The organism is Mycobacterium dioxanotrophicus, from assembly GCF_002157835.1.
In the GTDB taxonomy this organism is placed as follows: domain Bacteria; phylum Actinomycetota; class Actinomycetes; order Mycobacteriales; family Mycobacteriaceae; genus Mycobacterium; species Mycobacterium dioxanotrophicus.
Genome location: NZ_CP020809.1, coordinates 2621732 through 2734513, shown reverse-complemented (window position 1 = coordinate 2734513; position 112782 = coordinate 2621732). Strand labels below are relative to the sequence as shown.

108 protein-coding genes, 1 tRNA gene and 1 pseudogene (2 of these 110 only partly in view) are annotated in these 112782 nt (G+C 66.9%); 49 read left to right on the top strand and 61 right to left on the bottom strand.

The window, feature by feature from the left end; all coding sequences use genetic code 11:
* The first annotated feature begins 4 nt into the window (after window positions 1-4).
* The 7 genes from aceE to BTO20_RS13150 all read left to right on the top strand — a co-directional run bounded on the left by aceE (window position 5) and on the right by BTO20_RS13150 (window position 9681).
* A complete protein-coding gene (aceE, locus tag BTO20_RS13180) occupies window positions 5-2794 on the top strand; it encodes a pyruvate dehydrogenase (acetyl-transferring), homodimeric type (RefSeq protein WP_087076488.1) in 2790 nt (929 codons plus the stop codon).
* 132 nt (window positions 2795-2926) lie between these two features.
* Window positions 2927-4213 carry a PucR family transcriptional regulator gene (locus tag BTO20_RS13175; RefSeq protein ID WP_087076485.1) on the top strand — a complete coding sequence of 429 codons (1287 nt, stop codon included), beginning with the start codon at window positions 2927-2929 and terminating at the stop codon, window positions 4211-4213.
* Window positions 4214-4376: 163 nt separating this feature from the next.
* Window positions 4377-5294: an ACP S-malonyltransferase gene (locus tag BTO20_RS13170; protein WP_087076483.1), complete on the top strand. Its 918-nt coding sequence runs from the start codon at window positions 4377-4379 to the stop codon at window positions 5292-5294.
* A 75-nt stretch (window positions 5295-5369) separates the two neighbouring features.
* A complete protein-coding gene (acpM, locus tag BTO20_RS13165; RefSeq protein WP_018599434.1) occupies window positions 5370-5669 on the top strand; it encodes a meromycolate extension acyl carrier protein AcpM in 300 nt (99 codons plus the stop codon).
* Window positions 5666-6916, top strand: coding sequence for a 3-oxoacyl-ACP synthase KasA (gene kasA / locus BTO20_RS13160; RefSeq protein ID WP_087076481.1), 1251 nt, complete (start codon window positions 5666-5668; stop codon window positions 6914-6916). The genes acpM and kasA overlap by 4 nt, the downstream gene beginning before the upstream one ends.
* Window positions 6917-6943: 27 nt before the next feature.
* Window positions 6944-8197 (top strand): 3-oxoacyl-ACP synthase KasB, encoded by a 1254-nt coding sequence (gene kasB / locus BTO20_RS13155; protein WP_087076479.1) that lies wholly within the window; start codon window positions 6944-6946, stop codon window positions 8195-8197.
* Between the two features lie 56 nt (window positions 8198-8253).
* Window positions 8254-9681 (top strand): acyl-CoA carboxylase subunit beta, encoded by a 1428-nt coding sequence (locus BTO20_RS13150; protein WP_087076476.1) that lies wholly within the window; start codon window positions 8254-8256, stop codon window positions 9679-9681.
* An 85-nt stretch (window positions 9682-9766) separates the two neighbouring features.
* On the opposite strand, the gene BTO20_RS13145 is transcribed toward BTO20_RS13150, so the two are convergent.
* The gene (locus tag BTO20_RS13145) at window positions 9767-10516 is read right to left on the bottom strand and encodes an SDR family oxidoreductase (protein ID WP_087076474.1); all 750 of its coding nucleotides are present in this window, start codon (window positions 10514-10516) and stop codon (window positions 9767-9769) included.
* A gap of 87 nt (window positions 10517-10603) precedes the next feature.
* Between BTO20_RS13145 and BTO20_RS13140 the strand changes: the two genes are divergently transcribed.
* Window positions 10604-11509: a LysR family transcriptional regulator gene (locus BTO20_RS13140; RefSeq protein WP_087076472.1), complete on the top strand. Its 906-nt coding sequence runs from the start codon at window positions 10604-10606 to the stop codon at window positions 11507-11509.
* On the opposite strand, the gene BTO20_RS13135 is transcribed toward BTO20_RS13140, so the two are convergent.
* The 4 genes from BTO20_RS13135 to BTO20_RS13120 all read right to left on the bottom strand — a co-directional run bounded on the left by BTO20_RS13135 (window position 11483) and on the right by BTO20_RS13120 (window position 15958).
* A complete protein-coding gene (locus tag BTO20_RS13135; protein WP_087076470.1) occupies window positions 11483-13054 on the bottom strand; it encodes an FAD-dependent monooxygenase in 1572 nt (523 codons plus the stop codon). The two genes, BTO20_RS13140 and BTO20_RS13135, sit on opposite strands and share 27 nt — an antisense overlap.
* A 74-nt stretch (window positions 13055-13128) precedes the next feature.
* Complete coding sequence (locus BTO20_RS13130) at window positions 13129-13749, bottom strand: TetR/AcrR family transcriptional regulator (RefSeq protein ID WP_087076468.1); 621 nt, start codon at window positions 13747-13749, stop codon at window positions 13129-13131.
* 50 nt (window positions 13750-13799) lie between these two features.
* A complete protein-coding gene (locus tag BTO20_RS13125; RefSeq protein ID WP_087076465.1) occupies window positions 13800-15377 on the bottom strand; it encodes a glycerol-3-phosphate dehydrogenase/oxidase in 1578 nt (525 codons plus the stop codon).
* Window positions 15374-15958, bottom strand: coding sequence for a TetR/AcrR family transcriptional regulator (locus BTO20_RS13120; RefSeq protein ID WP_087076463.1), 585 nt, complete (start codon window positions 15956-15958; stop codon window positions 15374-15376). Before BTO20_RS13120 ends, BTO20_RS13125 begins: the two co-directional genes overlap by 4 nt.
* Before the next feature lie 50 nt (window positions 15959-16008).
* On the opposite strand from BTO20_RS13120, the gene BTO20_RS13115 reads away from it, so the two are divergent.
* Both BTO20_RS13115 and BTO20_RS13110 read left to right on the top strand, forming a co-directional pair.
* The gene (locus BTO20_RS13115; RefSeq protein WP_087082028.1) at window positions 16009-17577 is read left to right on the top strand and encodes an FAD-binding oxidoreductase; all 1569 of its coding nucleotides are present in this window, start codon (window positions 16009-16011) and stop codon (window positions 17575-17577) included.
* Window positions 17574-18470, top strand: a complete 897-nt coding sequence (locus tag BTO20_RS13110; protein ID WP_087076461.1) for a diacylglycerol kinase — start codon at window positions 17574-17576, stop codon at window positions 18468-18470. Before BTO20_RS13115 ends, BTO20_RS13110 begins: the two co-directional genes overlap by 4 nt.
* On the opposite strand, the gene BTO20_RS13105 is transcribed toward BTO20_RS13110, so the two are convergent.
* Window positions 18467-19114 carry a TetR/AcrR family transcriptional regulator gene (locus BTO20_RS13105; RefSeq protein WP_087076459.1) on the bottom strand — a complete coding sequence of 216 codons (648 nt, stop codon included), beginning with the start codon at window positions 19112-19114 and terminating at the stop codon, window positions 18467-18469. The genes BTO20_RS13110 and BTO20_RS13105 overlap by 4 nt on opposite strands.
* Before the next feature lie 133 nt (window positions 19115-19247).
* Here BTO20_RS13105 and BTO20_RS13100 point away from each other — a divergent pair, with 133 nt between their 5' ends.
* From BTO20_RS13100 to BTO20_RS13085, 4 genes are all read left to right on the top strand, one after another.
* Window positions 19248-20105: an SDR family oxidoreductase gene (locus tag BTO20_RS13100; protein WP_332460301.1), complete on the top strand. Its 858-nt coding sequence runs from the start codon at window positions 19248-19250 to the stop codon at window positions 20103-20105.
* Window positions 20102-21031 (top strand): patatin-like phospholipase family protein, encoded by a 930-nt coding sequence (locus BTO20_RS13095; protein WP_087076456.1) that lies wholly within the window; start codon window positions 20102-20104, stop codon window positions 21029-21031. Before BTO20_RS13100 ends, BTO20_RS13095 begins: the two co-directional genes overlap by 4 nt.
* The gene (locus tag BTO20_RS13090) at window positions 21028-22482 is read left to right on the top strand and encodes a flavin-containing monooxygenase (RefSeq protein WP_087076454.1); all 1455 of its coding nucleotides are present in this window, start codon (window positions 21028-21030) and stop codon (window positions 22480-22482) included. Before BTO20_RS13095 ends, BTO20_RS13090 begins: the two co-directional genes overlap by 4 nt.
* An 82-nt stretch (window positions 22483-22564) precedes the next feature.
* Window positions 22565-23092: a hypothetical protein gene (locus BTO20_RS13085; RefSeq protein ID WP_087076452.1), complete on the top strand. Its 528-nt coding sequence runs from the start codon at window positions 22565-22567 to the stop codon at window positions 23090-23092.
* 19 nt (window positions 23093-23111) lie between these two features.
* Here the strand turns inward: BTO20_RS13085 and BTO20_RS13080 are convergent, their stop codons facing one another.
* The 3 genes from BTO20_RS13080 to BTO20_RS13070 form a co-directional block, all read right to left on the bottom strand.
* Window positions 23112-23624, bottom strand: coding sequence for a DUF3145 domain-containing protein (locus tag BTO20_RS13080; protein ID WP_036424776.1), 513 nt, complete (start codon window positions 23622-23624; stop codon window positions 23112-23114).
* Window positions 23625-23739: 115 nt separating this feature from the next.
* Window positions 23740-24573, bottom strand: a complete 834-nt coding sequence (locus tag BTO20_RS13075) for a serine hydrolase domain-containing protein (protein WP_087082026.1) — start codon at window positions 24571-24573, stop codon at window positions 23740-23742.
* Window positions 24574-24617: 44 nt separating this feature from the next.
* Entirely contained in the window at window positions 24618-25523 is a 906-nt protein-coding gene (locus BTO20_RS13070; protein ID WP_087076450.1) for a chemotaxis protein CheY, read from the bottom strand.
* A 40-nt stretch (window positions 25524-25563) separates the two neighbouring features.
* Here BTO20_RS13070 and BTO20_RS13065 point away from each other — a divergent pair, with 40 nt between their 5' ends.
* The 3 genes from BTO20_RS13065 (at window position 25564) to BTO20_RS13055 (ending at window position 28716) form a co-directional block, all read left to right on the top strand.
* Window positions 25564-26649: an S-(hydroxymethyl)mycothiol dehydrogenase gene (locus BTO20_RS13065; RefSeq protein WP_087082024.1), complete on the top strand. Its 1086-nt coding sequence runs from the start codon at window positions 25564-25566 to the stop codon at window positions 26647-26649.
* Between the two features lie 5 nt (window positions 26650-26654).
* Entirely contained in the window at window positions 26655-27278 is a 624-nt protein-coding gene (locus BTO20_RS13060; protein ID WP_198344370.1) for an MBL fold metallo-hydrolase, read from the top strand.
* A gap of 64 nt (window positions 27279-27342) precedes the next feature.
* A complete protein-coding gene (locus tag BTO20_RS13055) occupies window positions 27343-28716 on the top strand; it encodes a styrene monooxygenase/indole monooxygenase family protein (protein WP_087076446.1) in 1374 nt (457 codons plus the stop codon).
* A 3-nt stretch (window positions 28717-28719) separates the two neighbouring features.
* Here BTO20_RS13055 and BTO20_RS13050 read toward each other — a convergent pair whose 3' ends face one another.
* A complete protein-coding gene (locus tag BTO20_RS13050) occupies window positions 28720-29472 on the bottom strand; it encodes an SHOCT domain-containing protein (protein ID WP_087076443.1) in 753 nt (250 codons plus the stop codon).
* Between the two features lie 47 nt (window positions 29473-29519).
* Between BTO20_RS13050 and BTO20_RS13045 the strand changes: the two genes are divergently transcribed.
* On the top strand, window positions 29520-30581 hold the full coding sequence (locus BTO20_RS13045; protein ID WP_087076441.1) for a class I SAM-dependent methyltransferase: 1062 nt from the start codon (window positions 29520-29522) through the stop codon (window positions 30579-30581).
* Here the strand turns inward: BTO20_RS13045 and BTO20_RS13040 are convergent.
* Complete coding sequence (locus BTO20_RS13040) at window positions 30578-32122, bottom strand: acetolactate synthase large subunit (RefSeq protein WP_087076439.1); 1545 nt, start codon at window positions 32120-32122, stop codon at window positions 30578-30580. The genes BTO20_RS13045 and BTO20_RS13040 overlap by 4 nt on opposite strands.
* A gap of 211 nt (window positions 32123-32333) precedes the next feature.
* On the opposite strand from BTO20_RS13040, the gene BTO20_RS13035 reads away from it, so the two are divergent.
* The gene (locus BTO20_RS13035) at window positions 32334-33185 is read left to right on the top strand and encodes an SDR family NAD(P)-dependent oxidoreductase (RefSeq protein WP_087076437.1); all 852 of its coding nucleotides are present in this window, start codon (window positions 32334-32336) and stop codon (window positions 33183-33185) included.
* A gap of 4 nt (window positions 33186-33189) precedes the next feature.
* The gene (locus BTO20_RS13030; protein ID WP_087076436.1) at window positions 33190-33831 is read left to right on the top strand and encodes a TetR/AcrR family transcriptional regulator; all 642 of its coding nucleotides are present in this window, start codon (window positions 33190-33192) and stop codon (window positions 33829-33831) included.
* 6 nt (window positions 33832-33837) lie between these two features.
* Here BTO20_RS13030 and BTO20_RS13025 read toward each other — a convergent pair whose 3' ends face one another.
* The 3 genes from BTO20_RS13025 to BTO20_RS13015 all read right to left on the bottom strand — a co-directional run bounded on the left by BTO20_RS13025 (window position 33838) and on the right by BTO20_RS13015 (window position 37350).
* A complete protein-coding gene (locus tag BTO20_RS13025; protein ID WP_087076434.1) occupies window positions 33838-35631 on the bottom strand; it encodes an Hsp70 family protein in 1794 nt (597 codons plus the stop codon).
* 62 nt (window positions 35632-35693) lie between these two features.
* Window positions 35694-36767, bottom strand: coding sequence for an NAD(P)H-dependent amine dehydrogenase family protein (locus tag BTO20_RS13020; RefSeq protein ID WP_269770349.1), 1074 nt, complete (start codon window positions 36765-36767; stop codon window positions 35694-35696).
* Between the two features lie 22 nt (window positions 36768-36789).
* Complete coding sequence (locus BTO20_RS13015; RefSeq protein WP_087076430.1) at window positions 36790-37350, bottom strand: TetR/AcrR family transcriptional regulator; 561 nt, start codon at window positions 37348-37350, stop codon at window positions 36790-36792.
* 122 nt (window positions 37351-37472) lie between these two features.
* Between BTO20_RS13015 and BTO20_RS13010 the strand changes: the two genes are divergently transcribed.
* On the top strand, window positions 37473-38219 hold the full coding sequence (locus BTO20_RS13010) for a 3-oxoacyl-ACP reductase family protein (protein WP_087082022.1): 747 nt from the start codon (window positions 37473-37475) through the stop codon (window positions 38217-38219).
* A 1-nt stretch (window position 38220) separates the two neighbouring features.
* On the opposite strand, the gene BTO20_RS13005 is transcribed toward BTO20_RS13010, so the two are convergent.
* Both BTO20_RS13005 and BTO20_RS13000 read right to left on the bottom strand, forming a co-directional pair.
* Entirely contained in the window at window positions 38221-39282 is a 1062-nt protein-coding gene (locus BTO20_RS13005) for a DUF4185 domain-containing protein (protein ID WP_087082020.1), read from the bottom strand.
* 56 nt (window positions 39283-39338) lie between these two features.
* Window positions 39339-39872 (bottom strand): hypothetical protein, encoded by a 534-nt coding sequence (locus BTO20_RS13000; RefSeq protein ID WP_087076428.1) that lies wholly within the window; start codon window positions 39870-39872, stop codon window positions 39339-39341.
* 147 nt (window positions 39873-40019) lie between these two features.
* Here BTO20_RS13000 and BTO20_RS12995 point away from each other — a divergent pair, with 147 nt between their 5' ends.
* The 6 genes from BTO20_RS12995 (at window position 40020) to BTO20_RS12970 (ending at window position 45991) form a co-directional block, all read left to right on the top strand.
* Window positions 40020-41540: an ABC transporter substrate-binding protein gene (locus tag BTO20_RS12995; protein ID WP_198344507.1), complete on the top strand. Its 1521-nt coding sequence runs from the start codon at window positions 40020-40022 to the stop codon at window positions 41538-41540.
* A 32-nt stretch (window positions 41541-41572) separates the two neighbouring features.
* Window positions 41573-42514 (top strand): ABC transporter permease, encoded by a 942-nt coding sequence (locus BTO20_RS12990; protein ID WP_087082019.1) that lies wholly within the window; start codon window positions 41573-41575, stop codon window positions 42512-42514.
* Window positions 42511-43389, top strand: a complete 879-nt coding sequence (locus BTO20_RS12985) for an ABC transporter permease (protein ID WP_087076424.1) — start codon at window positions 42511-42513, stop codon at window positions 43387-43389. Before BTO20_RS12990 ends, BTO20_RS12985 begins: the two co-directional genes overlap by 4 nt.
* Before the next feature lie 11 nt (window positions 43390-43400).
* On the top strand, window positions 43401-44948 hold the full coding sequence (locus BTO20_RS12980; protein ID WP_087076422.1) for a dipeptide ABC transporter ATP-binding protein: 1548 nt from the start codon (window positions 43401-43403) through the stop codon (window positions 44946-44948).
* Window positions 44949-44961: 13 nt separating this feature from the next.
* On the top strand, window positions 44962-45702 hold the full coding sequence (locus BTO20_RS12975) for an SDR family NAD(P)-dependent oxidoreductase (protein WP_087076420.1): 741 nt from the start codon (window positions 44962-44964) through the stop codon (window positions 45700-45702).
* 67 nt (window positions 45703-45769) lie between these two features.
* A complete protein-coding gene (locus tag BTO20_RS12970) occupies window positions 45770-45991 on the top strand; it encodes a DUF1918 domain-containing protein (protein WP_087076418.1) in 222 nt (73 codons plus the stop codon).
* A 77-nt stretch (window positions 45992-46068) separates the two neighbouring features.
* Here the strand turns inward: BTO20_RS12970 and BTO20_RS12965 are convergent, their stop codons facing one another.
* Window positions 46069-47379: a DUF4185 domain-containing protein gene (locus BTO20_RS12965; protein ID WP_087076416.1), complete on the bottom strand. Its 1311-nt coding sequence runs from the start codon at window positions 47377-47379 to the stop codon at window positions 46069-46071.
* 171 nt (window positions 47380-47550) lie between these two features.
* Between BTO20_RS12965 and BTO20_RS12960 the strand changes: the two genes are divergently transcribed.
* Window positions 47551-48378, top strand: a complete 828-nt coding sequence (locus BTO20_RS12960) for a patatin-like phospholipase family protein (RefSeq protein WP_087076415.1) — start codon at window positions 47551-47553, stop codon at window positions 48376-48378.
* A complete protein-coding gene (locus BTO20_RS12955) occupies window positions 48375-49322 on the top strand; it encodes a 1-acyl-sn-glycerol-3-phosphate acyltransferase (protein WP_087076413.1) in 948 nt (315 codons plus the stop codon). The genes BTO20_RS12960 and BTO20_RS12955 overlap by 4 nt, the downstream gene beginning before the upstream one ends.
* On the opposite strand, the gene BTO20_RS12950 is transcribed toward BTO20_RS12955, so the two are convergent.
* The 3 genes from BTO20_RS12950 to BTO20_RS12940 all read right to left on the bottom strand — a co-directional run bounded on the left by BTO20_RS12950 (window position 49312) and on the right by BTO20_RS12940 (window position 52318).
* The gene (locus BTO20_RS12950; protein ID WP_087076411.1) at window positions 49312-49485 is read right to left on the bottom strand and encodes a CsbD family protein; all 174 of its coding nucleotides are present in this window, start codon (window positions 49483-49485) and stop codon (window positions 49312-49314) included. The genes BTO20_RS12955 and BTO20_RS12950 overlap by 11 nt on opposite strands.
* 170 nt (window positions 49486-49655) lie before the next feature.
* Window positions 49656-50909, bottom strand: a complete 1254-nt coding sequence (locus tag BTO20_RS12945) for a sensor histidine kinase (RefSeq protein WP_087076409.1) — start codon at window positions 50907-50909, stop codon at window positions 49656-49658.
* 80 nt (window positions 50910-50989) lie between these two features.
* Window positions 50990-52318 (bottom strand): PE-PPE domain-containing protein, encoded by a 1329-nt coding sequence (locus BTO20_RS12940; protein WP_087076407.1) that lies wholly within the window; start codon window positions 52316-52318, stop codon window positions 50990-50992.
* A gap of 226 nt (window positions 52319-52544) precedes the next feature.
* On the opposite strand from BTO20_RS12940, the gene BTO20_RS12935 reads away from it, so the two are divergent.
* On the top strand, window positions 52545-54053 hold the full coding sequence (locus tag BTO20_RS12935; protein WP_087076405.1) for an adenylate/guanylate cyclase domain-containing protein: 1509 nt from the start codon (window positions 52545-52547) through the stop codon (window positions 54051-54053).
* Window positions 54054-54065: 12 nt separating this feature from the next.
* Here BTO20_RS12935 and BTO20_RS12930 read toward each other — a convergent pair whose 3' ends face one another.
* The 3 genes from BTO20_RS12930 to BTO20_RS39290 form a co-directional block, all read right to left on the bottom strand.
* Window positions 54066-55652 (bottom strand): serine/threonine-protein kinase, encoded by a 1587-nt coding sequence (locus tag BTO20_RS12930; RefSeq protein ID WP_087076403.1) that lies wholly within the window; start codon window positions 55650-55652, stop codon window positions 54066-54068.
* Between the two features lie 177 nt (window positions 55653-55829).
* Window positions 55830-57086, bottom strand: coding sequence for a formamidase (gene fmdA, locus BTO20_RS12925; RefSeq protein WP_087076401.1), 1257 nt, complete (start codon window positions 57084-57086; stop codon window positions 55830-55832).
* A gap of 10 nt (window positions 57087-57096) precedes the next feature.
* Entirely contained in the window at window positions 57097-57321 is a 225-nt protein-coding gene (locus tag BTO20_RS39290) for a zinc ribbon domain-containing protein (protein ID WP_157680211.1), read from the bottom strand.
* A 279-nt stretch (window positions 57322-57600) separates the two neighbouring features.
* On the opposite strand from BTO20_RS39290, the gene BTO20_RS12915 reads away from it, so the two are divergent.
* The gene (locus BTO20_RS12915) at window positions 57601-58620 is read left to right on the top strand and encodes an acetamidase/formamidase family protein (RefSeq protein WP_087076399.1); all 1020 of its coding nucleotides are present in this window, start codon (window positions 57601-57603) and stop codon (window positions 58618-58620) included.
* 76 nt (window positions 58621-58696) lie between these two features.
* Window positions 58697-61552 carry an MMPL/RND family transporter gene (locus BTO20_RS12910; protein WP_087076397.1) on the top strand — a complete coding sequence of 952 codons (2856 nt, stop codon included), beginning with the start codon at window positions 58697-58699 and terminating at the stop codon, window positions 61550-61552.
* On the opposite strand, the gene BTO20_RS12905 is transcribed toward BTO20_RS12910, so the two are convergent.
* On the bottom strand, window positions 61549-62112 hold the full coding sequence (locus tag BTO20_RS12905) for a TetR family transcriptional regulator (RefSeq protein WP_087076395.1): 564 nt from the start codon (window positions 62110-62112) through the stop codon (window positions 61549-61551). The genes BTO20_RS12910 and BTO20_RS12905 overlap by 4 nt on opposite strands.
* Before the next feature lie 77 nt (window positions 62113-62189).
* Here BTO20_RS12905 and BTO20_RS12900 point away from each other — a divergent pair, with 77 nt between their 5' ends.
* Window positions 62190-63365 (top strand): FAD-dependent monooxygenase, encoded by a 1176-nt coding sequence (locus BTO20_RS12900; RefSeq protein WP_087076393.1) that lies wholly within the window; start codon window positions 62190-62192, stop codon window positions 63363-63365.
* A 4-nt stretch (window positions 63366-63369) separates the two neighbouring features.
* On the opposite strand, the gene BTO20_RS12895 is transcribed toward BTO20_RS12900, so the two are convergent.
* The 3 genes from BTO20_RS12895 to BTO20_RS12890 all read right to left on the bottom strand — a co-directional run bounded on the left by BTO20_RS12895 (window position 63370) and on the right by BTO20_RS12890 (window position 65706).
* Window positions 63370-63792 carry a nitroreductase/quinone reductase family protein gene (locus BTO20_RS12895; RefSeq protein WP_087076391.1) on the bottom strand — a complete coding sequence of 141 codons (423 nt, stop codon included), beginning with the start codon at window positions 63790-63792 and terminating at the stop codon, window positions 63370-63372.
* 26 nt (window positions 63793-63818) lie between these two features.
* Window positions 63819-63959: a hypothetical protein gene (locus BTO20_RS39285; RefSeq protein WP_157680210.1), complete on the bottom strand. Its 141-nt coding sequence runs from the start codon at window positions 63957-63959 to the stop codon at window positions 63819-63821.
* 283 nt (window positions 63960-64242) lie between these two features.
* Complete coding sequence (locus tag BTO20_RS12890) at window positions 64243-65706, bottom strand: DUF4185 domain-containing protein (protein ID WP_087076389.1); 1464 nt, start codon at window positions 65704-65706, stop codon at window positions 64243-64245.
* Between the two features lie 352 nt (window positions 65707-66058).
* On the opposite strand from BTO20_RS12890, the gene BTO20_RS12885 reads away from it, so the two are divergent.
* A complete protein-coding gene (locus BTO20_RS12885) occupies window positions 66059-66940 on the top strand; it encodes a cutinase family protein (protein WP_198344368.1) in 882 nt (293 codons plus the stop codon).
* A 13-nt stretch (window positions 66941-66953) separates the two neighbouring features.
* Here BTO20_RS12885 and BTO20_RS12880 read toward each other — a convergent pair whose 3' ends face one another.
* The 3 genes from BTO20_RS12880 to BTO20_RS12870 are packed head-to-tail and all read right to left on the bottom strand — an operon-like array spanning window position 66954 to window position 69261.
* Window positions 66954-67751 (bottom strand): class I SAM-dependent methyltransferase, encoded by a 798-nt coding sequence (locus BTO20_RS12880; protein ID WP_087076387.1) that lies wholly within the window; start codon window positions 67749-67751, stop codon window positions 66954-66956.
* Window positions 67748-68647: a lysophospholipid acyltransferase family protein gene (locus BTO20_RS12875; RefSeq protein WP_087076385.1), complete on the bottom strand. Its 900-nt coding sequence runs from the start codon at window positions 68645-68647 to the stop codon at window positions 67748-67750. The genes BTO20_RS12880 and BTO20_RS12875 overlap by 4 nt, the downstream gene beginning before the upstream one ends.
* Complete coding sequence (locus BTO20_RS12870) at window positions 68644-69261, bottom strand: TetR/AcrR family transcriptional regulator (protein WP_087076383.1); 618 nt, start codon at window positions 69259-69261, stop codon at window positions 68644-68646. Before BTO20_RS12870 ends, BTO20_RS12875 begins: the two co-directional genes overlap by 4 nt.
* Window positions 69262-69454: 193 nt before the next feature.
* Between BTO20_RS12870 and BTO20_RS12865 the strand changes: the two genes are divergently transcribed.
* Together BTO20_RS12865 and BTO20_RS12860 are read left to right on the top strand one after the other, a co-directional pair.
* Window positions 69455-69925 (top strand): hypothetical protein, encoded by a 471-nt coding sequence (locus tag BTO20_RS12865; RefSeq protein ID WP_087076381.1) that lies wholly within the window; start codon window positions 69455-69457, stop codon window positions 69923-69925.
* Between the two features lie 147 nt (window positions 69926-70072).
* Complete coding sequence (locus tag BTO20_RS12860; protein WP_087076379.1) at window positions 70073-70228, top strand: hypothetical protein; 156 nt, start codon at window positions 70073-70075, stop codon at window positions 70226-70228.
* A 15-nt stretch (window positions 70229-70243) separates the two neighbouring features.
* Here BTO20_RS12860 and BTO20_RS12855 read toward each other — a convergent pair whose 3' ends face one another.
* On the bottom strand, window positions 70244-72217 hold the full coding sequence (locus BTO20_RS12855) for an aconitate hydratase (RefSeq protein ID WP_087076378.1): 1974 nt from the start codon (window positions 72215-72217) through the stop codon (window positions 70244-70246).
* Window positions 72218-72342: 125 nt separating this feature from the next.
* Here BTO20_RS12855 and BTO20_RS12850 point away from each other — a divergent pair, with 125 nt between their 5' ends.
* Window positions 72343-73629 carry an SAM-dependent methyltransferase gene (locus BTO20_RS12850; RefSeq protein ID WP_087076376.1) on the top strand — a complete coding sequence of 429 codons (1287 nt, stop codon included), beginning with the start codon at window positions 72343-72345 and terminating at the stop codon, window positions 73627-73629.
* A 2-nt stretch (window positions 73630-73631) separates the two neighbouring features.
* On the opposite strand, the gene BTO20_RS12845 is transcribed toward BTO20_RS12850, so the two are convergent.
* Complete coding sequence (locus tag BTO20_RS12845; protein ID WP_087076373.1) at window positions 73632-74342, bottom strand: sensor domain-containing protein; 711 nt, start codon at window positions 74340-74342, stop codon at window positions 73632-73634.
* Window positions 74343-74635: 293 nt separating this feature from the next.
* On the opposite strand from BTO20_RS12845, the gene BTO20_RS12840 reads away from it, so the two are divergent.
* Window positions 74636-75196 (top strand): thiaminase II/PqqC family protein, encoded by a 561-nt coding sequence (locus BTO20_RS12840; RefSeq protein WP_087082017.1) that lies wholly within the window; start codon window positions 74636-74638, stop codon window positions 75194-75196.
* Window positions 75197-75350: 154 nt separating this feature from the next.
* Here BTO20_RS12840 and BTO20_RS12835 read toward each other — a convergent pair.
* A tRNA-Ile gene (locus BTO20_RS12835) sits at window positions 75351-75424 on the bottom strand.
* Window positions 75425-75546: 122 nt separating this feature from the next.
* Between BTO20_RS12835 and BTO20_RS12830 the strand changes: the two genes are divergently transcribed.
* Window positions 75547-76752 (top strand): serine hydrolase domain-containing protein, encoded by a 1206-nt coding sequence (locus BTO20_RS12830; protein WP_087076372.1) that lies wholly within the window; start codon window positions 75547-75549, stop codon window positions 76750-76752.
* A gap of 80 nt (window positions 76753-76832) precedes the next feature.
* Here the strand turns inward: BTO20_RS12830 and BTO20_RS12825 are convergent, their stop codons facing one another.
* From BTO20_RS12825 to BTO20_RS12815, 3 genes are read right to left on the bottom strand one after another with little or no spacing between them, the layout of a single operon-like run.
* Window positions 76833-77648, bottom strand: coding sequence for a carboxymuconolactone decarboxylase family protein (locus tag BTO20_RS12825; RefSeq protein WP_087082015.1), 816 nt, complete (start codon window positions 77646-77648; stop codon window positions 76833-76835).
* A gap of 25 nt (window positions 77649-77673) precedes the next feature.
* Window positions 77674-79035: a metallopeptidase TldD-related protein gene (locus BTO20_RS12820; RefSeq protein WP_087076370.1), complete on the bottom strand. Its 1362-nt coding sequence runs from the start codon at window positions 79033-79035 to the stop codon at window positions 77674-77676.
* A complete protein-coding gene (locus BTO20_RS12815) occupies window positions 79032-80480 on the bottom strand; it encodes a TldD/PmbA family protein (RefSeq protein WP_408632194.1) in 1449 nt (482 codons plus the stop codon). The genes BTO20_RS12820 and BTO20_RS12815 overlap by 4 nt, the downstream gene beginning before the upstream one ends.
* A 125-nt stretch (window positions 80481-80605) precedes the next feature.
* On the opposite strand from BTO20_RS12815, the gene BTO20_RS12810 reads away from it, so the two are divergent.
* The 3 genes from BTO20_RS12810 to BTO20_RS12800 all read left to right on the top strand — a co-directional run bounded on the left by BTO20_RS12810 (window position 80606) and on the right by BTO20_RS12800 (window position 84377).
* A complete protein-coding gene (locus tag BTO20_RS12810; protein WP_087076366.1) occupies window positions 80606-82270 on the top strand; it encodes a sulfatase-like hydrolase/transferase in 1665 nt (554 codons plus the stop codon).
* Between the two features lie 76 nt (window positions 82271-82346).
* Window positions 82347-83333, top strand: a complete 987-nt coding sequence (locus tag BTO20_RS12805; RefSeq protein WP_087076364.1) for an NAD-dependent epimerase/dehydratase family protein — start codon at window positions 82347-82349, stop codon at window positions 83331-83333.
* Window positions 83334-83387: 54 nt separating this feature from the next.
* Entirely contained in the window at window positions 83388-84377 is a 990-nt protein-coding gene (locus tag BTO20_RS12800) for a glycoside hydrolase family 6 protein (RefSeq protein ID WP_232491220.1), read from the top strand.
* A 32-nt stretch (window positions 84378-84409) separates the two neighbouring features.
* On the opposite strand, the gene BTO20_RS12795 is transcribed toward BTO20_RS12800, so the two are convergent.
* Window positions 84410-85075, bottom strand: coding sequence for a nitroreductase (locus tag BTO20_RS12795; RefSeq protein ID WP_198344366.1), 666 nt, complete (start codon window positions 85073-85075; stop codon window positions 84410-84412).
* Window positions 85076-85201: 126 nt separating this feature from the next.
* On the opposite strand from BTO20_RS12795, the gene BTO20_RS12790 reads away from it, so the two are divergent.
* Window positions 85202-85714, top strand: coding sequence for a DinB family protein (locus tag BTO20_RS12790; protein ID WP_232491129.1), 513 nt, complete (start codon window positions 85202-85204; stop codon window positions 85712-85714).
* Between the two features lie 12 nt (window positions 85715-85726).
* Here BTO20_RS12790 and fahA read toward each other — a convergent pair whose 3' ends face one another.
* The 5 genes from fahA to BTO20_RS12765 all read right to left on the bottom strand — a co-directional run bounded on the left by fahA (window position 85727) and on the right by BTO20_RS12765 (window position 91440).
* The gene (fahA, locus tag BTO20_RS12785; RefSeq protein ID WP_232491128.1) at window positions 85727-87004 is read right to left on the bottom strand and encodes a fumarylacetoacetase; all 1278 of its coding nucleotides are present in this window, start codon (window positions 87002-87004) and stop codon (window positions 85727-85729) included.
* Window positions 87001-88323: a homogentisate 1,2-dioxygenase gene (hmgA, locus tag BTO20_RS12780; protein WP_087076360.1), complete on the bottom strand. Its 1323-nt coding sequence runs from the start codon at window positions 88321-88323 to the stop codon at window positions 87001-87003. The genes fahA and hmgA overlap by 4 nt, the downstream gene beginning before the upstream one ends.
* Window positions 88323-89540, bottom strand: a complete 1218-nt coding sequence (gene hppD / locus BTO20_RS12775) for a 4-hydroxyphenylpyruvate dioxygenase (protein WP_198344365.1) — start codon at window positions 89538-89540, stop codon at window positions 88323-88325. Before hppD ends, hmgA begins: the two co-directional genes overlap by 1 nt.
* Window positions 89541-89623: 83 nt before the next feature.
* Window positions 89624-90220, bottom strand: coding sequence for a GNAT family N-acetyltransferase (locus BTO20_RS12770; protein ID WP_087076356.1), 597 nt, complete (start codon window positions 90218-90220; stop codon window positions 89624-89626).
* Window positions 90217-91440: a DUF6986 family protein gene (locus BTO20_RS12765; protein WP_087076354.1), complete on the bottom strand. Its 1224-nt coding sequence runs from the start codon at window positions 91438-91440 to the stop codon at window positions 90217-90219. Before BTO20_RS12765 ends, BTO20_RS12770 begins: the two co-directional genes overlap by 4 nt.
* Before the next feature lie 154 nt (window positions 91441-91594).
* On the opposite strand from BTO20_RS12765, the gene BTO20_RS12760 reads away from it, so the two are divergent.
* The gene (locus tag BTO20_RS12760) at window positions 91595-91885 is read left to right on the top strand and encodes a Dabb family protein (RefSeq protein WP_087076352.1); all 291 of its coding nucleotides are present in this window, start codon (window positions 91595-91597) and stop codon (window positions 91883-91885) included.
* Here the strand turns inward: BTO20_RS12760 and mddA are convergent.
* The 8 genes and pseudogenes from mddA to BTO20_RS12720 all read right to left on the bottom strand — a co-directional run bounded on the left by mddA (window position 91824) and on the right by BTO20_RS12720 (window position 99606).
* Window positions 91824-92621, bottom strand: coding sequence for a methanethiol S-methyltransferase (gene mddA, locus BTO20_RS12755; RefSeq protein WP_157680209.1), 798 nt, complete (start codon window positions 92619-92621; stop codon window positions 91824-91826). The two genes, BTO20_RS12760 and mddA, sit on opposite strands and share 62 nt — an antisense overlap.
* A gap of 48 nt (window positions 92622-92669) precedes the next feature.
* Complete coding sequence (locus BTO20_RS12750; RefSeq protein ID WP_087076350.1) at window positions 92670-94331, bottom strand: HD domain-containing phosphohydrolase; 1662 nt, start codon at window positions 94329-94331, stop codon at window positions 92670-92672.
* A complete protein-coding gene (locus BTO20_RS12745; protein WP_087076348.1) occupies window positions 94267-95013 on the bottom strand; it encodes a hypothetical protein in 747 nt (248 codons plus the stop codon). Before BTO20_RS12745 ends, BTO20_RS12750 begins: the two co-directional genes overlap by 65 nt.
* Window positions 95014-95062: 49 nt before the next feature.
* Window positions 95063-95230 (bottom strand): annotated as a pseudogene (locus BTO20_RS40465) (TetR family transcriptional regulator); the annotation flags it as partial.
* A gap of 29 nt (window positions 95231-95259) precedes the next feature.
* On the bottom strand, window positions 95260-96681 hold the full coding sequence (locus BTO20_RS12735) for an APC family permease (RefSeq protein ID WP_157680208.1): 1422 nt from the start codon (window positions 96679-96681) through the stop codon (window positions 95260-95262).
* A 168-nt stretch (window positions 96682-96849) separates the two neighbouring features.
* Complete coding sequence (otnC, locus tag BTO20_RS12730; RefSeq protein WP_232491126.1) at window positions 96850-97473, bottom strand: 3-oxo-tetronate 4-phosphate decarboxylase; 624 nt, start codon at window positions 97471-97473, stop codon at window positions 96850-96852.
* A 29-nt stretch (window positions 97474-97502) separates the two neighbouring features.
* Window positions 97503-98774, bottom strand: coding sequence for a 3-oxo-tetronate kinase (otnK, locus tag BTO20_RS12725; RefSeq protein ID WP_198344364.1), 1272 nt, complete (start codon window positions 98772-98774; stop codon window positions 97503-97505).
* 67 nt (window positions 98775-98841) lie between these two features.
* Window positions 98842-99606 (bottom strand): SDR family NAD(P)-dependent oxidoreductase, encoded by a 765-nt coding sequence (locus BTO20_RS12720; RefSeq protein ID WP_157680207.1) that lies wholly within the window; start codon window positions 99604-99606, stop codon window positions 98842-98844.
* 205 nt (window positions 99607-99811) lie between these two features.
* Between BTO20_RS12720 and BTO20_RS12715 the strand changes: the two genes are divergently transcribed.
* Together BTO20_RS12715 and BTO20_RS12710 are read left to right on the top strand one after the other, a co-directional pair.
* Window positions 99812-100936, top strand: coding sequence for an LLM class flavin-dependent oxidoreductase (locus BTO20_RS12715; protein WP_087076335.1), 1125 nt, complete (start codon window positions 99812-99814; stop codon window positions 100934-100936).
* The gene (locus BTO20_RS12710; protein WP_087076333.1) at window positions 100933-101304 is read left to right on the top strand and encodes a cupin domain-containing protein; all 372 of its coding nucleotides are present in this window, start codon (window positions 100933-100935) and stop codon (window positions 101302-101304) included. Before BTO20_RS12715 ends, BTO20_RS12710 begins: the two co-directional genes overlap by 4 nt.
* Window positions 101305-101367: 63 nt before the next feature.
* On the opposite strand, the gene BTO20_RS12705 is transcribed toward BTO20_RS12710, so the two are convergent.
* The 10 genes from BTO20_RS12705 to BTO20_RS12660 form a co-directional block, all read right to left on the bottom strand.
* Complete coding sequence (locus tag BTO20_RS12705) at window positions 101368-101736, bottom strand: nuclear transport factor 2 family protein (RefSeq protein ID WP_087076331.1); 369 nt, start codon at window positions 101734-101736, stop codon at window positions 101368-101370.
* A gap of 42 nt (window positions 101737-101778) precedes the next feature.
* The gene (locus BTO20_RS12700) at window positions 101779-103098 is read right to left on the bottom strand and encodes a flavin monoamine oxidase family protein (protein ID WP_087076329.1); all 1320 of its coding nucleotides are present in this window, start codon (window positions 103096-103098) and stop codon (window positions 101779-101781) included.
* Window positions 103099-103168: 70 nt separating this feature from the next.
* Window positions 103169-104035, bottom strand: a complete 867-nt coding sequence (locus BTO20_RS12695) for an SMP-30/gluconolactonase/LRE family protein (RefSeq protein ID WP_198344363.1) — start codon at window positions 104033-104035, stop codon at window positions 103169-103171.
* Complete coding sequence (locus BTO20_RS12690) at window positions 104032-104625, bottom strand: NADPH-dependent FMN reductase (protein ID WP_087076325.1); 594 nt, start codon at window positions 104623-104625, stop codon at window positions 104032-104034. The genes BTO20_RS12695 and BTO20_RS12690 overlap by 4 nt, the downstream gene beginning before the upstream one ends.
* A gap of 58 nt (window positions 104626-104683) precedes the next feature.
* A complete protein-coding gene (locus BTO20_RS12685; RefSeq protein WP_087076323.1) occupies window positions 104684-105337 on the bottom strand; it encodes an aspartate/glutamate racemase family protein in 654 nt (217 codons plus the stop codon).
* A 33-nt stretch (window positions 105338-105370) separates the two neighbouring features.
* The gene (locus BTO20_RS12680; RefSeq protein ID WP_269770348.1) at window positions 105371-106123 is read right to left on the bottom strand and encodes an SDR family NAD(P)-dependent oxidoreductase; all 753 of its coding nucleotides are present in this window, start codon (window positions 106121-106123) and stop codon (window positions 105371-105373) included.
* A gap of 124 nt (window positions 106124-106247) precedes the next feature.
* Window positions 106248-107795, bottom strand: coding sequence for a PucR family transcriptional regulator (locus BTO20_RS12675; RefSeq protein WP_087076319.1), 1548 nt, complete (start codon window positions 107793-107795; stop codon window positions 106248-106250).
* Window positions 107796-107982: 187 nt separating this feature from the next.
* A complete protein-coding gene (locus BTO20_RS12670) occupies window positions 107983-108723 on the bottom strand; it encodes an SDR family NAD(P)-dependent oxidoreductase (protein ID WP_087076318.1) in 741 nt (246 codons plus the stop codon).
* Between the two features lie 66 nt (window positions 108724-108789).
* Window positions 108790-109152: a nuclear transport factor 2 family protein gene (locus BTO20_RS12665; RefSeq protein ID WP_232491125.1), complete on the bottom strand. Its 363-nt coding sequence runs from the start codon at window positions 109150-109152 to the stop codon at window positions 108790-108792.
* A 41-nt stretch (window positions 109153-109193) separates the two neighbouring features.
* Window positions 109194-109703, bottom strand: a complete 510-nt coding sequence (locus tag BTO20_RS12660; RefSeq protein WP_232491124.1) for a MarR family winged helix-turn-helix transcriptional regulator — start codon at window positions 109701-109703, stop codon at window positions 109194-109196.
* Window positions 109704-109783: 80 nt separating this feature from the next.
* On the opposite strand from BTO20_RS12660, the gene BTO20_RS12655 reads away from it, so the two are divergent.
* The 3 genes in view from BTO20_RS12655 to BTO20_RS12645 are tightly spaced (each overlapping or abutting the next) and all read left to right on the top strand, a layout consistent with a single transcriptional unit that may run on beyond the window.
* Window positions 109784-110656, top strand: a complete 873-nt coding sequence (locus BTO20_RS12655) for a carbohydrate ABC transporter permease (protein WP_087076314.1) — start codon at window positions 109784-109786, stop codon at window positions 110654-110656.
* Window positions 110643-111455 (top strand): carbohydrate ABC transporter permease, encoded by an 813-nt coding sequence (locus tag BTO20_RS12650; protein WP_087076312.1) that lies wholly within the window; start codon window positions 110643-110645, stop codon window positions 111453-111455. Before BTO20_RS12655 ends, BTO20_RS12650 begins: the two co-directional genes overlap by 14 nt.
* Window positions 111452-112782 carry the 5' portion of an ABC transporter substrate-binding protein gene (locus BTO20_RS12645; RefSeq protein ID WP_087076310.1) on the top strand. It continues 1 nt past the right edge of the window, so 1331 of the gene's 1332 nt are visible here — the first part of the coding sequence; it begins with the start codon at window positions 111452-111454; the stop codon is cut by the window's right edge — 2 of its three bases fall inside, at window positions 112781-112782. The genes BTO20_RS12650 and BTO20_RS12645 overlap by 4 nt, the downstream gene beginning before the upstream one ends.
* Window positions 112780-112782 carry the end of an ATP-binding protein gene (locus BTO20_RS12640; RefSeq protein ID WP_332460300.1) on the bottom strand. It continues 3123 nt past the right edge of the window, so only the last 3 of its 3126 coding nucleotides appear in the window; its start codon lies beyond the right edge, outside the window; it ends in the stop codon at window positions 112780-112782. The genes BTO20_RS12645 and BTO20_RS12640 overlap by 4 nt on opposite strands.

Genomic DNA, 112782 nt, shown 5'->3' with positions numbered 1-112782 from the left:
GAAGTTGACCACCGAGTTCGCGCGCCAGGATCTGGCTCAAAACTCCACCACCGCAGCCGAACACGACCGGGTTCGGGTCATCCGGAAGGGGGTTGCCTCCTACCTGCCGGACATCGACACCGATGAGACCACGGAGTGGCTGGAGTCGTTCGACGAGTTGCTGGAGCGCTCCGGTCCTGCCCGCGCCCGGTATCTGATGCTGCGCCTGCTGGAACGCTCGCGGGAGAAGCGCGTCGCGATCCCGGCCCTGACGTCGACCGACTACGTCAACACCATCCCGACCGACCTGGAGCCGTGGTTCCCCGGCGACGAGGACGTCGAGCGACGCTACCGCGCCTGGATCCGGTGGAACGCCGCCATCATGGTGCACCGTGCCCAGCGCCCGGGAGTCGGTGTGGGCGGCCACATTTCCACCTACGCATCGTCAGCGTCGCTGTATGAGGTCGGGTTCAACCACTTCTTCCGCGGCAAATCCCATCCGGGCGGTGGCGATCAGATCTTCATCCAGGGTCACGCCTCGCCGGGCATCTACGCCCGCGCCTTCCTCGAGGGCCGGCTGACAACCGACCAACTGGATGGTTTCCGTCAGGAACACAGCCATCCCGGCGGCGGGCTGCCCTCCTACCCGCACCCTCGGCTGATGCCCGACTTCTGGGAGTTCCCCACGGTGTCGATGGGCCTGGGCCCGATGAACGCGATCTATCAGGCCCGGTTCAACCACTACCTGCACGACCGCGGCATCAAGGACACCTCCGATCAGCATGTGTGGGCGTTCCTCGGCGACGGTGAGATGGACGAGCCCGAAAGCCGCGGCCTGATCCAGGTTGCCGCCAACGAGGCGCTGGACAACCTGACCTTCGTGATCAACTGCAACCTGCAGCGCCTCGACGGCCCGGTCCGCGGCAACGGCAAGATCATCCAGGAACTGGAGTCGTTCTTCCGCGGAGCCGGCTGGAACGTCATCAAGGTGGTGTGGGGCCGCGAGTGGGATGCGCTGCTGCATGCCGACAAGGACGGCGCGCTCGTCAACCTGATGAACGTCACCCCCGACGGTGACTACCAGACCTACAAGGCCAACGACGGCGCTTACGTACGCGACCACTTCTTCGGCCGCGACCCGCGCACCAAGGCCCTCGTCGAGCCGATGACCGACCAGGAGATCTGGAACCTCAAGCGCGGCGGCCACGATTACCGCAAGGTGTACGCCGCCTACCGTGCCGCCACCGAGCACAAGGGGCAGCCGACGGTCATCCTGGCCAAGACCATCAAGGGTTACACGTTGGGCAGCCACTTCGAGGGGCGCAACGCCACGCACCAGATGAAAAAGCTTGCGCTGCAAGACCTCAAGGATTTCCGCGACGTCACCCGGGTACCGATCTCCGATGCCCAACTCGAAGAGGATCCCTACCTGCCGCCGTACTACCATCCCGGACCGGAGACCCCGGAGATCCGCTATCTGCTGGATCGTCGCCGTGCCCTTGGCGGATTCCTCCCGGCACGACGCAACAAGACCACGCCGTTGGCGTTGCCTGCGTCCGAGTCGTACAAGCCCCTCAAGAAGGGGTCGGGCAACCAGGCCGTGGCCACCACCATGGCGACGGTGCGTACGTTCAAGGAACTGTTGCGCGACAAGAACATCGGGCCGCGCCTGGTGCCGATCATCCCCGACGAGGCCCGCACGTTCGGCATGGACTCGTGGTTCCCGTCGTTGAAGATCTACAACCGCAACGGGCAGCTCTACACGTCGGTGGACTCGGCATTGATGTTGGCCTACAAGGAATCTGAAGTAGGCCAGATCCTGCACGAGGGCATCAACGAGGCCGGGTCGACGTCTTCGTTCACCGCGGTGGGCACGTCCTACTCCACCCACGACGAGCCGATGATCCCGATCTACATCTTCTATTCGATGTTCGGGTTCCAGCGCACCGGCGACGGGCTGTGGGCGGCGGCCGACCAGATGGCCAAGGGCTTCGTGCTCGGCGCCACCGCGGGCCGCACCACGCTGACCGGCGAAGGCCTGCAGCACGCCGACGGACACTCGCTGCTGCTGGCGTCGACCAACCCGGCTGCGGTGACCTACGACCCGGCGTTCGCCTACGAGATCGCCCACATCATCGAGTCTGGGCTGCAGAGGATGTACGGCGAGCACGCCGAGAACGTCTTCTTCTACATCACCATCTACAACGAGCCCTACGTCCAGCCCGCCGAGCCGGAGAACCTCGACGCCGAGGCGCTGCTGCGCGGCATGTACCGCTACCGCGCGGCAGCCGAGCCACGCACGAATACCGCCCAGATCCTGGCTTCGGGCGTCGCGATGCCCGAAGCGCTGCGGGCGGCTGACCTGCTGGCCGAGGAATGGGATGTCGCGGCTGATGTGTGGTCGGTGACCAGCTGGGGCGAGCTCAATCGCGAAGGTGTGGAAATCGAAAAGCACCGGCTGCGCCACCCCGATCAGCCGTCGCTGACGCCGCATGTCACGTCCTCGCTGGCCGATGCGGCGGGGCCGGTCGTGGCGGTGTCGGACTGGATGCGTGCCGTGCCCGAGCAGATCCGGCCCTGGGTGCCCGGCACCTACATCACCCTGGGCGCCGACGGGTTCGGTTTCTCCGACACCCGTCCGGCCGCGCGCCGCTACTTCAACACCGACGCCGAGTCGGTCGTGGTGGCGGTGCTGGAGGGGCTTGCCCGTGACGGCAACATCGACGCCTCGGTAGCCGCCGAGGCCGCCCGTAAGTACCGCATCGACGACGTGTTCGCCGCCGCGGTGTCTTACGTCGACACCGGCAGCGCCTAGCGTTTTTCCGGCGGCTTTCTCCGGCGAGCAGACAGTCCGGTACCCGAAACGCGGCGTGTCGCGTACCGGAATGTCTGCTCGCCGAGAAGCGGTTTGGAGGAATCCGCTAGAAGATCGGCGTAGCTTTTAGGGATGCCCGACAATCGGTTCGTCCCGCCGAAGACCACGGTCGAGGTGCTGGAGGCGGTGCCGGACTCGACGCTGCGCCGGTTGAAGCAGTACTCCGGCCGGCTGGCCACCGAGGCCGTGCATGCGATGGAAGACCGGTTGTCGTTCTTCGCCGAGCTCGACGCGTCGCAGCGGGCCAGCGTGCAACTGGTGGTCCAGACCGCCGTCGTCAACTTCGTGGAATGGATGCGCAACCCGCAAAGCGACGTCGGCTACACCGCGCAAGCCTTCGAAGTGGTGCCGCAGGATCTGCGGCGGCGGATCGCCCTGCGGCAGTCGGTGGAGATGGTGCGCACCACCATGGAGTTCTTCGAAGAGGTCGTGCCGCTACTGGCCCGGTCCGAAGAACAACTGACGGCGCTGACGGCAGGCATCCTGCGGTACAGCCGTGACCTGGCGTTCGCGGCCGCCAGCGCCTACGCCGACCAGGCCGAGGCCCGTGGCGCCTGGGACCGGCGGATGGAGGCCAACGTCGTCGACGCCGTGGTACGTGGTGACGTGGGGCCCGAATTGCAGTCCCAGGCCGCGGCGCTGAACTGGGATGCCACGGCTCCCGCCACGGTGATCGTGGGGCTGCCACACCCGGATCGCATAGATATGGCCAGCGACGACGTGCGCGACGTGGTGCAGCGCCACGACCGGGCGGCCCTGTCGGACGTGCACGGCACCTGGTTGGTCACCATCGTGTCCGGTCCGCTGTCGCCGACCGATCGGTTCCTCACCGATCTGATGACCGTTTTCGCCGACGGCCCAGTGGTGATCGGCCCGTTGGCCCACACCCTGACGGCCGCGCACCGCAGCGCGACGGAGGCGATCTCCGGCATGAACGCCGTGGCCGGTTGGAGCGGCGCGCCGCGGCCGGTCCCGGCCCGCGAGCTCCTGCCGGAGCGCGCACTGCTCGGGGACATGGACGCGATCGCGGCCCTGGCGACAGAGGTCATGCGGCCGCTGTCCGATGCCGGACCCGCGCTGACCGAAACCCTTGACGCGTACCTCGATTCCGGCGGCGCCATCGAGGCCTGCGCCCGCAAATTGTTCGTTCATCCAAATACCGTCCGGTACCGGCTGAAACGGATCGCCGACTTCACCGGGCGCGACCCCGCAGTGCCCCGGGATGCCTACGTGCTGCGGGTCGCGGCAAGCGTCGGGCGGCTGAGCTCGCAGTCGTCTCAGTCGAGCACGTCAAACAGCCTCGCGAAGGCGGTTCCCGCCGTCGGACCGGCCGGCGGGGGCGGTCGTCGTGCCTGGTAGCGGCCGTCGCGCCAGAAACCTGTGTCGCGGCGGGGTATCGACAATGTCGCATCACGTGCAGTTTTGTAGACATCCCACAAAAACATAAGACAAGGTTCATAATCTCTTACACGGCGCAAAACCAACTTCACAGTGTTCTCTTAATGACGTGCCTCAAGGACCCGTGCTCGCATTGCTCGCCCCCGGACAGGGCTCGCAGACGCCCGGCATGCTCACCCCATGGTTGGAGCTGCCCGGTGCCGCCGACCGTCTGGCGGCCTGGTCGCAGATCAGCGGCCTGGATCTGGCCCGCCTGGGCACCACGGCAACCGCCGAGGAGATCACCGACACCGCGGTGACGCAGCCGCTGGTGGTGGCCGCCACCCTGCTCGCCCATGAGGAACTCGTCCGGCGCGGCGTGCTCGACAAGGTCGCTGCCGCCGAGACCATCGTGGCAGGGCATTCCGTCGGTGAGATCGCCGCCTACGCGATCGCCGGGGTGATCTCCGCCGACGACGCGGTCAAGCTCGCCGCCACCCGCGGTGCCGAGATGGCCAAGGCCTGCGCGGTCGAGCCCACCGGCATGTCCGCGGTGCTCGGCGGCGACGAGGCAGAGGTGCTGGCCCGCCTGGAGTCGCTGGACCTGATCCCGGCCAACCGCAACGCGGCAGGTCAGATCGTGGCCGCCGGCGCCGTGTCGGCGCTGGAAAAGCTGGCCGAGGATCCGCCGGCCAAGGCCCGCGTGCGCCAGCTGGCCACCGCAGGCGCCTTCCACACCCACTACATGGCTTCCGCGCTCGACGGCTACGCGGCCGCGGCCTCGTCTGTAACGACAACCGAGCCCACCGCGACACTGCTGTCGAACGCCGACGGACAGCCCGTCACCTCGGCCGCCGATGCGATGGAGAAGCTCGTCGCTCAGCTGACCAAGCCGGTGCGCTGGGACCTGTGCACCGCGAGCATGCGTCAGCGCGAGGTCACCGGGATCGTCGAATTCCCGCCGGCCGGTACGTTGGCCGGCATCGCGAAGCGGGAACTCAAGGGCACGCCGACGCGCGCCATCAAGTCCCCTGAGGACCTCGACACCCTCACCGAGCTCTAGACCATCTCCACCCCAGAACGTTCCAAAGAGTCCTCCGCACCCGGGGGACGCAAAACACCAATAGAAGGAGCCATTGTGGCCGCCAGTCAGGAAGAAATCATCGCCGGTCTCGCCGAGATCATCGAAGAGGTCACCGGCATCGAGCCGTCTGAGGTGACCCCGGAGAAGTCGTTCGTCGACGACCTGGACATCGACTCGCTGTCCATGGTGGAGATCGCCGTGCAGACCGAGGACAAGTACGGCGTGAAGATCCCCGACGAGGATCTGGCCGGCCTGCGGACCGTCGGTGACGTTGTCGCCTACATCCAGAAGCTCGAGGAAGAGAACCCCGAGGCCGCCGCCGCCCTGCGTGAGAAGTTCTCGGCCGACCAGTGACCAGGCCTTCCACTGCTAATGGCGGTTACCCCAGCGTTGTGGTAACCGCCGTTACGGCGACGACCTCGATCGCGCCGGACATCGAGAGCACGTGGAAGGGCCTGCTGGCAGGCGAGAGCGGTATCCGCGTCCTCGAAGACGATTTCGTCGCGAAGTGGGATCTTCCGGCCAAGATCGGTGGGCACCTCAAGGAGCCGCTCGATCCACTGATGACCCGCCTGGAGATGCGCCGCATGTCGTACGTGCAGCGCATGGCCAAGTACCTCGGGAACCAGCTGTGGGAGTCCGCCGGTAAGCCGGAGGTCGACCCGGACCGGTTCGCGGTGGTCATCGGCACCGGGCTCGGCGGTGGCGAGAAGATCGTCGAGACCTACGACGCGATGAACGAGGGTGGGCCCCGCAAGGTGTCCCCGCTCGCCGTTCAGATGATCATGCCCAACGGTGCGGCTGCGGTCGTCGGCCTCGAACTCGGGGCCCGCGCAGGCGTGATCACGCCGGTGTCGGCGTGTTCGTCGGGTTCGGAGGGCATCGCCCATGCCTGGCGGCAGATTGTCATGGGCGACGCCGACATCGCCGTCTGCGGCGGCGTCGAGGGTGCCATCGAAGCGCTGCCGATCGCGGCGTTCTCGATGATGCGTGCCATGTCGACCCGGAACGAAGACCCCGAGGGTGCGTCGCGTCCGTTCGACAAGGACCGTGACGGGTTCGTCTTCGGCGAGGCCGGTGCGCTCATGGTCATCGAGACCGAGGAGCACGCCCTGGCCCGTGGCGCCAAGCCGCTGGCCCGCCTGATGGGCGCCGGCATCACCTCCGATGCCTTCCACATGGTGGCCCCGGCCGCCGACGGCCTGCGGGCCGGTGCCGCAATGAAGCGTGCGCTGGAGACCGCCGGTCTGGACGCCAAGGACATCGACCACGTCAACGCTCACGCCACGGCCACGCCGATCGGTGACACCGCGGAGGCCAACGCCATCCGTGTCGCCGGTGTGCAGAACGCCGCGGTGTACGCACCGAAGTCGGCCCTGGGCCACTCCATCGGTGCTGTCGGTGCACTCGAATCCGTGCTGACAGTGCTGGCTCTTCGCGACGGCGTCATCCCGCCGACGTTGAACTACGAAACACCGGATCCTGAGATCGATCTCGATATCGTTGCAGGTGAGCCTCGGTATGGCGACTACCAGTACGCCATCAACAACTCGTTCGGGTTCGGTGGCCACAATGTGGCCCTGACCTTCGGGCGGTACTGAGGCACGAGAGGAAAGAACGCAGTAGAAATGGCGGGATTGTCCACGGGTAACGGTCTGCCCAACGTGGTTGTGACCGGCGTCGCCATGTCGACGGCGCTGGCAACCGATGCCGAAAGTACCTGGAAGAAGTTGCTGGACGGGCAGAGCGGCATTCGCACGCTCACCGACCCGTTCGTCGAAGAGTACGACCTGCCGGTTCGCATCGGCGGTCACCTCCTCGAAGACTTCGATCATGAGCTGACGCGCGTCGAACTCCGGCGCCTGTCGTACCTCCAGAAGATGTCGACCGTGATCGGCCGGCGCGTCTGGGAGAACGCAGGCACTCCCGAGGTCGATCCCAAGCGCCTGATGGTGTCGGTCGGCACCGGCCTGGGATCTGCCGAGGAGTTGGTGTTCGCCTACGACGGCATGCGGTCCAGAGGCCTTCGTGCCGTGTCACCACTCGTTGTGCAGATGTACATGCCCAATGGCGCTGCCGCCGCTGTCGGACTCGAGCGCAAGGCCAAGGCCGGGGTGAGCACCCTGATCTCGGCCTGCGCCTCGGGTTCCGAAGCCATCGCGAATGCGTGGCGCAATATCGTGCTCGGTGAAGCCGATATGGCCATCTGCGGTGGCGTGGAAACCAAGATCGAGGCGGTGCCGATCGCCGGCTTCGCCCAGATGCGCATCGTGCTGTCCAACAGCAACGACGATCCGCAGGGCGCCTGTCGCCCGTTCGACAAAGACCGCAACGGGTTCGTCTTCGGTGAGGCCGGCGCCATGCTGGTCATCGAAACCGAGGAGCACGCCAAGGCCCGCGGCGCCAACATCCTGGCCCGCATCATGGGCGCCAGTGTCACCTCCGACGGCTACCACATCGTGGCGCCCGATCCCAACGGCGAGCAGGCGGGTTACGCCATGACCCGCGCGATCCAGTTGGCCGGTCTGCAGCCCTCGGACATCGACCACGTCAACGCGCACGCCACCGGCACCAGCGTCGGCGACGTGGCCGAGGGCGTGGCCATCAACAACGCGATGCGGGGTCACCGTCCCGCGGTCTACGCACCGAAGTCCGCGCTCGGCCACTCGGTCGGCGCGGTCGGGGCCGTGGAGTCCATTCTCACCGTCCTGGCGCTGCGCGACGGCGTCATCCCACCGACACTTAACCTGCGTAACCTCGATCCGGAGATCGACCTCGATGTCGTCGCCGGCGAACCGAGGCAGGGCAACTACAAGTACGCAATCAACAACTCGTTCGGATTCGGTGGGCACAACGTCGCGCTCACCTTCGGGAAGTACTGACACCCACCGTATTCCCGCAAGGCTGGCCGGCATCCGACAGCTACAAGGAGGTTTGTATGACCATCATGGCCCCCGAGGCGGCTGCCGAATCACTCGATCCGCGCGATCCACTGCTCCGGCTCAAGACGTTCTTCGACGACGGCTGCGACGTCGAACTGCTGCACGAGCGTGACCGTTCCGGTGTGCTCGCCGCCGCGGGCACCGTCAACGGTGTACGGACCGTCGCGTTCTGCACCGACGGCACTGTGATGGGCGGCGCGATGGGTGTGGACGGCTGCGCCCACATCGTCAACGCCTACGACACCGCCATCGCGGACCAGAGCCCGATCGTCGGCATCTGGCACTCCGGCGGTGCCCGGCTGGCCGAGGGCGTCAGGGCCCTGCATGCCGTCGGCCTGGTGTTCGAGGCGATGATCCGCGCGTCCGGCTACATCCCGCAGATCTCGGTGGTCGTCGGCTTCGCGGCAGGCGGCGCGGCCTACGGCCCGGCGCTGACCGACGTGATCATCATGGCCCCGGACAGCAAGGTGTTCGTCACCGGCCCTGACGTCGTGCGCAGTGTCACCGGCGAGGACGTCGACATGGTGTCGCTGGGCGGCCCCGACGCCCACCACAAGAAGTCCGGCGTGTGCCACATCGTCGCCGACGACGAACTTGACGCCTACGAGCGCGGCCGCCGGCTGGTCGGATTGTTCTGCCAGCAGGGCCATTTCGACCGCACCAAGGCCGAGTCGGGAGACTCCGACCTGCACGCGCTGCTGCCGGAGTCGGCCCGTCGTGCCTACGACGTGCACCCGCTGATCACCGCTCTGCTCGACGAGGGTGTGCCGTTCGAGGAGTTCCAGGGCAAGTGGGCCCCGTCGATCGTCGTGGGCCTGGGCCGGCTGGCCGGGCGTTCGGTCGGCGTGATCGCGAACAACCCGCTGCGCCTGGGCGGCTGCCTGAACTCCGAAAGTGCCGAGAAGTCGGCACGTTTCGTGCGGCTGTGCGACGCCTTCGGCATCCCGCTGGTGGTTCTGGTTGACGTGCCCGGCTACCTGCCCGGTGTGGACCAGGAATGGGGCGGTGTCGTGCGACGCGGCGCCAAGCTGCTGCACGCCTTCGGTGAGTCGACGGTCCCCCGCGTCACGCTGGTGACCCGCAAGATCTACGGCGGCGCCTACATCGCGATGAACTCGCGGTCGCTCAACGCCACCAAGGTGTTCGCGTGGCCGGACGCCGAGGTCGCCGTGATGGGTGCCAAGGCCGCCGTCGGCATCCTGCACAAGAAGAAGCTGGCTGCCGTCGAAGACCTTGCCGAGCGCGAGGCCCTGCACGAGGAGCTGGCGGTCGAGCACGAGCGCATCGCCGGCGGGGTGGATTCGGCCATCGAGATCGGCGTGGTCGACGAGAAGATCGACCCGGCCCACACCCGCAGCAAGATCACCCAGGCCTTGGCTGAGGCGCCGCACCGCCGCGGCCGCCACAAGAACATCCCGCTGTAACCACTCAGCTGGCGCGAATGGCCAGTTATTGCACATCTAAGGCGAAAAGCCGTGCAATAACTGGCCATTCGGCGTTTCGGCACGGCTACCGCGTGGTGTAGCCGCCGTTGGCGAAGATGGTCTGCCCGTTGATCCAGTGCCCGTCACCGGCGAGGAACACGACCAGCGGCGCGATGTCGGTGATCTCGGTCAACCGGTTGCCCATGGCCTGCGACTTGTGGAACTCGACGCGCTCGGGCGTCTCCTGCGGGTAGAAGAACGGGGTGTCCATCGGGCCGGGCGCGACGTTGTTGACGTTGATGCCACGCACCCCGAACTCCTTGGACGCCGCACGGGTGAAGTGTTCGACCGGGCTCTTCGAGCCGGCGTAGGTCGAGTAGCCGTCGGTATAGGCCGCCAGCAGCGCGGTGACGATGGTGACCACCGAACCGTTGTCGGCCAGGCGCTTGCCGGCCTGCTGCAGGAAGAAGTAAGCCGCCTTGGCGTTGATGTCGAACATCGAATCGTATTCGGCCTCAGTGGTTTCCACGAACGGCTTGCGCAGCACCTTGCCCACGGTGTTGATCGCGATGTCGACGCTGCCGAACGCGTCGACCGCGGCGTCGAAGAGCTTCTCGACGTTGGCCGGCACGGTCAGATCGCCTTGCACCTTGATGGCCTTCACTCCGGCGCCCTGCACCGCGGCCACCGTCTTGTCGGCGTCCGCCTCGCTGGACGCGCTGTTGTAGTGGACGGCGACGTTGACGCCGCGCTCGGCGAGTGTGGTGCTGATCAGACCGCCCAGGTTCTTGGCGCCTGCGGCAACGATCGCGGATTTACCTTCCAGTTTGCTCATGGCTCCGAGGCTAGCCAGCAAACTCACAAATGAGTAACGCAAAAATTCGACCTTTCAACAAGGATCCCTTGTAGGTAGGCTGGCGCGATGAGCGAGCGCATCCCCGACCTACGGCGTTTGCGTCATTTCATCGCGGTCGCCGAAGCCGGGGGCTTCACCCGGGCCGCCGATGAGCTGCACCTGAGCCAGCAGGCGCTCAGCAGCTCGGTTGCTCAGCTGGAGAAAGAGCTCGCCACCACACTGTTCGTCCGCGAGGGCCGGCGGGTCGCCCTGACCCGGGCCGGCGAGTTGCTGCGCAGCGAGGGCCGGGTTCTGCTCGCCGCCGCCCGCACGGTCTCCGAACGGGTGCGGCAGGCCGCAGGCACCGACGAGGTCTACGTCGTCGGCCACACCCCTGCCCTGAGTGGCGCCGAGGTGTACACCCGGCTGGAACGGGCGATCACGGCCTGCGGGGACACGTCGTTCACGTTCCGGCAGCTCTACCCCGATCAACTCGTCGACGCAGTGTTGGACGGCACGGTGGCGCTGGGACTGCGCCGCGCCGTGGTACCCACCAGCGAGTTGGCCACCGCCGTCGTGGGTTACGACCGGGTGCGACTGGCGGTGCCGGCCGAGCACCCGCTGGCGCGCCGCGCGACGGCAGACATCACCGAGGTGGCCGGCGAGCGGATCACCCTGTGGGCGCCACCGGGCGCGTCCTACTACAGCGACTTTCTGATGGGCGCCTGCCGCCGCGCCGGATTCGAACCCGACTACGTGGTGAGCCGGGTCCAGGGGGCGGCCACGGTCGCCGCGCCACTCACCACCGGCGCGGTCGCGTTCGTCACGACGCCGGCCGGTCCCGCCATCGCCGGACGGGTCGCGGTCATCGACCTGGATCCGCCGCTGCTGGTACCCATCCAGGCGCTATGGCAGCGTCACACCGCCTCGGCGGTACGCGACGCGATCCTCGCCGACGAACCGCACTCAACGGTCGAGGATCGCGGAAAGTGATTGACGCAGAGCGGTTTCCGGGTCCGAGGGCAGGGTCTCGGTACGCCAGCCGACGAAGTCGTCGGGCCGCACCAGCAGCGCGCCGCCGGCACCGAGCCCGGTGTGCGCAGCCCCGTCGTCGCCCAGCGCATGCACCGTGACCTCCACCCCGAAGGTGGCCGCCACCCGCGCGGCGGCGGCCGTCCACGCCGCCGGATCCCCCGCGGTGAACACCGCGAATCCGGAGTCGATCAAGTCCAACGTTGACACCCGGTCCCCGTCGCGGGGCAGCCAGATGTGCGGCATGCGGGTGCCCGGTTGGCCGGTCAACTCGTCGACGAAGGTCACGGTGCCGGGCGGTGTGGCGTCGGAAGCCACTGCCGCAGAATGGTATTGGTAGCCGAGCACCATCGTGAACAGCGGCGCCTCTTCTCCGGCGGCCAGGCCGGGCGACGTGCCATCCAGCTTGAGCAGCGCCAGCGGCGGCCCGATGAGCGACTGGCGGGCGGCGAACCGGCCGATCGGATACCGCTCGTCGTGATAGGTCGCGAGCAGGCCGGGGCCCGCGATGCCGTGATGGACGGCCGCCAACTTCCAGGCGAGGTTGTGTGCACTCTGGATCGCGGTGTTCGCGCCGCCGGCCTTGAACGGCGGCATGGTGTGCGCCGCGTCGCCCACGAGATATGTTCGTCCCGTGCGAAATTGATCGGCCACCCGTTCGTAGGGCTGCCACGGCGCCACCTCGATGATCTCCACGTCCATCGGTTCACCGATCGCCGCGACGAGAATGTCGCGGCAGTGTTCGGCAGTGAACTGCTCGGCAGATTCACCGCGTTCGGGCAGATAGGTGGTGATGAACATGCCGCGGTCGCCCTCGACGACGAGGAAGATGCCGTCCGCGTCGGGGTTGCGCACCTGGATCGCGTCGCCTTCACCCAACTCGGGCACGAGTGATCGCCACGGAGCCCGGAAGTAGATGAACACCACGAAGATCGGCAGCGCCCCGTAGCCTGAGGTGCCGGTGCCGAGCATGGTCCGGATCGGGCTGCGTACCCCGTCCGCGGCGATCAGATAGTCGGCGTGCACCGTCTGGCTACCGACCTCCGAGCTCAGCTCGGCGGTGACGCCGTCAGGTTTCTCTGTGAAGCCCACCAGGCTGGTGCCGTACCGAACCCGGCTCCCGCGACGACGAATGTCGTTGAGCAGCATGGGTTCCAGGTGGCTCTGCGGGCAGTACTGGGCAACCGGTTCGGGACTGAGGCCGTCGAACACGGCGAAGATCGCGTCGACGTCCATCGCCGGCTCGGCCGACGGGCTGTTCAGCGTCGGTTTGAGCATCATGCTGGTAACGCCGTCGGCCACCGCGTGCACCTGGTCACCCAAGCCCAGTGACCGCAGGATCTCGAGCGTGCGGCAGGTGATATTGCGGGCCTTCGGGTAGACGAAGGCCTCACGCCGTTTTTCCACCAGCATCGATTCGACGCCGTGCTGAGCCAGCAGGTCCGCGCAGGCCAGCCCCGCGACCCCCGCGCCGACGATCAGTACCGGGACTCGAACCTCGTTCATGGCCCCTCCTCCACACGGAACTGTTCAGTTCCGCCTAGGTCCACTCTGGCACTGCGGGCTGCGCCTGGCAACCGCTACGGCGCCGGTGCGCCGGCGAGCGGCAGGATGACGTCCTCGAGCACCCGCCGCACGAAGACCCGGTCGATCGGCCGCCCGGTGATCACCCGCACCACGTTGAGGCCCAGCGCCACGTCCGGTATCAGGCTCAGGTCGCGCCCGGACGGGATCTCGCCACGCGCCTGCGCATGGTCGAGCAGCAGCCGGATCATCTGGCGAGGAGGGGAGAGCACAAGGTCGTCCAAGGCGGCCGCAAGGACGGGATCGTGCATCGCGGCCGTCGCGACCCCGACAATCACCTGAATCGTGCTCAGCCCAGCGTCGTCGAATTCGGGTACCGCAGCGACGATCGCTTCGATGTCGCCGCGCAGGCTTCCCGTGTCGGGTAGTTCGACCGAACCCTGACGGCGCCGCCAGTGCGCGATCGCATCGGCGATCACGACGGGCTTCGACGGCCACCGCCGATAGATCGCCGCTTTGCCCACGCCGGCCCGCGCCGCGATGTCGTCCATGGTGAGCCGGTCATACCCCAGTTCTGCCACACCCCGCAGGGCTGCATCGAGAATCTGCGGGTCACGAGAGCGGTCCAGGCGCCCCGGGCTGCGCCGCGGGCTCGATGTCGACGCAGCACCTGCCATGACGGACCATCCTGTCGATACGGATCAGTTCCGCCTCAATATACCTGCGGTCACACCCGCGCCAGGAACTCCGCGGCAACCTCCGCCGCCCGGGCCCGGTCGTCGGCCACCAGGCCGATGCGGGTGCGCCGATCCAGGATGTCGTCGACGGTCAGCGCGCCCTCGTGCGTCACGGCGTATTCGAACTCCGCTCGCGTCACGTCGATCCCGTCAGCCACACGCTCGGTCGGGCGGTCGCAGCCGGCTTGCGCGACGACGTTGGGCGCCTCGGCTCCGTAGCGGGCCACCAGGGACAGTGGCAGCTCCATCGGCGCGCGCAACGTCGACACCGGATTGGCCGGGGCGCCCACCAGGGGCAGATTGCGGGTGCGGCACGCGGTGGCGGGCAAGCCGCGCAGCGCGACCGCGCGGTCCAGGACGTCCTGGGCCATATACCGGTATTCCGTAAGCTTGCCGCCGATGACACTCAGCACACCGTCGGGTGACTCGACGACGGCATGCTCACGGGAGACGTCGGCGGTACTCCCGGCACCCCTCGCGTCCGCGGTGCCCCCGGTGCTCCTCGCGTCCGCGGTGCCCTCGATCAGGGGCCGCAGCCCCGCGTAGGCGCCGCGCACGTCACCAGGGGTCAGTGCCGTGGCCAATGCGCCGTTCACCGTGTCCAGCAGAAAGGTGATCTCACCCGGAGTCGGTTGCGGCACATCGGGTATGGGACCGGGGGCATCTTCGTCGGTAAGTCCGAGGTATACCCGGCCGAGCTGTTCGGGCATCGCGAAGACGAACCGGTTCAACTCTCCCGGAATCGGCACGGTCAGCGCCGCAGTCGGATTGCCGAAGGCCGCGGCATCGAACACCAGATGCGTGCCGCGGCTCGGTCGCAGCGTGATGGACGGGTCCACCTCGCCTGCCCAGACGCCGGTGGCATTGATCACGGCACGGGCGGTCACGTCGAACGTCTCGCCCGTGACCTGCTCGGTCAGCGTGACCGAATTGCGTTGTGCGCCAGTGGCAGCGAGCCTGGTCAGGATCTTGGCGCCGTGTTGGGCTGCGGTACGGGCGACGGCGACCACCAGCCGGGCGTCGTCGATGAGCTGACCGTCGTAGGCCAGAAATGCGCCGTCCAGACCGTCGGTACGCACAGTGGGCGCCAACTCGACCGCGCGGGCGGCGTCCACCCGCCGTGACCGCGGCAATACCGTGGCGGGAGTTCCGGCGAGCCTGCGCAAACCGTCCCCGGCGACGAATCCGGTGCGGACCAGCGCCCGCGACGGGCCGCTCATCGACGGCAACAGCGGCACCAGCTGCGGCATGGCCTTGACGAGGTGAGGAGCGTTGCGGGTCATGAGGATTCCACGTTCGATGGCGCTGCGCCGCGCGATCCCGACGTTTCCGGTCGCGAGGTAGCGCAGCCCGCCGTGCACCAGTTTGGAGCTCCACCTGCTGGTGCCGAAGGCGACATCGTGTTTTTCCACCAGGGCAACGCTCAGCCCGCGGGTGGCGGCATCCAGCGCGATGCCTGCGCCGGTGATGCCACCACCGATGACGAGCACATCGAGCTGTTCACCATCGGCCAGCGCGGCGAGTTCGTTCACGCGGCGGGCCCGGTTGAGTGCGGCGGAGCGGCTCATGGCGCGAGGTATCCGTTCAGTGCGAGGGTCAGTTCACGGGCGAGCGCGTCGGCATCCAGGATCGGCTCCACCATCTGCGCCGACTGGATCGCCGACTGCGTGATCAGCAGGCACATGGTGGCAAGTTGACGCGGGTCGCCTCCGCGTACGCTGCCGTCTTCCTGCGCGAGCTTGAGCTCGCCGGCCACCGCGTCGATCAGGATCTGTTGGCTGGTGCCCAGTCGCTCTGCGATGTACACCATGGCCAGCTCCGGCGCGGTGTGCAGCACCGCCATGATCACCTCGTCGTGCCGCAGCCGTTGCGCGACCCGAACGATCCGGGCCACCAAGGGTTCACGCCCGGATCCCGTGCTCTCGACGTCGTCGAGCACGTGCACGATCCGCGCGGTGAGCAGCGCCGCCAAGATCGAGCGGGTGTCCGGGAAGCGGCGGTAGACGGTAGGTCGGCTGACGCCGGCGCGGCGCGCGATCTCGGCCAAGGTGACCCGGTCGATGCCGTAGGCCAGTACGCAGCTGGCGGCCGCATCGAGGATCCGGTCCCCCAGAGACTCAGCCGCTCCGTCGTTACTGATTGACACCATGTGTAATACTGTAACGCATGACGCGCCCGGTTGAGCAGCTCCTGCCCCCGATGAAATGGAATGCCTGGGGCGACCCCCAGGCGGCCAAACCGCTGTCCGACGGGATCCGAGCCCTACTGCACCAGGCCCTCGGCATCAGCGAAACCCAGTTTCCCGACGTCACCGCCGAGCAGGTTCGGCTGCGGCCGTCGGCGCTTGACGAGACGCACCGCGCCGAGTTGGCCGCGATCGTCGGCGCGCCGTACTGCGCCACCGACGACACGTCCCGGCTGCTGCATGCCGGCGGAAAATCGACCGTGGATCTGTTGCGCCGCAAGGATTCTGAAGCACAGGATGCTCCCGACGCGGTGCTGTTGCCCGGTTCCGAGGACGAGATAGCCGAGCTTCTCACCTACTGTTCAGCCCAGCGCATCGCGGTCGTCCCGTTCGGCGGCGGCACCAGCGTGGTCGGCGGGCTGGATCCGATCCGCGGTGAGCTCACCGCCGTCATCACGCTCGATCTGCGCCGCCTGAACCGGTTGATCAGCCTCGACGACGTATCCGGCGAGGCCGACTTGGAGGCCGGCGTCACCGGGCCGGATGCGGAGAGACTACTTGGCGCACAGGGATTCTCACTCGGGCACTTCCCGCAGAGTTTCCAGTTCGCCAGCGTCGGCGGGTTCGCCGCCACCCGTTCCTCGGGACAGGACTCGGCGGGCTACGGCCGGTTCGACGACATGGTCCGCGGGGTGCGGGTGGTGACGCCGGCCGGAGTTCTCGATCTCGGCCGCGCCCCCGCGTCGGCGGCCGGACCGGATCTGCGCCAACTGATCGTCGGCTCGGAGGGCGTGTTCGGGATCATCACCCGGGTGCGGGTGCGGGTCCACCCCGTTCCCGAGTCGACCCGCTACGAGGCGTGGTCGTTTCCCGATTTCGCCACCGGCGCCGCCGCGCTGCGCGCCGTCACCCAGACCGGAACCGGTCCGACCGTGATCCGGTTGTCCGACGAGGTGGAGACGGGCGTCAACCTGGCCACCACGGAAAGCATCGGCGAGCAGAGCATCACCGGCGGCTGCCTGGCCATCACGGTGTTCGAAGGCACCGCGGCCCACACCGAGAGCCGTCATGCCGAAACGCGCGCCGTGCTGGAACAACACGGCGGGACGTCACTGGGCGAAGCCCCGGCCCGAGCCTGGGAGCACGGCCGGTTCGGCGCGCCATACCTGCGGGATTCCCTGCTGTCCGCCGGTGCGCTGTGCGAGACGCTCGAAACCGCGACCAACTGGTCGAACGTCGCGGCATTGAAAGCCGCTGTCACCGAAGCCTTGACGACCGCGCTGGCGCCGGCGCTGGTGATGTGCCACATATCGCACGTCTACCCCACCGGAGCCTCGCTGTACTTCACCGTCGTCGCCGCCCAGCACGGCAATCCGATCGAACAGTGGGGGGCCGCCAAGGCCGCGGCCAGTGATGCCATGGTGCGCACCGGCGGCACCATCACCCACCATCACGCGGTCGGCGCCGATCACCGGCCGTGGATGGGAGCCGAGATCGGCGATCTCGGCGTCGAGGTACTGCGCGCCGTCAAGCGCACGCTGGATCCAGCCGGAATTCTCAATCCGGGCAAGCTGATTCCGTGAGTATCGGCCACGTCACGGTGCTGACCAACCCGCTGTCCGGGCACGGCAACGCACCGCATGCCGCTGAACGCGCCGTCGCCCGGTTTCAGCGGCAAGGCCTCGACGTGTGCGCCATCGTGGGCACCGACGCCGAGCATGCCCGCCGCCTGGTCCGCGACGCCCTCGACACGGGCACCGACGCACTCGTGGTGGTCGGCGGGGACGGCGTGATCTCGCTGGCCCTGCAGGAATTGGCCCAGGGCAGCGTGCCGCTCGGCATCGTCCCGGCCGGCACCGGGAACGATCACGCCCGCGAATTCCGCCTGCCCACAAGCGATCCCGAGGCCGCAGCCGATGTGATCGTCGCCGGCCACACCGAGACCATCGACCTGGGACGCATCGTCGATGGCGCCGGCGACGTGAAGTGGTTCGGCACCGTGATGGCTGCCGGGTTCGACTCGTTGGTCAGCGATCGCACCAACCGGATGAGCTGGCCGCACGGCCGGATGCGGTACAACGTGGCCATGGTCGCCGAGTTGTCGAAACTGCGGCTGCTGCCGTTCCGGTTGGCCTTCGACGACGGGCCCGAGGTCACCACCGCCCTGACCCTGGCGGCCTTCGGCAATACGCGTAGCTACGGCGGCGGCATGCTGATCTGCCCGGGCGCCGACCACGCCGACGGCCTGCTCGACATCACCATGGCCCATTCGGCGTCGCGCACCAAGCTGATTCGCTTGTTCCCGACGGTGTTCAAGGGCACGCACGTCAACCTGCCCGAGATCACCACCAAGCGGGCCGCAACGGTGCACGTCGACTGCCCCGGCATCAACGCCTACGCCGACGGCGATTTCGCCGCGGCCCTCCCGGTCACGGTGTCCGCGGTACCGCAGGCACTGCGCATCCTCGTGCCCTAATCCGCGTCGTCCTCCGACGAGCCCATCACGGCCAGCAGTTTGGCGAGATGACCGAACGCGTCGGTCATGGGTCGCGTCGGGACGGACGGATCGACAGCGCGCTGAATCCCCAGCCCGATACCGGCACTGAGCAGAAGATTACCGAGATCTGCGAGGCTGGCCGCCACATCGCTGCCAGCCAGTTGCTCCTCGGTGAACCCCAGTTTGGCCGACATCGACTGCAGGACTTCGACGATCATGGTCGCCGCTTCATTGCGCAGCGCCGTGATCATCTCGCCCAGTTCGGGATTGTTGCGTGAGAGCACCACGAACTCGAGTTCGAGCATGGTCCAGCCGACATCACCGGCGGTCCGCTCCAACCACGCGCTCACGGCGGCCACCCGAGCCTCGAGTTCATCGTCGGAGGTCGCGAGTTGGGCCATCTCGTCGAACTTCTCGCGGTGGATGAGCTCAAGCACCTCGCGGCAGAGGTTGGGCTTGCTGCCGAAGTTTGAGTACACCGCGCCCTTCGAGAAGCCCGCGTCGTCGGCGATGTCGTCGAGGCTGGTGGCGGCGTACCCGTGCCGGAGGAAGCGATGCTTGGCGGCCTGCAACAACTCGGCCCGCGTCCGTTCCTGGCGTTGCGCCCTGGTCAGCCGCGGCATGCGCTGATGATAGTTCGAGGTGAACTCTGGGTATTGAATTTACTCAGAGTATTCGGATACCGTCAGTATCTGAATGCTCGTGAGATGACCCATTGGGAGGCATGACGTGCAGTTTTCCTGTAAGAAGCCATCGGTGGCCGGCTCGGTCGTCGTCATCACCGGTGGTGCCCGCGGTATCGGCGCCAAGACCGCCGAAGTGTTCTCGGACGCCGGCGCCACGGTGTGGATCGGCGATGTGGATGCCGACGTCGCGGCTACAACGGCCGCAGGCATGCCACGCTGTCACAGTGCCCACCTCGATGTCACCGACCGCTCGTCGTGGGACCGGTTCATCGCCGAGGTGCTCGATGCCGAGGGCCGCATCGACATCCTGGTGAACAACGCGGGCGTGATGCCGCTGGGCGCGTTCGAAGCCGAACCCGAGGCCACCACCGACCTGATCCTCGACGTGAACGTTCGCGGCGTTCTCAACGGTCTGCGCGCGGTGGTGCCGACCATGATCGACCAGGGTGCCGGGCATATTGTCAACGTCGCATCGATGGCGGGCATGATCCCGATCCCCGGCATGGTGACCTACAACGCCAGCAAGTTCGCCGCACTCGGCGCATCGCTGGCCGCGCGTCGTGAGTACGCAGGCACCGGAGTCACGGTGTCGGCAGTGCTGCCGTCGGCCGTACGCACCGAGTTGTCCTCCGGGGTGAAGCTCGGCGGCGTGTTACCGACGGTGGATCCCGACGACGTCGCCCGCGCCATCCTGCGCACGCTCCGCACTCGGGCCGCACGTACGTCGGTGCCGGCCTGGGTCGCGCCCGGATGGGCGTTCGTCGACGCTCTGGTCCCCGAATTCCTCGAACGCGCAGTGCGTTCCAGGCTCGACGACCGCCGTGCCCTGACGGCGATCGACGCGGGCGGACGCGCGGATTATCTGCAGAGACTCCAGCGGCAGTCCAAAGCCCATGCCGGCCACGCCGATTCGGGGGCGGCTCGATGAGCACGGCACTGGTCATCGGTTGCGGCGGAACCATCGGTGGGGCATGGACCGTCGCGGCGCTGCACGCCCTCGTCGAGCAGACCGGCTGGGATCCCGCCACCGCCTCGGTGTTGCAGGGCACGTCGGCGGGCGCTGAACTCGTCACGATGCTCGGCGGCGGTGCATCGGTGGACGACCTCGTCGCGATGCACCTGGGCACCAGCACCGACGAGCGATTGCGCCGCCACATCGCCGACACCCCGGCCAGCTTTCCGCCGATTCCCTTGCCGGGGTTGCTCAATCCGCGACTGCTCCGCACCCAGCGCGGGCTCGCCGCGGCGACCGGCGTGGCCCCGGTCGGGCGCGGTGACGCGAGCTGGCTGCAACGCCTCGCCGGCGGCTTCACCGGCACCTCCGGCTGGGTGGCTCATCCGGGGGTCCGCATGGTCGCCTTCGACTACCGACGCGGCGAACGCGTCGCGTTCGGCTCCCCCGGCGCTCCCCGCGCAGGTACGGGTGAGGCGCTGCGCGCCTCCTGGGCCATCCCCGGCTGGATGCCGCCGGTCACCATCGGCGACCGGCACTTCGTCGACGGTGGTGCTGCGTCGACCGCATCGGTCGACCTGATCGGCCGCGACGACGCCGATCTCGTCTACGTCATCGCGCCGATGTCCTCCGAGCGCGGCTGCCGGGCACCGGGTTTCGGGGGCCTCGCAGAGGACCGCCTGTTGCGCAGACCGATGTCGGAAGGACTCGACCGCGAGGTCGCCGCGGTGCGGGCGCGCGGTACACAGGTGGTGGTCATCCGTCCCGATGATGCCGACCTGGCGGGGCTGGGCGCCCATTTCATGCGGCGCGACCGTCGACGCGCGGCCTTCGACGCGGCGCTGCGCACCGCGCCGGCCACGGTCAAACGGGCGCTGGCCGTCAGTGAGGAGGTCCGATGAACCGCGAGCTTCGGATCGTCATCGTGGGCGCGGGCATGGCCGGGATCGCCACGGCGTACACGTTCACCCAAGCAGGCTTCACCAATTTGACGATTCTGGAAAAAGGGTCCGACGTCGGCGGGGTCTGGCACTGGAACCGCTATCCCGGCCTCACCTGTGACGTCCCGTCGCAGATCTACCAGTTCTCGTTCGCCCCCAAGCCTGACTGGGGCCATCTCTGGGCCAGCGGCACGGAGATTCAGCAATACCACCGCGACGTCGTCGAGCGCTTCGGGCTGCAGCGATATCTCCGCTTCGACACCGAGGTCACCGAGATGCGCTATGACACAGCCGATTGCACCTGGTCGGTGACCACCGGCGCGGGTGACACACTGACCGCCGATGTCGTGGTCTGCGCGACCGGGGTACTGCATCATCCGTTCGTGCCCGATGTCGCGGGCATGGACAGCTTCCAAGGCCCGATCGTGCACACTGCCAGTTGGGACCCCGACGTTGTCACCGCGGGACGACGCATCGCGGTCATCGGCACGGGATCGACCGGCGTGCAGGTGGTTTCGGCCCTGCAGCCCGATGCCGAGGCGATCACCCATTTCGCCAGATCTCCGCAGTGGATCCTGTGGGCTCCGATGGGGCTGCGGCAGCCGAAGGTGCTCGCCCGGATGATGCGTCGCTGGCCGGCCCTACACGACGCCGCGTATCGAAGGTTGCTGTGGGCATCGGGCATTCTGGCTGACATCGTCACCAAGCCGTCCTGGCGCCGTACCCTCGTGCAGTCCTACGCGAGATGGAGTCTGCGGTTCCAAATCCGGGATCCGCGGTTGCGCGCCGAGCTCACTCCGGATTACCAACCGCTGTGCAAGCGGCAGGTGGTGTCGGGCAGTTACTACCGCGCCATCACCCGGCCCAACGCGAGACTGGTCACCGATCGCATCGACGCGTTCACCGCGACCGGTATCCGTACCACCTCCGGCGAACACCATGACATCGATGTCGTGGTCCTGGCCACCGGATTTCAAGCCCACAACTACATGCGGCCGATGCGGATCGTCGGCCGCGACGCAATGACGCTCGACGACGCCTGGGTCAAGGGCCCGCGGGCCTACCGGATGACCGCAATCCCGGGATTTCCCAACCTGTTCACCGTCCTCGGTCCGAACTCGCCGACCGGGTCCATCCCGCTGCAGTACTCGGCGGAGTTGACCGCGCGCTACATCGTGAAGTGGCTACGCCGACTCGCCGCCGGTGAGGTGACCGCAGTGGAGGTCACCGAGTCGGCCACCGACGAGTTCAATGCCGCAGTGGCAGAAGCGCTCGGGCCCACCGTGTGGAACACCGGCTGCAACTCGTGGTACTTCACCGACAACGGCACCATCGACCTGTGGCCGTTCGACCGTGCCACGCTCACCGACATGCTCTCCGAACCCGACCCCGCGCATTACCGGACGGCCTGAGGGACTTTCGCGTGTTCGTCGCGGTGCACTGAATCGCACGGTACGTTTCGACAGGTTGATGGATCGACTCGTACGGAGCCTCATGGATGCAACCAGGCGCATCGGCAGTGTCGGCGCGCTGGCCGTCGCGCTGGGCGCGGTCGTCGTCCTCGGCGCAGGTTCCTACGCTCGCGCGGATCCCGAGCCCGGCCCGGCACCGCCGCAGGCCGGCTCGGGGTGCGGCGAGAATTTCGACGGTGCGTTGACGGCACTGCCCCAGCCCGCCGCAGAGACAGGGACCGCCAAGGATCTCCTGCGGTGCACCGGCGGCACGTGGGCGCCGTATCTCGATCCGTATCCCGCTTCCGATCGTTGGCTGACCACCGGGTCCGGGCTGATCCTGCACGGTCAGGGCCGACGGAATCCGGAAGTGCACGCCGGTACGTGGACCGGAACTCCGCAGACCGACGAAACAACGTGCCGCGCCGAGGTTGTCGATGTCTTGGCTCCCGGCGAGACGTCCTCGCCCGAGTTCCATGCCGCCGACCCAGGCCGGCCCCTGACACTCGAGGTCGGCGATCATCTGTTCATGGCCACGCTCACCGGCTACTGCCTGTGGCAGCGCGGCTGAGGGCCCTCTGCGGGCGGCCTCAGCCGACTCCCCTGTTGAGCCAGCTGACCTCGCCGGTCTCGCCGCCGTCGCGGTAGGGCTCCAGCGATTCGTCCCAGGCCGTGCCGAGCACGGAGTCCAGTTCGGCGGCGAGCATGTCAGCACCACCGGCCATGAGGGTGCGCAGCCTCTGTTCGCCGACCATGACGTCGCCGTTGGCGCTCATCGCTCCGCTCCACAGACCGAGCTGCGGGGTGTGGCACCACCGGTGGCCGTCGACGCCGGCGCTGGGGTCCTCGGTCACCTCGAACCGCAGCACAGACCACGAGCGCAGGGCATTGGCCAACTGCGCTCCGGTGCCGACCGGGCCGACCCAATTGGTGACGGCACGTAGCTGCCCCGGCATTGCCGGCTGGGGCGTCCACTTGAGGTTCGCCCGCGCCGACAGGGTCGACGACAACGCCCACTCGACATGCGGGCAGACCGCCGCGGGTGAGGCGTGGATGTACACCACACCCGTCGCCGCGTCGGCGAACTGGTTCGACGCACGCATCTGCTTCTCCTTCGGCTTCACGAGGGACGTCTTCCCCAACGACCTAGCGATACCGATCGAGTAATGCAGTTGTGTGTCGCGCGTGTCTATTGTGCCTTGTGTGGCCTATGTTGCGCTAGTCTGACCCGATTTCTCTCAGGACACCATCAGATATGGCCGGCCACAGCGGGTACGTCCACTCTCCGAAGTTGCGGTCGGTGAGCACCACCAACGCCACATCGGCGTCGGGATCCACCCACACAAACGTCCCTGACTGGCCGAAATGACCGAACGTCGACGGCGAGTTGGTCGCACCGGTCCAGTGCGGCGATTTGCTGTCGCGGATCTCGAACCCAAGCCCCCAGTCGTTGGGCCGCTGCACGCCGAATCCCGGTAACACGCCGGCGAGGCCGGGAAACTGCACCTCGGTCGCGGCCGTGTGCATCGCCGGGGAGACCAGCGCCGGCCGTAGCAGCTCACGAGCGAACTTCGCCAGGTCGGAGACTGTCGACGTGCCCCCGTATCCGGCGGCCGCGGCTCCGCCGGTCAGCGTCGACGCCGACATCCCGAGTGGCTCGAACACCGACTCGGCGAGGTACTGACCGAACTCGATCCCCGACTCTTTCTCGATCACCTGCGCCAGCAGCGCGAATCCGGCGTTGGAGTAGATGCGCCGGGCACCGGGCTTGGCGAGGACCTCGGTCGACAGCATGGCCACACCCGAGGAATGCGCGAGAAGATGCCGGATCGTCGATCCCGGCGGCCCGGCCGGTGTGTCGAGTTCGACGACGCCTTCCTCGATCGCGATCTGCGCGGCGCGCGCCGCCAGCGGTTTGGTCACCGACGCCAGCGCGAACGGCTTGGCCGTATCGCCGTGGGTGGCATGCACCCCGAACGGCCCGACCACCGCGGCAGCCGCGGCCGTCACCGGCCAGTCGTCAAGGACCTGCAGAACCTCGGCAACGCTCATCAGTGCCATCTGCTCTTCGCGCCAGCGCTCATCAGAAGATGAATCTAGCCCGTCCGCCCCATGCCACGCGCAAGCAATCCGTCCGCCAAACCGGCCGCGACAGCGTCCACTTCGGCGACCAGGCGACGCAAGTCGACGCCTCGACGCATCAACTCCGAGGTGTCAGCGCCCGGCTCCACCGAGAGTCGGTACACATCGCAGATCGCGCGGTAGGCCGATGGCGAGGCCTGCGTGGTTTCGCACCACTGTTGCATCGACCGAGTCCAGGACCGCAGCCGCTCGCGGTCGGCTTGACGCTGCGCGAGGCTCAACACCCGCCGGTAGACATCACCGGCCCACTCCATCGGCACCCGCTCGTCGAGCATCGGCAACAGGACGTCGTCGAGCGTCGCGGCACCGGCGGCCTCGCCCGCCGCAGCGGCGTTGAGCCCCTCGAGCACCCGGGCCAGCGTCGTCACGGCCACGTCGTCGATGCGCCCGGCGATACCCGTCAGTGCCCGCGCCGCGTCGCCCTGTTGGGACGATTCATCGGCATCGGCGGCCATCACCCCGGTGAGATACATCAGGTAACCGTGTGCGCCGACCTCGGGAACACCGCGCAGCAGCACCTCGGCCCGCTGCGCCCAATTTCGCGCCAACGCGAGATGGCCGCGAGCCAGCCAGGCCAGGCCGAGTTCGGCCGCCTTCATGGCAGCCTGAACCGGATCCGTGCGCAATAAGCGGGTGTGGACACGTTCATTGATGCGCACGGCTTCCCCGCCGTGGCCCTGGCGCCAGGCCACCGCGGCGAAGACCGCGAGATCGTCGGTGTCGAGTGCCTGCACACCTTCGACACGACTGAAGGATTCGTAACTGGTGCGCCAGTCGTTTCGCCGGTACGCCGACCGCGCGACGACGAGAAGTTCGGTTCGATCGTCGACCACAACCAACGGTATCGCGAAGGTGCGCATGAGGCCTTCACTTCGGTTCCCTCAGTACTACCTTATGAACATGAGCCATATTGTTCGTGGCGTCATCGCCCGTAGCGCCAAAGCCCCCGTCGAGTTGGTCGACATCGTCATACCGGATCCCGGTCCTGGTGAGGTTGTGGTCACGGTCCAGGCCTGCGGGGTCTGCCACACCGATCTGACCTACCGCGACGGCGGCATCAACGACGAATTCCCTTTCCTGCTCGGGCATGAAGCCGCAGGCATCGTCGAGTCGATCGGTGAGGGTGTCAGCCACGTCGCCCCAGGCGACTTCGTGATCCTCAACTGGCGAGCGGTGTGCGGGGAGTGTCGCGCCTGCAAACGCGGCCGCCCGCATCTCTGTTTCGACACCCACAACGCGAAGCAGAAGATGACGCTGACCGACGGCACCGAACTCACCCCGGCCCTGGGCATCGGCGCCTTTGCCAACAAAACCTTGGTGGCCGAAGGTCAATGCACCAAAGTCGACCCCACCGCGGACCCCGCCATCGCCGGGCTGCTCGGCTGCGGCGTCATGGCGGGCATCGGCGCCGCCGTCAACACCGGGGCGGTCACGCTCGACGACACCGTCGCCGTCATCGGCTGCGGCGGCATAGGTGATGCCGCCATCGCCGGCGCCCACCTGGTCGGCGCGAAGACCATCATCGCCGTCGACACCGACAACACGAAGCTCAACTGGGCCCGCGGCTTTGGCGCCACCCACACCATCAACGCCAGTGAGCTCGATCCGGTCGAAACCATCCGGGACCTCACCGACGGCGTCGGCGCCGATGTCGTGATCGACGCGGTCGGACGCCCCGAAACCTGGAAAGAGGCCTTCTATGCCCGCGCCCTGGCCGGCACCCTCGTGCTGGTCGGTGTCCCGATCCCGGACATGAGGCTGGAGATGCCGCTCGTCGACTTCTTCTCCCGCGGTGGATCATTGAAGTCTTCGTGGTACGGCGACTGCTTACCCGAACGCGACTTCCCCACCCTCATATCCCTCTATCTACAGGGCCGCCTGCCCCTGCAGAAGTTCGTCACCGAACGCATCACGCTGGACGCCGTCGAAGAGGCCTTCCACAAGATGCACGCCGGCGAGGTGCTGCGATCGGTGGTCGTACTATGAGCGCTATGAGCGCGATTCAGCGGGTGGTCACCTCCGGCACCTTCTCCCTCGACGGCGGCACCTGGGACGTCGACAACAACATCTGGCTCATCGGCGACGACTCCGACGTGGTGGTCTTCGACGCCGCCCATACCGCCGCCCCCATCATCGACGCCGTCAACGGACGCAACGTGGTCGCGGTGGTGTGCACCCACGGTCACAACGACCACATCACCGTCGCGCCCGAACTCTCCAAGGCCCTCGACGCGCCGGTGCTACTGCACCCCGCCGACGAGATGCTGTGGCGAGAAATCCACCCCGACAACGAGTTCCGCCCGGTCGCCGACAATCAGGTACTGCACGTCGGCGGCATCGAACTGCACGCCCTGCACACCCCCGGACACTCCCCCGGTTCGGTCTGCTGGTCTGCACCGGACCTGGGCGCCGTCGTCTCCGGAGACACGCTGTTCCAGGGCGGCCCGGGTGCCACCGGGCGCTCCTACTCCGACTTCCCCACCATCCTGGACTCCATCAGCACAAGACTCGGTACCCTGCCCGGGGAGACCGTCGTGTACACCGGACACGGTGACACCACCACCATCGGCGGGGAGATCGTCCATTACGACGATTGGGTCGCCAGGGGGCACTGAGGCTTTGCGATCACGCTGAGCCAGTTTCTTAACGCAGGGCGGCGCTGCGCCCATAGTCGGTGCCATGACGACATCGAGCGGGCGCTCCGCTGCCATCATCGGAGCCGGCCAGACGGGGCTTACCGCGGCACTGGGGTTGTTGGACAACGGTTTTGACGTCACGGTGTACAGCGACCGGGATCAGCGCAGCCTGCGCGACAGCGTGCCTGCGACCGGGACGGCGCTGATCTTCGGCACGGCCCAGCGCGCTGAGGAGAGCCTTGGCCTCAACACCTACCTGGCCACCGCTCCGACCTCGACCGGCCAGAGCGTGCGGGTGGTCGACGGTTCCGATCCGGCTCGTCCCGAGGAGGTCGCGTTCGATGCATCGTTCGACGGCTTCGTCGGGGTCGCGGTCGACACGCGGCTCAAGGCCGACGATCGGCTCACCCTGTTCCAGCAGCGCGGCGGCAGGTTCGTCGTTGAGACGGTCGGCCCGGACCGCCTCGACGGCATCGCCGCCGGCGTCGACCTGACCCTGGTGGCGACGGGCCGCGGTGGGCTCTCGTCACTGTTCCCGACCAACCCCGAGCGCACGGTGTACGACCGTCCGCAGCGCCGACTCCTGGCCCTGACGGTAACCGGGTTGCCCTACGGGCCAGAGGTTTTCGCGCACCGCAGCGCTGCAGGCGGCAGGCACAGCGCCTTCACCGTGATCAGCGATCAGGGCGACTCGTGGTTGGGTCCGTATCTGCACAAGGACGCCGGCCCCTCCTGGGCCTTCCTCGGCTGGGCCCGGCCGGACAGCGACTGGGACCGCCGGTTCGCCGCGGTGGACAGCGCCACATCCGCGCTGCGGACGATCACCGAGTTGCACCGCGACTACATCGACTGGGATCTGCCCGAGGTCAGCGAATTGGCGGTGATCGAGGACGACCAGCATTCGTGGTTGACCGGCGGGGTCACCCAAGTGGTGCGCTCGGGGGTCGGCCACACGGCCGGTGGGCATCCGGTCGCGGCGCTCGGCGACACCGCGGTGGCGTTCGATCCGATTGCCGGGCAGGGCGCACAAGGCGGACTCGTGCAGGCCGCGACACTGGTACGCAAGGCCTCCGCACACGACGGTCCGTTCGACACCGCGTGGCTGACAGCGGTGTTCGAGGACTTCTACCGGCACCGTGCCCGCGCCGCCCATCTGGTCACCCGGCTCTTCCTGTCGGATCCCGAGCTCGCGGAGTACGGCGGACTGTTCTTCGCAGCGGCCAGCGCAAGCGCCCGGTTCGCATCGAAACTCTTTGGTCTGCTGGATGATCCGAGGCCTGTGGAGCGGCTCACGTCCCAGCAAGCGGCGTATGAGCTGATCGCCGATTTTGCCGGGGAACCTGCCGAAGCGGTGCTCGGCCGGTTCGTGCCGGCGGGTCGGTTCGACCGGTCCCGGCTGGCGTTGCGAGCGGCGTGACGGTCAGCCGTCGAGGATGCGGCGCTTCTCGGCCTCGAACTCGGCGTCGGTCAGTGCACCCGAATCACGCAGCGCCGCCAGCGTCTTCAGGAGTTCGAGGCGCACGCCCTGATCGGTGGGCGAGTAACTCGGCGGCGCGGGAACGTAGCTCTGCGGCGTGTACGTCGGCGCGTCCACCGCTCCGAACACCGGAAATTCCTGCGGACCGACGGGGTGTGGCCGCTTCGCGGTCCGCGCCGACCACCACAGGGCGATTACGAGTTCGACGAGTCCGAGCACGAACAGCCCGACGAACAACCACACCACCCAGCCATACTGACTGCCGTGCCCGAACGCCAGACGTGGGCTGATGTATCCGTTGACGTCGCCATCGGTGACCACTTGATAGCTTCCGGCGTCGGCCACCTGGGCCACCCATACCCGTACCCGGGCATCATTGTTCACTGTCGTTGTGCCGCCCGGACTTTCGGTGACGACCGGCTCGGGCGCCCCGTCCGGCGGAACGATCCGTAGCTTCAAACTCGGCACGGGCAGGCCCCCGCCCGATCCGGTGGTGAGCGTGTGGAAACTGATGGTGACCTCACCGGCGGGCAGCTGGACCGTCCCCGATCCCGGGATCGGAACCTCTCCGTATGCGTCGTACTCGTCGAGCACGAACGCGTTGAGGACCATGGCCACGATGAACCCGATGACCGCTACCACCAGGGACACGATCGCGGCCGCCACCATCGGTGCCGCGATTCGCCGGCTGCTCATAGCCGGAAGTGTGCCATGCTCGCCGCAGCAACGACTACCGTCGTGGCATGCCTCGTGACGAGACCGAAGCTGACCCGTCGGTCGGGCCGACGAGTCCCGGGTTACAGGCAGCCGGATTGAGTTCGGCGATCGCACTTTTCGCGGAGGCCGCCCGCACCGTACCGCTGCCGAGCCCGCCACAGCCCATTGTTATCGCCGACTACGGAGCAGGCACCGGACACAATGGCCTGCTCGCGATCACCAAGGCGGTCGGTGTGCTGCGGGGGCGCACCCGTCCCGAACATTCCGTGCTGGTGACACATACCGATACCCCGGACAACGACTTCACCACGCTGTTCCGCACCCTCGCGGAGGACCGGGCCTCCTACCTGCGCACGGATGCCGCGGCATTCAGCTCTGCGGTGGGCCGGTCGTACTACAGCCAGATCCTGCCGTCGAACAGCGTCAACCTGGGTTGGTCGGCGTGGTCGATTCAGTGGCTGGACCGGGTGCCGATGCCGGTGGGCGATCACATCGCCGTGGCCTACAGTGCCGACGCACATGTCCGCTCCGCCTACGCGCGGCAGGCCGCGCACGACTGGCACGAGTTCGTGGCGTTCCGTGGTCGGGAGCTGTGCCCTGGCGGCAGACTCGTGGTGCTGACAATGGGGCTGGCCGACGACGGCGACTTCGGCTATCGCCCGCTGCTGTTGGCCCTCACCGAAGCGCTGCGGGAACTCGTCGCCGACGGAGTCATCAGCAGCGACGAGCTGCACCGGATGTCACTGCCCGTGATGGGCCGCGCCGCAGCGGATTTCGCAGCCCCCTTCGCACCGTCTGGCCGGCTCGAACGGTTGTCGATCGAGCATCTCGAGGTGCTCGACGCCGAGGACCGATTCTTCAACCAGTACCGCACCGACCATGACGCAAAGGCTTTCGGCGCCCAGTGGGCCGCGTTCTGCCGGTTCTCGATATTCGGTGCGCTGGCCCAAGCACTGGACGACGCGGCACGGCGGACGACGTTCTTCGACCGGCTCGAGGCCGGCGTGGCCGCTCGGCTGGCCGCGGCGCCCGAACAGACGCAGATTCCGCTGGCCGAGGTGGTGTTGGCCAAACGACCCAAGAATTAAACCGACAAGCCCGGCACCGCGGCGTCGATCAGGTGCGGGCCCGGCTCGGCGAGCGCAGCCCGGAACTGCTCGGCAAGCTCTTCGGCGGTGCTCGCCTGTGTGGCGGGAACACCGAATCCCTGTGCGATGGACCCAAAGTCGATGTCCGGGTGGCCGAGTTCGAGCAACGATCGGGACTGCTCGCCGGCCGCGGCGGCGCCGACGCGCTGCAGTTCCATTTGCAGGATCGCGTAGGCGTGGTTGTTGAGGATGACGACGGTGACATCGAGCTGCTCGCGGGCCATGGTCCACAGCGCTGAGATGGTGTAGAGCGCACTTCCGTCGGCCTGCAGCGCGATCACCGGCCGGTGCGGCGCGGCGACGGCGGCACCCACAGCCACCGGGAGCCCCTGGCCGATCGCGCCACCGGTCAGCGTCAGCAGGTCGTGCGAGGCCGAACCCGCAGTCGCGGTCGGCAGGAAGAAGCCGCTGGTGTTCGCCTCGTCGGAGATGATCGCGTCCTCGGGCAGCAGCGCGGCGATCACCTGGGCCCAGTTCTGCGCGTTGAGCGGTCCGCTGGGCAGAGCAGCGAGATCGGACGGGGCATCGACATACGGCGGGGCTCCGAGGTGGTCGGCCAACTTTTCCAGATCGCTCGCAGCCACGGCGTGCACGGTCGCCCCGGGCGGCACCAGGTCGCCCGGCTTGCCTGGATACGCGAAGAAGCTCACCGGGGACCGAGCCCCTACCAGAATCAGATCCGTTGTGCCGGAAAGCTGTTCGGTAGCCTGCTCGCCGAGGTAAGCCAGCCGTTCGAAATGCGGCACGCCACGCCCACGCGCCACCCGGGCCGGGAAGGTCTCCACGAGCGCCCGGGCCCCGGTGGCGGCCACGATGCGGGCGGCCGCGATCAGCCCGGCCGCGCTGTCGGCCGGGCCGCCGAGCAGCAACAGCGCGTGCGGCCCGCGTTCGCGCAACAGCCGCGCCGCGGCCTCGATCCGCATCCCACTGGACGCGGACTGCCGTTGTGGCGGTACCGGTACGCCGGCGTTCGCCGGGCCCCACGAGAAATCGGCGGGCAGGATCACGCTGGCCACGCCGCCAGGTTCACCGGTGGCGCTGTGCACAGCGCTGTCGACGGCCGCAGCCACGTCATCGGGAGTCGCGGGTCGGTGCACCGATCCGTGGACCCATTCGGCCAGCGCCTCGATGTCGGATTCCAGTGGGGCGTCGAGGGCTTTGTGGTACGTCGCATGGTCGCCGACGATATTGACGACCGGGCTGAGGGCCCGCCGCGCATTGTGCAGGTTGGCCAGACCGTTGGCCATGCCGGGTCCGAGATGCAGCAGGGTGGCGGCCGGTCGTGCAGCGATGCGGGCGTAGCCGTCGGCGGCGCCCGTGGCCACGCCTTCGAACAGGCACAGTACGGGCCGCATCTCCGGGGCTGAGTCCAGCGCCGCGACAAAGTGCATCTCGGAGGTGCCCGGATTGGCGAAGCACACGTCGACTCCCGCGGCGAGCAACCGCGCGATGGCCACCTGCGCACCGGTGCTCGTGCTCATCGGCCGCCCCGCATCAGCATCAGGCCGTCGACTCCGATTTCGCGTTGATGCCACCTGTCGCGCACCCACCCATACTGGTCGGCAATCCCCTCCGGCGCCAGGGCGCCGCCTGACGAAACCTGCGCCGTCATATTGACTGATTATCAATCAGTATGCGACGGTAGGATCCACGGTCAGCAGAAGTGAACCGACTCCGAGAACGGCGACACTCATGCGAAAACAACGAATAGATCTGCGCGACAAGCGGATTGTCCTGACAGGCGCATCGAGCGGCATCGGTCGCGAATTGGGCCTGGCACTGGCGGCCCGGGGCGCGACGCTCGTGCTGGCGGCCCGACGCAAGGACCTGCTCGACGAGCTCGCCGATCAGATCGCCGCGTCCGGGCAGCCCCGGCCGATCGTGATGCCGACCGATCTGGCCGAACCTGGCGCTGCCGCAGCACTGGGTCGCGACGCCGTCGCAGCGCTCGACGGGATCGTCGACGTCGTGATCAACAACGCGGGCGCCAACCTCACCGGCCCGCAGCCCCTGGTGGCCGATACCGCCGCGGCCCGCGCGGTCTTCGAGGTGAACCTGTGGTCACCACTCGCCCTCACCGCAGCGGTACTGCCTGCGATGCGCGCCGCCGGCCGCGGCACGATCGTCAACGTCACCTCCACGGTGCAGGCCGTGCCGCTGCCCCTACTCGGGTATTACGCCGCTTCCAAAGCCGCACTCGCGCAAGCCACGCGGTCCCTGCGACTGGAGCTGGCCGAGACCCCACTGCGGGTGCTGGAGGTGGTGCCCGGCTCGACCGACACCGCCCTGCGCGATATCGACGAACTCCCTTGGAAGACAACCGCTCCCAAGACCCTGCCACCGGTTTCACCTGCTGCCACGGCGGCAGCCGTCGTCCGCGCGCTGCAACGGGGTGACGCCCGGGTGGCGTATCCCCGGTACTCGCTGCTGCCGTTGGAGATCCCGGCCATCGGCCGCCTGGTCGCGGCGATCGGAGGCAGGCGCGTGGACACCCGCGGCGCCCTCCAACTGCAAACCCATGCCGAGCGGGCCGGGCTAGCCTGAACTGATGTGTGCCAAACCGGCTGTCGCCGACCGGCGTCAAGCAATCATCGACGCGGCCCGACACCTGTTCGCCACCCGCCCCTACGACCGGGTCACCACGTCGGAGATCGCCAAGAACGCCGGCGTGGCCTACGGGCTGATCGCACACCATTTCGAGAACAAGCGTGGGCTGTACCTCGCGGTGATGAACGAGATCGCCGAAGAGATCGCGGCTGCGCAGCTGAGCCTGCCGCCAGCGGCGGATGCCGCGCTCGCGGACCAGTTGCGCCACGCATTGCGCAGCCACATCGCCTACATCGACTCGTATTCAGGGAGTTTCGTCGCGCTGCTGCGCGGCGCGTTGGGCGCCGACACCGAGCACCAAGAGGCCGTCGAGCAGTTGCGCTGGATCGGTGCACAACGAATCCTCTTGGCGCTGGGGATCATCGACCCGATCCCGCCGGTGCTGCGGGCTGCCATGCACGGGTGGGTGGGCTATCTCGACGAGATGATGATCGACCGCATCACCCATCGGGACATCGACGCCGACGCGCTCGTCGAACTCGCGGCCGCCGCACTCGTGACGACCCTGAAGACAACGGCAGCGATCGAGCCGTCGATCGTCTACTCCCCCGAAGTCCTCGACGCGTTCGAGTCGTTCGGATGATCGCCGTTAGCCCCCGTGCCCGTGGCCACCGCCGGGAGCAGGCACCCACGGCAGACCCGGGACGGTCGGATAGGGCGCCGCGGGGGTCCACGGCGTCTGGGTCGGCGTCGACGGAGCCGCACTCGTCGGCGTATCGGTCGTCGCCGGCGCGGCCGTCGTGGGGGTGTCGGTCGCGGGCGGTGGCGCGTCGGTCGTCTGAGGCGGCGGTGGCGCATCCGCGGGTGGCGGTGGCGCCATCTGCGTCACCGTCTCCGCCGGGGCCTGCTCGATGACCGTCTGCGGGGCCTGCTGCTGTTGCTGCTCCGGTGCTGACGCGTCCGCGGGAGCTCCGGGGGCCGGTGCCTGCGCGGGCGCTGACGTGGTGGTCATCGCCGTCGACGTCGATGCCGGTGCCGGGCTCTTGTCCGAGTCTTGGTGAGTCAGCAGGAGCACGGCCGCGACGGCGACGAGCGCCACCGCGCCTCCGGCTCCCGCCAGCAGCGCGGGCTTGCGATACCACGGCAGCGCGGCGACCCGGGCGTGGTCGGTGAGCTCGGCCTCACCGAATTCCAACTGCGGGCGCGCGCTGGTGAGCCCGATGCGGGCGGGCTCGGGCTCGGCGTAACCCAACTCGGTCGCGGGAGCGACATCGGGCACGTCGTCAGCGTCCGACCAGGCCAGTGCCGGCGAGGCCGGCGGCGGTTCGGGGGCCAGCACCGCGGCGGCCTGGGTCAGCGGTGCGGCTGCCGACGCGGGTGCCAGCGCGGTCATGCTCTCCTCGACCGTGCCGCGCACGGCCGTGATGCCCGATCCGATCGCCGCGGTCAGCTCGGGTTGAGCACCGGTGATCACCGGCACCCGCAAACTCTGCGACAGTGCCGTGGTGATGGCCGGGATCCTGGCCCCGCCGCCGATGGTGGCGACGGCGACGAGATCGCCGGGCCGCAGCCCGGCGCGGTCCACGGTGTCCTGCAGAACGGCGACGAATTCGTTCAGCGGCGCCTGCATGGCGTCGTCGAGCTCACGGCGGTTCAACCGAACCTCACTGCGATGGCCGGGCAGTTCGGCAGTCAGCGAGGTGACCGACTCGGTGGACAACCGTTCCTTGGCGCGGCGGCATTCACCGCGCAACCGGCCCAGCGACCCGATCGCCGACGTGCTCGCCAGGTCGATGGTGCCCGCCGCCGACAGTTCGTTGACGATGTGGGTGAGCAGCGCCTGGTCGATGAGGTCGCCCGACAGATCGGCGTGCCGGACCGTCGGGGCGATCGGCTGGTAGCCGTTACCGGCGTGGGCAAGCGTGATGCTGGTGCCGGTACCGCCGAAATCGCACAGCGCGATCACGCCGCGAGTCGGCACGCCGGGGTTGTCCTGCAGCGCGGTCAGCGCCGCCGTGGCGTCCGACACAACCGTGGGCGAGGCCGGGCCCTGGAACTCCGGGACCGCATCAAGGGCATTGCGCAGCGCCGCGACCTGGTTGGGCCGCCAGTGCGCGGGGTGGGTGACGGCGATCGGGCCGGTTGCCGGTCCGCCGCGGGTGACGGTGTGCAACAGCGCCCCGAGCGCGTCGGCGACCAGCACCTCGCCACGATGCGACGAGCCGTCGGGGGCCAGGATGCCCACCGGGTCCCCGACCCGGTCGACGAAATCGGTGAGGATCAGACCCCGCTCGTTGAGGTTGGGGTTCTCGCTGGGAACCCCGACCTCGGATGGGCGATGCGGATAGATCGTCAGTACAGGTGAGCGCGTCACCGCGGTCCTTCCCACCACCACCGCCGTCAGGTTGGTCGCACCAACCGACAACCCAATTCCGTCAGCCATGTCACCCCGTCTCGAGAGAGCACTATCCGGTAGTCCATCTCAGTTAACGGGGCGAATGTTACTCAGCGAATATTGCCGCAACCTGTGATGAGCGGTAGGTCCAGCGGTGTTACCCACCCTGGCAAATGATCATTGACTGCGGGGACAGCATTCAGCGCACGTAGACCGGTGGCCAGGCAGCCCGCGGCGGCCGCATCGCGGCCCGAACCGTCGGTGAACCGGAACGCGGTTTCCTGGGAGATGCTGGGGGTGCCGTCGATGTCGACCCGGTACACGTCGTTGTCGTTGCCGGACGGCCAGTCGGGCGCGGCGTCCAACCCGATGCGGTTCACGTGCTCGAGCTGGATGCGGGTCTCGCCGCGGTAGACACCGTTGATGGTGAAGCGGACCGCGGCCACATTGCCGGGCGCGATGATCCCCTTGGCGGTCTTGCGTTCATCGGGGGTGACCCATTTGTCCCATGTTGTGGTGATGGTGTCGAGTTCGATACCCGCCGCGTACGCGATCATCGGAACGGTTGCACCCCAGGCGAATACCAGGATGTCGGGGGTTTCCAGCAGCGCCCGGTGTTCGGGTGGCTTACCGATGCCCATCTCGAACTCGTAGTCGCCGGTGTAGTTGGTGTAGTCCAGCAGTTCGGAGGCCCGCACCTGCCGGATCTCCGAGCACAGGCCCATCAACGTCATCGGGAACAGGTCGTTGGCGAAGCCGGGGTCGATTCCGGTGGTGAAGCACGACGAGCCGCCGGCCTCGCAGGCCTCGGTGACGGGCTCGATCCAGTTCGGTGGGTTGAGGTGCATCTTCGGCCACACCCAGGGCGTCATCGCCGTCGAGCAGACGTCGATGCCGGCCCGCAGGAACCGGGTGATCACCTCGATGTTGGCGTCGGCATGTGCCGCGGTGGGGCCGTAGTGGACCAGCGCGTCGGGCCTCGAGGCGACGAGTGCATCGACGTCGTCGGTCGCGATGACACCGATCGGGGCGCCCAGCCCACATATCTCGCCGACGTCGCGGCCGACCTTGTCCGGGTTGCTGACCCCGACGCCGACCAACTCGAACAGTGGATGCTTGACGATCTCGGCGATCACCATGCTGCCGACAAAACCGGTGCCCCAGACCACGACTCGCTTCGTCACCGCATCACCATATGCGCGGATGTCATGTGCGCGGGCCGGTTCCGGGCCAGCCCGCCAGCGCCAGATCCGCCACCGCGTGCAGCTCGGCCCGGCTCGCACCGCTGCGCGCCTGCACCGAAATCCCTTGACACACAGCCGAGATCCACCGGGCCAGCAACATGGTGTCAACGTCTGCCAGTTCGCCGACGGCCACCGCGGCGTCGAATCGCCTGGCGATGTCCTGCACACCGGCACAGCGCCGTTCGGCGAGCCCGTCACCGTTTCCGATCAGCAGGCAACCGCGAGGCTCGCCGGTGCTCGCGTCCGCAGCGCCGTGGACCATCGCCTCGGCGACCTCCCGAGCGGTCGCACGCGTCAGGGCCTCGGCCGCATAGCCGCCGGGGCCGGTGACGTAGCGCTGCAGTGCGCGTTCGAAGAGTTGCTCCTTGGAGCCGAATTCGGCGTAGATGCCGCGGCGGTTCACCCCGGTGGCTGCGGTCAGATCGCTGATCGACACCGCGTCGTAGCCGTGTTGCCAGAACAGTTTCATCGCGGTGTCCTCGACTTGCTCCGGGTCGAATTCCCGCGGCCTGCCTATCGCCATCGCGCACCCGCTTCCACCGTGGTGTGATACCGATCACGACGGGAATCATCACCCGTGTCTACGACTTGACCTCAGCGTACTTAGTAACCAACCGGTTCGAAATCATTCCGGAAGGAAATCCCATGAGCTCAGCACCCCTGACCGGCCGCCGCGCACTGGTAACCGGCGGTTCCCGCGGAATCGGCGCACAGATCGTCCGCCGGCTCGCCGCCGACGGCGCCCAGGTGGCCTTCACCTACGCGGCCTCGGCAGCCGAGGCCGACAAGCTGGTCGGCGAGGTGACCGCGGACGGCGGCAAGGTGGTGGCCATCCAGGCCGACAGCGCCGATCCCGCACAGGTCGCCGCATCGGTCGAGCAGACCGTGGCGGCCCTCGGCGGTCTCGACGTCCTGGTCAACAACGCCGGCACCGCGTACATCGCACCCATCGAAGAATTTCCGCAGGAGCAGTTCGACCGGCTGGTGGCGATCAACATCGGTGGTGTCTACGCGGCGATCCGCAGCGCAGTCGGCCATCTCGGTGAGGGCTCGCGAATCATCAACATCGGCAGCATCAATGCCGACCGGGTACCGGTGCCGGGACTGTCGGTGTATGCGATGACCAAGGGTGCGGTGTCATCGCTGACCCGGGCGCTGGCTCGCGATCTCGGCCCGCGCGGCATCACCGTCAACAATGTGCAACCCGGCCCCATCGCCACCGATCTGAACCCCGATGAAGGCGAATTCGCGGATTCCATAAGGCAATCCACCGCACTCGGACGCTACGGCGACACATCCGACATCGGCGCGGTGGTGAGCTTCCTGGCGGGTTCCGAATCCGGCTTCGTGACCGGGGCGAACTGGAACGTCGACGGCGGGTTCACCGCCTGAGCTACAGGTTGATCGGATCCGTCGGCAGCGGCGCCTGGCTGGTGTCCCGCAGTTGCGCCTTGAATTGCATTGCCCGGTAAGGCCATCCGGTGTCGGTGCGCCACTGCGACACCACCAGGCCGACGCCGCCCTGTACATCGAAGCGGGAGCCGGGCAGCAGGTAGCCGCCATAGAGTTGGGCGACCCTGCTGTCGGCGGGGTCCTCGTCGGCCCACGACGAGCCCACGACCGGGATCTGCAGCGGCGTCGTGTACATGTTGGCGACCGGGGAACTGACGACGCGGTAACCGAGCGCGTACTGCGACGCCAAAAACCCGCCGAGAACCCATGTTCCGGCAGACACCCGGCGGAACGTCAACTCTCCCCACTGCTCTGCGGGCGGCGTGATCGGCGTGCTCTGCTGGCCCCATCCCCAGCTGCCGTTCGTGAAGCCCCAGCAGCTGTACTGCGACCGTTGCCCGATCTGTTCAGGACGCACCCGCATCAGGATGATGCCCTTGTTGCGCTGAAAACCGGTGGCCACCACGTAAACCCAGCCGTCGTCGGGATCGTAGTCCCAGGACCAGCACTGCGCGTACCCGCCCTGCAGATTGCCCGGAAACTTGGCCTGCTCCCCCATGTGGGTCCAGGAGACACCGCTGTCGTCCGAGCGCCAGATCTCGGTCCACATCACGTTGCCGAAGCCATGATTGACGATGGCGTGCAGATAGATCGAATCACCGACCCGCAGCAGATCGGACGGGATGACGGTGCTGATGCCGCCACGGCTCCATCCGCTGGATGCGTCGTCGTGGATGTAGAACCACAGCTGACGCGCATAGCTGGGGTCGGGACCGGCGGCCCGCTCGTAGACGATCTCGTGATCGGCATCGCCGCTGCCGATCAGCGCCACCGGGGAACGCCAATCGCCTTGCCCCACCATGGGTCCCGAGAAGGTATCGCCGAACACCGAGACCAGCTTGCCGTTGGGCGCCACCACCGACGCACCGAGATCGGTTGCTGTCACCCCGAATTGGTCGGTGCGACCCGGGCCCGTCAGGTCGACGGCTTTACCGTTGAGCATCGGCAGTGCCGGGGTCTGAGCACCCTGCAACGGGCGACCGGCACCCCCGCCGACGCTCACGTGCACAACCGCAAGCCCCAGGGCTCGCAGTCCAGCGGATAGACCTTGACCGGCATGGGCAGCGGCTCTTTGTACGCCAGCCTGAACGGCACGCTCTGCTCGCCGGGTTGCAGTCCGCAGACCGCGTTGTGGAACACCGACCGGGTGCCGGTCATGGCCACGTCGTCGAATTTGTAGACCTCGGTGGTCGGGGCCCAGCTGCCGTCGGGACACTGCATGCCCTCGGCCGTCGTCGTCGAATAGGTCCACAGCCCGCCCGTCAACCGGGCATCTCCGCCCTTGAGCTCGGGGCCCGTCGCGACGTGCAGCCGGCACGCCACCGCCAGTTCCAGCGGTTCACGCAGATCCCCGACCACCGGGACGCAACTCGGGTACACCGTGAAGTTCTGCGCGTCGAGTCCATCCTGGGTGTAGGTGTAGACACCCTGCATCACGGGGTCGGCCTGCGCCGGTCCGGCAAACCCCAGGCTGAGTCCGATTCCGAGGGTTGAGGCCAGGGCGGTCGCGGCGGCCGTGCGCTTGAAGGTCACAATGGGTGAGTATCGCAGTCTTCATCAGCGTCGTCACCGGTATGGTCCACCGACGTTTCGGTCGGGCCCGGCGGCGGCCCCAGCGGGTGAGCGTACTGACGGATCGCCCGCGGTGATCCTGGAGAGATCGTGACCACACGACCAGTGGTGAGAACGTTGAGCGCGGTGGCAGCCGTCCTGGCGCTCGTGCTGTCGGCCTGCTCGGCCGGCAGTCGCGTCGACCTCGGCGGCGAGGCGTCGGGCTATCTGATCGCCGCCATCGCGGGTGAGCCCGACCAACTCGACCCGCAGCGGACCAGCGCCTATTTCTCCTTCGAGGTGCTCGAGAACGTGTTCGACACGCTGGTCGAACCCGACGCAAATCTGCAGATGGGCCCGGCGCTGGCAACGTCGTGGGACGTCAGCCCCGACCAGCTGAGCTGGACCTTTCACCTGCGTCCCGGGGTGACCTGGCATGACGGCAGCCCACTGACCGCCGAAGACGTCGTCTACTCGTATCGGCGCATCATCGACCAGAAACTGACCAACGTGGACAAGTTCAGCGCGGTCGCCGGCGTCGACGCGGTGGACCCCGCAACTGTGCGGATCACCGTCAAGCATCCGACACCCAACCTGCTGACCAATCTCGGTGGCTTCAAGGGCATGGCGATCGTGCAGCGCCACAACGTCGAGAGCGGACAGATCGCGACACACCCGATCGGCACCGGGCCGTTCACGTTCGTCTCACGCAAGAGCGGCGACTCCATCACGCTCAAGGCCAATCCGCGCTACTGGGCCGGCCCGCCGCCGGTGGCCGGGGTGACGTTCCGGTTCATCTCGGAACCGTCGACCGCGCTCTCGGCGCTGCAGGCAGGCGAAGTCGACTGGACCGATTCGATTCCACCGCAACGCGTCAGCCAACTGCGGGAAGACGACTCGCTGCACCTCGCGGTCACCCCCAGCAATGACTACTGGTATCTGGCGCTCAACGAAGCGCGCAAGCCGTGGAACGATGTCCGCGTCAGACAGGCCATCGCCTATGCGATCGACCGGGATTCGATCACCGCGGCCACCACGTACCGCACCGCGACCACCAATCAACTCGCCATCCCGCAGGGCAATGCGTGGTACACCGACTATCACCGCTACCGCCACGATCTGGATGAGGCGAAACGTCTGCTGCAGGAAGCAGGCAACGCACCGAAGGACCTCGACATGCTGGTCACCAGCGAGTACCCCGAGACGGTGACCGCGGCCCAGATCATCGCCGACAACCTTGCCCCGCTTGGTATCACGGTGAACATCCGCACGGTCGATTTCGCCACGTGGCTCGACGAACAGAACAACGGGCACTTCGACATGTTGATGATGGGCTGGCTCGGCAACATCGACCCCGACGACTTCTACTACGCCCAGCACCATTCCGGCGGCACCAGCAATGCGCAGAAGTTCTCCGATCCCGAGGTCGACCAGCTTCTCGACGCCGGGCGGGTCGAAACCGATGTCGCCACCCGGAAATCCATCTACGCCAGAGCGGCAACCCGCATCGCCGACGAGGTCAGCTACATCTACCTGTACAACCCGTCGGTGATCCAGGCGTGGGCAACGAATCTGTCGGGTTACGAGGCCCGCCGCGATGGAGCCGTCCGGTTCCGCAGCGCGAGCCTGAATCGGGGTGGGACGACGTGAATGTGGGCAAGTTGGCAGCGGATCACCCGGTGATGGTGTTCCTGGCACGGCGCCTGCTGCACTCCGCGGTGGTGCTCGTCGGCGTGCTGATCGTGGTGTTCGCGTTGGTGCACCTGGTGCCGGGCGACCCGGTCCGGATCGCGTTGGGCACGCGCTACACCCCGGAAGCGTATGCGGCGCTGCGCTCGGCCAGTGGGATGGACCGGCCGATCGTCGAGCAGTTCTTCGCCTACCTCGGCTCGGCGTTCACCGGAAACCTGGGGGTCAGTTTCCGCAACGGTGACCCGGTCACCGTCACGCTGCTCGAACGGCTTCCGGCCACGGTGTCGCTGGGCCTGGTCGGCATCGTCATCGCCCTGCTCATCGCGCTGCCCGCCGGGATCTGGTCGGCCCTGCACGAAGGCCGGGTCAGCGACGCGATCGTGCGCATCGCCAGCCAGTTCGGCGTGTCCATTCCCGATTTCTGGATGGGCATTTTGCTGATCGGGGTCTTCGCGTCGACGCTGGGGTGGCTGCCGACATCGGGATACCGCCCGCTGTTCAGCGACCCGGGTGGCTGGCTGCGACACATCATCCTGCCCGGGCTCACGGTGGGGCTGGTCGCCGCGGCGATCATGACCCGCTACGTGCGCTCGGCGGTCCTGGAGGTCACGGCCATGGGCTACGTGCGCACCGCGAAATCGAAAGGCCTTGCCCCACCCGTGATCACGTTTCGCCACATCGTCCGCAACGCGCTGCTACCAGTACTGACCATCACCGGTATCCAGCTGGCCACCATCCTCGGCGGTGTCATCGTGGTCGAGGTGGTGTTCGCCTGGCCGGGGCTGGGCCGGCTGGTGTTCAATTCCGTTGCGGCCCGCGACTATCCGGCCATCCAGGGCGCGGTGCTGCTCATCGCGGTGTTGTTCCTGCTGATCAACCTGATCGTCGACGTGTTGTATGCGGTGGTCGACCCGAGGATCCGGCTGTCATGACAGTCACCGAGGGCCGGGTCTCGTCCTGGCGGCTGCTGCTGTCCAATCCGGTGACCGCGATCAGCGCCGTCGTGCTGGTGGCCGTGGTGGTCATCGCGGTCGCCGCCCAGTGGATCACCCCGTTCGGCATCAACGACATCGACGTGCCCAATGCGCTGCAGGCGCCCAGCGGATCGCACTGGTTCGGCACCGACGAGCTCGGTCGCGACGTGTTGTCGCGCGTGCTGGTCGCCGTTCAGGCCTCGATGCGGGTCGCGGTGGTGAGCGTGGCGTTCGCCGCGATCGTGGGTGTGACGATCGGGGTGGTCGCGGGCTATCGCAGCGGCTGGGTGGACACCGTGGTGATGCGGGTCGTCGACGTGATGTTCGCGTTCCCTGTGCTGTTGCTCGCGCTGGCCATCGTGGCGGTCCTGGGGCCGGGCATCACCACCACCATGCTCGCGATCGGTATCGTCTACACGCCGATCTTCGCGCGCGTCGCCCGGGCCAGCACGCTCAGCGTGCGTGTCGAGCCGTTCGTCGCGGTGTCCCGCACCATGGGCACCGGCGACGCATACATCCTGACCCGCCACATCGTGCCGAATATCGCCGGACCGCTGATCGTTCAGCTCTCGCTGTCACTGGCCTTCGCGATCCTCGCCGAGGCGTCATTGTCGTTCCTGGGCCTGGGCATCCAGCCACCGCAACCGTCGCTGGGCCGGATGATCTTCGACGCTCAGGGCTTCGTCACGCTCGCGTGGTGGATGGCGGTGTTTCCCGGCGCCGCCATCTTCGTCACGGTGCTGGCGTTCAACCTGTTCGGCGACGGGCTCAGGGATGTGCTGGATCCCAAGCAGCGCACCATGATCGAGGCCAGAAGGGCGGGCAGGCAGTGACCCCTCCGGTGATGAGCGTGACGGATCTGCGCGTGACGATCGGCCGCCGCGAGATCGTGCGCGGGGTGTCGTTCGACGTGGCACGCGAGCAGACCGTCGGGATCGTCGGCGAATCCGGATCCGGCAAGTCGATGACAGTGCTGGCCGCGACCGGGCTGCTCGATGCACCGGGCGCCGTCGTGACCGGCACCGCCGCCTTGGCCGACGGCACCCAGCTCGTCGGGGCGTCCGCCCGCACGTTGCGCCAAGTCCATGGCGGCCGGATCGGATTCGTGTTCCAGGATCCGGGCACGTCGCTCAACCCACTGCTGACGTTGTCACGTCAGATCACCGAGACGCTCGAAACCCACCGCAACATGACCCGCCGCCAGGCACGCGCCCGGGCCGGCGAGCTGCTCGACGCCGTCGGGCTACCGACCGAGCGGCTGGACGCCTATCCCCACCAGCTCTCCGGCGGCCAACGCCAGCGCGTGATGATCGCCATCGCGCTGGCGTGCGATCCCGAACTGCTCATCGCCGACGAACCGACCACGGCCCTCGACGTCACCACCCAGTCCCAGATCATCGATCTGGTGGCCGACTTGCAGCGCGACTTCGGCGCCGCGGTGGTGTGGATCAGTCACGATCTCGGGGTCATCGGCCAGGTCGCCGACGAGGTGACGGTATTGCGCGAGGGCGAGGCGGTGGAACAGTCGTCCATCCTCGATGTCTTCGACCGCCCACAGCATCCGTACACCCGCGAGCTCCTCGAGGCCCGGCCGCGCCTCGACGGGGACGGTCCCACCGAAGTCGAGGACACCCCGGTGTTGTTGGACGTCAACGGACTTGACGTCCGCTATGGCGATGTCGCCGCGGTACACGACGTGTCGTTCCAGATCCGGCGCGGCACCACGCTGGGTCTGGTCGGCGAGTCCGGTTCGGGAAAATCCACGGTGGCCGCCGCGCTGACCGGTCTGGCCGAACCGTCGGCGGGCACGGCAAGCCTGGACGGGCTCGATGTCTTCGGCGCGGGCCGGGACCTGCGGCGGCGGATCAGTCTGGTGTTCCAGGATCCGTTCGCGTCGCTGAACCCGCGCGCCCGGGTGGGCGCGGCCATCAGTGAGCCCCTGCAGGTGCACCGGCTGGCCAAAGGACGCCACGCCAGGGCCGATCGCGTGGCACAACTCCTCGAGCGGGTCGGTTTGCCCACGGAGTTCGCGTCGAGGTACCCGCACGAACTGTCCGGCGGACAACGCCAGCGCGTCAGCATTGCCCGGGCCCTGGCCACCGAGCCCGACCTGCTCATCCTCGACGAATCGACAGCCTCCCTTGATGTTTCGATCCAGTCGCGGGTGCTGGATCTGTTGACCGAGCTACAGCGCGATCTCGGGTTGTCCTACCTGTTCATCGCACACGACCTGGCGGTGGTGCACCGCATGTGTCACGACGTGATGGTGATGCGATCCGGCGCAGTCGCCGAGTACCGCCCGGCGGCTGAGCTGTTCGCCGCGCCTGAGCAGGAGTACACCCGCACGCTGCTCGCCGCGATACCACCCACCCGGCCACGCGCCGGGATCTGAGAAGGTCTACGGCATGAGTCAGCTGAGCGGCAAGGTCGCGTTGGTCACGGGTGCATCGTCGGGGTTGGGCGCGGCAGTGGCGCGGTTGTTCGCCGAGCGGGGCGCGTCGGTGTTCGGCATCGCCCGCGACACCGAACGGATGGCCGAGGTGTTCACCGAGGTTCCCGGCGGGAGGTACGCGTCGGTGGACATCTCGTCGGCCCAGGCCTGCAAACAGGCCGTCGCCCAATGCGTCGAGGAGTTCGGCCGGCTCGACGCGTTGATCAACGTCGCGGGATTTCACCAGATGCGCCATACCATCTCGATGACCGACGAGGACTGGGACCAGGATCTCGCCGTGAACCTCAACGGCCCGTTCTTCCTGTGCCGGGCGGCCCTGCCGCATCTGTTGCAAGCAGGCGGCAACATCGTCAACGTGGCGTCGATCGCGGGGATCGAGGGCGAGGTCTACTCGGCGGGCTATTGCGCAGCCAAGCACGGCCTGGTCGGACTGACCCGTGCGCTCGCAATCGAGTTCACCTCGGAGCGGCTGCGCGTCAATGCGGTATGTCCCGGCGGCATGTTGACCCCGCAGACCACCGAGTTCGCCGCACCCGACGGCGCCGACTGGAATCTGATCATGCGCATCGCCGCGCCGCGCGGAATGATGGACGTGGCCGACGTCGCCAAGACCATCGCGTTTCTCGCCAGTGACGACGCCGCGGCGGTGCATGGTGCGGTGTACATCGTCGACGCCGGAAAGACCGCGGGCTAAGACTTCCGCATCGCCATCGGTGCGCGCACGATGGAAGTGTCCGCCGAGTAGGCGAAGGGAGCGGACGATGAAAGCGCACGTCGGCGATTTTCTGGTGGTGAAGGGCACCACCACCGACCAGCATGAGCAGCACGCCGAGATCATCGGGGTTCGCGCCGAGGACGGCTCTCCCCCGTACGAGGTCCGGTGGCTCGGAAACGGCCACGAAGCCACGGTGTACCCCGGTACCGATGCGCTGGTGGTATCGGCGGCTGAACACGCACATGCGGCCGAGCGCGAGAGACACTAGGGACTTGATACGTCGAGCGGCCACTTGTGTCACGCCCATGACGAAAATCCGTGACATAACTGGCCACTCGCCGCGAATTAGGTACTCGATGTGCCCAGCGAGGTCCGCATCAACATCACGCTGTAGTCCGACCAGCGCGACAGCGTGAAGTACAGGTCGCTACCGCTGGACCACGGGTGGATGTACGGCGCGTAGATGCCGCCGGGCACCGCGGTCGAGCTGACGATCGTCTTCGCCTGGCTCCACGGCCCTTCCGGCTTGTCGGCGGTGCGCATCACGACCGCCGAGAGCGTGTTGGTGTAGAGCATGACGAACTTCTTCAGATAGTCGTTCCATGCCACCGACATCTCACTGCCGGGAGCCCACACCACCTGCATGGCCAGGAACGGGAAGCCCTTGAGCCAGCCGAACGGCGTGTAGTACTCGTAGGCGGACTTGTCGGTGACCGAACTCTCCACGACCCGCGACAGGAACGGCATGCCGCCGCGCCCCGCCCCGGTGCCGTAGGAGTAGACGTACCCACCGTTGCGCAGGTAGGCGCCCATCTGGAAGTTCTGGTCTCCCCACGTGAAGGCCACACCCGGGACGGTGTTGAACCAGCTCGGCCGGATGCTCGTCACCGGCACCGTCCACGTTTCGCCGTTGTCGTTCGACACCGCCACCGCGGAGAAGTTCGTCGACCACTGGCCGGGGGAACCCCACTGGCTGACCGACATGAAGTTCACGTACTGCGTTGTGCCGACGGAGATTCCGGCGGTCGGAATGATGGTCACCTCGGTGCCCGCCAGGCCGAGACTCTGGATCACCTGACGCGAGAAGTTGGGACGCGCGGCATCAACGGGTGAGCCGGCGTAAACGTTGCCGGGCACCGGGTTCGGGATCGTCATGCCGTCGGCGAGGTTGCGGTCGGAGCTGCGGAACAGCGTGTTCTTGCGCCACTCTTGGTCTGGCACACTGCAATTGCCGAAAGTGTCACCGAATGCCAGCAACACCTGATTGCCTGCGCCGGATTGCCCGTTGTCCCACATGATTCCGAGATCGGCGCCGGAGATGCCGAAGCGGCTGTAGCTGTCGGTGCTCGGCCCGGTGATCCAACCCACGGTGGCTGCGGCCGACGCCGACGGGGCAGCCGCCGCGCGCGCAGCGGTGTTCGGGGCGACGGCGGTGTCCTTGGCCGCTTCCGGGGTGCTTGCCGTGCTGACCGGTTTGCGGCCGATCGGCAGATGCAGGATCGGCAACGACGGCAGTGCCGGGGCCGCGGAACGTGCCGACGGCGTCGATGTCGGCACGGAGCACGGGTCGGCAACCGCGCGCGGAAGCGGTACGGCGAGAGTGATTGTCGCGGCCGAGGCAGCCGCCATCGCCGCCAGCCGACGTAGTGTCGTCATGTCCTACCTTCCGGCTAACGCCTAACGCCTGTGACAATAGTTGCTACAGCGGCGGAGAAGGTTTGCCAGAAGTGATCCGCTATGCATCTGTGACCGTGTCGAGATGCGCCCACGGAATCGGGCGGACGCACGGGCCGATACAAGCGCGACCACTGTGGGTATAGCTGTGACGTGGGCTGCGATGCGTTCGTACTGGGCGGCGGCGGGTTGCTGGGCGCGGCTGAGGTCGGCATGGCACGCGCCCTCCTTGAGGCAGGAATCCGTCCCGATCTGGTGTGCGGAACATCGGTCGGCGCGATCAATGGCGCAGCGATCGCGCTGGAGCCCTCTCTGGCAGGTGCAGAGCGCCTCCTGACGATTTGGGACGCGCTCGCCGGTGACGAAATCTTCGACGGCTCTCCACTGCGACAGGTCGCCGAAGTCGTTCGCAGCAAGACGGCGTTGCACGACAACCGTCGACTCCGCGAGTTGTTACGCGAACACTTACCCGCCAAGACCTTCGAAGATCTCGCCGTACCCTTCGAATGCGTCGCCGCGAGCATCGAACGCAGCCGTGAGCACTGGTTCAACAGCGGCGACCTGATCGAGCCGGTACTGGCCTCGTGCGCACTGCCGGGGGTGTTTCCCCCGGTGCACATCGGCGACGAACACTTCTATGACGGTGGCCTGGTGAACAGCATCCCTCTCAATCGTGCGGTGACCCTCGGTGCCGACACCGTGTGGGTGCTGCATGTCGGCCGACTCGAGGAGGAACTCACCCCACCGCAGTTCCTGTGGGAGGTCGGTTTCGTGGCCTTCGAGATCTCGCGCCGACACCGCTTCCTGCGCGATCTGGAGCACGTGGGATCCGACGTCACCGTGCATGTGCTGCCGTCCGGTCTGCCCCAGCGGCTGGCCCCCACGTGGTCGAATCTGCGCTACCGCGACACCCGGCGCATCGCGCGACGGGCTGAGCTGGCGTACACCGCCACCTGCGAATACCTCGAGGCGCTGACATGACGGCCGTGCGTCGGGCAGTGACCATGCCGGTCATCGTGGCCCTCATGCTTCTCGTATTGCTCACGGCACCAATCTATTTGGTCATCGCCGGTATGGCCAGCGGGATTGCTCGGTCGAGCCGGCCGGTGCGCTCCGTGGCTTTGGCGATGGCGTACGCGCTGATCGAATTGCGTATCCTAGCCAGGCTGCTGGGTGGTGATCGCGACTGCGATCGGTTGATGCGCGACTTCAGCGGCATGGCGTACCAAGCCGTTCGCCTGCTCCTCGATGTCGAGGTCGCGCTCGGCCCGGCGTCGGTCGCCCCCGCCGAGATTCCCGACGACGCACCCGTCGTCGTGCTGTCGCGGCACTGCGGCCCCGGAGACAGCATTCTGATCGCCTGGCTGCTGATGACCCAGTACCGCTTACAGGTGCGAGTCGTGGCCAGGGCAGCTCTGCGGCTGGAACCGGTTTTCGACGTCGCGGGCCAGCTGGGGTGTGTGTGCTTCCTGGACGGCGACCGTGCACGTCAACAGATCCGCGATCTGGCAGCATCGCTGTCCGGCGGGCAGGCCCTCCTGCTGTTCCCCGAAGGCGCGAACTTCAGTGTGTCGCGGTGGCGCGCGACGATCACCGAACTCCGCACAACCGGCCAGATCCGCGCGGCCGCACGGGCATTCCGCCAATCCCACACGCTGCCACCCCGTGCCGGCGGGGCGGCAGCGGCGTTGTCCGGAGCACCGAACGCGAGCGTCCTTGTGCTGACCCACACTGGCTTTTGCCCCGACGGGCGGGCGCGCCCCTGGTGGCAGCTGCCGATCAACCGGCAACTCCTGGTCCACACCGAGTTGTTTCCGGCAGATCAACGTCCGCAGCCGCAGGATGTCGGCGCCTGGCTTGACGAGACGTGGACCCGGGTGGACTCCTGGGTCGCCGATCAGGTCAACAGAACACCTAATCCTTGAACGCGTCCTTGATCTTCTCGCCGGCGTCCTTCAGGTTGGACTTCGCCTGGTCGCCCTTGCCTTCGTTCTCGGTGTCCTTGTCGCCGGTGACCTTGCCGACCGCTTCCTTGGCCTTACCGCCCAGCTCCTGCCCCTTGTTCTTCGCCTTGTCGATACCGCTCACGGTGCGTTCTCCTCTTCCGTGGCGTCGGCCCGCGTGGCCGACGACCCAGCCCGTGGAATACCTCACCAGCCGCCGATCGAAACTTCGCGTCGACCACAGATGAAATCACCTGTGGCCCAGGAGATCCCGTTTGACAATTGGCCGACGGGGCGCTGGACCCGCCGACACGCTCAGTCGCGCGGAAGCGGTACCACGATCGCAACCTCGGTGCCCGCGTTTGTCGCGTGCGCATCGAACTGCCCGCACGAGGCGAGGACCTTGGTGCGGATCGAGGCCATGCCGATGTGGCCTTCGGCAATGCTCTTCGCCAGCCGCGCATCGGAGATGCCGACACCGTCGTCGATGATCCGCAGCCGCGCCTCCCCGTCCTCGCGGCGCAGCTCGATGCGCAGCGTGTTGGCGTGGGCATGTTTGATGACGTTCGTGGTGAATTCACGCGCCGCGCTGTAGAGCAGATGGTCGGCATCGGTACGGAAGTCTGCGGGCCAGGTCGAGGAATCCAGATCGACCGCGAGATCGTCCCGGGCAGCGATACTGTCGGCAAGCGCCTCGATCGCGGCCTTGAGGCCGGCCCGGTTGAGGATCTCGGGATGCAACTCGCGCACCGCGTCGCGCAGCAACGCCGAACATTCCTTGAGCGCGGTTTCCACCAGGTCCAGCGCCGGGGCCGAGCCGGCCCGAACATCTTCGAGATCGCCTCGCGCAACGAGGACGTACTGCAACGGTCCGTCATGCAGCCGTTCCGAAAGCGCTTGTCGTTCGCGCTTCTCCAAACCCAGTACATCCTCCAGCAATTGCGTTCGCTGCCTGGCCAGTTCCTCGATCGTCTCGACCTTTGACCGCTGGATCCGCGACAGTGCGACCGAACCTGCGGCCAGCCCGGACAACACCGTGGCGTTCAACAGAATCGACGACCACGGCTCTTCGTTGCCGTTCTGCCCGATCCAGCTGACCACGATGTACGCCGTGACGGTCGGGATCGCCGTGACGCCGCTGAGGAACGGATCGAGCTGGGCCGCCGCGATCACCGGAATCAGAAACAGCCCGGTGCGCAACACATCCGACGTCCAGTTGTCCGGTGAGTGCAGGCCCGTGAGCACCGACAGCAGCGACACCAACGCGACGTCGGCGGCGAGCATGCACAGTGCGGGCCGCCGACTGGTGATGTCCTTCGACGCGGGCCCCGTCCGCACCACCCACCACGTCCACGCCCCGAACGCGGCCAGGTAGCCGGCCAGCGTCAGAATGCAGAACCACAAGTCGCGGTCGGGCGGCTGCAGCAACAGGGTGATGGCGATGTAGCCCACCAGCACCAGCCGGAGTGCCCACTGCAGGACGAGGCCGTAAAAAGCCGGGCGCCGAGTCGAGTCCGCCGGCAGCTGCAACTCAGGTGCGTTCGCCGCGCGCTCGTGGTGTCCGGCCATGAGGGCTCCTGTCCCCGCAAATGCGTGGACAAAGTATAGGGCGGCAACCGATGTCGCCGTTGCTGCTCAGCCGGTCACGGTCACGGTTTGGCGCCGGACACGACCTTCTTCACAGCGTCCTGCACACCCTTGGTCACACCACTCACCGTCGAATTGAGGCTGCCCGCCACCTTCTGCACGGGGTTGGACCCAGCGGTCGACTTCAGCGACTTCACCGGATTGGGCACCACCTTGTTGCCCGAGGTCAACGGGGACGGACCGGACAATCCGGGCACGGCGGTCGACGACAACGACGATGTGGGCAGGTTGCCTGTGACGATCTTGGCGGTGCTGCCAGCCTCGTCGAGCGGCCCGGTCACCAGGGTGGTCGGTGTGGAGATGTCCTGGCCGGCGGTGGCCGCGGCCTTCGTCACCCCGGCCTGCACATCGCCGGGCAGCGCGCCGAGGGTCGCGGTCAGGTCGGATGCCGGCGGCAACAGGCCGACGGGGCGGGTCTTGGTGGGATCGGTCGGGATGGGCTGGTTGTCCTGGTAGCCCGCGTTGACGATGTCGGTGAGTGCCGGTTCGACGGCGTCGGCCACGATGTTGCCGCCCGGCACCAGCAGCAGCGGCCGCACCAGTGGAAGCCGGTCGGTCGTGAAGGTCACGTAGGTGACGTTGGTATCGGACAGCGGAATCTCGGTATACGTGCCGTCCGGATTCACGATGTAGTGATAGCCAGGTTTCAAGTTGGCCGGATCATCCGGCAGCTTCGCACTCGACTGCGCGCCATATCCGTAGGCGTAGGCCGCCAACGAATTCGCGTCGGCGACAAGGTTCAGCGGGTAGGTCGGGGCATCGGAATTGATGTTGTACTCGTAGGCGGTGTCGATCACCGGGATGGACAGATCGCTGGGTTCCGGCGCCGCTGAGGTCGCCAATAACGGCGCGAACATCCAATAGGTGGTCCAGAATCCGCCACCGGCACGGTTGGTGTTGTTGTCCAGGATGACCAGTTTGACGTTGTTCAGCGCCGGGTCATGGTTCGCTTCCATCTGGGCCAGCGCGAGGCCGGTCTGCCCGGCACCCCAGCCCGACGACACCACCACCAGGTTCTCATCGGCGCTGTTCTGGTCGATCGCGTCGACAACGCCTTGCGGCCCTAGGAAAAACGGGACCACCTGCTGCGGCGGATTGGACTTCGCGTAGTCCGTGCCGTAATAGGTGGATCCGGCGAAGATCTGCGCCGTCGAGTTCGCCGGGGTGATCGCCGCCGCCAGGGCCACGGCGGGCGCCGCGAACGTCGTCGTCGTTCCCGTCACCACCGCGGTCGACAGCCCCGTGACGCTGACCGCGGCCGCGGTCAGCCCGGGTGCCCAGCGCCTGCTCGCGGATCGCGCACGCGACAGCTTGCGATGCCTACCGGACATGAAGGCCCTCCGCCCCTCGTCACGCGTACGACACCGCCCCGCAGATGCGCACGAAACCTCAAACTTGGCAAAAGCTAGCATGCCCGGTCAGCCGGGATAACCCGGTTAGAAGCAAAATTTCCGCGAAATCGTCCGAACGGCCGACACCAGCCCGAATCGGGGCTTTGCAGCGATCGAGTAGCGCACTACGCTAGTCGGCCCCCGGCGGTGTCAGCAGGCTTTCGGTATGGACGTGATCGCTGCGGACGCCGGTGAGGCCCTCCGCTGCACCACGTTCAGACGATGGGTGTGGGGCGCGGCCGCCGTCAGCATCGCCGGTGGCGTGACCGTCGGGGCATTCCTGGCGTTCGCCGCCCCGATCGTGCTGAGTCCGGTGGCCACCGAACGGTTGCTCATTCGCGGCGGCACCGCGCTCGTCGTGTTCCTCGTCGTCGCGATCCCGGTGATGTTGCGGGTGCGGCGGCAGCGGTTCGCCGCAAGCACCGCATGGCTGCGGGAAAACCGACTCCCGACCGCCGCCGAACAGCGGATGACCCTGGGTGCACCCGGCGAGGCGGTGCGGATGTCGGTCATCGTGTGGGGTGTCGGAGCGGTGGTCTTCGGTTCACTGGCCGTTCCCGACGCAGTGTCGACGGCCCTCTACATCTTCTGCGTGGTGACTTTGGGCGGAATGTCCACCAGCGCAGTGTGGTACCTGATCTCCGAACGCGTCATGCGGCCAGTCTCGGCCCGCGCGCTGAGCGGCGGTGGGCCCGAACGCCGCGTCGGACCGACCATCCAGCGCAGGCTCACCATGGCCTGGACCCTGGCCACGGGTGTGCCGCTGCTCGGCGTGGCGATGTTGGCGCTCGGGTATCTCGCCGACACCGACTACCGCACGCAGCGCACCATCGCGGCCATCCTGGTGCTCGTCGCGGTGGCATTCGTGGTGGGGCTCTTCGCGATTCTGGTGGCGGTGCGTTCGGTGGCCGAACGGGTGCGTGCGCTGCGCCACGCGTTGGCGCGAGTCCAGAACGGGGACTTCGACGCTCGCGTGGAGGTCGACGACGCGAGCGAAATCGGCCGACTGCAAGCCGGTTTCAACACCATGGCAGCGGGTTTGGCTGAACGCGAACGCATTCGGGCCGCGTTCGGCACGTATGTGGATCGGGATGTGGCCGAACACATCCTGTGCGCGGGCGGCCCGCTGCAGGGCCAGGAGGTCGACGTCACCCTGATGTTCGTCGACGTCCGCGGTTTCACCACATTCGCCGAGCAGCTGCCGCCCGCCGACGTGGTCGCCACGCTCAACCGCCTGTTCGAGCGGATCGTCCCGCTCGTGCATCAACACCACGGGCACGTCGACAAGTACGCCGGTGACGGTCTGATGGCGGTGTTCGGCGCGCCCCGGCACCGGGCTCGGCACGCCGACGAGGCGCTCGCGGCCGCCCTGCAGATCGCCGACGCCGTGCATGTCGAGTTCGGCGGCAGGCTGTCGGTGGGCGTCGGGCTCAACTCGGGTCCGGTGGTGGCCGGAAATGTCGGCGGCGCCGGACGTTTCGAGTTCTCGGTCATCGGCGACACGGTCAACGTGGCGGCCCGGGTGGAGGCAGCCACCCGGCAAACCGGCGACGCTGTCCTGCTCACGGCCGACACCCTGGAGCTCCTGACCGACCACCGTGTCGCGTTCGCCGAACGTCCGGGTCTGACACTCAAGGGCAAGACCACTCCGGTGCAGATCTACGCGCCTGCGTGAGGCCCGCGGCGGCTAACCCGCCGAGTACTGCTGCGCCGCCTCCTCGGAATCGACGTGGCCGTTGCTGATGATGGTGAGGCTGTCGGGGCGGATCTCGTACTGGGCGCCGTCGGCGGGGTTGGTGGCGTTGAACCCGTCGCCGGAACGTTGAGCCTGCGCGATCTCCAGATGGGCACCGTCGCTGAGCCGTTCGCCGCGGTAGTAGTAGGTGTCCGGCCCGCTCTGGCAGATCACCGCGATGGACGATGCCGTCTTGATCATCGCCGCCGCCGTGCTGCCCGAGTCGCAGCGGGCGGTGTGGCCGACGAAGCCCTGGGCGTCGGCACCGGAGACAGGCGCGGCCGCCGCTCGCGATGTGGATGTCGTCGTCGTTGTCGTGGTGGTCGAGTCCGTCGTCGACTCGCTCGTCGAGTCGCCGGGTGCAGTCGTACTCGTCGCCGAGGGCGGCACCGCCAAGGGCGTCTTGGGCGTCGTCGAACCGCGGTCGTTTCCGCTGAGCGCCAAGATCGCCGCCAGGATCCCGGCAACACCGAGCAGCAGCACCGTCGCGATCACCAACCGCACCTGCCCGGGTGTCCAGCGCCGCCGCCGGACCGGGGCGGCAGGCGCGTGTACCGGGGGTGGCGGCGGATACGGCGCCTCACCGCTCGCGGTGGGCGTCGGGTAGACCGACGAGAACTCGCGCGTGCTCGGCGGCGGGGTGGGGCGGGGAGCGACTATCGGTTCCGGAACCGGCGGCGGTGGCGGAGCGACGGCCGGCGTCCCCGACAGCGCATCGCGGGCTGCTCTGGCCAGCTCTCCGGCCGATGCGTACCGGTGGGTCGGATCCTTGGCCATGCCGCGGGCGATGACGTCGTCGAATGCCCGCGGTATGCCGCGGCGCATGATGCTCGGCCGCGGCGGAGCGGAGAACATGTGGGCGCTCATGAGCTGGCGGAGATCACCGGTCTCGAACGGCGGGCGACCGATCAGGCATTCAAAGAGCAGGCAGGTCAGCGCGTAGATGTCGGCAGGTGGCCCGACGGTGGCGCCCGAGAACCGCTCCGGCGCCATGTAGGCACTGGACCCGATCAGCACGCCCGTCATCGTCACGGTCGCCTCACCGCCGATGTGGGCGATGCCGAAGTCCACCAGGTACGCGAAATCGTCGCCGGTGAGAAGGACGTTCTCGGGTTTGATGTCGCGGTGCACCAGACCGTCGGTGTGCGCGGCGTCCAGGGCCGACGCCACCTGTGTGACGATCGACACGGTCCGCGCGGGATCGAGCGGACCGTTGTTCCTCAGCACTTCCTTGACGCTGGCACCCTCCACCAGCCGCATGTCGATGAAGAGGACACCGTCGATGTCACCGAAGTCGTGCACGGGGATCACGTGGGGTTCCTGCAGCCGCGCGGCCGCGCGCGACTCGCGTCGGAACCGCGCCTGATAACTCCGGTCGGCGGCCACCTCGGTGCGAAGCAGTTTCACGGCGACCATCCGGTCCTTGACCGTGTCGTAGGCGCGGTAGACCTCCCCCATCCCCCCGACGCCTATCAGCGACCTCAGTTCATACGGCCCGAACCGGGTGCCGACGCGCGGGGCGTCGTGGGGGGATGCCATTCCACGATCCTTTCGGCCGCCTGGACACGGTCTGTGACCACCATCCAGGCACACGACCGGTCAGGTCGCGCCGGTGCACCAGGCGTCGCGGCATCCAGGCGGAGCGGTCGCGCGACGCGGTTTCACCGAGCCCGGGCGGGACGCGGTGGTCTCGGGAACGAGGATAGCCGGAGGTCGTCAGTTGAACGACGAGTGCGGCGCCCCGATGCCCGGGTCGATCGTGACGGGCCCGGATGCCGACGGCGTCACCGGGAAGTCGAAGATGGCCGTCGGGATATATACCGTCGCACAGGCATTCGGGATGTCCACCACGCCCGAGAGCCGACCCTCGATCGGTGCGGCACCCAGCAACAGATAGGCCTGCTCAGGGCTGTAGCCGAACTTCGACAGATAGTCGATGGCGTGCAAGCAGGCGCGCTGATAGGACAGGTGCGAATCCAGGTAGCGCTGCTCTCCGTCGAGGGTGACCGAGGTGCCGGAGAACGCCAGCCACTCGGAGTACTGCGGATCGGTGTTGCCGGGCATGAATATGGCGTTCTCTCCCACGCCGTAGGTCTCCATGCCGCCGGGGATCACGTCGACCCGCAGGTCGATGAAGCCGCCCATCTCGATGGCGCCGCAGAAGGTGATCTCGCCGTCGCCCTGGGAGAAGTGCAGATCGCCGACCGACAGGTTGGCTCCGTCGACGTATACGGGATAGAAGACCCGGCTGCCCTTGGTGAGGTTCTTGATGTCCTGGTTGCCGCCGTTCTCCCGCGGCGGGGCGGTGCGGGCGGCCTCGGCGGCGGCCTTGCTAAAGGCGTCGCCGGTGAGACCGCCGAGGATCGCGTCCCGCGGCTCGGGCGGCAGCGCCAGCGGCGGGACCCGGTCGGGGTCGGTGGCGATCAGCGCGGCCTCGCGGGTGTTCCACTTCGCCAGCAGGCCGGTCGACGGCGCGGTACCCATCAGCCCGGGGTGCACGATGCCGGTGAACTCGACGTGGGGCACGTGGCGCGAGGTGGCCTTCTGCCCGGAGAAATCCCAGATGGCCTTGTAGGCGTCGGGGAACTGGTCGGTGAGAAAACCGCCACCGTTGAGCTTGGGGAAGATCCCGGTGTAGCCCCACCCCTGGCCTGCCAGCGGGCCGGAATCCTCCTGCGGGATGGGTCCCACGTCGAGGATGTCGACGATCAGCAGGTCACCCGGCTTGGCTCCTTCGACCGCGATCGGGCCGGACAGCACGTGCACCGTCGTCAACGGCGCGTTGAGGATGTCGTCGGCGGAGTCGTCGTTGACGATCGCGCCGTCGAACCACTCACGACAGTGCACGCGGAACGAGTCACCCTTCTTGACCGTGACTGCGGCCGGAATGTCCGGGTGCCACCGGTTGTGCCCCAGCTTCTCCTGATCGGTGAACTTCTTGGTCGAATCGAGCGGGAACACAACTTCGGGCATTGATCCTCCTTCAGGGGCGGGGCAATTTTTGGTGAAGCGGGTTGCGCGAGACCTTCTGCCGCCGAAGCGACGGTGAGGGCGAGCTGACGACGGCAGGGTGATCGGCGGTGGCGCGCGTCGCGTCCTGCAACGCCATCGCAGACTTGTCGGCACGGCCGAGGTTGGGTGACGACATCATCCGGCGGGCCGCACCGCTGCAGCTCGGGCAGTCGATGACGTCGGGACGCGCGTTCATCGCAAACCGTCGTTCGGTGGTACCGCAACCGGAGTCGCATCGAAACACGTACAGAACCAACGGCTTTCCTCACCATCTCCGGAACTGCGATCGAGTCATGAGCCACCCTACCCACGGATGGCACTGTGCGGGCGAGACTTTGACAAAAAAATTTCCATCTGGAACTGATTTGGTGCGTGGGTCCCGGCGACGTTGTCGCCCAGCGCCATTGCCGCAACATGTCAGCAGTGCGCTCAAACTCAGGTGCCGGGTGTCCACTTATCCGCCAAGATGGCCGTCATGGACCACATCACGTTCGTGCCGACCGTCGAGCAGATGAACTACACCTTCGGCGGCGCCGAACCCGTCATGCGGATCAAGCCAGGGACCGTGTTGACGCTGTGGGCCGAGGACGCCTTCGGCGGACGCATCACGAGCCTCGACTCGGTGGCCACCGTCGCGCTGGACACCGAGGACCTCAATCCGCAGACCGGTCCGTTCTGGATCGAGGGCGCCGAGCCCGGTGACACCCTCGCGGTCCATCTGGTCGATCTCACCCCGGCCCGCAGCTGGGGTGCGTCGACGCTGATCCCGTTCTTCGGCGGGCTGACCAGCATCCCGGTCAGCCCCACCCTGCAGGACCCGCTGCCGGAGCGCACCTGGATCTACGAATACGACTCGGCCGCACGGACAGTCGGCTTCTCGGCGCGGGGCAGCGATTTCGAGGTGACGTTGCCGGCCAATCCGATGCTGGGCACCGTCGGGGTTGCCCCCGCGCGCCGGGAGGTCCGCAGTTCGCTGGTGCCCGACGCGTTCGGCGGCAACATGGACTCGCCGGACATGACCGCGGGCGCCACCTGTTATCTAAGGGTCAACGTCGAAGGCGCGCTGTTCTCTCTCGGTGACGGGCACTACCGCCAGGGCGAAGGCGAAGCATGCGGCACCGCCGTCGAGGGCGCCATGAACATCACGGCCATCGTCGACCTCATCAAAGGTGGCGGCGGCCCGGCGTGGCCGCGGCTGGAGACCGACACCCATCTGCTGGCGATCGGTTCCGGGCGCCCACTGGAAGAGGCATGGCGGGCCGGCCAGGTGGAGATGATCACGTGGCTCGGAGAGCTCTACGGGCTCGACCGGCTCGACGCCTACCAGCTTCTGACGCAGATCGCGCTCGCGCCGATCGCCAATGTCGTCGACGTGAACTACAGCTCGGCGACCAAGATCGACAAGCGGCTGTTGCCGCCGGTGGCCGCCTACGGCGGGATCCACGCGGCGCTGCGCAGCGCCGCACGGGCACTCGGCGCGATCTCCTACTCGTAGGGGGCTCACTAAACGACCGCTCAACCGGATAGGGTCGGCGCAGCCCTGCCCGCATCCGATACCAAGGTTTCTCCCGATGGCCGAGCCCAGCAAATCCACGACGACCCACACTGGGATCGCGCGTTGGATTCGCCGACTCGCCATCCCGATCATCCTCGGGTGGATCGGCCTGGTCGTGGTGCTCAACATGACCGTGCCGCAGCTCGAGGCCGTCGCCCAGATGCGCTCGGTGTCGATGAGTCCGGACGAGGCTCCGTCGGTGATCGCGATGAAACGCGTCGGGGTGGTGTTCGACGAGTTCCACTCCGACAGCTCCGCGATGATCGTGCTCGAAGGCGACAAGCCGCTCGGCGACGACGCGCACTACTTCTACAACGACATGGTCGCCAAGCTGAAGGCCGACACCAAGCATGTCGAACACGTCCAGGATTTCTGGGGCGACCCGCTGACCAAGGCCGGGGCCCAGAGCAACGATCTCAGGGCCGCCTACGTACAGGTCTATCTCGTCGGCAACATGGGTGAGACGCTGGCCAACGAGTCGGTGGAGTCGGTCCAGAAGTTGGTCAAAGGGCTGTCCCCACCTCCTGGGGTGCAGGTGTTCGTGACCGGGCCGACGGCCCTGGCCGCCGATCAGCAGATCTCCGCCGATCGCAGCGTCCAGATGATCGAGATGGTCACCTTCGCGGTGATCATCACGATGCTGCTCCTGGTCTACCGGTCGGTGATCACCGTGATCATCGTGCTGGTCATGGTGGTCCTGGAGTTGTCGGCGGCGCGCGGCGTGGTCGCGTTCCTCGGCTACCACAATCTGATCGGGCTGACGCCGTTCGCCACCCAGCTTTTGGTGACCCTGGCGATCGCCGCCGCCACGGACTACGCGATCTTTCTCATCGGCCGCTATCAGGAGGCCCGCGGCAACGGCGAGGACCGAGAACAGGCCTACTACACGATGTTCCACGGCACCGCGCACGTGGTGCTTGGCTCGGGTATGACGATCGCGGGCGCGACGTTCTGTCTGCATTTCACCCGCTTGCCGTATTTCCAGTCGCTGGGTATCCCGATGGCAGTCGGCATGGTGGTCGCGGTGGTCGCCGCGCTCACACTTGGGCCTGCGCTGGTCACCGTCACGAGCCGGTTCGGCCGCACACTCGAGCCCCGGCGCGCCATGCGGATCCGGGGTTGGCGCCGCCTGGGCGCTTTCGTCGTGCGCTGGCCGGGACCGGTGCTGCTCGGCACCATCCTGCTGTCGCTGGTCGGGCTGCTGACGCTGCCCGGCTACCGGACCAACTACAACGACCGCAACTACCTGCCCGCCGATCTGCCCGCCAACGCGGGATACGCCGCGGCCGAACGGCACTTCTCGCCGGCCAAGATGAACCCCGAGTTGCTGCTCATCGAAACCGACCATGACGTACGCAACTCGGCCGACTTCCTGGTGATCGACAAGATCGCCAAGGCCATCTTCCAGGTGCCCGGCATCGGCAGCGTGCAGGCCATCACGCGCCCGGACGGCAAACCGCTGAAGTTCAGCACGATTCCGGCCCAGATGAGCATGGGCGGGGTCATGCAGACCATGAACCGCAAATATCTGACCGACCGCGCCGACGACATGCTGCTGCAGGCCGACGACATGCAGACGACCATCGACATCATGGATCGGATGATCACGCTCATGGAGGAGATGAGCGCGACGACCCACAGCATGGTCGGCAAGACCCACGACATGGTCACCGACGTCGCCGAATTGCGGGACAGCATCTCCGATTTCGACGACTTCCTGCGACCGGTGCGCAACTACCTGTACTGGGAACCGCACTGCTACGACATCCCGATGTGCTGGTCGATGCGGTCGGTGTTCGACGGGCTCGACGGCGTCGACACGATGACGGCGGCGATTCAGGAGTTGCTGCCCGACATGGACAGGCTCGACGCGCTCATGCCGCAGATGGCGGCGATGATGCAGCCGCAGATCGAGACCATGAAGCACACCAAGACGATGATGCTCACGATGTACCAGACCCAGAAGGGTCTGCAGGATCAGATGGCGGCCATGCAGGACGGCCAATCCGCCATGGGTGATGCGTTCAACGATTCCAAGAACGACGACACCTTCTACCTGCCACCGGAGACGTTCAACAACAGCGACTTCAAGCGCGGCATGAAGAGCTTCATCTCGCCCGACGGAAAAGCCGTGCGGTTCATGATCTCCCACGAGGGCGATCCGCTGACGGCCGACGGCATCAAGCTGATCGACGGGATCAAGCTGGCGGCCAGGGAAGCCATGAAGAACACCCCGTTCGAGGGGTCCAAGATCTACCTGGGCGGCACCGCCGCGACCTTCAAGGACATGCAGGAAGGCAACAACTACGACCTGATCATCGCAGGCATCTCGGCGCTGTCGCTGATCTTCATCATCATGCTGCTCATCACCCGCAGCCTGGTGGCCGCGGCCGTGATCGTGGGAACGGTGCTGGTCTCGCTGGGCACGTCGTTCGGGTTGTCCGTGCTGGTGTGGCAGCACCTGATCGGGATCGAACTGCACTTCATGGTGATGGCGATGGCGGTCATCGTGCTGCTGGCCGTCGGCGCCGACTACAACCTGCTGCTCGTCGCGCGGCTCAAGGAGGAGTTACCGGCCGGCATCAACACCGGCATCATCCGCGCCATGGGCGGCAGCGGGTCGGTGGTCACCGCGGCGGGCCTGGTGTTCGCATTCACGATGATGTCGATGGTGGTCAGTGAGATGACCGTGGTGGCGCAGGTCGGTTCGACGATCGGGTTGGGCCTGTTGTTCGACACCCTGGTGATCCGGTCGTTCATGACGCCGTCCATCGCGGCGCTGATGGGTCGCTGGTTCTGGTGGCCGCAGATGGTGCGGCAACGTCCGGCGCAGGGCGTGGTGGCCCGAGCGCTAGAGCGCTCGAAGGCCTAGTGCGCGACGGCTGCCGCGATCAGGAGTTCCGCGGCGGCATCGACGCGTGCGCGGTCCTTGGTGACCAGCGCGTCCTGGCACAGCCCGCGCAGCCCTGAGACCACCAAAGTGGCACGCGCGCAAGCATCCTCGTCGGCATACCCGATGGTGCTCAGCGCCGCGGCGATCGGTCCGATCATCACGTCGACCGCCGTACGGGCCGATTCGCCGTAGGTCTCGGGATCCGTGACGGCCAGGCTGAGGACCTGTAGGAGCAGCCGGACATTGCGGCGCTCACCCCCGCGGGTCAGTTCACGCCACATCGTGCGTGCCGCGGCGGTGAACCGCTCCGGGGTGGCGACGTCACGGAACATCTCCCCCAGCTGCGGACGACTGGCGTCGAGGGCCTGGGTGAGCAACTCGGCGCGGTCGCCGAAGTAATACAGCAGCATCCGTTTGCTGGTGCCCAGCGCCTGCGCCATGGGCGCCAGCGACATGTCGCCGATGCCGTGCTGTTCGAGATAGGCCACAACCGCTTTCAACAGCTCTTCACGTTTGACGGGGTCTGCGGTACGGGCCACCCCTTGACCGTACCGATCGGTACGTTTATAGTCAATCTTGTATCGATCGGTACACATATTGCGGACGAAGGAGAATCATGACCGGCCTGAGAGTCGCCGTCATCGGCGCAGGCATCGGCGGACTGAGCGCCGCGATCGCACTGCGCGCCAACGGCATCGATGCGACCGTGTACGAACAGGCGCATGAACTCAAGGCGCTCGGCGCCGGGGTCGCGATCGCGACCAACGGATCTCGAGTTCTCAACCACCTCGGCGTGGGCGACGCACTGGCGAAGGTCGCCGGCCCCGTGACGCACTACCGCTTTCGCACCTGGCAGGCCGAGCCCATCGCCGGCGAACCGTCCACGCTGTCCTTCGGCGATCCGGCCCGGACCTGGTTTCTGCATCGCGGCGAATTCCAGCAGGTACTCGCCGACGCACTGCCCTCCGACGCCCTGCGCCTGGGCCGAGCCTGCGTCGGCGCCACCGAGCACACCGACGGGGTGCGCGTCGAGTTCGCCGACGGCACACCGGTCGACGCCGATCTGCTCATCGGTGCCGACGGCATCCATTCGCGCCTTCAAGGCAAGGTGAGCACGCCGACCGAACCGGTCAGCGAGGGAATCATGGCCTACCGCGGGCTGATTCCCGCCGGACGGGTCGACGGGATCGCCGACATGCGGGCCAGTTCCATGTGGCTGGGGCCCCGCCAGAGCTTCCTGGCGTACCCGGTCTCGGCGGGCCGGCTGCTCAATATCGTGGCCTTCGTGCCGACCAATCTCAACGTCGCCGAATCCTGGACCGCACCAGGGGATGTCACCGAACTCGCTGCTGCGTACCGCGGTTGGGATCCCCAGGTAAGTGCCATCATCGATGCGATGGATTCGACCTTCCGGTGGGGCATCTACGACCGCGAGCCCCTCGACCGCTGGTCCTCGGAGCGCATCACCCTGCTGGGCGACAGTGCCCATGCGGTCACGCCACACCTCGGACAGGGCGCCAACCAGGCCATCGAAGACGCCATGACCTTGGCGGTACTGCTGCGTGGCGCACAACCCGACGAATTGCCAGAGCGGTTGCGCCGCTACGAAAATCTGCGGATGACGCGCACCGGCCAGGTCCGCTCGCAGGCTCGCGCTGCCGGGCGTATCTACCGGTCGACGGAGCTGGCGCCGCGCGCACAGGCCGAGCAACTGCAGGCCATTCTCGACAGCGTCGCGATCAACACCTACGACGCCCAGCAGGTGGCCGAGACGGCACTGGTCACGGCGTGAGGCATTACGCTCGCATCAGTTCGAAGACCGGGATGACCCGATCGGTACGCGTCTCGTACTCGGCGAAACCGGGGGCCCGCTGCTTGATCACCTCGTAGACACTGTCGCGTTCCTCGCGCGGCAGTTCGCGCGCGGTGACAGCCGTGGGGCCGTCGGCGCCGATCTCCACGGTGACGTCGGGATGCGCGCGAATATTGAAGGCCCACGCGGGGTCCCGATCCCGGCCTGCTGACGATCCGACGATGTAGGTTGCTCCGTCGATGTCGAAGTAGGCAACCGGATTGACCCGCTGCGCCCCGCTCTTGGCGCCGGTGGAGGTGAGCAGCAACAGCGGAAACCCCTCGAACTGGCCACCGACCTTGCCGCCGTTGGCGCGGAACTCCTCGATGTTGCGTTCGTTGAAGTCGCGTTCGCCCTGATCGGTCATGGCTTCATGGTGGCACGTTTGCGCGCCTACCGGCCGAGGGCGGCGAGTTCCTGTGGTGTGACCAGACGTTCCTGCTCTGCCGGATAGCGGCGGCGAATCATCGGGCGACGGATCAGCAGGAGGGCGATCCGCGCGGTGCGCGTGTCGAACGTTCGGCTCATGTTCACGGTTTCACTCCATCCCTCTGATCGTCCGTCGAATACACGACGTGTGGGACCGCCAGGTTCACCCGAGAGGTGACATCACGCCCTTCGTGTACTCATATCACTCTGGTAACACTGGACCCCTTCTGTCACTTTTTGAACACGACTCCGTCACAACTCGCACCCTATGGCGCGCCTTGATCCTTTCCGGTAAGCACCTGTGAGAAAGTGCCGGACGCACCGAAGACCACCACTTCGGCACGCACACTTCACGATTGGCCGAACAGGCCGAGAACCGCCGAAAGCGTTACGGCAACACCGTTTTCATCAGCATCACGTTGTAGGCCGACCACAGCGACAGGTTGAAGTACAACTCTTTGCCCGTCGACCACGGATGCAGGAACGGCGCATAGATGCCGCCCGGGAATTCCATCGAGGACACCAGCATCTGTTCCGGACTCCACGGCCCTTGCGGCGCAGGCGCGGTGCGTGCGACGACGTCGTTGGCACCGTTGCAGTACAACACCAGATACTGCTTGAGGTAGGTGTTGTACTGGGCTGACATCTCCCCGACCGGACCGGGGATCACCGGCGTGGCTGCGGCAGGATTGCCGGGCACCCAGGAATTGCTGTCGCCGTTCCAGTACTCGTAGCGCCGCTGATCCGGCACGAAGCCCTGCGGAACCCGGGCGATGTAGGCCGATCCTCCACGCCCTGACGGCGTGCCGAAGGTGTAGAGGTACGGGTCACCCGGTCCCGGCTTGAGGAATGCGCCCATCTGGAAGTTCTCGTTGCCCGGCACGGCGGCGAGCCTCGGCACGGAGTCCCCCACGGCGCGAATGCTGCTGGGGTACACCCCCCAGTTCTCACCGTTGTCCTGAGACACCGCGATACCCGAGAAGTTCGTGTCCCAAAAGCCGTTGTCGCCCCACCGTTTGATGGACATGAAGTTCAGGTACTGGTTTCTGCCGACGGAGACCCCGGACGTCGGGATGATGCCCACCTCGGTCGGCGCCCACTTGATGCTGTTGACGATCTGCTTGGAAAGGCCCGGGGCCCACACCGGCGAGCCCGAATACCGGTTGGCCTTCACCCCGTTGGGCACCGAAACCGTCTTCGACAGCGAGCCGTCCTGACTGCGGAACAGGGTGTTGTAGCGCCATTGCTGTCCGCGCACACTGCAGTAACCGTAGGTGTCCCCGAAGGCCATCAGCACCTGATGTGCACCGGGATCACCGTTGTCCCACATGATCCCGAGGTCTGTCCCCGAGATGGCGAACCGCTGGATGGTGTTGTTGGGGCTGTCCGGCCCGGTGACCCAACCCACCAACGACGTTCCGGGCGGGGCGGGCGCAGGCGCGGCCTCCGGTGCCGGAGCCGGCGCCGCATTGGGGACGGGCTGAGCAACGTTCGGCTGGGCGGGGTTGTTCGGAACGACGGGCCGCGGCGGCGGCTCCACCGCCGCCTGCTGACGCACCGGCGCGGAATGCTGACTCAACGGCGAGAGCGCGTTGAGGAGCAACTTGGGGAGCTGTCCCAATCTGGGCAGCGGCGCACTGTCATTCGCACCGGCGGGTCGGTGACCCGTCGGGGGACGGTTGAGCCCGGGCAAAGCCGGCGTGGCCACGGCGTTGGCGGGCGGCTGGGCAGCAGCGGCCGCTCCGGTACACGGTTCGGCGCCCGCGGGAGGTGCGACGCCGATTGCGACGACGAGCCCCATAGCGGCCGCCGACGCCACCGACAGTGATGCGATGCGAGGACGCGGCGACATCTCACCCCTTCCGGAGGGCACGACGTCCCATTGACGTCACTAGCTGACTGATGTGACGATAGTGACCGAAGTGAAGGTTGCTGCTCCTGATGCATTGATAGGTATGCTTCTGTGACCGTGTCGCAACCGTCGGCGTCCGGGCCCAAGGCCTCCGGTGTGGTATTTCGGTCCACTCCCGGGCGACTGGCGAACTCGCGACAGGTGTGCGTATTGTGCTGCCCGCAAACAGGTTTCACCGCGCCAGAAAGCGGTGTCAGCGGGTTCTCATCAGGTGAACACCAACGAAATGTCGTTCAACTGGCGCGCGCATATCGTTCCGATGTGTCAGCATGTGTGCGTGGAGGCACGCCACATGGTTCTTCTGATCGGCACCGCGACAGCGGTGCCGACGATATTGTTCGGCGCGCCAACCTTATCCGCGCAGGCGGCGGACTGCCCCGACGCCGAGGTGATCTTCGCCCGCGGAACCACTGAGGCGCCGGGCCTCGGCCCCACCGGCGAAGCGTTCGTCAATTCCCTGCGGTCGCGCGTGAGTGGCAAAACTGTTGGCGTGTACGCCGTCGATTACCCCGCCACCATGGATTTCCCGACCGCCGTCGACGGCATCTCGGACGCACGCGCGCACGTCCTGGCGACCGCATCGAACTGTCCGCGCACCAAGATGGTGATCGGCGGGTTCTCCCAAGGCGCCGCCATCGCAGGTTTCGTCACCGCCAGCGTGGTGCCCGACGGCGTTCACGCCACGGATGTTCCGACCCCGCTGCCACCCGACATCTCCGATCACGTCGCGGCCGTGGCCCTGTTCGGTAAACCGTCGACACGGTTCATGAAAGCCATCAGCGAGCCACCGATCGCCATCGGCCCGCTCTACTCGGCCAAGACCATCGACCTGTGCGTCGACAACGATCTCGTCTGCGCATCCGACGGTCGGAGCTTCTCCGCGCACAACCAGTACGAAGAAGCCGGCATGGTCGACAAGGGCGCGACATTCGTGGCCAACCAACTCCAGTCGAGCTGGGCCGCGGACGCCATCGCCAATCCGCCGGCGACCGGTCCCGCACCCGGCCCGGCCCCCGCGCCCGCCGCGCCCGCGACCTTGACGCCGTTACCCGCCGGACCCGGCCCCTCGCAGCATCTTCCGGCGACGGGTGCCGCACCGGGTCCGGCACCGGCGACGACGCCCACCCCTGCCCAACCGGCACCGCGCCCGGCACCCGTCGAGCCGCTCACGTAGCCGATACGGCGTATCAGGGCTGACGCGAGAACACCACGGCATTCACCGGCGGCCCGTAACCAGCAGGCTTCGGTAGCACGGTCACCGACATGTCAGGGTCGGCCGCCTGCCCCAGCGTGGTCAGCGCCGAAATGCTGTAGGCGCGCAAAGCGCTGATGAAACCGTCATGGACGCATGGCCATAACGACGACAACGGCTGGAACACCAGATTGACGGACACCATCTGCAGTGGTGTCAGCGCGAGTTCCACCGGGCTCAAACGCCTGAGGTCGACCACCAGGAACCGAGTTCCGACGCGGGTGGCCTCGGCGATGGCGCGACTGGCGATCAGCGGCGGCAGATGATGGAACGCCAGCGCGAACACCACCAGGTCGTAAGTGTCGTCCTGCGAGTCGATGTCGGTGGCATCCACGACCTGGATGCGGGCCCGTGGGTGACTGCCCAGCGGACCACCGGCTATGTTGGCCACCGAATTCGGGTTGACATCACTGACCGTCACCGTCGCCGTGGGGTGTAGTTCCAGAATCTTGGCGGACAGCTTGCCGTGACCGGCGCCGAGTTCGAGGATCCGCGGATCGGGGATGTCACTGACGAGATCGAGCGCGACGCGGGCAAATGTGTCGTGCTGGTGGGTGAGCTCGCCCATCCGGTCGAGCATGGTGACCACTTTTTGCTTGACCTCGTCGGAGACATCATCGCGATCGAGATATTCCAGTTCGTCGGTCTGAAGTCTGCGGTCGAGCCACGATGCATCCCAACCGCCGCGTGGCATACCGGCGATCTCCGGGTCGATGGCGTGGATCTCGGTCATTGGACAACATCTCCTTCTGTGTGCGTAGCGGAAGTCGATTGGGCCGCAGCGGATGCGGGTGGCATCACGGCCGCGCCCCAGGACCAGGGCGCGAGGTTGCGGAATGGGTCGCCTGCACGGATCTCCTGCAGCTCGGCCAGATCGGATTCGAGCGTCGACTTGGTCTTCGCCCGAATCGTGGCCACCCAGTCCTCGGCCGCGACATCCGCCGGACGAGTGGTGTCGATGGGCGCGGAGAACCGGGCGTACAACCGCTGCGGGCGCGGAACCAGGGTCGGGCCGATACCGCGCATCAGCTGTATCGCCATATCCGTTCGCCCACTCAGCAATTCGCTGGCACGTCCGCTGACGCGCGACCACACTCCGTCTCGCGATGTCAGGATCTTGTACACGTCGTCGCCGCCCACCACGGCCGCGGTCACGATCGGGTAGTCGTACTCGGCCGCCAGCCGGGCGAATCCGGCGCGGTCGCCCCACAACAGGGTGTAGAGCTCATCTCTGGCCTTGGCGATCTCGCGGCCGCCACCGGGGAACACCAGGATGGGCTCGTTGGCGGACATCAACTCTCCCGCCGCGCAGGGCTCACCGACGATGCCGCCGCCGGCCGCGAGGAACTCGGCGGGAAATCCCTTGAGCTTGCCGAACTGTCGATCCATCAGCGCCCGGACGCGAATACCCAGATGGCGTTGCACCTCATAGAGAATCAAGCCGATTTCCGTCGATGCCACGGCGGTGTGGTTGCCCACGATGAGGAATCTGCCGTCGGCGGGCAGGTTTTCGAGCCCGTCGACGTAGGGTTTGTACGCCGGCCGGATGTGGTCCCATTTGCGCGCGGCCGCCAGGATTCCTTTTTCGAGCAGGTCAACTCTGGCCTGTCTGTCGTTGAGTGACTTCATGATTGACCTTCCATGACGGCGTGCATCCGCACGGCGATGTGACGGACATGCGGTGCCGGGGAATCGGCCCCATCGGTCCCGGGTGACGTAGCCATCCACCGGTCCATGCCGAGGCGGACAGCGGTGACGGCCAACCCGGCGATCACCGTGGGGTCGTCGGCGTCGCCGACGCGGTCCCCGGTCCGTTCGGCGATCATATCGGCGATCTGCTGCGCCAGACGGTCGACCCGTGCGAGGAACGCTGCCAGGACGCTGGGATGCTCGGAGGCCACCGTCAGCGCCTCTTTCATCACTTCACGTTGCGGCGGCAGCTCGGCCATGTTCGCCATCAGCAGGTCGATGACATCGGCGAGCATCAGCCGAGGACTGCACGGTCCGGCCGCGATAAACGCGCTCACCCGGTCGGCCGCAAGCTCGAACGGACCATGCACGAGCGCCGCTTCCTTGCTGGAGAAGTAATTGAAGAAGGTGCGCTGCGAGACACCGGCACGAGCGCTGATCGCGTCCACCGTCACCTTGTCGAAGCCCTCATCGCGGGCCAGTTCGAGGGTGGCGCGGTGAATGTCCGTCGCCGTCTCGCGGCGCCGGCGTTGACGTAGTCCCTCGGCTTCCATACGAAAATTATTGCACGTTCTGCAAAATTTGCACACTATGCAGACATGATCACGGTCACTTGGCGCTGGCTGTAGCTGTTTGCTCAGTCAACGACAACCTCGCTCGCCGCCTGCTATTTTGCGGAGTTTTCGAGGTTTGCCCAGACCAATTCCTCACACGTTGATACCGTGCGGCCAAACGAGAGGAACACTCATGCGTGTCACCCCGAACACCTGCGCCCTGGTAGCCCTTGCAGTCGCCGTCGGGCTCACGGCCTCCGCCTGTAACAGTTCGACGGAATCGGCAGCCCAGACCACGACTCCTGCAGCGGCTCCCGCTGCGGTGGACCTGCAGTCGCTGATCCCGGCCCCTGCCGACACACAGCAGACCAAGGGCCCCAATCAGATCGCCGACAACGGCATCCACATGTTCTACCAAGTCAACGGCGCACCCAACGACGTCCTCAACGCATACAAGACGGCGCTCGAAGGCAAGGGCTGGCAAGTGACGACCATCGTGACCTCGGCAGGCGGCAGCTCGGGTGGCGGCGCCACCTACACCGGAACCCACGGCGACGCGTACGGCGTTTTCGACGGCGGTGGGTTCAACACCAGCACCTTCATCGACGTCTGCACGTGGCCATCGAAGCCGGCAAACCCGAATTGCAGCCGTAGCGACCGGTAATCGCCGCGCCGATTTTTGCTCACCCATCCCGCCGCCGACCGGACCGCCTGCGAGCGTCACTTGCGCCCAACAGGTTTGGAACTGACGAAACTGGCAATTCCTCTTCGCGACAGCTATTCCGTTGCTACCTAGAGGATCGGACTGACCATGATTGTGCTCGGCATCATCCTTCTGTTGATCGGCTACTTCACCGGGTTGTCGATCCTGTACACGATCGGCGGCATCCTCGTGGTGATCGGCATCATCCTGTGGATCCTCGGCGCCGTCGGCCGCCCGGTCGGCGGTCGCAAAGTCTGGTTTTAGACAACGCGCTACGGCCTACTCCGCCAGCAGCGGAATCACTCCGCCTGCAAGCACGGCCATGACCTGGCGCTGCGACAGTCGATGAGACAACGCGACGTCGCAGCGCCGGGTTTGGTCGTGGGCCACAAGGGGCGTCCCCGCCCGTAGTGCGTCACGCACGCCGTCGATGCGCAGCACGTCCCCTTGCGCGATCTCGTCGTAGTCGTCCGGGTTTTCGAACTCGAGCGCGAGGATGCCGAAATTCGCCAGGTTCTGCCAGTGAATCCGGGCAAACGACTTGGCGATGACCACGCGCAGACCCAGATACCGCGGAGTGATGGCAGCGTGCTCACGCGACGACCCCTGACCGTAATTCTCTCCACCGACGATCACATGCCCAGTGCTGGAAGCGTTCTCAGCGGCCCGCGCCGGGTACGTCTCATCGATCTGGGTGAAGGTGAACTCGGCGAGCTTCGGGATGTTCGACCGGAATGGCAAAGCCCGTCCGGCCGGGGAGATTTCGTCGGTGGAGATGTTGTCGCTGACCTTCAACAACACCGGTGCCTCGATGAGATCCGGAATCGGGTCGAAGTCGGGCAGGCCGGAGATGTTGGGTCCCTTGACCAACTCCACCTGCTGCGCTTCGGATTCGGGCAATGGCGCCACCAGCATGGCGGTGTTCACCGATGCGTGGGCAGGCAGATTCAACTCCGGGTAGGCCATCCCGAGCTCTTCGGCCAGATCACGGGGATCGGTGATCCGGCCCGTCAACGCCGCGGCCGCAGCCGTCTCCGGTGAGCACAACCACACCGCGTCCTCCCGCGTGCCGGAACGGCCGGGGAAGTTACGGGGCATGGTGCGCAAGGAGTTTCGACCCACCGCGGGTGCCTGCCCCATCCCGATGCAGCCCATGCACCCCGATTGGTGGATCCGCGCCCCGGCACGGATCAACTCGAACGTCGCGCCCATCTTCGTCAGGTCCTCCAGGATTTCCCGCGACGACGGGTTGACGTCAAAGCTCACCGCACTGTCGGTCTGGCGGCCGGTGACCATTGCGGCCACGATGGCGAAGTCGCGCAGTCCAGGGTTCGCCGACGATCCCACCACCACCTGGGCAACCGGCTCTCCGGCAACCTCGCGGACCGGCACCACATTTCCCGGTGACGTCGGTTTGGCGATGAGTGGCTCGAGCGTCGACAGGTCGATCTGTTCGGCAACGTCGTAACGCGCGCCCTCGTCGGCCAGCAACTCGGTGTAGTCGTCCTCCCGATCCTCTGCGCGCAGGAACGCCCGCACCGCATCGTCGGCGGGGAACACCGAGGTGGTGGCACCGAGTTCAGCGCCCATGTTGGCGATCACATGGCGATCCATCGCGCTCAGCGTGGCGACGCCTGGCCCGTGGTACTCGATGATCCGGTGCACCCCACCTTTGACTCCGTGCCGGCGCAGCATCTCCAGGATGACGTCCTTGGCCGAACACCACTGCGGCAGTTCGCCGGTCAACTCGACACCCCAGATCTCGGGCATCCGGATATAGAGCGGCCTACCGGCCATGGCGAGCGCGACCTCCAACCCGCCGACGCCGATGGCCAGCATGCCCAACGCGCCGCAGGCCGGCGTGTGCGAGTCCGAGCCCACCATGGTCGCGCCCGGTTTGCCGAACCGCTGCATGTGGGTCGGATGTGAGACGCCGTTACCGGGTTTGGAAAACCACACGCCGTACCGTCGACACGCGGACAACAGGAACTCGTGATCCTGCGCGTTCTTCTCGTCGGTCTGCAGCAAGTTGTGGTCGACGTACTGAGCGCTGAGCTCGGTGCGCACGCGGTCCAGCCCGAGCGATTCCAGCTCCTGCATCACCAGGGTGCCGGTGGCGTCCTGCGTCAACGTCTGATCGATCCGTAACCCGATCTCGTCGCCGGGGCGCATCTGCCCGTCGACGAGGTGCGATCCGATCAATTTGGCTGCGAGGGTGTAGGGCCCTTCCGTACCGGGAAAATCTGTCGGCATCTCAACTCCTGCCAGGTTCCTGTCCGGCGTCGCCGGCCGACGCCGTCATAGGGGTTCCCATTCAGCCGCGCGGCTAATAGCGGTTGGCGCGATTACCGGGGCGCTCTCGCGGGAATCCGCATGCTATGAGCACGACGGTTGCCGACACGCTGGCGCCGCTCATCCGCGACACGGTGCGCCACGACATTCCACTCAAGATTCAGTGCTGGGACGGCAGCCGCGCCGGGCCTTCTTCCGCGCCCTGGCAGTTGACCATCAGCAAGCGGGGTCTGCTGCGGTTGTTGTGGGAGCCCAATGAAGTCGGTTTGGCTCGCGCGTACGTGTCCGGCGACATCGACGTGGAAGGCGACCTGCTCGCATGCCTGGAGGCGCTCGAAGGGGTGTCGGATCCGATGGTCGGGCCCCGCATCGCCGTCGACATGCACACGAAGGCGGCCTTCGCGAAAGCCGCACTGCGGCTCGGCGTAGTCGGTCTGCCGCCCCCGCCGCCTCCGGAAGAGGCGCGACGGCTGCACGTGCACCGGCACGACAAGCGCCGCGACGCGGCCGCCATCAGCCACCACTACGACGTCGGCAACGACTTCTACCGGCTGGTGCTCGGTGAGTCGATGACGTACTCGTGCGCGTACTGGACGCCCTCGACCAGGGATCTTGACGAGGCGCAGTACGCCAAATGCGACCTGATCGCCCGCAAGCTCGGCCTCGGCTCCGGTATGCGCGTCCTGGACGTCGGCTGTGGTTGGGGCACCTTCGCCCTGCACGTCGCGCAGACATACGGCGCGCAGGTAGTCGGTATCACGTTGTCGCGCCGGCAGGCCGAATACGCCACCAAGCGGGTGAGTGACGCGGGCGTCGGCCAGTCGGTGCAGATCCGGGTGCAGGACTACCGCGATGTCGACGACGGCCCGTACGACGCAATCTCCAGCATCGGGATGGCCGAACATGTCGGAGCCGCGATGCTGCCCGGGTACGCCGCCCAGCTCTTCCGGCTGCTGCGTCCGCAGGGTCGTTTGCTCAACAGCGCGATCTCGCGGCGACCGGGACGCGGCTTCGGGTTCGGCAGGCGGTCGTTCATCGATCGATATGTCTTTCCCGACGGCGAACTCGAACCGATGGCGACGATGATCGAGGCCATCGAACACAGCGGCTTTGAGGTGCGCGATGTCGAGTCGCTGCGCGAACACTACGAACGGACGCTTCGCGCATGGGTGGCGAACCTGGAGGCGCACTGGGACCAGGCCGTGGCGTTCAGCAGCGCCGGCCGAGCACGGGTATGGCGGCTGTACATGGCCGGGTCGGCGATGGGGTTCGCGTCCAACCGGCTCGGGCTCAACCAAGTGCTCGCCGTCAAGACCGGTCGGCGGGGCCAGAGCCACATGCCCGCCACCCGCGCCGAGCTCTTGTCAGCGTGAACCTAGGGTTTCTGCCACGGCGGTTTCTCGACCCGTGCGGCAATCTGCTGGGCGATCTTGACCGCCGAATCCGCCGGGTTCGCGCTGCACGTGTTGACGTCGACCACCACGTTGTTGTGCGCGGTCAGGGCCCGGCCACAGGCCCAGCCACCCGCCTGCGCGTTGGACTGGGTGCTGACGGTGCTCAGCATGCCGTCCTTGTCGGAAATCGGTGCCACGTCCCACTGTGTGCCCGACTGTGTGTGGCTGTAGTGCGTGCACGCAGGCCACTGTTTGGCCGACGCGTCGTAGAACGCCTTGGCCTGGTCGGCGTTGCCGTAGAGAACCACCGCCTGGTGGGCGTAATGGACGAAGGTGTCGGGCTCCCTCATGGTCACATCAAGCACGTTGGTGTAACCACTGTCGGCATAGATGGGCGCCTGCACCGCGCCGTCGATGGCCAGACAGCTCCGGGGCTCCATCGTCGAGCTGTCGTCGGACATTTCGGTGGTGGTCGATGTGACGACCATCCCCCCGGCCGCCATCGTCGCGTTGATCTCCTCCGGCGAAAGCAGCAAGGCGGGCAGGATCTTTGGGGCCAGCGGCAGCGGAGCGAACGACGTGATCATCGGCGTGGTCGGCGTTTTCGCGGCCGGTTGTTCCTGTGACTGGCCACAGCCCGCCGCAAGGATGCAAACAGCACTGACGGTGATCGCGGTTGCCACAAAGCGCATGTGTCGTCCCCTATGTCTGCGCCAGCACATCTGAGTCGCGGTGACTATTTTCCTACTCTGGATGACTCCAGGGAAACAACAAAGTCACCTTCACCGCGGGACATCCCACACGACAGGTGAAGACTTTGCGAAACCGTTACCGAATCACCATCAATTGGGCGGCGGTGGGTCAACGCCTTCTCCGCGCGAAAAATTGTGCGCGACAACGAGGATTGACAGCTGTCCGCCGTGGCGTCGCCGCGATCTCGGAGGTGTCGACCATGCCCCAGCGCGCCACGACTAAAGTGCATGCAGTGTTCGATGACCTCTGGACTGCCGCAACCCAACACGCCTTCCTGGAGGCCGTACGCGATGGCACCGTTTCCAATTCGGCATTCGACCGATGGCTCGCACAGGACGCGCTGTTTGTCGCTGACCTGCTGACCTTTCAAGCGCGACTGCTGGCACGGGCGCCCAGGCAGGCACAGACGGTTCTCGTCGGCGGGTGCTCGGCACTTGTCGCCGAACTGGACTGGTTCGAAGATCAGGCCGCGCGGCGCCACATCGACCTGCCGGCCGCACCGCTACCGGTGACGCTGGCCTACCGGGAACTGCTGCAACGGCTCGACACCCAGCCCTTCGAGGTGGCCGTCACCGCGCTGTGGGTCATCGAGCGGGTCTACCTGCTGGCCTGGACGCACGCGGCGTCGCCGACCTCGCCGTTCGGGGAGTTCGTCGAGCATTGGACGGTGCCGGAATTCGCCGCCTACGTCGATGGTCTAGCCGCGCTCAAGGAGGACGGGCACGACTCGTTGGTGGCCGAGGTGCTCCAGCTCGAAGTGTGGTTCTGGGACATGGCGCTGGAAACGTCATGACAGCCACCGCTCGGCAAATGCGCTATCAAATGCTGGTGTGACAGCTGTGGCTCAAGCTGCACGCCTTGCGTAGCGGGCCGCCCGCCGAGTGCGGGAAAGAGTCTGCGGAACTGAGGGATTCAGCACGTCGCCAAGGATCAACGCCGAACGTGGGTGGGGCGGGCGGGGCTCGAACCCGCGACCAATGGATTATGAGTCCACGGCTCTAACCGACTGAGCTACCGCCCCGGGCGCAGCTGCGCGGTACCTATGGTCCCACACCGTCGTCGGCGGGCGACCGGAGGCCGCAGGCAAGCACCCGCGAATCACCATTCACACTCGTCCAGGGCCGCGACGCGCGACCATGATGCATGACCGCATTGCGGCTCGTCCTGGCGGCGTGCCTGACCGTGGCAATCGCCGGGTGTTCGACGACGCGGACCGCGGCGCTCAAGGCCATCGGCCCCGCGCAGTTCCAGACGGCGGTGCAAGATGCGGCCGCCAAGCTTCAGGTACCCGGCGCACTGGTACTGGCGCAGACGCCGCAGGGCACGTTCACCGCGAAGGTCGGCACCACCGAACTCGGCGCTCAGACCCCGCCGCAACCCGATACGCACTTCCGGATCGCCTCCAACACCAAGACCATGACGGCCGCGCTGATCGTGCTGCTTGCCCAGGACGGCAAGCTCACCCTCGACGCCCCGATATCGGCCTACGTCCCAGGGGTGCCCAACGGCGAGAAGATCACGCTCGCAGACCTGTTGACGATGCGCAGCGGGCTCTACTGCTACACCGACGCGCCGGAGCTCTCGACAGCGCTCGACACCGACCCGGCCAAGGCGTGGACACCGCAGGAGGTGCTGGCGATCGCGTTTGCGCACCCGCCGAGCGGCCCGCCGGACCAGGCCTACGAGTACTGCAACACCAACTACGCCCTGCTGGGCCTGGTCGCCGAGAAGGTCGCCGGGCGCCCACTGGCCGAGCAGTTGCATGACCGCCTGTTCGCTCCGTTCGGTATGCCGGGCACCACGCTGCCCGCCACGAACGACACGACGCTTCCCGAACCATATGCGCACGGCTACATGTACGGAACGACGCTGTACGCCATGGTCGACGAGGAGTATCCGGCTGACATGGTCGCCGCAGCACGAGCAGGCACCCTGCAGCCCGTCGAGTACACCCACCAGAATCCGTCGTACGCCCAGGCAGCCGGCGGTGCCATCTCCACCGCCGCCGATCTGGCCACCTGGATGCGAGCCTTGGTGACCGGCAAGGTCTTCAACGCCGACTACCACCAGCAGTGGCTGAACAGCCTGCGGCCCGAGGACCCGGCCAAACCGGACGGTCAGCGGTACGGCTACGGCATCAGCTACCAACGCTACGGGCCGCAGGCCGCGATGTACTACCACGGCGGAGAGATGCCCGGCTTCAACTCGTTCATGGGGTTCGACCCGGATAACGATGTGGCGCTGGTCATTTGGACGAACCTGACGCTGTCGCCGGACGGCAGGACGACCGCCAACGCGCTGGTACCCACCGCGCTGAACGAGATCTACGCGGGCCTCGATCTCGGCTGAACCCACCTGGCTGCGCCGACACTACGGTTTGTGGCGCGGAATCGCCGAAATCACGCCACAAACCGTCGTGTCGGCGGGCCTCAACCGTAGATCGGTTGTCCGTCGTCGCCGAGCCGATACTGCTCGGTGCCGTCGGCCACGCGGGCCCCGTCCGCACCGAGCGCCACCGCCACCTTGTTGTACCCGTTGCGCATCACGTCGAGGGTGAGCTCGATCGCCTCGTCGAGGGAGAAGTGTTGGCGCAGTTCCTCTCCCGAAACCTGCGCGGGTGTCCAGATCAGCGCGTCGACATACCGCAACGCGGCCTTGTGCCGCGCCGACAGATCGGATTGCTCGTAGTGGTCGATCTCGTCGTACACCGACTCGCATCCGCCGGCTTCCAGCGCACCGGAATCGCGCAGCGACTGGCACAGCCGGCAGTTGTGCTGGCGGGCCCCGCGTAGCCGAACGATCTCGGAGGTCACCGGATCGACCGAGCGCATCCGGCCCACCGCGGGCAGGAAGACATTCATCACGAAGTCGGCCGGTTGGCTGTCGTGGTCCCAGCCGGCCGGCTGCAGGGGCACGTCCACGCCGAGCGAGCGCAGCCCGGCGTGCACCCGCGGGACGAAGTCCGCGATGTAGATCAGGGTGGCCACGGTGAAGACCTCAGAGCCCAGCAGGTCCACGATCGCGGCCCGCTGGGCGTTGCTGATCCCGGTCACGTCGATGCTGAACTGCTCGGCGAACTCGCTCACCATGGGATCGACGGCGCCGCCGGTGGTTTCCGCCGGCAAGGGTGCCAGCCCGACGGTCATGGCGCACACATCGCGGATATCGGCGTTGATATCGGCCAGTTTCGGCGGCGACAGCGCCACCAAACGTGTCAATTCACTGCACACACCGGCAGTATCCATCACCGGTGCCGCCGCCACGCCGGATTTACTGAGCCTGGCTTACTGACGACATGTGGAAGTCGGGGATCCGCAGGGTCGGCATCGCCGCCCGAGTGGCCCAATCGCCCCATTCGCGTGGCAGGGTCACCTCGCTGACGCCGGCCTCGGTGGCCCGCCGCAGCAGGCCCAGCGGGCTCTCGTTGAACCGGAAGTTGTTGACCGCCGCGGTGACCTCGCCGTCCTCGATCAGGTAGACGCCGTCACGGGTCAGCCCCGTCAACAGCAGCACCGTCGGGTCCACCTCGCGGATGTACCACAGCGTGCTGAGCAAGAGCCCACGCTCGGTGCCGGCGATCATGTCGGCCAGTTCCACCGATCCCCCGGTCATGAGCAGGTTGTCGGCCGGCGCGGCCACCGGGGCGCCGTACTCGGCGGCGGCAGCACGCGGATACGCCAGCGCGTCGATCACCCCGTCGCGAATCCAGTCGACCCGGCCGATGTCCATCCCGTTGTCGAAGATCGACGTCCGCTCCGACGAGCTGGGGACCGCCACAAACGGTTGGCACGCCAGCGATTCCGCATGCGGGTCGGAGTACAGCGTCAGTCCCAGGTCGGTGAGCCGCTCCCCCACCCGGGTGCCACCGGGCGCCGACAGTGCGGTGCGGCCTTCCTGCGCGCCACGGCCGTCCATGGTCCAGGTCAGGTAGATCATCATGTCCGCGACTGTGGACGGCGGCATGATGGTCTCGTAGCGCCCGGCCGGCAGCTCGACGGTTCGCGACGCCCAGCCGAGCCGCAACGCCAGATCGTCGAGCAGCGAATCGACCGGAACCGCAGTGAAATCCGGCGTGCTGAGGCCGGCCCAGGCACTGGCTCCGTCCCGCTTGGCGTTGATCTCCACTGATCCGGTCGGCTGGGTGTAGCGACGACGCAACCCGCCGGAGGTCGCCACGAACGTCGTCTCCACCACGTGCCGGGCATAGCCGTAGAGCCGGTCCGATCCGCCGAAGCCACGCGCCAGGTCGGCGGCAACGCCGGCGAACACCTGCGCACCGGTGCCCGGCACGGGCTCATCCCAATCGGCGGGCCCGCCGTCGGGCGGCAACGGCGGCGCCGCGTCGCGCGCGGGAGGCGCGGCCTGCGCGGCAGCCTTGGCCGCGGCCACCAGATCCGGGATCACCGCCGGATCCACCTCGCTGGACTGCACCGACCCGACCTGGGCCTTGTCCCCTTGGCGCACAATCGATATCACGGTGGTGGTGCGGCTGATCGATTCCCCGTTGGTGGTCATCGAGTTACCCGCCCAGCGCAGCGCCGCGTCAGCGCGGTCGGTGACCAGCACGATGGTTTCGTTACCCGGGCCCGCGGCGGCCAGCGCGATGTCGACGACCTGTTGTGCGCCGATCATCGGCCTGCCTCCGTCCGGGTGTTGAGTACGTTGATGCCACGGAACAACGCGCTGGGGCAGCCGTGACTGACCGGCGCGACCTGGCCGGGTTGGGCCTTGCCGCAGTTGAACGCCCCACCAAGACGCCAGGTCGACGGTCCCCCAACGGCTTCCATCGAACCCCAGAAGTCGGTCGTGGTGGCCTGGTACGCGACGTCGCGCAGCTGCCCGTCCAACCGGCCGTCGCGGATGCGGTAGAACCGCTGCCCGGTGAACTGGAAGTTGTACCGCTGCATGTCGATTGACCAACTCTTGTCTCCGACGACGTAGATGCCGTCGGACACCCGGGCGATCAGGTCGTCGGTGCTGAGGTCCTCGGGGCCGGGCTGCAGTGACACGTTGGCCATCCGCTGGATCGGCACGTGGTGCGGCGAGTCGGCGTACGAGCATCCGTTGGACCGGGCCTGGCCGAGCCTCGGCGCGAACACGCGGTCCAACTGGTAGCCGACGAAGATGCCGTCGCGCACCAGGTCCCAGGATTGCGCCCGCACTCCCTCGTCGTCGAAACCGACCGTCGCCAAGCCGAATTCCACGGTGCGATCGGCCGTCACGGTCATCACCTCGGAGCCATAGCGCATGGTGCCGAGCTTGTCCGGGGTGGCGAACGAGGTGCCGGCGTAGGCGGCCTCGTAGCCGATCGCCCGGTCGTATTCAGTGGCGTGCCCGATCGATTCGTGAATGGTCAGCCACAGGTTGGAGGGATCGATCACCAGATCGGTGGGACCGGCGATCACCGACGGCGCCTTGGTCTTCTCGGCCAGCAGGCCCGGAAGCTCGGCCAGTTCGCCGCTCCAGTCCCACACCTCGTCGCCGGCGACCGCCTCCCACCCGCGCGCCGTGGGCGGTGCCAGGGTGCGCATGGTTTCGAAGGAGCCGACGGCAGCGTCGACGGCGATGGCTTCCAGGGTGGGCAGCACCCGCACCCGCTGCTGGGTGATGGACGAGCCGAAAGTGTCGGCGTAGAAGGTCTGTTCCTTGACTGCGTGCACGCCCGCGGACACGTGGTCGACGCCGTCGGCGGCCAGCAACCGCCCGGAGTACTCGTCGAGCAGGGCGATCTTCTCGGCGGACGGCACGAGGAACGGGTCGACTCCGTAGCTGGACACCCACGCCACGTCGCTGTAGACGGGCTCGGGTGCCAGCTCGATGCGTTCGGCGTTCAGCGGCGCGAGCGTCGTCGCCACGGCCACGGCCCGCCGCGCCGTCTCAGCCGCCACCGCGGGATCCAGCTCCGCGTGCGAAGCGAACCCCCAGGTGCCGTCCACGATCACCCGCACCGCCAGGCCGACCTCACGGTTGACCACCGCGGTCTCCAGTTCGCCGTCGCGGAGCTGGATGATCTCGGTGGTGATGCGGTGGATCCGCAGATCCGCGTAGCTGGCACCGGCGGCCAGCGCCGCCGACATGGCGGCATCGGCCAACGCGAACCGGGGCAACTCCAGGAAGTCGGCATCGACACGTCGCTGAGCTGTCACCTCTCCACGGTATCGACCCACTCCGACGCCCAGGATCGGCCCCTAATGTGACCTCTATGGCAAAAATCAGTCGGCGGGCGGTTCTGGGTGGCGCGGCGGTTGCCGGTGTGGCCGCGGCGGGGCTGGGAGGTTACGAACTGTTGCGCACGCCGGACGCCGCCTCGGGCAGCCGGCCCAACATCCTGGTCATCCTGGTCGACCAGATGCGCGCACCGCAGTGGTTCCCCGACGCTGCGCAGCTCGCAGCGCTGCTGCCGAACCTCGATGCGCTACGGGCACGCAGCACGGCCTTCGGCTCGCACTACAGCGCATCCAACATGTGCACCCCGTCGCGGGGAGTGCTGACCACCGGGCTGTACTCGCACCAGACCGGTTGCCTGTACACCGGAGAAGGTCCCACCGAGTCGACGCTGGCGGCCCGGTTTCCGACCTGGGGAACGATGCTGCGCGACGCGGGCTACCGCACGTGGTGGTGGGGCAAATGGCACCTCGGTCACGAAGCCGACAACACTCCCGACGGGCTGGACATCCACGGATTCTCCGGCGGCACATACCCGTCGCCCAACGGCGCTCCCAATCAGGGTCTGCAGCAGGACCCCTCGATCGTCGACCAGTTCGCCGGCTGGTTCGACGCCAACGCCACCGACGGCCCCTGGTGCACGACGGTGTCGCTGGTGAATCCGCACGACATCTGTTGGTGGCCGAAAAACCCTCTGCCCGAGGATGTCCCGCACTTCTTCAGCGCCAAGCCGCTCAATTTCGAGACCGCCGACGATCTGCGGCGCCGCGGTAAGCCCCAGTTGCAGATCGACTACATGAACTTCATGTCGCCGTTGATGACCGGTGCGCTGGACTACTCGGGGCCCGACGCGGCAGCGCAGTGGGCCAGGTGCCTCGACATGTACCTGTGGCTACACCAGCAGGTGGACATCCAGATCGGCCGGGTGCTCGACACCCTTGCGGCTCGGCCGGACATCGACAGCAACACCGTCGTCGTGTTCACCTCAGACCACGGGGAGTACGCCGGCTCACACGGTCTGCGCGGCAAGGGCGCCGCCGTCTATGACGAGAGCATCCGGGTGCCGCTCTACATCAGGGACCCGTCCGGGCACCTCACGCCGACGGCAGGCCAGGTACGGCCGCAGCTCACATCCAGCGCGGACCTGGCGCCGCTGCTGCTGACCATCGCGCACGGCGGTGCGGGTTGGCGCTCGGATTCCCGGTATTCGTACCTGGCGAGCCGTGCCGACATCGCCGGCATCGCCGCCGATGCCACCGCAGCCGGCCGGCGGTGGGTCGCACACGCCACCGACGACATGTCGGTCGAGGAGATGGCGGCGCTGCTGAGATCCCCGCTCGCACAGAAGGTTTTCGGGGCCGCCGCTCCCCCGACGAACATTCCTACCTCGGCGCCCAGCCACGTCGTCGCCGTACGCACGTCCGACGCCAAACTCGGCATGTACACGTACTGGAAGCCCGGCACCATGGACATCGACGCATCGCGGCCCATCCATCGCGAGTTGTACGACTACGCAACACCTTCGGGTGTTCAGGAACTCGACAACCAGGCGGGGCGCAGCCCGCAGCAGGCCGCGCTGCAGGGCCTGCTCGATCACGAGGTGCTGCCCGAACTCCGAGCCCCGTTGCCCGATTTCCTCGATGACGCGCAACAGCAGGGTTTGGCGAACATGAAGGAACTTGCTGCCCTGCGCGGAGGCTGACGCGCAAAGCGCTTCCCGGCAGCGCCGGACGTACTAGCGTCGTTGCGACAATCGTTGCTCGCTAGGAGGTTGGCGCATGCGCGTGTTGGTCACCGGCGGCACCGGATTCGTGGGCGGGTGGAGCGCAAAGGCGATCGCCGACGCCGGACATTCCGTGCGGTTTCTGGTGCGAAAGCCCGAGCGTCTGCACACCAGTGTCGGCCAGCTCGGCGTCGACGTTTCGGACTACGCCGTCGGCGACATCACCGATCGCGACTCCGTGCTGCGCGCGCTCGACGGCTGCGATGCCGTGCTGCACAGCGCCGCCCTGGTCGCCACCGACCCCGGCCAGACCGACCGCATGCTCAGCACCAACATGGCCGGTGCCCGCAACGTGCTGGGCGGGGCCGCGGAACTCGGCCTGGATCCGATCATCCACGTGTCGAGCATCACCGCGCTGTTCAACCCCGACGTCGACACGCTGCATGCCGACCTTCCGGTGTTCGGCGGGACCGACGGCTACGGCCGGTCGAAGGCGCAAGTCGAGATCTACGCCCGCGGCATGCAGGACGGTGGTGCCCCGGTGAACATCACCTACCCCGGCATGGTGATGGGTCCCCCGGTCGGCAACCAGTTCGGCGAGGCCGGCGAGGGCGTGGCCGCCGCCCTGCAACTCGGAGCGATTCCGGGACGCAGCGCAGCTTGGACGATCGTCGACGGTCGCGACCTGGCCGCCCTGCACGCCGCGCTGCTGCAATCCGGGCGGGGGCCGCGCCGCTACATGGCCGGCGGCCATCGCATTCCGGTGGACCGACTCGCGAAACTGCTGACCGAGGTCACCGGCAAGACACTGCTCGCCGTCCCGGTCCCCGACACGATGCTGCGTGCTGCGGGTCAGGTGCTCGATCGTCTTGGACCGTTCCTTCCGTTCGACACCCCCATCACCGAAGCCGGCATGCAGTACTACACCCAGATGCCGGCGTCCGACGACTCACCGAGCCGCCGCGACCTCGGCATCACCTACCGCGATCCACGCGTCACCCTCGCCGATACCGTCACCGGGCTGCGCCGCCTCGCCCGCTGAATACCAGGTGGGCGATTGGCGCTCACCGCCTCGTCCAAATATGTTTCTGGGGTGATTTCCTCTGCTGCCGGTGCAGTCGCGCGATGGATAGTCCCCACCCTGGCGGTCGCAGCCGTGGCCTTTATGGGCGTGACCGCCGAAACAGCGCAGGTCAGCAGCCCGGCAGTGCGCCTGGCCAGTGACGGCAACCCGCTGGCCGGGCAGACCTTCTACGTCAACCCTGACTCCAAGGCCATGCGGGCCGCCAAGGGTGCGGGTAGTCCGGAACTCGACGCCATCGCCAACACCCCGACGGCCTACTGGATGGACAACGTGTCGAGCCTCGCGGTCGACTCGAAGTACATCGCCACGGCGCAGGCGGCGGGCACCATGCCGATCCTGGCCCTCTACGGCATCCCGCATCGTGACTGCGGCAGCTACGCCGCGGGTGGGTTCGGCTCCGCGGATGCCTACAAGGGCTGGATCGACGGCGTCGCAGCCGCCATCGGCAGCGGTCCCGCCGCGGTCATCCTCGAACCCGATGCGCTGGCGATGGCCGATTGTCTGTCCGGCGCCCAGCGCCAGGAACGCTTCGACCTGATGAGCTACGCCGTCGATACGCTGACCCGCAACCCGGCCACCGCCCTGTACATCGACGCCGGGCACTCGCGCTGGGTGAGCGCCCCGGAGATGGCCAACCGGCTCAACCAGGTGGGCGTGGCCAAGGCACGGGGCTTCAGCCTCAACACCGCGAACTTCTTCACCACCGACGAGGAAATCGGTTACGGCGACGCGATTTCCGGGGCCGTCGGCGGCAAGCCCTACGTCATCGACACCTCGCGCAACGGCGCCGGGCCCGCAGGCGGCGACATGTACTGGTGCAACCCCAGCGGTCGTGCGTTGGGTGTGCCACCCACCACGGCGACCGGAAACGGAAACGTCGACGCCTTCCTGTGGGTGAAGCGGCCCGGGGAATCCGACGGCTCGTGCGGCACAGGGGAACCGTCCGCGGGCACCTTCGTCAACCAGTTCGCCGTCGACCTGGTGCGGAACGCGGGGCACTGACCCGATCGCCGGACAGGATCGGCGCGTTTGGGTTACCCGTCGATGAACGTAACCGTGTCGTCGAGCGGCGCCCGGCCGGTCCGGATGTAGTCGACGCCGACATCCTCGTAGCCGATCGACATGCCGCAGAACAGCATGAGTTCGGCTGGGGGCGAGACAATTTCGGCGACCGTGTGGTGAACCTGCGACCACGCCATCTGGGGGCAACTGTGCAGCCCCTCGGCGCGCAGCAGCAGCATGACGCTCTGCAGGTACATCCCGAGGTCCGCCCACTGCGCCAGGCCAAGGTCGCGGTCGATGTAGCAGAACAGTGCGGCGGGCGCGCCGAAACAATCCCAGTTGGCAATGGCGGCTCGCTGACGTGCCTCCCAATCCTCCCGGGCGATCCCGAGTGCGCTGTAGCGCTCGTTGCCGAACGCCGATCGGCGGTCCCGGTACGGCGACTTCATCGCAGGCGGGTACATCACGTATTCGCGGTCGTCCCACAGAACGCCGTCGGCCACCCGACCGGTGGCGCGCTTCTTGAGTTCCGCCAGTGGCTCGCCAGTCACCACGAAGATGTTCCACGGCTGGATGTTCGATCCTGACGGCGCCCACGATGCGGCGGTCAGCACTCGCTCCAGCGTCTCGCGCGGCACCTCTCTGCCAAGGAAGCCGCGTACCGCTCGTCGGCTCGTCACCGCCTCATATACATCCACGATCGGCCGCCTTCCTACAAGAACCTTTCCCACCTGCGAATCCAGCCTCCGGCTCGAGGTCCGCACGCGCACCCTCAACTGTTCGTAGTCGCTCGTCGTCAGCACGGCATGGCACCATCGGTGAGCGTGACGTCGATCCAGCGGCCCATGCCGCCACTGAATGCTGATGAGCGCACGACGCTGGAGAGTTGGCTGGACTTCTACCGCGCGACGTTGGCCGCCAAATGCGAAGGCCTCGACGACGAGCAATTGCGGGTCGCCTCGGCGCCACCGTCAGCGTTGACCCTCTTGGGCTTGGTACAGCACGCCGCGGAGGTGGAACGGAATTGGTTTCGCCGGGTGCTCACCGCGGAGCACGCGCCTCCGATCTTCGGCGCACGAGACCACCCCGAGGGCCACGACGGCGGTTTCGACGTATCGCCGGAGTCCTCGTACCGCGCGGCATTCGAGATCTGGCAGGACGAGATCAGCCGTGCACGCACCAACTGCGCGAGGCGTGCGCTCGATGACACCAGCCCGTTCATGGGCGGCGAGGTGAGCCTGCGCTGGATCTACACCCACATGATCGCCGAGTACGCCCGGCACTGTGGGCATGCCGACCTGATCCGCGAACGTATCGACGGTGTGGCCGGCGTCTGAGCCTCGCCGCGCTCAGCCGATCGGTGGTTGCACGATCCCGACGCACTCGCCGAACCCGATGGTGGCGAAGCCGGGGCGGCGGGCGTGTGCGGTCAACGTGATCTCGTCACCGTCTTCGAGGAAGGTGCGGGTCTCGCCGTTCGGCAGGGTGACCGGGTCTTTGCCGCCGCGGCTGAGCTCCATCAAGCTGCCCTCGGAGCCGGAGTGCGGGCCGGACAGGGTGCCGCTGCCGAACAGGTCGCCGGGCCGCAGGTCGCATCCATTGCTGGTGTGGTGGGTGATCATTTGTCCGACGCCCCAATACATGTGCCGACTCGATGAACGCGCGAGCACAGCCGGGGCATCTGCGCTCTCGCGCATGCGTGCGGTGCGGATGCGGACCTCGAGGTCGACATCGAGACCGCCGTGGTCACGGTGGGACGGGCTGTCGAGATAGGCCAGCGGTGGCGGATCGTCGACGGGCCGGCTCATCGGAATCCGGAACGGCGCCAACGCTTCCGGGGTGATCACCCACGGCGAGACGGTGGTGCCGAAGCTCTTCGCCAGGAACGGGCCCAGCGGCTGGTACTCCCAGGCTTGGACGTCGCGCGCCGACCAGTCGTTGAGCAGACAGTAACCGGCGACGTGGGTTTCGGCCTCATCGAGAAGCACCGGCTCGCCCAGACAATTGCCCGCTCCGATCCACACGCCCAATTCGAGTTCGAAATCCAACCGACGGGTCGGAGCGAACGCGGGTGTCTCTGACAGCTTGAGCTGCCCGTGCGGGCGGATGACCGGGGTGCCGCTGACGCGGACGCTGGATGCCCGGCCGTGATAGGCGATCGGGATCCACTTGTAGTTGGGCAGCAGCGGCGCGTCGGGCCGGAACAGCGCACCGATGTTGCGTGCGTGGTGGATACCGACGTAGAAGTCCGTGTAATCCCCGATGCGGGCAGGCAGCAGGACGTCGACTTCCGTTACCGGAGTGAGGAATTCAGCGACGGAACGCTGCTCCGGAGCGCCTTCGACGAGCAGTACGTGAAGGTCCTCGCGCAGTGCGATTCGCGGTGCAGCACCGAGAGCGAACAAGTCGTTGAGTGCGCCGCCCGCCGCGGCGCGAGCGGCGTCGCGGGCCGGCTCGGTGAGCAGCCCCGACGATGCGAGGGCGCGGAGGTCGAGGACCGCGTCGCCGATGCGGACCACACCGTGAGGTTCGTCGCCACTGCTGCTCACCACCCCGAACGGCAGGTTCTGCAAAGGGAAATCACTGTCGCGCCCCGCGGAGGGGACCCAGCTTCTCGGCGGAGTCACGGCCGGCTGGGGTCGAATCGCTTGGTCAGACCGCTCCAGCAGTCCGAATAGTCCAGCTGGCGTTGGACAACGTCGGCGGCGTAGCGCGTAACCCTCTGCGGAAAGCGGGTTTCGAACATGAACGCCAGTGTGTTCTCCTGTTTCACCGGCTTGAGCGTGGCAGTGCTGGCGGCTTCGAAGGCCTGGGCATCGGGCCCGTGCGGCATCATGCCGTTGTGCAGGCTGAAGCCGCCCGGCACAAAGCCGTCCGGTTTGGCGTCGTACACACCGTGGACGAGTCCCATGAACTCACTCATGACGTTCATGTGGTACCACGGCGGCCGGAAGGTGTCCTCGGCGACCATCCACCGTTCCGGGAAACAGACGAAGTCGACGTTGGCGGTTCCCGGGGTCTCGCTCAGCGAGGTCAGGACCGTGAAGATGGACGGGTCGGCGTGGTCGAACAGCACCGGGCCGACGGGCGAGAACCGCCGCATGTCGTACTTGTACGGCGCGTAATTCCCATGCCAGGCAACAACATCGAGCGGGCTATGGTCCAGTTCGGTCTGCCACAGCGCGCCGCCCCACTTGACGTAAAGGGTCGTCGGCACGTCGCGGTCCTCGTAGGCCGCAACGGGGGTCAGAAAATCGCGGGAATTGGCCAGGCAATTCGCACCGATCGGACCCCGTTCCGGCAGGGTGAATGACCCGCCGTAGTTCTCGCACAGATAGCCCCGAGCCGGGCCGTCGGGCACCTCGACGCGCAGCTTCACACCGCGCGGAATGACGACGATCTCGGCGGGTTGGGCGTCGATGATGCCGAATTCGGTCCAGAACCGGACCTTCCCCGTTTCGAGGACGAATAGCATCTCTGCATCGCCGTTGTAGAAGCTGCTGTCCACCATCGAGGAGGTGATGCAGTAGACGCTGCAGGCGAAACCCGTGCGGGTGCCGACGTCACCGCCGGTGCTGATCGTCCGCACGCCGGTGACGAACGTCGTGGTCTCGTCGGGTATCGGTAGTGCGTTCCAACGCATTTGGGCGATGGGCACGGGTGGGGCGTCATCGGGTGCGGACCGCCAATGGGCGACTCCTTCGGTCGGGCTGCCGGGACCGGTGGCCACGGCGGTGAACCGGCCCGAGTGGGCGACACTGGGCCGGATCCGATACAGCCAGGACCGCTCGTTGTGAGCGCGCGGCGCGGTGAACGGTGAACCACTCAGCTGCTCGGCGTACAGGCCGTAGGCGCAACGCTGCGGCGAGTTGCGGCCGACCGGCAGCGCCCCGGGTAGTGCTTCACTTTCGAAGGCGTTGCCGAAGCCGGACTGGTAGTCGGTCATCACAGATTGCCGCGCTTTTCCTGCTCACGCTCGATCGACTCGAACAGGGCCTTGAAGTTGCCCTTCCCGAAGCCGAGTGACCCGTGGCGTTCGATGAGCTCGAAGAAGACCGTCGGCCGGTCCCCCAGCGGCTTGGTGAAAATCTGCAGCAGATAGCCGTCCTCGTCCCGGTCGACGAGGATGCCACGCTTGTGCAGTTCCTCCACCGGGACCCGTACCTCGCCGATGCGGGCACGCAGTTGCGGATCCTCGTAGTAGGCGTCGGGGGTATCGAGGAATTGCACGCCGCGCTTGCGCAGCACATCGACGCTGTGCACGATGTCGTCGGTCGCCAGCGCCAGGTGCTGCGCCCCGGGCCCGCGATAGAACTCCAGGTACTCGTCGATCTGCGACTTGCGTTTGGCGACTGCCGGTTCATTGAGTGGGAACTTGACGCGGTGGTTGCCGTTGGCGACGACTTTCGACATCAGCGCCGAGTAATCGGTGGCGATGTCATCGCCGATGAACTCGGCCATGTTCACAAACCCCATGACCCGGCGGTAGAAGTCGACCCATTCGTCCATCTTGCCGAGTTCGACGTTGCCGACGATGTGGTCCAGCGCCTGGAACAGCCGCTCGGATGCGGCGCCGCCCTCGACGTGGGTGCTCGTCGCCGGTTGGTATCCCGGCAGGTAGGGACCGTTGTACCGAGCGCCGTTCACCTTGCGCTGGACGAGGGTGTGCCGGGTTTCCCCGTACGCCGCGATGGCCGCGACCCGCACGGTGCCGTGTTCGTCGGACAGGTCGTGCGGTTCCTCGAGTACCGTCGCACCGGCCCGTCGGGCCTGTCCGATGCACTTGTCGACGTCGGGGACCTCGAGCGCGATGTCGACGACACCGTCACCGTGCTTGGCCTGATGGGCTACCAGCGGGCTGTCGGGACTGACCGCGCCCTTCAGCACGAACCGGATGGAACCCGACCGCAGGACGAACGCCTTGTGGTCGCGGTTGCCGGTCTCAGGGCCCGAGTACGCGACCAACTCCATGCCCCAGGTGGACTGGTAGTAGCTGGCTGCCTGAGTGGCGTTGCCGACGACGAAAACGATGGCGTCCCAGCCATTGACGGGGAAAGGGTCGTTGCTCTGGTCGTACTCGACGAGGCCCACGAGCTGTCTGAGCTGGTTGAGGTCGAGCTCAGCCTGCTTTTCCTGCTCACTCAAATCGATCTGGTCGGTCATGATGGCATCCGTTCCATGCACCATGGTAGTTCCGGAACGACCAGGGTGGGCGCAGGCGCGGCCGGGACCGACGGCACGCCGCATCACCCGACCGGCAGTCTCCACATCGGATAAAGCGCCGGGCTGTCGGAGACGATCAACTCGCCCATGGTTTCGTAGCCGTGCCGTTCGTAGAGCTTCCGATTCTGCGGCGATGACGCCTCGAGATACGCGGGCATCCCCTCCTGATCCGCCTGCCCGAGTGCCGATGCCAGTAGCGCTGACCCGAGCCCCTGTCCCTGCGCCGCGGGGTCGATTCCCATGAAGTTCAGATACCAGCATGGTTCGGTGGGGTGGTGCGCGTCCAACGCCGCGAACAGCTCGGCCATTCTCGCCGTCGACTCCGCACCCCCCGTCGTCGCCAGCAGCCGTGCGGCGAGCGTCTCGGCATCAGCAGGCGGAACCAAGGACCCGCCGGGCGGAAGCCACAGTGCCGCCCCTTTGCCGGCACCGGCCACCCATATCTCTCCGTTACGCCAGAACGCCTCCACGAGCACCTCATAGAACAGGTGGCCGCAGCGGCGTCGTTGTTCGTCGTCGGGGACGATCCAGCGGAAGATCCGGTCGGCGAAGAATGCCTCGGACAAGACTCCCACGACCGCCGGAAGATCGGGCTGCGTCGCCCGGCGTGCTTGGGTCATGCGAACTTCCGATCCTTGAGTTTTCGCAGCACGTCGACGGTTGCGCCGGGCGCGAGGGCCACCACGTCGGCAGCGGTGAAGGCGCCGCAGTCCAGTCCCCGCAGCACCACCGCTGCCAGCGCCTCGGCCGTCGCCGGCTCGTCGACGATCGTCCCGCCGCGACGGTCCAGATAAGCCTGCAAGCGCGGTGCCGCCGCCGTCATCGCGGCACGGAAGAACGAGAATGTCGCGAGCCAGCGGGTCACCAGGTGACCGGGATACATGTCCCAGCCTTGGTAGAAGCCCCGTGCCAGCGACCGCGTGACCAGCCGGTGATGACGCCGGATCGCGTGCGCCACTTGGTCGTCGGAGCCGACGGGGGCGACCTGGGTGGATCCGTCGCATACCCACACACCGGTCTGCGCCGCCGCGACCTGCATGACGGCCTTGGCATGGTCGGCCACCGGATGGTCGAGCGCCTGATGCTGGGGTGCGATGCCACAGGCCGCGCTGTAGTCATAGGTGCCGTAATGCAGTGCGGTGCAGCGGCCGTCGGCACGTTGGATCGCCTGGGCCACGGTGGCGGTGCCGTCGGGGCCGAGTACCGCCTGCGGGCTCTCGATCTGCAACTCGAAGCGCAACGTGCGCTCCGGCAGGCCATGGGCTGATTCCAGGGCCTCACACAGCCATACCGCCGCGGTAACCTGCTCTGCAGCACGAAGTTTGGGAATCGTGAACACAAACCCGTCCGGCATGCCGCCGTCGAGGACACGCTCCAAGGTCCGCACAGAGCGCGGCCGCTCGGCGACAGTCAGCCCCTTGATCCGGATTCCCACGCTGTCGAGGCCGAGCGCGTGCAGCGTCTGACCGGCCCGCACCGCGTCGGCGTCCTCGATGTCGTCGGGGCGGCGACCGTACCCGTCCTCGAAGTCCAGCCTCAGATCCACGATCGGCGCGTCGGTGAGCCGCTGCCGTACCAGAGCCAGTTCGTCGGGGTCGCCCAATTCGGCGAACACGGTCGCATGACGGTCCATCAGGTCGAGCGCGGCCGTCCCCCACTGGCGTGGGGTGTCCGGTGAGGCATCCGATGCGCTCAGGTAGACGGTGTGCACGGGCTGGATATCACTGCGGTCACCGGGAAACCGGCTCGCCAGCTCCGCGTCGACCGTGGTGAGCAGCGCGTCGACGCGGGACAGGGTGTCCTGGTCAATCCGTGGGCGGTGTTGTGCTGGCACCGTCATATCGTCGCGCGTCGACGCGCTCTCGACAGGGGAAACGCCGCATCTTCGCCCACCACCGGCCGGTCACACGCGCAGTACGCCGATCGAGACGGCAGGCAGGCGGGCGATACTGTACCTCTGTCCGATAGCTCGACAGCAAAGGAGCAAGAGACCGATGTCGTTCACCCATATCGTGACGTTCAAATGGCAGGCGGATCAGTTCGATGATCAACCGGTTGCCGATGCACTCAACGGGTTGATCCCCAGCCTCGCGGGAGTGCAACGCTACGTGTGCGGGGCGGATATCGGCCTCTCCCCCGGCAGCTACGATTTCGCGGTCGTCGGCACCTTCGACAGTCGCGATCACTTCATCGCATACCGGGATCATCCGGAACACCGGCGCATCATCGACGAACTGATCGCGCCGAATGTAGACACGAGAACCGTTGTGCAGCTGGAGGACTGATCCTTTCGGCAGGCCGCCTGCCGGGGAACCGGGGCACCAGCATGGGCACCGTCTCGCGGTATGCGGCGTAGCGCGCGCCCAGCACTGCCAGCAGGTCGCGTTCCTCGAGCTGTATCGCCAGCAGAATCCAGCCGGTCGTGACGATTGCGAAGAGCAGATGCGCCGCCGTCATCGTGGGCGCCGCCCAGAACGCGACGATGAAGCCCAGGTTCAGCGGATGCCGGACGACGCGATAGAACAGCGTGGTGCGGAACCCGGTTTCTGCCTGTGGTCGCGCAGCGTTGAAAACCTGTCGCAGCCCGAACAACTCGAAATGGCTGATCATGAATGTGGATGCCAGCACGATCGCCCAGCCCAGCCAGAACAGCGCCCATGCCGCGATGCGGGCCGGCCGCCAGTCGATGTCCCACACCACGGCGGGTATCGACCGCCACTGCCACATCAGCAGCGCCAGCACCGAGCTGGCACAGAGCACGTAGGTGCTGCGTTCGACCGCCGTGGGTACGTAACGGGTCCACCACCTTTTGAATCCCGGGCGTGCCATCACGCTGTGCTGGGCGGCGAACAGCGTCATCAGAAGCACATCAACGACGACCGCGACGCCCACTGGCGCTACGACGGCGTCATCGACGCTGCGTGGGGTCAAGCCGCCCACGAAGCCGATTGCGTAGACGAACACGGCCAGGAACAGTGCGTAGCTCATCGCGCCGTAAGAGATTGCGAAATAACGGTTCATGACCACAAGGGTGGCCCGGGCAGCTCAGCGGCGAATGGGGCAATTGCCTCAACTTTCGAGCCCGCCGACCAGCCCGCGCTCCAGCGCGTACAAGCTGGCGCCGATCCGGTTCGAGACGCCGATCTTGGCATAGGTGCGTTCGACGTGATTGCGTGCCGTCTTCTCGCTGATCACCAGTTTTGCCGCGATCTCCTTGTTGCTCGCTCCTTGGGCGACCAGCCGCAGCACGTCGACTTCGCGCGCGGTCAGGCCGCCGGGACGTAGCGCGGCGCGTCGGCCGCGATGCCCGGCGGCGTGCAGGACCGCGTCGACGGCGACCTGGTCGAGTTCGCCGTCGCGCACCCGCGTGTGCAGCCTGCGCGCCGCGCCCTGCGCCGACAGCGGCTCGCGATACGGCCTGGGCTCGACGGCCGACTGATACGCCACCGCGGCGGCAACCAGCCGGTCGGGCATGGTCAGTTGCCGCGCGGTCAGTCCGCGCGGGTAGCCGCGGCCGTTGAGATATTCGTGATGGTTGGCGGCCACGGAGGCTACGCGCTGCAGGCCCGGGATGCGGTGCAGGATCCGCTCGGTGAGGTATGGGTGCAGACGTACCCGTTCGAACTCGGCGAGCGTCAAAGTGCTTGTCTTGGACCAGATTTGATTGGACACCCCGATTCGGCCGATGTCGTGAATGTGCGCCGCTCGGCGGGTGAGCGTGACCTCTGCGGCGTCGAGTCCCACGGTCGTGGCGGCATCCATCGCCAGTTGCCCGGTGGCACGCGAATGGCCAAGGGTGAAAGGGCATTTCAGGTCGACAAAGTCGCCGAGCGCGGTCAGTAGCTCGTCGAGTGCGGCCTCGTCGAGCCGGGCGTTCCGATCAGGAGCCTGGTGCAGAGCCATTGCCCAGACGTCGCCGTGGGTGGGGATGGCCAGCAGCGTGTCCGCATCGGCAACGAACGCGTCGACCACCGCCGGGTCGAACTGCCCACCGCGGCGGCTGCGCGCCATCGCCACCGCGCCGCCGGTGCCATATTCGCGGTCGTGCACCTCGACCATGTCGGCCAGTTGCGCGACCCGCATCTCGATCGGAATCGCCTCGCCCGACACCCCGCCGGGTAGGCCACCGCCGTCGAATCGTTCGAAGGTGTACCGCAGCGCCGTCTGCACCTCCGGCGCCAATCCGATCCGCTCGGCCAGCAGTGCAGCCGATGTGCAGTGCGAGTGGATGAGCTGCGAGATATGGCCCCGGGCATCGAGATACAGCGTCGAGATGGTCTTGAGCCGCTGCAACAGCGACGTCCCCTGGCCGACGTTGCTGAGCAGGAAACGCTGATACGGCAGACCCGACCAGTCGATGAGATAGGCGCTGCGGCGTACCGCGATGTCGTCGCCGAACCACCGGGCGTATTCGTGCGAGTCCGCGTGGCATCCGATCCACATGATCAGCGTCGCGTAGTAGACGCAGTCGCGCTGCAACGGCGGCAGACCGAGCCGGTCGGCGAGCCGGGTGGCGATCACCGCCGACCGCAACATGTGTTCGGTCGGTTGGCCGAGGCCCAGGTCGATGGCCACCGACAAGGCCGCGAGAACCTCCGCACGTGTCGGTAGCTCATCCGGGCAATCGGCAGTCACGTGCTGATTGTGCGCTCTGGCGCCGTCCGGGTCAGCGGGACAGCTCGAGTCCGTCACACCGGTGCCTGCCGACGTCGAACGTCTCGAAGCAGCCATGGCCGACGACACAGATGCCCCGCTGCGGCAGTCGGAAGTCTCCGAGGCAGGCTTGCTCGGTCAAAGACCTCGGCGCGCCGAGCTCCCTACCGTTCCATGTGGCTCTCGAATTGCGCACGGTCCACACCTTTTTGGGTGCAATCCGGTACCACTGACCGTTGGGTAGCGTTCCGGCGAGCTGTACTCGGCCCGTACCGAGCAGTGGGCCGACGGCTCGACTCATCGCCGCCTGCGTCGCCGTACTGCGCCACGCCGAGGCCGGCAGCGCGGAGCCGATTGCGGTAGCCAGCCGGGTCGCCGTCGTGCTCTGGATGTCCACCCACCAATCCAGCTGCCCGGCAATCGAAATGTGAAGCGACCACGGCGTGACCCAGGACGACCTGATGTCGCATTGAACCGGGGCGATCGGCGTGGCGGAGCTGAAATATCGCGAGCAGCTCTGCGGGCCCGGCGTCGTGGCGTAGAACGTCCACACGCCGTCCGGGTCACGGTGCCACACCGACCGGTAGCTCGGCGCAAACGAGCTTACCGGGAAATCGCGGAACGCCAGGTAATGCCCGCTGGCGAACGGCAGGCCCATCACGCCGAAACCGGCGACCCGTTCATCGCGGCCGGATGGAAGGCGAAGGTGGGCGGCGGCGGTTTCGGGGTCTGATCGGACCAGTGTGCGTCTTTGAGCCATGACCAGCAGCTTCGGCGGTCAACCCGACTCCACGCATGGGGCATCTGCCTCACAAACAGATCGCGCGCACCGCCGGCAAGATCAGGGTATCGATGACGTCTCGAACATGCTTGGCGTCCAACGACTGACCTCTGACGACCCGAAGCAGACCCATCGCCGTCAGCACGTCCGCGATAGCCGACCAGTCACGATGCGGTGATACCTCGCCGCGGGCCGCCGGTGACGTCCAGGCGCAGGGCACCAAAGTCAATGCGAGAGAGGCGTTTCCGTGACAACCCTACGGCCGATCCGGATAAAGATGTCGGGTCGCTTCGCTCGATAGAAGAGACCGAGCGCGACGCCCACGAGGCCACTACCCCACACCGCAGCCTGCAAGACCACCGCGTAGACGCCGGAGCCACCAGTGAGCGTCGAGAAGTTCATGATTCCCAGGACCAGCAGAACACTCATTGCCACCAGAGATACCGCCGGAGCCACGACAGACACCCACGGATTGACCGAATGTGCTCCCCGCTCACGTCTGAAGTAGGCGAGGACGGCAAGGCTGACAAGAGCGAACAAGATGAGGTATCCGTAGCCACCGGTGCCACCCATCTGACCGTAGACGAGCGACGGGTCCGAACCCGTTACGACGAAAGGCAGCAGCGCGATCAGAAACAGCACTCCCGCGGCGAAGGACGCATTGTGCGGTGAGTGGTGTTTCGGATGGACGGCACCCAGCTGTCTCGGGAGGACTCGGTCGACGCCGAGGGAGTAAATGTAGCGCGCCAGGATGCTGTAGATCGAGACCGTCGCCGCGAAGATCGACGTCAAGAGAAGGACGTTGGCGACGTCTACCAACCATGTACCGACCGACGCACCCAGTGCAGTCGTGAACATGCTGACCGGATCTGAATTGGCCAGTTCCTCAGCCTTGTCCGCCCCGAAGTACGAGACGATGCCCCACGAGGCGACGGAGTAAAAGACTCCGACGAAGCCGACCACCAACAATGTCGCCCGCCCGATGGTGCGGGCGGGATTCCTCACCTCCTCACGAAAGGCCGCCGTCCCCTCGAAGCCGTTGAAGAACAAGATTGCGAACAGCAGCCCCAGGCCCCACGATGCACCCGCGAGCGAACTCGACGAGAACGGTTGGAGAGATACGCCTCCCGTCTCGGATACCCTGCCGCCCCCAAAGATCGCCAGATCGAAGATGAGAACGACCACCACTTCCAGCGCCATCGCGACCAGCAGAACCTTGGCCGACACCTCGACATGCAGGTAACCGAAGACGCTCACAACGACCAACAGCATCAGCGTGTACCAGTACCAGCTGATACTGGGGCCGTGCAGTTCACTTGAGACGAAGTGCGCGGCGGCCACGCCGAAGAAGATGAACGACGACAGTCCGAGAAAGATGTAGACCGCGATCGCGACGAACCCCGCGCCGAGTCCCATCACGCGCCCGAGACCCGCCGCGACATAGGAGTAGAAGGCACCAGGATTGGGCATATGGTGCCCCATCGCCACGAAGCCGAGCGAGAAGATCGTGATCAGCACGGCGGCCATGAGCATCATCGCCGGAGCGGCAGGACCTCCGTACGCGATCAGGATGACGAGCCATCCCGCGACCGTCACCAACGGTGAGACGAATGCCATCACCAGGGCGAAGAGGCGGAACGTGCCCATTGATCCGCTCAATCCGGCAGTGTGTGAAGTGGAACCGCTTTCCACCGGCACACCTGAGACATTGGTTGTGTTTGGGTTCATTGCCCCGCCTTAGCTTGTAGAGGCACATCCACAAGATGACATGCCATGGGTCGGAATATCGATCGGATGGCCGGGTTCGTCCGTCGCCTAGGCGGTCGAAGGAAAGCGCCGGTGCAGATCTGCCACGTCCTCCTCCCCCAAGTACGCCGGAGAACGGCCCTCGAGCAGCAAGTACAGGCGCGCTGTCTCCTCGATCTCCTCCACTGCATCTACCGCATTCTCGAGCGACGCCGCCGCAGCGAGCGACCCATGGTTGCGCATCAACACCGACCGCGAGAGCTCCGTCGCTCGCACGACCTGTTTCTCCAGCTCGGCGCTTCCCGGTGCCGCGTAATCGATCAGCGGCAGCCGGCCGACGCGCATGACGAAATAGGGCGTGATCGGCGGCAGCGCGTCATCGGCATTCAGGTCCGGCAGACAGGAGACGGCGACGGCCGAAGTCGAATGCAAGTGCGCCACTGCGGTACACATCGGGTGGTGGCGGTAGAGCACGCGGTGTAAGACCAGCTCCTTGGACGGCCGGTCGCCCGCGATGTGCTGCCCGTCCAGCGTCGTCACCGCGAGCCGCGTCGCGTCGAGGCGGCCCAGACAGGCACCGGTCGGAGTGATCATGATCTGGTCGTCCGTCCGGACGCTGAGGTTTCCCGTCCGGCCCGGCGTCAGGCCCCGGTCGTACAGTGCCGCACCGAGTCGCACCATCTGGATCCGCACTGCGTCATCGAAATTCGTGTCGGAAGTACTCATGCTCCGGCAGCCTCTACGGCATCACGGAAGAACGACGGACCACCGAAGTTCCCCGATTTGAAGGCGACGGCCAGACCACTGTCGTCGGCTACGAGCCAAGGGACGCCAATGCTGATGTCGGGGCCTATGCGGGCTGATCTCAGGGCGAGCGCCTCGGCGACTGCGCCGGAGGTTTCACCGCCGGCGACGATGAACCTCCGGACGCCGAGCCGCTGGAGCCCAATCGCGATGCGGCCCATGGTCAGTTCGATCCGGCGTGACACCTGCGCCGGGCTCAGCCCAGTCGCGCCTGACCGAACGCCGATAGCGTCGTGGTCTGTGGTGATCAGCAGCGGGCTGTCGGCGAGGTGGCGGTCGGCGAAGTCCAGCGAGCGGCGCACGGCATGGTCTCCATCGACGAGGTCGATCACCCTGAGAGCGAGCGTCGGTCCATCGAACGCCTGTACCTGTTCGCGGGTCGCACGCGAGAGACTCCCGGCGAGGATCGCGGCCGGCCCCGGCGGTGGCACCGGACGCCGCTCGGCGACATCTCGTCGGCGGCCGACACGTTTATGGGCTGCTGCGGCAAACGCGGCACCATACGCGGCGCCGCCCGCGGCGAGCCGGTCGTCGGCCGCGGCCTGAGCGATGGTGTCGAGGTCCCTATCCTTCACGGCGTCGGCGATCACGTGGTGGGCACCGACGGCGCGGCGGGCAATATCGTTGAGGCGCAAGGTGATGACATCCGCGCCCGCGTCGACGGTGGGCAAATCAAGGCGCGTCACGCCGCGTGGCGTCTGCTTGGCCAGCACACGCTGTAGCCGCGGATCGCGCATCGGAGTGAGCGGATGGTCACGCAGCGGGGACTCGCTGAGTAATTCGTCACCGACGAACAGGTGACCGAGGTACACAGTCCGGCCATTGGCCGGGTACGCAGGACAATGCACGATGCGGTGAGAGCCCGTCACGTCGATCAGTGCGTCGGCGATCGGCCCTATGTTGCCGTCGGCCGTCGAGTCAAATGTGCTGCAGTACTTGGAGAACAGCTGCACCGCACCGACCGCGTGGAGCGCCGCAGCGGCTTCGATCGCGGCCGCGCGTGCCTCGGATGCGGGCACACTGCGGATCTTGAGGGCGACGACGATCGCGTCTCCCCCGGCCCCTCCGACCGCGGCGCTGCCGAAGGCCAGGCGAGTGTCGAGACCACGCGCCGAGATCGCACTGGCAAGATCCGTGGCACCGGTGATGTCGTCGGCGATGAAGCCGACCGGCCGCACCGCCGCTGTCATGTGACTATCCACCGACATGCGCAAGACTCCGTGTTCATTGGTGAATTCGACTGTCTCGAACGCGAATTCAGGTGAGATTCAGACCGCCGTCGACGAGCATGTCGACACCGGTGGTGTACGACGACTCGTCCGAGGCCAGGAAGGCGATTGTCTTGGCGATCTCCGCGGGGCGCGCCATACGCCGCATCGGGATCTTCGCCACGTCGTTCGCGACCCGATCGGGCTCCGTCTTTTCCGCGTACTCGACCTGGGGTGTTCGGACATAGCCCGGCGAGACCGAGTTGACGCGAATACCGTGTCGGCCAAGGTTCATCGCGGCGTTCCGGGTGATTCCCAGCACTGCGGACTTGGTCGCGACGTAGGCGATGAACCCGTTCTCGGTGCCGCCTCGATGCGCCCAGGACGACGCGATGTTGATGATGGACCCCGAGCCGCGCTCCATCATCCCTGGGATGACGGCCTGCATTCCCAGCAGGATTCCGGTCTGATTGATCGCAACCACGCGATTCCACTCGTCGAGGCTGACGTCGGCGACGGCCGCCGGCGAGCTGATACCCGCGTTGTTGACCAGGACGGTGATCGGGCCCCAACTGGGGTCGACACCGGCGACGACCGATGCCCAGTCCTTCTCCGACGCCACGTCGAGGTGCCGGTAGACGACCTGCAAACCCTCTGCATCGAGTTGCTCCGCGAGCGCCTCGCCCTGCTCGTCGAGCACATCCGTCGCGATCACCCGCGCGCCCTGCCGTGCGAGCAGATCCGTGTGCGCGGCACCTTGTCCCTGGGCGGCGCCGGTGACCAGCGCAACCTTGCCTTCCAGTCGATTAACCATGGCGCTCAGCCTTCCGGCTGCCTGCCCGAAGCGCCATTGTGTGTGGACATGAATTGCCAACGGCGCGTTGGCCCGAGATCTAAGAGCTGTACGCATCGACAGCCAAGGGCCGGATGTTTGAGGTCGGCATCAATTGTCTGGACGCGATTACTCGCCGACCTTGGATGGGTATCGCCGAACAAACGACAAGGAATCGAGCGAAGCCATGGATCTTGGACTCTTCAGCCCACCGTATGCGCAGGAGTACGTCGCCGGTCGGCGCACATTGCAGGAGGTGATCGAGTGGGACCTCCAAATCGCGAGGTGGGCAGACGAATACGGCGTCGACGAACTCTTCTTCGCCGAGCACCACACCATCGGCCACGAGCCGAACCCGGCTCCGGACCTGACGATCGCCGCGGCCGCGCGCGAGACACAGCGGATCCGGCTCGGCGCTGCGGCGCATCTGCTGCCCTACCACAACCCCATCGCCCTCGCGGACCGGCTCATGTACCTCGACCACATGACGGGCGGGCGCTACATCGCGGGCTTTGCGCCCGGCTCGTTCCCGACGGACGGGCAGCTGTTCGGCGTCGGACAGGGCAACGCAAGGATGATGGACGAGGCCATCGACATCATCGAGGCCATCTGGACTCGCTCCGGGCCGTTTCGCATCGACGGCGAGTTCTGGACCGTCGACATGCCTGCGCACTCCGACCAGTGGAATGGACCGCACCTCAAGCCTTTCCAGCGGCCGCATCCCGAGGTTGTGATGACCGGCGTCCAACCCACGTCACCCACGTTCGCAGACGCCGCCCGGCGCGGCTTCTCCCCGATGAGCCAGCAGGTCGGCATGGTCGCGCTTCGCCAACAGTGGCAGACGTACTCGCGGGCTGCGGCTGAAGCCGGCCGCACACCCGATCGGGCGAGGTGGCGCATCATGCGCGACGTCTTCGTCGCCGAGACGGACGACGAGGCCCGCAGGCTGTTCCTCGAGGGGCCGGCCGGCCGCACCTGGGATGAACTCGTGTTGCCCACCTTCCGCGTCGTCCGCGACCGCGGCGGCAAGCCGTATGCGCTCGGCGAACTGCTCCTCGACCCCGGCATGACGATCGACGAGCTGACACTCGAATGGATGGTCGACCACTTCTTCATCGTCGGATCCCCCGACACCGTCGTCGAGAAGATCGCCCAGTTCAACGAGGATCTCGGCGGCATCGGCGCCCTCCTTTCGTTCACGTTCGACTACAGCCGGGACCCCGAGCCCTATCGACGCCACCTCGAGCTCCTGGGGCGTGAGGTCGGCCCGCGGATTGCAACGCTCGGCGCCCGTGCGGTGACCGTCGCATGAGCGGCACCACCATCCCGGAGATCGTCTACGACGCCGCGCCCGAGACACGGGAGCTGACCGTCCTCGGCCCGCGCACATCCTCGCTCGCCGGGGCGCCGGTCGAGTCGGTCCATGTGCTGCACAGGAATCCGGGCGGGCGCAGCGGCATCTGGGAGTGCACCCCGGGGCGCTTCGACTCCGCTCGCAACGGCGACACGGAGTTGATGCACTTCATCGCCGGGGCGGGAACCATCACCACCGCGGACGGTACGGTCCACGACATCCGCCCAGGTGTCGTGCTCGTCGCGCCGGACGGCTGGCGCGGTACCTGGGATATCAGTGAGACCGTGCGCAAGGTGTACACGATCTGGGCCACGTCTACCGAATAACGTTATCGCACAACGAAACAATGGGCGGCGTCCGATCCGGACGCCGCCCATTGTGTGCGGTGCTCAGTCGGTCGCCGGGACCGGCGCCTCCTCGTAGTACCGTACCTTCTTGAATTTGCCATCCTCGATCTCGACGAGGATCACGCCATCCAAGGTGAATCGCGCACCGGTCGTGTCCTTCAGCCGCGCACGGAATTCGAAGGCGGCCGACGACTCACCGTTGGTCCACTCGTCCAGGACGTCGATTGCGAGTTCGGGAAACGACCGGTAGAAGTCCTCGGTCATCCGGCGGATGGCCTCGTGGCCGCGTTGCGGAGGCTGGCCGTAGGCGTAGAACGTGGCATCGGGAAGAAAGTGGGCCAGCAGCCCGTCGAGGTCGTGGCGGCATTCGGCATCCCAGGCAGACTCCTGGAGCGCGCGTGCAGAATTCATGGGTCTCCTGTCGTATTCGGAAATCGTTGATATGTAAGGGATTCAGCGCTGTGCCAGGATTGCCGAGAGCCGGCCGGCGGCGGTGGCGCCGGTGGCGACCGCACCCTCCATCCATCCGCGGAAGGCGTGGGCGATATCGGATCCGGCGAACACGAGGCGTCCCTCGGTGGCCTCCAGCGCGGAGGCGTATTTGGACAGCAGCCCGGCGGGTGCCGCGCACCACGTCCCCTTGGCGTACGGGTCGGCAAGCCAGTCGTGGCCGTCGACCTTCACCACGCCCGCTTCGGGCACGTAGCGCCGCATGGCCACCTCCATGTCCTCGCGGTCCAAGATGTCGAGCGGGCGCTCCTGCGTCGAGAATCCGACGACGAGGTCACCGCCCAGGCCGGTCTCGTCGGCCGGGAAGTCGGTGAAGAAGACGTCGATCGGCTCGTCGTGCCCGCCTACTCCGAGGAGTTTCGGCGGCAGGTCCGTGACGAGCGCCCACAACTTCTTGGCCGCGCCGGCCTGGCCGATCGCCGCACCGGCGGTCTTCGCCTGCGACAACGCCGGGGTGAAGCTGACATCGGTCAGGCAGTTCAGCGGCAGGGCGATCACCGCGCCCCGCGCACGCAGTATCTCGCCGCCTTGGGTGCGCACCTCGACGTGCTCGGCCGACTGCGTCACCGCCACCACCGGTGTCGAGAGGCGCAGCTCGGCACCCGAGTCGTCCAGCATCCGCCGGAGCAGATCTATCGTTCCGGCGGCGAAGCGGTGTGTCGGCGTATGCCCAAGTGCCAGAACACTATTGTTCAGATTCGGGATCCACGACATCAAATGCAGCGCGGAAATCTGCGACTCGTGACAGCCCGTGTTCTCGCGAATCCACGCCCCGACAAGTTCACGCACCCGGGCCGCGAGCCCGAATCCGTCGAGGTAGGAGTCGAGCGGGACGTCGAGGTCGGCGACATCCTGCTGATCCAGCGGCAACGCCGAGTCGATCCGGCGCACGTCCACGAGGACCTGCTGGGACAGGTGCTCAAGGGCGCGTTGCTCGTCCTCGGTGATGGGGCAGGCCGCGTGGCTTAGGACGCCGTCGAGCCGAGAAACGTGGTTCTCGGCCTGCGGGCTGGTCGAAAGGTGGACGCCGTACCGCTCGACCTCAGCCATGAGCGCAACGTTGCCGTCAATGTCGATCCAGTTGCCGCCCAGCTCGATAGAGAAGTTGGTATCGGCGAAGAGCCGGTACCAGGCCCGCCCACCGATGCGGTCCCTGGCCTCGACGATCAGCACCTTCTTGCCGTCCTTGGCGAGATCGCGCGCGGCCGTCAGCCCCGCGAACCCCGCGCCGATCACCAACGCGTCGTAGGTCACACCGTTCATCTCCGAATTCCTTCACCTATCTGGTCACCGGCCACGTCAGCACAGCCGTCGTTCTTGTACACAGTCCTGGTCAGCTCAGGCCGACGGGCAGGTGCAGCGGCGCCCCACGGACCCCGGGGTCGCAGGCGGTCACCACCAGCGTGCCGAGCGACGCAAGGGCGAGGACGTCGAGCTCGGGCCCGGCGAAAGCGAGGTTCGTCGGAGTCGGCGCGTACACGCCCGACCAGTCATCAACGATGATGTCGAGCGTCCCGTCCGGGTCGAGGCGATATACGCGGTTGGGCTGCCAGCAACCGATCCACAGGCCGCCGCCGGCGTCGAAGGCGATGCCATCCGGGACCACCCGGTCCAGTACCACGACCGGCTCCGGGTCACCGCCGACCAGCGGGATCCGCACGATCCGCGGCCACGTCGACTCGACGATGTAGAGCCAGTCACCTTGCAGTGCAAGTCCGTTCGCGAAATGCAGGCCGCCCAGCACCTGTTCGGTCGTGCCGTCGGGATCGATCCGTACGATCCGGCCTGTCGCTTGACCCCATTCTCCGGAGTCCGACACCCACAGCCGGCCGTCGCTGTCGAAGACCGGGTAGTTCGGGTAGCCGATTGCGGCACCGTACTGTTCGATGCGGCAGTCCGGCGTAATCTTCTGAACGCACCCGTTGCCGACGTCGCACACGTACACCGCACCCTCGCCGTCGAGTGCCAGGCCGAGCATGGAGCCGCCTGGCACCGTGCACACCGTCTCGAAGGCCCCGCCCTCGAGCCCGAATCGGTACAACTGGCCACCCTCGCCGCCCGCGTAGAGCACCTGCTCGGCCGGAGACCAACACACTCCCTCTGGATGCTGCAAGCCCTCGACCACGGTGCGCAGCCCGCGCCCAACCACCGACGCGGGAACACCCGCGGTGGTCTGCGGCGCGTTCAATCGTCCGGTCACGACGCGACCTCGACAAAAGCCGCCGCCCGCTGCCAACGAGCCAGTGCGACAACCTGATCGACGAGCATGCCAAGTTGCGGCGTAGCGGCCACGACCGGATCCGCATCGCCGACCGGGGTCGAGTTGATCGTGACACCCAGGGGCGTCGGCCAGCCTCGCAGCGAGTGCACGGTCTGCCTCAGCGCCGCGAGTGTGGTCGTGGTTGCCTGCCAACCGGCCGCGCAGACGATGCAGCCGATCGCGCGACCATCGAGGTAGGGGCGTTCGTCGTCGCGCAACTCCTCCAGATGGTCCAGCGCGTTCTTGATGAGTCCCGAAGGGCCGCCATGGAAACCGGGACTGGCGACGATCAACCCGTCTGCACGGCGGACCAGATCCAGCAGGCGACCGGCCCGCGGTTCGAGTGCGCCCCGCTCGGGTGCGTATGCCCGGAATTCCAGGTCATCGGCCAGCAGGATGTCGGTGTGCGCGCCGGCACGCTCGGCAAGATCCAGAGCGGCGCGCAGCGCGCGTTCCGACGACGAACCCTGTCGGGTCGTACCTCCGAGACCGAGGATTCGGGGCTCCCATTCACGTTCCACGTCAACCATCGTGGATCCTTCCGCCCACCTTCACCATTAGCGCAGTGCACCAACCTCGGCCGGCTTCTTATCGCCCCATATAAGCGACCCGCTCCATCGCGAGTCGCGGGCTCGACAGCACGCGAGTGCCACCCGTGGACCGGGCAGCGGCGATCCGCGCCATCGAGGCCTGCGCGAGCACGACCACATCGACGGCGGCCGCCAGACGGTCGAGTTCCTCGGCGATAATCGCGTCGTGTCGCGCCCGGTCACCGCGCTGCAGCGCCGCGAACGCACCATCACACAACCGCGAGACGACCTCGACGCCCGCCCGGCCGGCATCGTGGGCAGCGGCTGCTACGAGCTCTGTCGTCGGCACAAGCGTCGTCGGCAACGTGGCCAGCACACCGATGGTCGATCCGAGCTCCACGGCACGCTCGGCCATGGCGCGGTCGACCCGATGCACGGGAATGTCTGTCCCCGAGGCGATCTCATCCACCACTGCGCCCACCGACGAGCATGTTACGAGTACCGCGTCGACACCGAAGTCGGCCAGCGCGACAACGTGGCCACGAAGCCGTTCACGCGTCACGTCGTCAACCGCACCGTCGCGGACCGCCTGCTTGAGCAGGAGCTCGTCCGCGATGACGATCGTCTGTACCTCGGGGAGCAACTCCGCAGCGAGATCGGCGAACACTGGCGCAAGCTGGGAGACGGTGTGGACGATGCCGAGCTTCTGCATGGGAATCTCCTTTAATGGTGGCTGGCACGTCCGTCAGTAGCACTCGGCAAGCAGGCCGCCATCGACGACGAGCGCTTCACCGGTGACAAAGCTCGCGTCGTCGGATGCCAGGAAGAGGACCGCCCTGGCAACTTCACGTGGCTGGCCGATCCGGCCGAGCGGGTACTCCCCTTCAGCCTGAGCGCGCAGGGCGGCGGGGTCGTCGGCCGCTGCAAAGTACGCCTCGACCATCTCGGTCTGCATGTCCCCGGGCAACACGGTGTTGCAACGGATGCCGTCACGCCCGTACTTCACGGCGGCCGATTTCGTCAGGGCGAGCACACCGCCTTTCGCCGCGCCGTAGGCGGCGAGCATGGGGTCGCCGGCGACGGCGAGAACCGACGAGATGTTGACGATCGCACCACCACCCGAGCCACGCATCGCGCGGATCGCATGCTTACAACCGAAGAACGGGCCCTTCAGGTTGACCGCGAGCACGCGATCGAGCTGCTCCTCGGTGGTGGCGGCCAGCTCCTGCTCGACCTGGATCGCGGCATTGTTGACCATGACGTCGAGCCGGCCGAACCGCTGTACTGCGTCGTCGACGAGCGCCTCTACCTCATGCTCCTTGGAGACGTCGGTCCGGCGGTAGATGCCTATGCCGTCCATCACTTTCGCACCGGCCTCGTCGATGATGTCGCAGCCGAGGACATTCGCGCCCTCGGCTGCGAACTCGCGCGCCAATGCGCTCCCGAGACCGGAGGCGATCCCGGTGACGATCACGCTGCGTCCTTCAAACGTACCCATACCTAGTCCTTCTCCTCTTGGTCGTCGGTCGCAGTCTGCCAACCGGTGGTGCGACTGCCCACTGTGTCGCGAAATGACCTGTAGGGCACGGCTTATACCGAAAGACATGTGCGCGTTCGAGCGGTTAGGTGGTCTGGGCCAGCGCGAGCGCCCGGAGCGCGAACCAGAGTTCGCTGACGTCGCCGGTGGAGCGCATCGAACGGCCCGTCAGCTCTTGTATCCGGGTGATGCGGTAGTTGACGGTCTGTGTGTGAATGAAGAGCAGTTCGCTTGCCCGAGTGGGCGAACGGTCGCACTCCAGGTATGCCTGCAGCGTCTTGATCAGATCGGTGCCCTGCTCGCGGTCGTACTCGATGAGCGGGCCCAGCACGCGGTCGGCCGCGAGCTTGGATTCGGCGAGTGTGCGCGGGAGGAAGGACGGACTGCTATCGCCGTACAGGGCAAGCGCCGAGTCGTTCGGACTCACGGTCTCCAGCGCCCACCGCGCCTGGCGCACAGCATCGCCGAGGTTGCCGGGGCCCGCGAACGCGTCGCTCAGCCCGGCCCGCCACCGTTCCAGGGTGGTGCGCTCCACGAGATCCACCTGTGGGACATCGACGGACCGGACCACCGCGACGGCGACCTGGCCGATCTCGCCGAGCAGGAACGGGATTCCCCGGATGAGCCAGCGGCGCGCGAGTCTTTCGATCGCGGCAGGTCGACCGTCGATCGCCAGTGCGCGCAGGTCCCCCTGGAGGCGTCTCTCGCGGAAGAGCGCAGTGAGGACCGCAGGCTCGAGCCGGGCGTTCAGGGTGTCGTTCAGCAGGCCGGCGCCCGCCCGGCGGGATCGTTCCACGGCTGCGTCGACGCGCCCGATCTCCAGTGCGCACGCGGCGGCGACCTGTTGTAGGACCGCAAGCCGCGGCCTCGAATCGCCCTCTGGGAAGGCGATCAGGCATGCCGAGCGTTCGCTGACGATGGGCATTGTCAGCGCCGTCTTGTCGCCGACAGCGAGGTTCATCACGAATGGCGCACGCCCAGAGGAGCGTTGAACCTCAGCATCGTAGGCAGCCTTCCACGCACGGTCAGGGGCTTCGCCACCGCGGATCAATGGCTCCCACATTTCCGGGTCGACGACGTGCAGTCGGCAATTCACCACCCGGCTGAGCCGCTCGACAAATTCGGTGCCCACGAGCGTCTCGCGCAGGCTCGCCATCACCTCGCCGTTCACCCGGGCGATCTGAGTGAACGACTGGTCCTCACCGCGGGCATTGGCGGCCGCAACGAACCGTACGTACTGCGCGAAGCCAACCGCGTGCGCGCCGTGGATCACCGGGAAGCCCACCCGGTCGGCAGCCGTGAGCATCTCGTCCGACAGGTGCGGACAGCGGTCATCCTCGCCAATCACGATGCCGCTCAGGCCGGCCGCAACCATGCTCTCCACGAACTGCACCTGCGCCGACGGATCTTTCGGAACGATGTACCCGCAGGTCAGTACGAGATCGCCAGGCTCAAGCCAGTTCCACGGGTCGAAGGCGTCACACACATGCGCCCATGACACACGGCGGTCGAGCCCCGCCTCACCCGCAAGCAATGTCGCCTGGAGATGCCGCAGCTCGACCAGGTCGCGGACACTGGCACTGCCCGGCACAGCAGTGGGCTTGCTGATCGGACGATGCACATCCGCCGTCATGATCGGCCTGGCGCGGCAATCGTCACGGCGCCGCCGCTTGCAGTGCCTCGCCCGCCGGCACGACGATGCACGCGGCAGGCAACGCTGGTCATCACGCGATTCTATCCAGCGGCAGCCGAACCGGCCCTATATCTGGACATAAATCGTCGCACTCGAACTATGTTGGCGCATAGCCGCGCCGGCGACGTTAGATCTGAATCTGCCCGCCGTCGACGGCCAGCTCCGCACCGGTCATGAAGCTGCTCTGGTCCGAGGCCAGGAACAGCACCGCGGAGGCGACCTCCTCGGGGTGCCCCAGCCGCTTCATCGCCACCTCCGAAGCCAACCCGTCAAGCAATCCCTGCTTCTGCTCGGCAGGCGCCAAGTCGGTGAGTCCCGGGGTTTCGATCGGGCCTGGGATGACGGTGTTGACCCGGATCTTGCGGTCGGCCAGTTCTGCGGCCCACGTGCGGCCGAGGGACCGGATTGCGGCCTTGGATGCCGCGTAGAGGCCGAACGCGGGTATGCCCTTGGTTGCCGCGGTCGACCCGGCAAGGACGATCGACGCGCCATCGTTGAGCAGCGGCAACGTCTTCTGCACGGTGAACACCGTGCCGGCCACGTTGCGGTCGAAGTTGTCCCGGTAGTGCTTCGGGGTCACGTCGGCGAGGGCTGCGAAATCGCCGCCGCCCGCATTCGCGAAGACGACGTCGAGCCCTTTGCCGCGCTTGGCGATTTCGGTGGCCAAGACATCGAGCTCTTCGGGCTTGCTGATATCGCTCTGCACGCCGTGAGCGCCTATCGAGGCAGCCGCCTCGTCAAGACGAGTCCGGTCCCGGCCGGTGATGAAGACATAGGCGCCTTCCTCGGCCAGCCGCCTCGCGGTAGCCAAGCCGATACCCGACGTTCCACCGGTGACGAGTGCTGTCTTGCCGTCTAGCTGCCCCATGATCGTGCTCCGTTCTGGTTGTGTCGTTCGTGCGTTGCACCCGCTACAACCTAGGTGATACATCACCTATTCCGGAGAGTTCAGTACCGTCCACAGTCGACTGATTCGCCCATCGGACACCTCGGCCACGTCGAAGCCCGTCGCCACGGCGCCGGCGTCTTGGGTGCGCACCTCCCAGGCCAGGAACCCCAAACCGCGGGTTTGGCGGACCCCACCGACCTTGACAAAATGCAGCCCTTGCAGCCTAGCCTGCAGCTCAACCGCTTTGGCATTCAGTTCATCGTGGCCGACGGCAACGCCGTCGTCGTCGGTCCACCGCACATCCTCGGTATAGGTCGCCGTGATCGCCGCGGTGCGGCGGCGAGCGTCACGCTCGTTGAACACAGCCAACAGATTGGTCTCCATCAGGCCGGTGATCACGTCACTCATTGTCCCGCTTCCCACTATTTAGGTGATTATTCACCTAAATGCTAGCGCGGCGCCGGCGGCAGCGAGCTGTTGAGATTGAGGTTGACGTGAATGTGTTCCAGCGCCGCGGTGAACGGTGCGAGCAGATTGTCGGGCAGGGGGTCGAAAAACAGGCTGCGCACCAAGTCCACATGGCCAGGAGCCGCATCCTCGATGGCCCGCCGCCCGTTGGGCGTCAGCACGACGTTCGTGGTGCGGCCGTCCTCGGCACCGGTGCGCCGCTCGGTCAGACCACGTTCTTCCATGCGGCGCAACTGATGTGAGAGTCGGCTGCGTTCCCAGCCGATCTGCGCGGCCAGGTCACCGATGCGCATGCCCTCGTCGTGGTCCCCGCTCAACGCGACGAGCACATCGTAGTCGGCCAACGAGAGATCTGAATCAGCCTGCAACTGGCGGTTCATCTCATAGCTCATCCGCAGCTGCACCCGCATGAAGGCGACCCAGGCGCGCTGTTGCTTGGGCGTCAGCCATTGCCGCTTGGGTGATGTGCCCCGCACTTTTCTAGGCGTCACGGTTGCCAGTATGACGGTCTTGGCATCAGTTGGAACCGCCCCGCCGACGCGCACTGCGCACGTGCCGCTTTAATATCAGAATGGCCACCTCGCGTGTCCGAGACACCGCACTGGGGTACGCGCTCGTCGCACCCAGCCTCTTCGGCGTCGTCACCTTCCTCGTGCTGCCCATGCTGGTGGTGGCCTGGCTGAGCCTGCACCGATGGGATCTGCTGGGGCCGATCACCTATGTCGGGTTCGACAATTGGACTGCGGTACTCACCGATTCGTCGTTCGCGACCTCACTGCTGGTGACCCTGTTGTTCGTGCTGCTGGTGGTGCCGGCCCAAACCGCGCTGGGTCTGTTCGCCGCGACACTGCTGGCCCGCGGCCTGCCCGGTAGCGGCTTCTTCCGCACTGTGTACGTGCTGCCGTGGATCTGCGCCCCGCTGGCCATCGCGGTGTTGTGGCGCTGGATCCTGGCACCGACCGACGGTGCCGTGAGCACCGTGCTCGGCCACCAAATCGACTGGCTGACGGATCCGAGCCTGGCGCTGCCCCTGGTGTCGGCGGTGGTCATCTGGACCAACGTCGGCTACGTCACGCTGTTCTTTCTCGCGGGCATCCTCAACATTCCCGAGGACGTGCACAACGCGGCCCGCACCGACGGCGCGAACGCCTGGCAACGGTTCCGCCACATCACGTTGCCCATGTTGCGGCCGACCATGTTCTTCGTTCTGGTCACCGGAATCGTCAGCGCCGCCCAGGTATTCGACACCGTCTACGCGTTGACCGGCGGCGGACCGCAGGGACGCACCGATCTGGTCGCGCACCGCATCTACGCCGAGGCGTTCGGCGCGGCCGCCGTGGGGCGCGCGGCGGTGATGGCGATCGTGTTGTTCGCCCTGCTCGTCGGCATCACCGTGGTCCAGCATCTCTACTTCCGTCGTCGGATCAGCTATGACCTCACGTAACGTCGCGATCTACGCCGGGCTGGTGGTCGGCGCGGTCATCACGCTGCTGCCGTTCGGACTGGGGCTGCTGACGTCGTTCACCTCGGCACAGCAGTTCAACACGGATTCGCCGTTGTCGCTGCCGAAACCGCCGACGCTGCAGAACTATCTGGGGCTCGCCGACGCGGGCTTCGGCCGGGCCATCGTGGTGACCGCACTGATGACCGCCGTGATCCTGATCGGACAGCTGGTGTTCTCCGTGCTGGCCGCCTATGCCTTTGCCCGGCTGCAGTTTCCGGGACGTGACGCGCTGTTCTGGGTCTATATCGCCACCCTGATGGTGCCCGCGACGGTGACGGTGGTGCCGCTGTATCTGATGATGGCCGAAGCCGGTCTGCGTAACACGTTCTGGGCCCTGGTGTTGCCCTTCATGTTCGGCTCGCCGTACGCGATCTTCTTGCTGCGCGAGTACTTTCGCTCGATCCCGAGCGACTTGATCAGCGCGGCCCGCCTCGACGGGGCCAACACGCTGGACGTGATCACCCATGTGGTGGTGCCTGCCAGCCGGTCGATTCTGGTCACCCTCGGGCTGATCACCGTGGTGACCCAGTGGAACAACTTCCTGTGGCCATTGGTGATCACCAGCGGGCAGAAATGGCAGGTGCTGACGGTCGCGACCGCGGGCCTGCAGACGCAGTACAACGCGCAGTGGACGCTGGTGATGGCGGCGACGACGGTCGCGATCGTGCCGCTGTTGGTGCTCTTCGTCGCCCTGTCCCGCAACATCGTCCGCTCGATCGTCGTGACGGGCATCAAATGAGGCCCCGCTTCTCGACGCTGGCCGCCGCGGGTCTGGCGCTGACCATGGCGGTGCTCCTGGGGCTTGCCGTACTCCTGGGCCGCGACACCGAGCCGTCGGGACACGTCGTGGTGACGGTGCGACTGTGGGATCAACAGGCCGCGGCGGCCTACCGGGAATCGTTCACCGAGTTCAGCCGTGCGCATCCCGACATCGAGGTGCGCGTCAACACTGTGGCGTTCTCGTCGTACTTCGACACGTTGCGCACCGACGTGGCCGGCGGCAGCGCCGACGACATCTTCTGGTTGTCCAACGCCTATTTCGCCGGCTACGCCGACAGCGGTCGGCTGATGGACATCGGCAAGACGTTGGGCCCGAACGCCGCCCGCGCCTGGGAGCCGTCGGTGGTCAACCAGTTCACCCGCAACGGCGCGTTGTGGGCCGTGCCGCAGCTGACCGACGCCGGCATCGCCGTGTTCTTCAACGCCGACCTGCTCGACGCCGCCGGGGTGGACCTGACCGAACTGCTCACCCTGCGGTGGTCCGACGGGCCCGACGATACGCTGCGCCCGCTGCTGGCCCGGCTCACCGTCGACGAGGACGGTCGCACTGCCGCCACCGAGGGGTTCGATCCGACCCGCATCCGGCAGTGGGGCTACAACGCAGCCAACGACATGCAGGGCATCTACCTGAACTACATCGGGTCGGCCGGCGGCCAGTTCACCGTTGGCGATCGGTTCGCCTTCGACAACCCGCAGGCCGTCGAAGCGTTCACGTATCTGGTGCGGCTGATCAACACCGACCACGTCGCGCCGCCGGCCTCTGTCACCAACGGCAACGGAGATTTCTCCCGCAACACTTTTCTGCAGGGCCGGATGGCGTTGTTCCAGTCCGGCACCTTCAACCTGGCGGCCATCGCCAACCAGGCGCCGTTCCACTGGGGTGTGGTGATGCTGCCCGAAGGACCCAAAGGCCGGGTCAGCGTCACCAATGGCATTGCCGCGGCCGCTAATTCGGCCACCAAGCATCCCGACGCGGTACGCCAGGTGTTGCAGTGGATGGGCGGCAAGCAGGGCAATGAGTTCCTCGGCGCGCACGGCGCCGCGGTGCCCGCCGTGCTGGCGGCACAGCCCGTCTACCACGACTACTGGAAGTCACGCGGGGTGGATGTGACCCCGTTCTTCCGGGTGCTGCGCGGTCCGCAGGTGCCGGCGCCGGGCGGGCTGGGGTTCCCCGCCGGGTACCAGGCGCTGCGGCCCCATTTCGACGAGATGTTCCTGGGCCGTGCGGATGTCGCGACCAGCCTCGCCGACGCGCAGTGGGCCGCGAACAGCGCGGCGGCACGCTA

Bases quoted from the DNA above. Each gene is read 5' to 3' on its own strand.
- BTO20_RS12875 (WP_087076385.1), bottom strand. From the start codon at position 68,647: ATGAAGTCACTCAACGACAGACAGGCCAGAGTTGACCTGCTCGAAAAA.
- BTO20_RS13030 (WP_087076436.1), top strand. From the start codon at position 33,190: ATGTGTGCCAAACCGGCTGTCGCCGACCGGCGTCAAGCAATCATCGAC.
- BTO20_RS13035 (WP_087076437.1), top strand. From the start codon at position 32,334: ATGCGAAAACAACGAATAGATCTGCGCGACAAGCGGATTGTCCTGACA.
- mddA (WP_157680209.1), bottom strand. From the start codon at position 92,621: ATGAACCGTTATTTCGCAATCTCTTACGGCGCGATGAGCTACGCACTG.
- BTO20_RS13120 (WP_087076463.1), bottom strand. From the start codon at position 15,958: ATGGTGTCAATCAGTAACGACGGAGCGGCTGAGTCTCTGGGGGACCGG.
- BTO20_RS12820 (WP_087076370.1), bottom strand. From the start codon at position 79,035: ATGATCGGCGCACAACAGGTCGTCGACATCGCGCTGGCCGCCGCGGGC.
- BTO20_RS12915 (WP_087076399.1), top strand. From the start codon at position 57,601: ATGGACCACATCACGTTCGTGCCGACCGTCGAGCAGATGAACTACACC.
- BTO20_RS12665 (WP_232491125.1), bottom strand. From the start codon at position 109,152: ATGAGTGACGTGATCACCGGCCTGATGGAGACCAATCTGTTGGCTGTG.
- BTO20_RS12955 (WP_087076413.1), top strand. From the start codon at position 48,375: ATGACGGCCGTGCGTCGGGCAGTGACCATGCCGGTCATCGTGGCCCTC.
- BTO20_RS13125 (WP_087076465.1), bottom strand. From the start codon at position 15,377: ATGAGCCGCTCCGCCGCACTCAACCGGGCCCGCCGCGTGAACGAACTC.
- BTO20_RS12940 (WP_087076407.1), bottom strand. From the start codon at position 52,318: ATGTCCGGTAGGCATCGCAAGCTGTCGCGTGCGCGATCCGCGAGCAGG.
- BTO20_RS13045 (WP_087076441.1), top strand. From the start codon at position 29,520: ATGCCTCGTGACGAGACCGAAGCTGACCCGTCGGTCGGGCCGACGAGT.
- BTO20_RS13105 (WP_087076459.1), bottom strand. From the start codon at position 19,114: ATGCCGCGGCTGACCAGGGCGCAACGCCAGGAACGGACGCGGGCCGAG.
- BTO20_RS13140 (WP_087076472.1), top strand. From the start codon at position 10,604: ATGAGCGAGCGCATCCCCGACCTACGGCGTTTGCGTCATTTCATCGCG.
- BTO20_RS12945 (WP_087076409.1), bottom strand. From the start codon at position 50,909: ATGGCCGGACACCACGAGCGCGCGGCGAACGCACCTGAGTTGCAGCTG.
- BTO20_RS12765 (WP_087076354.1), bottom strand. From the start codon at position 91,440: ATGACGGTGCCAGCACAACACCGCCCACGGATTGACCAGGACACCCTG.
- BTO20_RS12965 (WP_087076416.1), bottom strand. From the start codon at position 47,379: ATGACGACACTACGTCGGCTGGCGGCGATGGCGGCTGCCTCGGCCGCG.
- BTO20_RS12845 (WP_087076373.1), bottom strand. From the start codon at position 74,342: ATGCGCTTTGTGGCAACCGCGATCACCGTCAGTGCTGTTTGCATCCTT.
- BTO20_RS13025 (WP_087076434.1), bottom strand. From the start codon at position 35,631: ATGGCTGACGGAATTGGGTTGTCGGTTGGTGCGACCAACCTGACGGCG.
- BTO20_RS12710 (WP_087076333.1), top strand. From the start codon at position 100,933: ATGAGCGGCACCACCATCCCGGAGATCGTCTACGACGCCGCGCCCGAG.
- BTO20_RS12720 (WP_157680207.1), bottom strand. From the start codon at position 99,606: ATGGTTAATCGACTGGAAGGCAAGGTTGCGCTGGTCACCGGCGCCGCC.
- BTO20_RS12745 (WP_087076348.1), bottom strand. From the start codon at position 95,013: ATGGCTCAAAGACGCACACTGGTCCGATCAGACCCCGAAACCGCCGCC.
- fmdA (WP_087076401.1), bottom strand. From the start codon at position 57,086: ATGCCCGAAGTTGTGTTCCCGCTCGATTCGACCAAGAAGTTCACCGAT.
- BTO20_RS12670 (WP_087076318.1), bottom strand. From the start codon at position 108,723: ATGGGGCAGCTAGACGGCAAGACAGCACTCGTCACCGGTGGAACGTCG.
- hmgA (WP_087076360.1), bottom strand. From the start codon at position 88,323: ATGACCGACTACCAGTCCGGCTTCGGCAACGCCTTCGAAAGTGAAGCA.
- BTO20_RS13115 (WP_087082028.1), top strand. From the start codon at position 16,009: ATGAAATGGAATGCCTGGGGCGACCCCCAGGCGGCCAAACCGCTGTCC.
- hppD (WP_198344365.1), bottom strand. From the start codon at position 89,540: ATGACCGACCAGATCGATTTGAGTGAGCAGGAAAAGCAGGCTGAGCTC.
- BTO20_RS13080 (WP_036424776.1), bottom strand. From the start codon at position 23,624: ATGCGTGCGTCGAACCAGTTCGCCGACGCGGCGACGGGTGTGGTGTAC.
- BTO20_RS12865 (WP_087076381.1), top strand. From the start codon at position 69,455: ATGCGTGTCACCCCGAACACCTGCGCCCTGGTAGCCCTTGCAGTCGCC.
- BTO20_RS12870 (WP_087076383.1), bottom strand. From the start codon at position 69,261: ATGGAAGCCGAGGGACTACGTCAACGCCGGCGCCGCGAGACGGCGACG.
- BTO20_RS12885 (WP_198344368.1), top strand. From the start codon at position 66,059: ATGGTTCTTCTGATCGGCACCGCGACAGCGGTGCCGACGATATTGTTC.
- BTO20_RS12770 (WP_087076356.1), bottom strand. From the start codon at position 90,220: ATGACCCAAGCACGCCGGGCGACGCAGCCCGATCTTCCGGCGGTCGTG.
- BTO20_RS13070 (WP_087076450.1), bottom strand. From the start codon at position 25,523: ATGCGCACCTTCGCGATACCGTTGGTTGTGGTCGACGATCGAACCGAA.
- BTO20_RS12815 (WP_408632194.1), bottom strand. From the start codon at position 80,480: ATGTCGGCGGCGCTGGCCGCCGGTGCCAGCTACGCGGATCTGCGGATC.
- BTO20_RS12930 (WP_087076403.1), bottom strand. From the start codon at position 55,652: ATGGCATCCCCCCACGACGCCCCGCGCGTCGGCACCCGGTTCGGGCCG.
- BTO20_RS12650 (WP_087076312.1), top strand. From the start codon at position 110,643: ATGACCTCACGTAACGTCGCGATCTACGCCGGGCTGGTGGTCGGCGCG.
- BTO20_RS12735 (WP_157680208.1), bottom strand. From the start codon at position 96,681: ATGGGCACGTTCCGCCTCTTCGCCCTGGTGATGGCATTCGTCTCACCG.
- kasB (WP_087076479.1), top strand. From the start codon at position 6,944: ATGGCGGGATTGTCCACGGGTAACGGTCTGCCCAACGTGGTTGTGACC.
- BTO20_RS12760 (WP_087076352.1), top strand. From the start codon at position 91,595: ATGTCGTTCACCCATATCGTGACGTTCAAATGGCAGGCGGATCAGTTC.
- BTO20_RS12825 (WP_087082015.1), bottom strand. From the start codon at position 77,648: ATGGATACTGCCGGTGTGTGCAGTGAATTGACACGTTTGGTGGCGCTG.
- BTO20_RS12830 (WP_087076372.1), top strand. From the start codon at position 75,547: ATGACCGCATTGCGGCTCGTCCTGGCGGCGTGCCTGACCGTGGCAATC.
- BTO20_RS13065 (WP_087082024.1), top strand. From the start codon at position 25,564: ATGAGCCATATTGTTCGTGGCGTCATCGCCCGTAGCGCCAAAGCCCCC.
- BTO20_RS13135 (WP_087076470.1), bottom strand. From the start codon at position 13,054: ATGAACGAGGTTCGAGTCCCGGTACTGATCGTCGGCGCGGGGGTCGCG.
- BTO20_RS13095 (WP_087076456.1), top strand. From the start codon at position 20,102: ATGAGCACGGCACTGGTCATCGGTTGCGGCGGAACCATCGGTGGGGCA.
- BTO20_RS13145 (WP_087076474.1), bottom strand. From the start codon at position 10,516: ATGAGCAAACTGGAAGGTAAATCCGCGATCGTTGCCGCAGGCGCCAAG.
- BTO20_RS12700 (WP_087076329.1), bottom strand. From the start codon at position 103,098: ATGAACGGTGTGACCTACGACGCGTTGGTGATCGGCGCGGGGTTCGCG.
- BTO20_RS12910 (WP_087076397.1), top strand. From the start codon at position 58,697: ATGGCCGAGCCCAGCAAATCCACGACGACCCACACTGGGATCGCGCGT.
- BTO20_RS39290 (WP_157680211.1), bottom strand. From the start codon at position 57,321: ATGAACGCGCGTCCCGACGTCATCGACTGCCCGAGCTGCAGCGGTGCG.
- BTO20_RS12985 (WP_087076424.1), top strand. From the start codon at position 42,511: ATGACAGTCACCGAGGGCCGGGTCTCGTCCTGGCGGCTGCTGCTGTCC.
- BTO20_RS12750 (WP_087076350.1), bottom strand. From the start codon at position 94,331: ATGGCTGCTTCGAGACGTTCGACGTCGGCAGGCACCGGTGTGACGGAC.
- BTO20_RS12935 (WP_087076405.1), top strand. From the start codon at position 52,545: ATGGACGTGATCGCTGCGGACGCCGGTGAGGCCCTCCGCTGCACCACG.
- BTO20_RS12990 (WP_087082019.1), top strand. From the start codon at position 41,573: ATGGTGTTCCTGGCACGGCGCCTGCTGCACTCCGCGGTGGTGCTCGTC.
- BTO20_RS12880 (WP_087076387.1), bottom strand. From the start codon at position 67,751: ATGACCGAGATCCACGCCATCGACCCGGAGATCGCCGGTATGCCACGC.
- BTO20_RS12850 (WP_087076376.1), top strand. From the start codon at position 72,343: ATGAGCACGACGGTTGCCGACACGCTGGCGCCGCTCATCCGCGACACG.
- BTO20_RS13005 (WP_087082020.1), bottom strand. From the start codon at position 39,282: ATGCTCAACGGTAAAGCCGTCGACCTGACGGGCCCGGGTCGCACCGAC.
- BTO20_RS13090 (WP_087076454.1), top strand. From the start codon at position 21,028: ATGAACCGCGAGCTTCGGATCGTCATCGTGGGCGCGGGCATGGCCGGG.
- BTO20_RS13060 (WP_198344370.1), top strand. From the start codon at position 26,655: ATGAGCGCGATTCAGCGGGTGGTCACCTCCGGCACCTTCTCCCTCGAC.
- BTO20_RS13085 (WP_087076452.1), top strand. From the start codon at position 22,565: ATGGATGCAACCAGGCGCATCGGCAGTGTCGGCGCGCTGGCCGTCGCG.
- BTO20_RS12970 (WP_087076418.1), top strand. From the start codon at position 45,770: ATGAAAGCGCACGTCGGCGATTTTCTGGTGGTGAAGGGCACCACCACC.
- BTO20_RS12890 (WP_087076389.1), bottom strand. From the start codon at position 65,706: ATGTCGCCGCGTCCTCGCATCGCATCACTGTCGGTGGCGTCGGCGGCC.
- BTO20_RS12855 (WP_087076378.1), bottom strand. From the start codon at position 72,217: ATGCCGACAGATTTTCCCGGTACGGAAGGGCCCTACACCCTCGCAGCC.
- BTO20_RS13010 (WP_087082022.1), top strand. From the start codon at position 37,473: ATGAGCTCAGCACCCCTGACCGGCCGCCGCGCACTGGTAACCGGCGGT.
- BTO20_RS13050 (WP_087076443.1), bottom strand. From the start codon at position 29,472: ATGAGCAGCCGGCGAATCGCGGCACCGATGGTGGCGGCCGCGATCGTG.
- BTO20_RS13015 (WP_087076430.1), bottom strand. From the start codon at position 37,350: ATGGCGATAGGCAGGCCGCGGGAATTCGACCCGGAGCAAGTCGAGGAC.
- BTO20_RS13040 (WP_087076439.1), bottom strand. From the start codon at position 32,122: ATGAGCACGAGCACCGGTGCGCAGGTGGCCATCGCGCGGTTGCTCGCC.
- BTO20_RS12655 (WP_087076314.1), top strand. From the start codon at position 109,784: ATGGCCACCTCGCGTGTCCGAGACACCGCACTGGGGTACGCGCTCGTC.
- BTO20_RS12975 (WP_087076420.1), top strand. From the start codon at position 44,962: ATGAGTCAGCTGAGCGGCAAGGTCGCGTTGGTCACGGGTGCATCGTCG.
- BTO20_RS12980 (WP_087076422.1), top strand. From the start codon at position 43,401: ATGAGCGTGACGGATCTGCGCGTGACGATCGGCCGCCGCGAGATCGTG.
- BTO20_RS12675 (WP_087076319.1), bottom strand. From the start codon at position 107,795: ATGACGGCGGATGTGCATCGTCCGATCAGCAAGCCCACTGCTGTGCCG.
- BTO20_RS12805 (WP_087076364.1), top strand. From the start codon at position 82,347: ATGCGCGTGTTGGTCACCGGCGGCACCGGATTCGTGGGCGGGTGGAGC.
- otnK (WP_198344364.1), bottom strand. From the start codon at position 98,774: ATGACAGCGGCGGTGCGGCCGGTCGGCTTCATCGCCGACGACATCACC.
- BTO20_RS13075 (WP_087082026.1), bottom strand. From the start codon at position 24,573: ATGAGCGTTGCCGAGGTTCTGCAGGTCCTTGACGACTGGCCGGTGACG.
- BTO20_RS12685 (WP_087076323.1), bottom strand. From the start codon at position 105,337: ATGCAGAAGCTCGGCATCGTCCACACCGTCTCCCAGCTTGCGCCAGTG.
- BTO20_RS12810 (WP_087076366.1), top strand. From the start codon at position 80,606: ATGGCAAAAATCAGTCGGCGGGCGGTTCTGGGTGGCGCGGCGGTTGCC.
- BTO20_RS12900 (WP_087076393.1), top strand. From the start codon at position 62,190: ATGACCGGCCTGAGAGTCGCCGTCATCGGCGCAGGCATCGGCGGACTG.
- BTO20_RS12715 (WP_087076335.1), top strand. From the start codon at position 99,812: ATGGATCTTGGACTCTTCAGCCCACCGTATGCGCAGGAGTACGTCGCC.
- BTO20_RS12690 (WP_087076325.1), bottom strand. From the start codon at position 104,625: ATGGTTGACGTGGAACGTGAATGGGAGCCCCGAATCCTCGGTCTCGGA.
- BTO20_RS13130 (WP_087076468.1), bottom strand. From the start codon at position 13,749: ATGGCAGGTGCTGCGTCGACATCGAGCCCGCGGCGCAGCCCGGGGCGC.
- BTO20_RS12680 (WP_269770348.1), bottom strand. From the start codon at position 106,123: ATGGGTACGTTTGAAGGACGCAGCGTGATCGTCACCGGGATCGCCTCC.
- BTO20_RS13175 (WP_087076485.1), top strand. From the start codon at position 2,927: ATGCCCGACAATCGGTTCGTCCCGCCGAAGACCACGGTCGAGGTGCTG.
- BTO20_RS12895 (WP_087076391.1), bottom strand. From the start codon at position 63,792: ATGACCGATCAGGGCGAACGCGACTTCAACGAACGCAACATCGAGGAG.
- BTO20_RS12860 (WP_087076379.1), top strand. From the start codon at position 70,073: ATGATTGTGCTCGGCATCATCCTTCTGTTGATCGGCTACTTCACCGGG.
- BTO20_RS12705 (WP_087076331.1), bottom strand. From the start codon at position 101,736: ATGAATTCTGCACGCGCGCTCCAGGAGTCTGCCTGGGATGCCGAATGC.
- BTO20_RS13150 (WP_087076476.1), top strand. From the start codon at position 8,254: ATGACCATCATGGCCCCCGAGGCGGCTGCCGAATCACTCGATCCGCGC.
- BTO20_RS13055 (WP_087076446.1), top strand. From the start codon at position 27,343: ATGACGACATCGAGCGGGCGCTCCGCTGCCATCATCGGAGCCGGCCAG.